Genomic DNA, 113,002 nt, shown 5'->3' with positions numbered 1-113,002 from the left:
TCAGGCTGCCAGCCGTAATCGAGGTCGCGAGCCTTGGCTTCATCCGGCGGCTGGTCGGTAGAAATGTGCTCAACGGCAATGTTCATAGTTCAATCTCCACCGACAGGGGCACGTGGTCTGACAGATGGGACCAGGGGCGGGTGGTCAGCACCTTGGGGTGATGAATCTTTAGATTGCGCACATAGATGCGGTCCAGTGCCAGCAGCGGCAGGCGTGCCGGAAAGGTGCGTGCGGGTTTACCGTGGGCCTGCATGAATACTTCCTGCAGGCCGCTTTGGCTGAGGTCGGCGCGTTGGCGCCAGTCATTGAAATCGCCGGCAACCACCAACGGCGCATCCGCCGGGATCTCGCTGATACGCTGCTCCAGCAAGCGCAATTGCTGCTGGCGATGCACCTCGCGCAAGCCCAGGTGGATGCAGATCGCATGCACTTCCTGTCCGGTGCCAGGCAAGCGCAGCACGCAATGCAACAGGCCACGGTTTTCATGGCCGCTTTGGGAGATGTCGAGGTTGTCGTAACTCACGATCTGGAATTTCGACAGCAACGCATTGCCGTGGTCGCCATGGGGGTAGACCGCGTTGCGCCCGTAGGCGAACTGCGGCCAGATGCTGTCGGCGAGGAACTCGTACTGCGGCATGTTCGGCCAGTCGCTGTAGCGCTGGGGATGGCGCTCGTGGGTGCCGTGGATTTCCTGCAGGAACACCATATCAGCGCCCACACTGCGTACCGCTTCACGCAGCTCGGGCAGGATGAAGCGTCGGTTCAAGGCGGTGAAGCCCTTGTGGATATTGACCGTCAGCACCGTGAAGCGAGTGATGGCGACGGTGGGCGTAATGGGGACCCATTCCGGATGCGTCATGGCAACACCCCCGGTTCAGGCAACTTGCCGGGCTCGGTGGAAAGCTGCCTGTCCAGCCCGAAACGCTGCAGCAAGTGGCGTGCATCGAAGGGCGCACGCACTTTGATGTCATTGTCGAAAAAGCAAAACACATCCCGCTGTTTGCGGGCGCGCGGTTTGTGCTGCGGGGCGGCCAGGTGCGCATCGGCCGGTTGCTTGCCGTGGGCCCAACGTTCGATGCGATCGCCCCAGCGCTTGAGGGCTTCATCGGTATAACCGCTGGCGTACAGCTGCTTGTCGCCGTGCAAACGCAAGTACATGAAGTTGGCGGTAACATCTTCGAGATACGGCCACTTGCCGGCGGTGTCTGCCACCACCAACGCCACGCCGTGCTTATCCAGCATCTGCACAAACTCCGGCACCGCAAAACTGTTATGACGAATCTCCACCGCGTGGCGCAGGGCGCGCTTGCCGTGGGCCTGCAGGCTGGCCTTGCCGTTCAGGCGCGGCTCATGCTGGTGGGCGAGGGTGGCGGCCTGCCGGGTGTCGGTGGGCAATTCGGCGAGGAAGGCTTCGAACAGCAGCGGATCGAATTTAAAGCTGGGCGGAAACTGCCACAGGATCGGGCCGAGTTTGTCTTTCAGCTCCAGCACTCCGGAGGCGAAGAAGTTCGCCATCGGCTTGTGCACATCCTGCAGGCGCAGGATATGCGTGATGTAGCGCGGTGCCTTGACACTGAACATGAAGTCTTCAGGCGTCTGGGCATACCACTCGGCGTAACGCTTGGGAGTTTGCAGCGCGTAGAACGAACCGTTGATCTCGATGCTGTTGACGGCCCGTGACGCAAACTGCAGCTCGCGTTTCTGGGTCAGCCCCTCGGGGTAGAAATCCCCCCGCCAAGGCGTGTAGCGCCAGCCGGAAATGCCGATATGAATCGCCGCCATGGTTACTCCCGTCGATGTGGGTCGATTGACCTCCGTTTTGGGATGACCGTGCAATTTGCGCGAAAGTTTCCACCGTCCTACAGACGGTGCAGGTTCAAAACTGTGCCGAAGGCCACCACGCCTCACCCCGGCATGCAGGCCGCATTTGATAGTTGCCCAAGCGGCAAAGATGCTGAAACAGGGGAACGATCAGTGCTCAAATTCGTCAGTTCCTTACAGACCCTTCTGAAGGAGCCCGGTGTTTTGCTGAATCTAAAGACTGCATTACTGCTCGGCGCGCTGCTGTTCTGCGGCAGCGGCGCACTGTACGCCGCTGCCACCGCGCCGGAAGCCGAAGCACCGGCCAAACCGGAGTTGCTGGTAGAGGGCGGATTGCTCGGTGCCATCAGTTCCAGCATCGATGATGTGCAGAACAAGCTCGACCTCAATCAGAACCTTGTTGATGCCTGGCGCCTGCGCGCGGACCGCGCGGCAGATGAGGTCGGCCGGTTGGTTGACCAGACGTCGGAGCGTTCGCCGTGGAGCGTGGCCGGCGACTTCCTGCTGCTGTCCGGGGTGTGGGTCGGTGCCTTCGTTGGGTTGACGCTGCTGGGGCGGTTTATCGTGCTGCGCCTGAGTCGTCGTCCTTTCATCGAACGGCGGGGGCGCCTGCAAGGCGTGCTGGGTTATGTGGTGCCCTACACGATCCCGGCGCTGATCTGCCTGCCGCTGACGCTCTATGTCAGTCACTTCCTGCCCACGTCCATAGGTCGCGCACTGGCGCTGTGCTTTGCCTATGCGACCAGCAGCGGCATCTTCTCCACGTCGATGCTGCTGTGCGTGATTGTGATGTTCAACGTCGGCCATAAGCGGCCGGCGGTGCAGATCATTCGCGACTACTGCCCCAAGCCGCTGTTCCTGATCGGCTTCCTCGCTGCCCTCAGCGACGCCCTGACCAGTCCGCAGATCGCCCGCCAGCTCGGGGGCAATATCACCAGCAGTATCGCGGTGTTTACCGGCCTGTTCGCGGCGGTGATCTTTGGCGTGCTGGTGGTGCGCCTGCGCCGCCCGGTGGCCCACCTGATCCGTAATCGACCGCTGGCCCAGCGCCTGAAACACCCGGCGTTGCAGCAGTCGCTGCGGATATTTTCCGGCCTTTGGTACTGGCCGATCCTGTTGATGGTGCTGGTCTCGGCGATCAACCTGATCGGCGCCGGCGACGACAACCAGAAAGCCCTGCGCTGCGCGCTGTTCACCACGATTCTGTTGATCGGCACGGTATTCCTGAGCACGGTGCTGCAACACCTGTTCAAGTCCCGCAGCCAGGTGGCTATCCAGCGCAGCAGTGCCTACAAGGAGCGTTTTCTCAGCCTGTTGCACGCGATCCTGCGCATTGTCATGGCCATCGCCTTTATCGAAATACTCGGGCGGATCTGGGGCGTGTCGCTGTTCGAATTCGCCCAGCGCAACTCGGTGGGACGCGCGATCAGCGATTCCCTCAGCAGCATCGGCCTGATCCTGCTGATGACCTGGTTGTTCTGGGTGGTGCTCGACACGGCGATCCAGGAAGCGCTGAAACCGCCGGTGAACAAACGCTCCAATCGCCAGCCCAGCACAAGGGTGAAGACCATCCTGCCGCTGCTGCGCAATGCGGTGAAAATCATCCTGGTGGTGATCTGCGCAATCACCACCATGGCCAACCTGGGCATCAACGTCGCGCCGTTGCTGGCGGGGGCCGGTGTGGTCGGCCTGGCGATTGGTTTCGGCTCCCAGCAATTGGTGCAGGACGTGATTACCGGCCTGTTCATCATCATCGAAGACACCTTGTCCATCGGCGACTGGGTGGTGCTTGATTCCGGCCACGCCGGCACCGTCGAAGGCCTGACCATCCGTACCCTGCGCCTGCGCGACGGCAAGGGCTTTGTGCATTCGGTGCCGTTCGGGCAGATCAAGGCGGTCACCAACCAGTCGCGGCAATTTGCCTATGCGTTCTTCTCGGTGCAGTTCACCTACGACACCGATGTGGACAAGGCCGTGGAACTGATCCGCGAGGCCGGGCAGTCGATCCGCGACGATGTGTTCCTCAAGTACAACCTGCAAGGGCCGCTGGAGGTGTTTGGCGTCGACAAGATGGACCTTAATGGCGTGGTGCTCACGGCGCAGTTCCGTACCGTGTCGGGTGGGCAATATGCGGTGAGCCGTGCGTTCAACCAGCGTTTGAAAAAGCTTGTGGATAACTGTGATGAGGTGCACTTCGCGCAGACTTATCCACAGCAGGTTTTGTTGCCCAAGCGTACACCCCAGGTGGATGAGCCGGATGAAGAGGTGCCGGCGTCGGTGGTGTTGACGGAGCAGCCGCGTACTCAATAATCCTCCACCCCGTAGCAGCTGCCGAGCGCCAGCGAGGCTGCGTCAGGCGCGCTGCCGATTCAGAATCGAGTCGCGGCCGACGCAGCCTCGCCGGGGCTCGACAGCTGCTACGGATTTGCGCGGTGCTGGATCAGCTTGTCCCGTATTGACTGCTGATCCACATCCAGCAATATCTGTTGCTTGCCCCCCACCATCACCGCCGCCGGCAACCCATCCCGATACACAACACGATTCCCACTCACCGCCGGCACCTTGCTGCCCGGCAACAGTGTGCCCACCAGGTTCAGCGGGTCAGCCCCGCACACGGCGATCAAACTCCCGTCATGGGGGCGGCGCCGCACCTCGCGCAGCAATGGGATCGCCTCCGGCAGCGCAAACTGCTCACCCGCCAGCCCGCTGACAAACCGCCCGCCGCGAATCTCACCCCGGGCTTCCAGCCGATGGAATGTGCGTAGCAGTTCGCGCCAACTCGGCAACCAATCCGCCTCGCGCTCCAGCAAACGCCAGAACACCACGCCATAACGGCGCAGCAAGGTCATCGCCACATGTTCCAGGGTTTCGGCCGAGTGCGGGCCGGCGGCGGTCGATGGGCGGCGAATCAGCGCCCAGCGTCCGGCATCGTCCATGCCGCCGATAAACGCCCCACGCCCGCGCCGACTGCTGCGCGCCTGGCGCTTGCTGGCCGGGGTGGTCAGTGCGCGCAACCCGGCAAAACTGTCGGCATTCACCAGGCCGGCGCCGACCAGTTCCTGCAAGGCGGTTTCCAGTTCGCTGCGCAACAGATGGGCTTCGTGCACCAGCTCATCGAAAAACAGCGCGCCGTGTTCGCGCAAGGCCAGGTGGACTTTCTGCGCCTTGGGCGACAGCGTCGTGCTATCGGTGGGTTCGGTGAGCCCGCTCCACAATGCCACCTGGCTGCGCGGCAACAGCACCACCGGCGTGCTGCGCAGGGCGATGGCGCCGGACTTGTTGCTCAAGCGCGTCCACACCAGCTTGCCGCTGCGGCACAGCTCGTCGAGCCAGGTCGATGAGTAATCCTTGAGCCGCGCACTGAGCAGGTCACTGTCCCAGGCCGACGTGGCGGCGGCGTAGCCTTCGAACTGGCCGACAATCTGCGGCAGCATCGCGCTGCCCTGGCCACGTGTGCTATCGGACAGATGCTGCCAATCGAACAGGAAGCGCATGAAATCCTGCAGCGCCACCGGCTCGATTTCCCGGCGCAGGCGCTTGACCGTGTAGCGATGAATGCGTGCGAGCAGATGCCGTTCGCACCATTGTTCCTCGAGTGCGCCGGGGCTGAAGCGACCGCGCAGCACGTAGCCTTCCTGCTCCAGGCGGGCCAGTGCCTGGGTGATGTCGGCCAGCGGCAAGGCCAGTGGCGCGGCGATCTCGATAATGCTCTGCGGGCCGAAGCCACCCAGGCGCGCACGCAGCAGTTCCACCAGCGCGTCGTCAAAGGTCCAGGGCTCATCGAAGCCGGGGAGCAACGGCAAGCTGTTGGGGTAGATCGCCTGCAAACACCCCAGGCGCTCCACCGCGACCCACAGGCCATTGGACAACTGAAAGGCGCGGCCAGCCTTGGCCAAGGCGTTCAGCCACTCGGCCCATTGCGCCGTGACTTCGTGGCTGGCGATGCACGCCAGGCTCATCAGTGCCTCATGCATTTCATCCACGCCATGGGGCGCCGGCCAGGCCTCTTCGCGCACGCCGGCGATGGCGTCCGCATCCAGTGCGCCCAGGTCGTCGGTGCTCTGTGGGTCGCTCCAACGGCGGTTGAGCACGGCCTGGGTGCGGCGTTCTTCCAGCGGTGCATCGTCGAGAAAGGTGTAGGGGCGCGCGCTGAGGATTTCGGCGGCCATGGGCGAGGGCGCCGGCAGGTCGCGGCTGATCAAGCGCACTTCGCCGCGCTCCATGCGCCGCAGCAAGGCAAGCCAGGCGTCGCTGTCCATGGCTTCGTGCAGGCAGTCATCGAGGGTTTGTTCCACCAGCGGGTGCTCGGGTACTTCGCGTTCACCGGCGAGGTTTTCCAGGCAGGCGATCTGGTCGGGGAACACACTGGCGATCAGGTCTTCGCTCTTCATGCGCTGGATCTGCGGCGCCACCTTGCGCCCACCGGTAAAGCGCGGCAGCGCCAGGGCCACGCCGGCGTTCCAGCGCCAGCGCACGCCGAACAGCGGCGCATCCAGCACCGCCTGGATCAGCAGGTGTTCGGCACTGTTGCTGTTGAGGTAACGCCACACCTCATTCAGCTCGAAACTGTGGCTGGTGGACAGCGACAGCACGATCGCATTTTCGCTGGCTGCCGCCTGCAATTCGAAATTGAAGGTGCGGCAAAAACGCTTGCGCAAGGCCAGGCCCCAGGCCCGGTTGACGCGGCTGCCGAACGGCGTGTGGATGATCAACTGGGTGCCGCCGGATTCGTCGAAAAACCGCTCCATGATCAACGTGTCCTGGGACGGCAACGCGCCGAGGGCCAGGCGCGCGCGGGCCAGGTAGTCGAGGGTCTGTTCGGCGCTGGCGCGGTTCAGGCCAAGGGTGCCGGTGAGCCAGTCTTGCGCCGGTTGCAGGTTGCCGGGGCTGGCGCTGAGCAGGGTGTCGAGTTGCCCCTGCAAACGCGCGACAGCGGCGGATAACTCATTGCTGCGCCCCGGCGCTTCGCCGAGCCAGAACGGAATGGTCGGCGGCTGGCCGTGGGCGTCTTCGACCCGCACTTTGCCGGCCTCGACCCGCAGGATGCGGTAGGAGGTATTGCCGAGCTGGAAGATATCCCCGGCGATGCTTTCCACTGCGAAGTCTTCGTTGACGCTGCCGATGTTCAGGCTTTGGGGTTCGAGCAACACGCTGTAGTCGGCGTTGTCGGGGATGGTGCCGCCGCTGGTCACGGCGGTCAGCTTGGCGCCACGGCGACCGCGCAGGGTGCGGGTCAGGGCATCGCGGTGCAGGTACGCGCTGCGGATACCCTGGCGCCCGTTGTAGCCCTCGGCGAGCATCTGCAGCAGCGCCTGATAGTGGCGTTCATCCAGGGTGGCGTAGGGCGCGGCGCGGTGGATCAGGTCAAGCAGGGCCTGCTCCGGCCACTCCTGGGCACTGACCTCGGCGATGATCTGCTGGGCCAGCACGTCCAGGGGCGCCACCGGGATCTGCAAGGTGTCCAGTTCTCCCCGCCGCACACAATCGAGCAGGGCGGCGCATTCGATCAGATCGTCGCGGGTGGTGGCGAACAGGCGCCCCTTGGGCGTGCCGCCGACCTGATGCCCGGAGCGGCCCACCCGTTGCAGAAAGCCGTTGATGGAGCCCGGCGAACCGATCTGGCACACCAAATCGACATCGCCGATATCAATCCCCAGTTCCAGGGACGCTGTGGCGATCAGCACTTGCAGCTCGCCGGCCTTGAGCCGTTGCTCGGCGTCCAGGCGCATCTCCTTGGCCAGGCTGCCGTGGTGGGCGGCGACGGCGCTCTTGCCCAGGCGCTCGCTCAAGTGCCGGGCCAAGCGTTCGGCCAGGCGCCGGGTGTTGACGAAGATCAGCGTGGTGCGGTGCTCACGGGCAAGGGCGGAGAGGCGGTCGTAGACCAGCTCCCAGACATCGTTGGCCATCACCGCCGACAGCGGCACCGGAGGCACTTCGATATCCAGGTCACGGGGGCGGGCATGGCCGATGTCGACGATGTCGCACGTTCGCTCAGTGCCCACCAGAAAGCGCGACACCGCTTCGATGGGTTTTTGCGTGGCCGACAGACCGATGCGGGTCAGCGGCTCGGCGCACAAGCCTTGCAGGCGCTCCAGGCTCAAGGCCAGGTGGCTGCCGCGTTTGCTGGCGGCGATGGCGTGGATTTCATCGACGATCACCGTGCGCGTGCTGGCCAGCGTCTGCCGGCCGGAGTCCGAGCCCAGCAGCACGTAGAGCGATTCCGGCGTGGTCACCAGGATATGCGGCGGGCGCTTGCGCATCTGTGCGCGGTCTTTCTGCGGGGTATCGCCGGTGCGCACGGCGGTGCGGATCACCAGTGGCGGCAGGCCCAGGCGCTGCAAATGCTCGGTGATCCCGGCCAGCGGGGTTTGCAGGTTGATCTGGATGTCATTGGACAGCGCCTTGAGCGGCGACACATACACCACCAGCGTCTCGTCTGGCAGTTGCCCGCCGTTGGCCAGGCCCTGGTGAACCAGGTCATCGAGCACCGCGAGGAACGCCGTCAGCGTCTTGCCGGAGCCGGTGGGCGCTGCGATCAGCGTCGAGCGGCGCTGGCGGATCAGCGGCCACGCCTGGGCCTGGGCGCTGGTCACCGAAGGGAAGGTGTGGCGGAACCAGGTGCTGACGGCGGGGTGGAAGCCGTTCAAGACCGTGTCGGTTGATTCAGGAAGGTTCATGCCTAAGTTATGCAGCCCACTCCAACAAGTTGCAACCCCGCACTTTATCCGTGACGGTTGCGCTACAAACCCGCAAAATGCAACGATTCTGGAATAAACCTACGGCACGCCTCACGGGCTTGCCGACCATAACCATCGTTCCAAACAGACCGGGCCTGCTCAATCTATGCGAATGCGCCTTATGTTACTGGGCGGCGGGAATGCCCTCGGGCAGGCGCTGATTCGCCTCGGTGCAGAGGAAGACATTGGTTTCCTCGCACCCAAACCGCCCCAAGACGGCTGGGATGCCGCAAGCCTCACCCAATTGCTCGACGACACCCGTCCCGATGCGTTGATCAACCTCGCCTACTATTTCGACTGGTTCCAGGCCGAAGCCGTCAGCGAAACCCGCCTGGCCGCCCAGGAGTTCGCCATCGAGCGCCTGGCTGAACTGTGCCAGCACCACAACATTACCCTGCTGCAACCGTCCAGCTACCGCGTGTTCGATGGCTCCCGCGCCACCGCCTACAGCGAAAAGGACGAGCCGGTGCCCCTGGGCCTGCGCGGCCAGGCGTTATGGCGGATCGAACAGAGCGTGCGCGCGACGTGTCCGCAACATGTGCTGTTGCGTTTTGGCTGGCTGTTGGATGACAGCGTCGACGGCACCCTCGGGCGCTTCCTGGCCCGGGCCGAGAAACCGGATGAGTTGTTGATGGCGGACGACCGCCGCGGTAACCCGACGCCGGTGGACGATGCCGCACGGGTGATCATCTCGGTGCTCAAGCAACTCGATTGCGCGGCGCCGCTGTGGGGCACTTACCACTACGCCGGGCATGAGGCGACCACGCCGCTGGCGCTGGGCCAGGCGATCCTCACCGAAGCGCGCAGCTACCATGCGCTGGCCATCGAAGCGCCCACCGCCCAGGCCCACGCGGCACGGCCGGATGCAGCAGACGAACCGCAGCATGCGGTGCTGGCCTGCAAGAAAATCCTCCACACCTTCGGCATCAAGCCGCGGGCGTGGCGGGCGGGGCTACCGGCATTGCTGGACCGGTTCTACCGCCACAGCTGACTCAATACAAAACCAAATGTGGGAGGGGGATTGCTGTAGTGAGCGGGCTTGCCCCGCGCCGGACTGCGCAGCAGTCCCATTGGACCGCGGTGCACCCAGCGCGGGACAAGCCCCCTCACTACAGCAACCCCCCTCCCACATTGGTTATGCAGTGTTGCTTAGAACTTGTAGCCGATACCCACCATGTAAACCATCGGGTCCACGTCCACATTGACCTTGGCCCGGGTGCCAGGCGCCACGGCGTTGTTTTCCACGGTGGCCTTGGTGCTGATGTCGATGTAACGCGCCTGGGCGTTGATCATCCACTTGTCGTTGATCATGTAGTCCGCGCCGATCTGCGCAGCCCAGCCCCAGGAGTTCTCGGCCTTGAAGTTGCTGAAACCGGCTTCGGAGGCGCGGCTGCCGACGTGTTCGTCGTAGATCCAGGTGTAGTTGATACCGGCGCCTACGTACGGCTGGAACGGGGATTTATTGTCCAGTGGGTAGTACACGACGCTCAGGGTCGGCGGCAGGTGTTTCAGCGTACCGAGCTTGCCGTTGGCGGCGCCGAGGGCGGTGTTCTTAAGCTTCACGTCATGCTCGAACGGCGTGGCCGCCAGCAGTTCGATACCGACATGGCTGGTGAGCATGTAGGCGAAGTTCAAACCCAGCTGGGTGTCGCTGCTCATGGTCGCCTTGCCGCCCAGGTTGGCGCCGGCCAGTGGACCCTGGTCAACTTTGACGGTGCCGCTGTCTGCCTTCGGGTTCACGGTGATTGCACCGGCACGAATCAGAATGTCACCCGCTTCGTGAGCGTGGACGGCAGGGGCGGCGAGTGCGAGGGCGAAGAGGGACGCGCCGAGCAGAGACTTGTTCATGGGAGCTCCAGAGGACGTTTAGAAGTTGTACGTCCAATGGTAAAGATCGTTCCGTCCGGTCTGTTGACTCAGCTCAATGAAAGGGCGATCAGCGTTATTCCGGCAGTTCGTAGATATAAATTTTCTCGGCATCCATTTGGTAGCCGGCGTCGGCCAGTTCACTGGTGGACGGTTTGACCTGCATCGCACCCTCGATCCAGTACGGCTGGTAGAGCTCATCGAGTTTCACGCCGAGTTCGCTTTTCACGTGCACGATCTGGTTCGATGGCGGTGGCGGCACATGGATGCACGCGCCGAAATACGGCACCAGCAGGAACTCGGTGGTGCGGCCTTCTTCGCTGACTTCCAGCGGCACGATATACCCGGGCAGGCGGATGTGCTGGCCATCGAGGCTCTGCACCACCGGCGCATTGGGCAGATCCTGCTTGGCCGCTGGTGCCGCTTCGACGGACAAGGCATCGGCCATGTTCGACAGGTTGTGCAGCGGTTTCATATTGGGGATTTCCGGTGGCGCGTCCGGCGGGATCATCTCCTGCCAGGACAAATCCCTGGGCTGGTCCTCCGCCCAGGCCGGCACGGCCACCAGCAGCAATAACGCAAACAGAGCGCGACGCATGAAGACTCCTCAGTGGGTAGCTGCAAGTTGCAAGCTTCAAGTAAAAGCCGATTCGCTTGAGGCTTGTAGCTTGAAACGTACAGCTGCTGTTCACAGCCTTATGGACAGGCCATCGGCCAGGGATTGTCGGTAGGCGCGCCAGGCGGGCACGCTGCCCATCAATAGCGCTGCCGCCAGGATACCGGCGAGCAAGGTCCATTCATATTCGGTGGGCCATGACATCGGCAGGTCGAGGCCGTAATTGGCCTGCAAATACCCGCGCGATGCGGCGATGCACACATACAGCAAGCCCACGCCTGCGATCACGCCGGACAGGGCCAGGGCGAAGGCTTCGAAAATCAGCAAGGTTGCGATATGCCACGGCCGCGCGCCCACCGAGCGCAGGATCGCCATTTCGCGGCGGCGTTCGTTGAGGCTGGTGAGGATCGCCGTGAGCATGCCGATCAAACCGGTCAGCACCACGAACAGCGAGATCACGAACAAGGCTTTTTCGGCGGTGCCCATCATGCTCCACAGCTCTTGCAGCGCCACGCCGGGCAGGATCGCCAGCATCGGTTCGCCACGGAATTCGTTGATCTCCCGCTGCAGGGCGAAGGTGGAAATCTTGTTGTTCAGGCCGAGCATAAAGGCCGTGATGGCTTGCGGGGTGAGGTCCATGTTGCGCGCCTGGTCGGCACTGATGCGGCCTTTGCCCTGGGCCGGTACGCCGTTGTGCCAATCGATATGGATCGCCTCCATACCGCCGAGGCTGATATGCAGCGTGCGGTCCACCGGCGTGCCGGTGCGCTTGAGAATACCGACCACGGTGAACGGTTTGTCATCGTGTTTTACCAGGCTGACCACCGCCACGCCGTGGGCCAGCACCAGCTTGTCGCCGAGCTTGTAGTGCAGGGCATCGGCGACTTCGGCGCCGAGTACTACTTCGAACGGGTCGGTGGCGAAGGCGCGGCCGCTGGCCAGTTCCAGGTTTTGCTTGCGCCCGTACTGGTAGTGCTCGAAGTAGGATTCGTTGGTGCCCATTACGCGGTAGCCACGATGGGAGTCGCCGAGAGAAATCGGGATCGCCCATTTCACCTGGGGGCTGGCGGCGAAGTGCTCGTAGCTGTCCCACCGAATGTTGTTGGTGGCGTTGCCGATGCGGAACACCGAGTACAGCAGCAGGTTGACCGAACCGGAGCGGGCGCCGACGATCAGGTCGGTGCCGCTGATGGTGCTGGCGAAACTGTTGCGCGCCTCAACGCGCACGCGTTCCACCGCCAGCAGCAGGCACACCGACAAGGCGATGGCGAAGGCGGTGAGGATCGCGGTAAAGCGGCGGTTAGCCAGGCTGGCCATGGCTAGACGAAACAGATACATCTCAAACCTCTGCGGGCGTGGCGGCGCGATTGAGTTCGGCCAGCGACAGGTTACGGTCGAACAGCGGCGCCAGGCTCTGGTCATGGCTGACAAACAACAGGCTGGCGCCGGCTTCGCGGCATTCGGCGAACAGCAGTCGAATGAAGGCTTCGCGGGCGTCGTAGTCCAGGGCCGAGGTGGGCTCGTCGGCGATCACCAACTCCGGTTGGCCGATCAGCGCACGGGCGGCGGCCACCCGTTGCTGTTGGCCGATGGACAGCGAGTCGGCGCGGCGCTCCAGCAAGTCCTTATCCTTCAGGCCCAGGTGCGCCAGCAATGTGGCGGCGGCTGTGTCGACACTGCCGTGGCGCAGCTTTGCCCGTTGCGCGCGCAGCTTGGAAAAGTGACAGGGCAGCTCGACGTTCTCGCGCACCGACAGGAACGGCAGCAGGTTGAACTGCTGGAAGATATAGCCGGTGTGGTCAACGCGAAAGCGGTCCCGGGCGCCGGCCGAAAGTTCGGTCAGCTCCTGGCCGAGCAGGCGGATACTGCCCAGGCTGGGCTTCTGCACACCGCCGAGCAGGCCGAGCAAGGTGGTTTTGCCACTGCCGCTCGGCCCCTTGAGAAACAGGGTTTCCCCCGCTTCCAGGCGGAACGCGGGGATGTCCAGCAACTGTGGGTGACCGGGCCAGTTAAAGCCCAGGTCAGACAGTTCGATCAATGGGTGGGTCATGGGCACTCAGAACTTCAGGGTGGCTGCTGTGGCCGTCACTTCAACACCTTGCTGGCCGCTCGGGCCGATCAGTTGTACCTGAATTTTCTGGGTGGCGGGGAAGGTCTTGAACACCTGGGTCAGGTCCAGGTTGCCCAGGGCGGTCGGCGTGGCGCAGGTGAATTGGTAGTGGGCGTGGATTTCACTGTGATCGTGATGATGCTCGTGGGCGCCGTCTTTGGCGTCGTGGTCATCATCGTCGTCGTCGTGGTCGGCTTCCGGTTTGTCGCCGAACAGCGGGCTGTTGAGTTCCTGGGAGCTGATCACGCAACCCGCGGCCTTGGGCAGGTTGAACAGGGCCAGTGGGTTCTCCAGCTGTTTGCGGGCGGCGGCGACCTTGGCTTTGTCGGCTGCGCTGGTGGCGAGGTGTTCGAAGCCCACCAGGTTCATCGCCGGGCTGTCCAGTTCAAGCTCCAGGGCCTGGCCGTCGAGTACCGCGTTAAGGCGGCCTACGCCATGCTCGTGGGCGCCGAGGCTGCCGTGTTCGTGATCGTGGTCATGCTCGTCGGCGGCATGAGCGATGGCGAGTGGCAACAGGGCAAACGGCAAAGCAAGCAACAGACGGCGCATGGGAAAGCTCCAGGAGATGAAAGTTTTGTTATGTGATCTTATAACAATAGTGCCGAGAGTTTGCCCGCCCGCTTGGCGTTGCGCAAGCCGCATGGGAGCATGCTCGTCAGAAAAAATGCAGGAGTAAGGACGATGTTGCGAATTCGTGGAACCATCGGCGACCTGCCGGTGGACTTGACCCTGGAGCTGGACGACGGCGATTGGGCACGACTCGGCGCGCAGCTGCAGGCGACGCCAGTGGCAAGCGCGACCGCCGCGCCGGCAGCGCCGGTCAAGCCGAACGATGATCTGTGGCAGAACGCCCAGGACCTGTTGCGCAACGCCGGGCAACTCAGCGGCCTGGAACTGCTTGATCGACTGGAAGGTTTGGCGGGGGATGCCGCGGCGGGCAAGCGCCTGTTGGTGCGCCTGCGCCATAGCGCCAAGGTCAAGGTGGCCAGCGGCGGGGATACGCCGCTGTACAGTTGGATCGGCGATTAGTACAGCGCGGCGAACAACTTGCGGCGGTACACGGTCACCAGCGGGTGATCATTGCCCAACAGCTCGAACACCTGCAGCAAGGTCTTGTGCGGCAGGCCTTCGCTGTAGCTGCGGTTGCGGATAAACAGCTTGAGCAAGCCTTCCAGCGCCGCGTCGTACTGCTGGCGCGCCAGCTGCTGGATGGCCAGTTGATAGGCGGCTTCGTCGTCCTGCGGGTTTTGCGCCAGGCGGCTTTTCAGCTCGGCGGTGTCCGGCAGGTCGGCGGCCTGGCGCAGGAAGGTGATTTGCGCCTTGGCGCCGGCGAGGGCGGCTTTGTGGTCATCGCTCTTCACTGCATCGAGCACGGTTTGGGCTTCACCCAACTCACCGCGTTCGGCCAGGCAGCGCGCGTACAGAATCAACGCGGCAGCGTTGGTGTTGTCTTCACCCAGCAGCGCCACCAGCACGGCCTCGGCGTCGCTGATGCGGCCATCGGTAAACAGCGCCTGGGCCTGCTCCAGTGGGTCAGCCGCCGCCGGTGGTGGCATCTTCACGTGAGGCTCCAGCAGCGCCCGCACCGCCGACTCCGGCTGCGCCCCGGCAAACCCATCCACCGGCTGGCCATCCTTGAACAGCACCACCGTCGGCAGGCTTTGAATGCCAAAGCGCGCGACGATGTCCTGCTCGGCCTCGCAATCGACCTTGGCGAGCAGCAACTCGCCCTGATAACTCTGGGCAATCTGCGCCAGCATCGGCATCAACGCCTTGCACGGCGCGCACCACTCGGCCCAGAAATCCACGAGCACGGGTTTTTCGAAGGAGTTCTGGATCACGGCCTGGTCGAAATTGGCGCTGGTGACGTCGAAGATGTACGGCGTGGGCTCACTCATGGGGCGTCTCGAATAAAGCGGGAATGGGGCAACTATAAGGGCTGGCGAAGGCTACCGGAAGCAGCGGGGTGTTCTGTTTCAAAGCGCATGCCAAAAAGGGTCCTGATACCAATCGAGAGGGAAGCCCATCGCTTTCAGGCTAACTTCCGGAAATTCGTAAATAAGGCGATGCAGGCGTTGATCCCAGTGACCGTGGGGGCTCACCTGATGCATCAAGTGATTCAGAATGCAGAGTGCTGCAAAAATGCGGGTGTGTGGCCCTGGCTGAAAGAGCTGTCCCGGCCATAAGAAGTTGGCTTTCCTTGGCAGTTCGGGACGAATGCCTAACTCTCGGTTCCACAGTCGTGAATGATGGGCGCACATGTTTCGAATGGTGGTCAGGGTGTGCAGCCAGGACTGCATGAGGGGGGCCGCAAGTCCCAGGCGCTTGGCAATGGCCTTTTTATCCGCGTCTTTCGCCAAGCCCTTATATAAGTGGGATAAATCACCCAGCGTCAGTTCCTCCAACATGGCCCAGCCTGGCATAAGAGGTGGGTGGACGTAGGTTGCTGGGTAGTAACGGGCGTAGCTTTCTTTAGCTCTTTGGCGTTTAAGGAGGCGTTTTCTCATGTCGTCCGCGCGCAATCGATCGATGCTCTCGCATTCGCGCTGGAAGTGACGCATGGCTGTGGATTGTTTGAGGGACAGCGTCGTAAGCAGCCGCTGATGATCGAACATCTGATGGAACATCTGCGAGTTTATATACCAGTGACTGCCATGGGCGGGCCCCATGTGGTTGCTGATGGCCGAGCGCGATGCTATTTCGACTCTCTCGATGGCATCCATGGTCAGCAAGCGAAGCTGTCGGTCGAAGTCGTAGAGACGAGTTAACTGTTCAAACTGGCTACCGTCACGAAAACGATGGTTGACATCCTCCGGCTGCTGAAACGGCCGCATATAGGGGGTGAGCTGAAAGAAGCTGACCGATTGCAAAAAAGACGCGGCGCCAACCTCGTCCTGAACATTCAATCCGCGGTGCTTGAGCAGCTCAAGCTGGGCAGGAACGTCAATGGCGGGTTTGCTGAATGTCCTCATACCCAAAAAATACCGGGCATAAAAAACCCGCACAATTTGTGCTTGGCTACTGACGCAACCAGAGGCATGGCGGGTGTATTGCCGCAAAGATTAGTGAGCTGCCCGTTTTTTTGCAAGCGGGTTGCGTGGTCAGCAATGAGTGAAACTGTTTGGAAAAGCATGCAGGTCGATTGTCCAAGCCGCGTGCGAAAGGAGGGCATTTTCCATGCGCCTCTTTTCGTTGTCTTAACCAATCTATTGCTGAACATTTGTAAGGTGCAGCTTTAACGCCGCGAATGGTACAGGCTCACCTTGCGAAACTCCCAAGGCTCGGCCAGGTCCGGCAACGTCAGTGCATCGAGTATCTCCAGCCGCCGATAAGCCGGGTGCTGGAAGTCCCGCACGCGCGAGTCCGCCACCAGCGCTTCGCGGCCTCGGCTGAGGAAGTGGTCGAGCAACGGCAGGTTGGCGCGGTCGTAGAGCACGTCGGCGACCAGGATCAGGTCGAAGCGGTCGGCTTCGGCGAAAAAGTCCGGCGAGTAACTCAGTTCCACACCGTTGAGTTCGGCATTCGCCCGGCAGGACGCTAACGCCAGCGGATCCAGGTCGCAGGCCACCACTTCCAGCGCGCCGGCTTTAACCGCCGCAATCCCGGCCACACCGGAGCCCGCGCCGAAATCCAGCACGCGCTTGCCTTTCACCCATTGTGGGTTCGCCGCCAGATACCGCGCCAGCGCCAAGCCGCTGGCCCAGCAAAAACTCCAGTAGGGCGGTTCATGCAGGATGCGCCGGGTTTCCTCGGGGCTGAAGGCGCGGTCCATGTTGTCCGCATCCAGCAGCCACAATGAAAGCGTGGTATCCGGCAGCGGGCAGGGCAGCAGTTGGGCGTCGCCGATCAGCGCGCTCAGGGCGCGCTGCAAGTCCAGCGGCGGCGTCATGGTGCCTTGACGAGTTCCAGGGGGCCGGTGGTCTGGGTGATCGCCTGGGTGATGCGTACGGCAGGCAGGTGCAGGATCAACTGGCCGGATTGGCTGGCACGGCCACGCAATTCAACCCGCGCACCGGCTGGGAACGCCTCGGGGTTGTAGCGCAGGCGGAAGGCCAGGGGCTTGCCATTGCCGGTCAAGACGCTGCTCGCCAATAGTTGTTGCGGGCGCGAACGGTCATCGATCACCAGCAGCGCCATCTCGACTTCGGCGCCGGCCGGCACGTTGGTGAGGCTGCCGCTGATTTCGCGTTGATAGGCGGGCAGGGGACCGAGGTCTTCAATGCCGGGGACTTTTTTCTCTTGTGCGGGCGTCGGTTGAGGGGCGGCCGGCTTGGGGGCTTCGCTGCTGCAGGCGACCAGGACACTGAACACGGTGAGCAAAACAAGTGGTCGTAACTGCATGTACGGCTCCAGAAAAGGACAAAATCCGTGGCTTGAAATATAAGAAACATATAGGCCTGCCTATATACCGTAAAGGCTATGGCTTGTCTTGCCACAGGGATGCGCTACCATGGCCCTCCCTTTTTTTGTTGCCTGCCACCATGCACTGTCCCTTCTGCGGTGCCAACGACACCAAGGTCATTGACTCGCGTCTGGTCGCCGAGGGCGATCAAGTGCGTCGCCGGCGCGAATGCCTGGCCTCTGGCTGCGGTGAACGTTTCACCACCTTCGAAACCGCCGAACTGGTATTGCCGCGCCTGATCAAGTCCGACGGCAGCCGCCAGCCTTTCGACGAAGAAAAACTGCGCGCCGGTATGCAGCGCGCCCTGGAAAAACGCCCGGTGAGTGTCGAGCGGCTGGAGGCGGCGCTGGCGCATATCAAGCACAAGCTGCGCGCCACCGGCGAACGCGAGGTCAAGAGCCTGGTGGTGGGAGAGCTGGTGATGGGCGAGCTGCAAAAGCTCGACGAAGTCGCCTATATCCGTTTCGCCTCGGTGTATCGACGCTTCCAGGACCTCAACGAGTTCCGCGAAGAGATCGACCGCCTGGCCCGTGAGCCGGTCAAAGAATGAACCCACTTTCTGCTGAACAGGCTGTGCTGGACGCCCATTACATGGCCCGCGCCCTCGAACTGGCGCGCAACGGCCTGTACACCACCCACCCCAACCCGCGTGTGGGCTGCGTGATTGTCCGCGCTGGGCAGATTGTCGGCGAAGGCTGGCATGTGCGCACCGGCGAGCCCCATGCGGAAGTGCATGCCTTGCGGGCTGCCGGTGACAAGGCGCGCGGCGCCACGGCGTACGTAACCCTCGAGCCCTGCAGCCACTACGGCCACACCCCGCCGTGCGCCGATGCGCTGGTGAGTGCCGGGCTGGCGCGGGTGGTCGCAGCGATGCAGGACCCCAACCCGGAAGTCGCCGGGCGCGGCATGCAGCGCCTGGCCCAGGCCGGGATCGTGGTGCGCAGCGGCGTGCTGGAAGGTGAAGCCAGGGCCCTGAATAAGGGCTTCCTCAAGCGTATGGAGCATGGCCTGCCGTTTGTGCGGGTCAAGCTGGCGATGAGTTTGGACGGCCGCACTGCCATGGCCAGCGGCGAAAGCCAATGGATCACCGGCCCCGCCGCCCGCGCCGCCGTGCAGCGCCTGCGTGCCGAGGCCAGCGTGGTGTTGACCGGTGCCGACACCGTATTGGCCGACGGCGCACGCCTGACCGTACGCGCCGCCGAACTCGGCCTGGACGACGCCACCACGGCCCTGGCCATGTCGCGCCCGCCGCTGCGTGTGCTGATCGACGGCCGTTTGCGCGTGCCGCTCAACGCACCGTTCTTTAAAGCCGGCCCGGCGCTGGTCATCACCTGTGTCACTGCGGAAAACCAGTTCCCCCGTGGCCCCGAGTGCCTGGTGGTGCCGGGCGTGGACGGCCAGGTCGACCTGCGCTCGGCGCTGGTGGCGCTGGCCGCCCGTGGCGTCAACGACGTACTGGTGGAAGCCGGCCCAAGCCTGGCGGGCGCGTTTGCCCAGCAGGGCCTGGTGGACGAATACGTGATTTTCGTCGCCGGCAAGTTCCTCGGCTCCGCTGCCCGGCCTTTGCTGGACTGGCCACTTGAGAAGCTGGCCGACGCTCCCCAACTCAAGATCACTGAAATGCGCGCTGTAGGCGACGACTGGCGAGTCACTGCCATCCCTGTGCCAGCAGCGAGCGTATAATTCTGACCGGGCGCTCAAGTGCCCGCACCGTTTTCCAGGAGAAGGCCATGTTCACCGGCATTATCGAATCCATCGGCAGCATCCGCGCCATGACCCCCAAGGGCGGCGACGTGCGCCTGCTGGTTGAAACCGGCAAGCTCGACCTCGGCGACGTCAAGCTGGGCGACAGCATCGCCGTCAGCGGCGTGTGCCTGACCGTCGTCGAACTGCCGGGCAACGGCTTTGCCGCCGACGTCAGCCGGGAAACCCTGGACTGCACCGCGATGAACGACCTCAAGGCCGGCAGCCCGGTCAACCTGGAAAAAGCCCTGACCCCGACCACCCGCCTGGGCGGCCACCTGGTCAGTGGCCACGTCGACGGCGTCGGCGAAGTGGTGGCCCGCAGCGAAAATGCGCGTGCCGTGGAATTCCGCATCCGCGCGCCCAAAGAGCTGGCCAAGTACATTGCCCACAAAGGTTCGATCACCGTCGACGGCACCAGCCTGACCGTGAACGCCGTGAATGGCGCCGAATTCGAACTGACCATCATTCCCCACACCCTGAGCGAGACCATCATGGCGTCGTACCAGCCTGGTCGCCGGGTGAACCTGGAAGTCGACTTGCTTGCCCGTTACCTGGAGCGCCTGCTTATGGGCGATAAGGCCGCAGAGCCTGCCGCCGGTAACATCACTGAAAGTTTTCTGGCCGCTAACGGCTACCTGAAATCCTGACCAAGGGGGTGCCCTGTGGCGCTCAATAGCATCGAAGAACTGGTTGAAGACATCCGCCAAGGCAAGATGGTCATCCTGATGGATGACGAAGACCGCGAAAACGAAGGCGATATCATCATGGCCGCCGAGGCCTGCAAGCCTGAGCACATCAACTTCATGGCCAAGCACGCCCGTGGGTTGATCTGCATGCCCATGAGCCGCGAGCGCTGCGAGCTGCTCAAGCTGCCGTTGATGGCGCCGCGCAATGGTTCAGGGTTTGGTACCAAGTTCACCGTATCGATTGAAGCGACCACCGGCGTCACCACCGGCATTTCCGCCGCCGACCGTGCCCGTACCGTGCAAGCCGCTGCCGCCAAGGACGCCAAGGCCGAAGACATCGTCAGCCCCGGCCACATCTTCCCGTTGATGGCTCAACCGGGCGGCACCCTCGCTCGCGCCGGCCACACCGAAGCCGCCTGCGACCTGGCGCGCATGGCCGGTTTCGAGCCCTGCGGCGTGATCTGCGAAGTGATGAACGACGACGGCACCATGGCCCGCCGCGCCGAACTCGAAGCCTTTGCCGCCGAACACAACATCAAGGTCGGCACCATTGCCGACCTGATTCACTACCGGATGATCCACGAACGTACCGTTCAGCGGATTGCCGAGCAGCCACTGGACAGCGAACTGGGCCAATTCAATTTGGTGACCTACCGTGATTCGGTGGAAGGCGACGTGCACATGGCCCTGACCCTGGGCAGCATCTGCGCCGACGAGCCGACCCTGGTGCGCGTGCACAACATGGACCCGTTGCGCGACCTGCTGATGGTCAAGCAACCGGGCCGCTGGAGCCTGCGCGCCGCCATGGCTGCGGTGTCCGAGGCCGGCAGCGGTGTGGTGCTGCTGCTGGGTAACCCGGTGGATGGCGACGTGTTGCTCGCACATATTCGCGAAACCGCCGAGCAGACCCAGGTGAAAACGCCGACCACCTACAGCATCGTCGGCGCCGGTTCGCAGATCCTGCGTGACCTCGGTGTGCGCAAAATGCGCCTGATGAGCGCACCGATGAAATTTAATGCGATATCCGGATTCGATCTGGAAGTTGTAGAATACGTGCCCTCCGAATAAAGGCCGGCGCTTTTTGCCCCTTGTTCGCGGTTAAATCATCACTGAGGGACGCACTTTTCGCGTCCCGGCTCTTTAAGAGATTTGTCGAATGACCCTGAAGACCATCGAAGGTACCTTCATCGCCCCCAAAGGCCGCTATGCCCTGGTGGTTGGCCGCTTCAACAGCTTCGTGGTTGAAAGCCTGGTAAGCGGTGCCGTGGATGCCCTGGTTCGCCACGGTGTGAGCGAGAGCGACATCACTATCATCCGCGCCCCTGGCGCCTTCGAAATTCCACTGGTTGCGCAAAAAGTTGCTCAGCAGGGTGAATACGCGGCGATCATCGCCCTGGGCGCGGTCATTCGTGGCGGTACTCCGCACTTCGAATACGTGGCCGGCGAATGCACCAAGGGCCTGGCCCAGGTGTCCATGGAGTTCGGCGTGCCAGTCGCTTTCGGCGTACTGACCGTGGATTCCATCGAGCAAGCCATCGAGCGTTCCGGCACCAAGGCCGGCAACAAAGGCGCTGAAGCTGCCCTGTCCGCCCTGGAAATGGTCAGCCTGCTGTCGCAGTTGGAGGCCAAGTGATTTCCGACGAGAGCGATTGCTTCAACCCACGCGACGAGCGCCCAGCGGACGCCGGCAAGCCGTCGAAAAGCGAAAAGCGCCGTGCTGCCCGCCAGCTCGCCACCCAGGCGCTGTACCAGCGTCACATGGCTGGTACCTCGCTGAACGAGATCGAAGCGCAGTTTCGCGTCGATAACGACTTCACGTTTGCCGACCAGAGCTACTTCCACGACATCCTGCACGGCGTTCCGGCCAACCTGGCCGAGATCGATGCGGCATTGACGCCGTGCCTGGACCTGACCCTCGAAGAACTGGACCCGGTTGAACTGGCTGTACTGCGCCTGTCCACCTGGGAGCTGCTCAAGCGCGTCGACGTGCCGTACCGCGTGGTGATCAACGAAGGCATCGAACTGGCGAAAGTCTACGGTTCGACCGACGGTCACAAGTTCGTCAACGGCGTGCTCGACAAGCTGGCCCCGCGCCTGCGTGAAGCCGAAGTGAAGGCGTACAAGCGCTAACCTGCGCTTGAGTCCTGAATGGGCGAGTTCGAGCTGATCCACCAGTACTTCGCCGCCGCGCCGTGCGCACGGGGCGGCGAGGGCATTGCCCTGGGGATCGGCGACGACTGTGCCCTGCTGGCGCTCCCCGCCGGGGAGCAACTGGCAATTTCCACCGATACCTTAGTGGCCGGCGTGCACTTTGCCGACCCCTGCGACCCGTTCCTGCTCGGCCAGCGCTCGCTGGCCGTGGCGGTCAGCGACCTGGCCGCCATGGGCGCCCACCCCCTCGCGTTTACCCTCGCACTCACTACGCCGACCGTCGATGCCGATTGGCTGCAACGCTATGCCCAGGGGTTGAACGCCATGGCGCAAAACTGCGGTGTGGGCCTGGTGGGCGGCGACACCACGCGCGGTCCGCTGAGCCTGACCCTGACCGTGTTTGGTCGTGTCCCGGCCGGTCAAGCGTTGACCCGCAGCGGCGCACAGCCGGGCGACCTCTTGTGTGTCGGCGGCGAGTTGGGTAATGCCGCCGGTGCCTTGCCGCTGGTATTGGGGCAGCGCAGCGCCGATGCCGCGATTGCCGACCCGCTGCTGGCCCATTACTGGTCGCCACAACCGCAGTTGGCCTTGGGCCTGGCTCTACGGGGCAAGGCCACATCGGCGATGGATATTTCTGACGGTCTTCTGGCCGATTGCGGGCATATCGCCAAGGCCTCGGCTGTCAGCCTGTTGATCGAGCGCCAGAAGCTGCCGCTGTCCCACGCGTTGCTGGCGTTTGTCGGTGATGACGAGGCGCGGGTCGCCGCATTGAGCGGCGGCGATGACTACGTGCTGGTGTTCACCCTGCCGCCCGTCGAGTTGGCGCCGTTGCTGGCTGACGGTTGGCCGGTGCATGTTATCGGCCAGGTCCAGGCGGGGCAGGGCGTAACGCTGCTTGACGCTCTCGGGCAAGACATCACCCCGGCCATCCGGGGCTATCAACATTTTTGCCCGGCACCTTGAATCGCGTGCTGCGCTACGCTCTATTACGTCGTTCTGGATGCTGGATTTGCAGGAGATCATCGCCATGGATGTACGCCGCTGGCTGCTGATGCTGCTGTGTGCCCTTCCGGCATGGTCCCAGGCGCAGGAGGTGCCGGTGGTGCCCGGCAAGGTCATGCTGGCCAGCGAGGCCTGGGACGACTACACCAATGCCGACGGCAGCGGCCTGGCCTGGGATGTGTTGCGGCACGTCTTCGAACCGGTCGGGATCACCCTGCAAACCCGCATTGAGCCCTATACCCGCTCGGTCGGCCTGGCCCAGCGCGGTGAAGTGGATGGCTGGGTCGGTTCCTACCGCGATGAAGTCAAGGGTGTGCTCTACCCGCACTGGAACTTCGATTCCGACCCCATCTACGCCCTTGGGCTGGCGACCTCGCCGATACCGAGCGCCGCGACGCTGGGGGATTATCGCCTGGCCTGGGTGCGGGGCTACAAGTACGAGGCGTATTTGCCCCATGTGCGCCGTTTCAATCAGATCCAGCGGCGCGATGGTATCTTGCCGATGCTGCAGCACGGTCGTGTCGACTTCTACATTGATGCGCTCACCGAAGCCCGATACATCCTCAGTCAGGCGGATGTCCAGTCCCAGTTCCGACTTACCCACATCATTGACCTGCCGCTCTACGTTGGTTTTGCCGATACCGAGCGTGGGCGGGCATTACGCACCGTGTTTGACCAGCGCATGGCGGTCCTGGTGAACAGCGGCGAGCTGAAGCCGATTTTCCTGCGCTGGAAACTGCCTTATCCGTTCTGACCTGCATAGAACCGGGACGAAGGCCAATCAAACCGATTGATCTTTATCAGCGATAATTCAGCTTAAGCGTCTGTAGGAACCTGCTGTTACAATGCCCGCCTCTGTGAAATCTGAAATCAGGAGCACACGGTGCCCGTCGTTTTCGTCGCTGCTTCCAAGCTGCCTACCCCTTTTGCCACGTTCACCATGAGCGGCTTTCTCGAAGAAGCCACCGGGCGCGAGCACGTTGTGCTCAGCCTCGGCGATATCGCCGATGGCGCACCGGTTCTCGGTCGCGTGCACTCCGAGTGCCTGACCGGCGATGCGCTGTTCAGCCAGCGCTGTGACTGCGGCTCGCAACTTGAAGCGGCGATGCGCGCCATTGCCCGTGAAGGCCGTGGGGTGCTGTTGTACTTGCGTCAGGAAGGCCGTGGCATTGGCCTGCTGAACAAGATTCGCGCCTACGAGCTGCAAGACGGCGGCGCCGATACCGTCGAGGCCAACGAGCGCCTGGGCTTCGCCGCCGACCAGCGTGACTACGCGATCTGCCTGCCGATGCTGGAGCACCTGGGCGTGAAGTCCCTGCGCCTGATGACCAACAACCCGCGCAAGGTCAAAGCCTTGACCGAGATGGGCATCACCGTGGCCGAGCGCGTACCGCTGCACACCGGGCACAACCCGCACAACAAGCTCTACCTGGCGACCAAGGCCAGCAAGCTCGACCACATGATGGGCAACGAGCATCAAGGCGAGGTCGACCGCGCGTGACCCGTGGCCAGGTGAAACGGCGACTGTCCTTCAACTGGTGGCAGTACCTGGCCCTGGCGCTGCTCCCGCTGTTCGTGATCAACCTGGTGTTTGGCCAGGCCGAGCCCTTGTTGCCGGTGCTGGCCATGCCGTTCTTCATCGCCGGCGTGGCGTCGATGTTTCTCAGCCTGCGCTACTTCAACGGCTATAAACACGCCCTGATCGCCACCTCCAAAGCCCTCGATACCGCTGAAGAACCGGCTGCCTGGATCACCCTGTCGGCCCGTCGGCGCACGGCCTTGATGGTGGCGGCCGTGCCGGCGTGGGTGGGCGCACTGGCGGTGTTCGTCGGCCTGGAGGCGGTGCCGCTTTTCCTGTTGGCGCTGTCGACGACGGTGCTGTTTTACCTCTACCGCATCCCGCGTCAGTTGGGATGATGCGCCGCTGGCTGGCGATTCTGCTGCTGGCATTCAGTGCCCAGGGCCTGGCGGTCGAACGGGTCGTGAGCCTGGCGCCCTCCCTGTCTGAAATCGTGGTTGAGCTGGGTGCTACCGACCTGCTGGTGGGCGTGCTCGATGGCGGTGAGCGGCCAGCGGCGCTGGCGAACGTGCCGTCGGTTGGGCGTTATGGGCAGTTGGACATGGAGCGCCTGCTGAGCCTCAAGCCCGACCTGATCCTGCTCTGGCCCGGCAGCGTCGGCCCCGCCCAGCGCGAGCAACTGCAGCGCCTGAATATCCCGGTGTATGTCGCCGAACCCCATAGCCTTGAACAAATGACCACCCAGGTCCAGGCCATCGCCGAGCAATTGGGCCGTGCCGACGCCGGCCGGCAATTGGCCGCGCACCTGCGCCAGCGCCTGGCGCAGTTGCGTCAGCGTTATCAGCGGGCCGAACCGTTGCGGGTGTTCTACCAGGTGTGGAACCAGCCGCTGTACACCGTGGGCGGCGGCCAGATCATCAGCGACGCGCTGAGCGTGTGCGGTGCGCGCAATGTGTTTGACGACCTGAAGCTGCCCGCGCCGCAGGTCAGCATCGAGTCGGTATTGCAGCGCAATCCCGAGATGATCCTGGTGGGCGATCAGGCTCAGAGGGAAGCCTGGAAGATCTGGCCAGCGATGGCGGCGCGGGTGCGGCTGGTTCCGGATAAAGGCCTGGAACGGCCCAGCGGGCAGATGCTGGAAGCGCTGGCGCGGCTGTGTCAGGTGATCGCTCCGAGCCGTTGAGACCAGTCCAGGCGACAATCAGATTTCAGGTGTCCAGGTCACGCCAAACATCCACGTCCGGCCTTCTTCACGGTAATCGTGATTGTTGACGAATGCCGGATCGTTGTAGCTGTAGCGCGCCCGCGCATAAGACTTGTCCAGCAGGTTGTCGACCTTCAGCGACAGCCCCACTTCCCGCGTCACCGCCCAACTGCCGCGCAGCCCGAGCAACCCATAGCCGCCCAGGCGCTGGGTGTTGGCTTCATCGTCATAGCTGTGGCTGATCGCCTGCCAACTGGCGCCCACGCCCACCTGGTCGAATTGCCGGTCCAGGTCCAGGCTCAACGTACGCCGCGCCCGGCGGGCCAGGGTGTGGCCACTGTCGCGGTCGCGCGGGTCGATGATCGACAGTCCGAGGTTGCCTTGCCAGCCGAACAGGTCCTGCTTGAGCGCCGCCTCAACACCGTTGAGGCGTGCCGACGCCACATTCTGCGGCTTGCCGGTTTGGTCGAGAATGATCGCATCGCTCAAATCGGTGCGGTACAGGGACGCTTCCAGGCGCGTGCTGTCACTCAACTGGCTGCGCCACTGCAGTTCGTAGCTCTTTGATGTTTCGGGCTGCAGGTGGGGGTTGCTGTACTTCGTGTCCGGATAATAGAGGTCGTTGAAGGTCGGCGCGCGGAAGCCTTCGCTGTAGCTCAGCAGCACGTCATTGTCGGGGTTGACCGGCAAGGTCAGGGTGCCGCTCCAGCTGTTCTGCCCGCCGAACTGCTGGTTCTGGTCGTGACGCAGGCCCAGTTCGGTGGAAAACCACGCGCTGTGAAAGCGATGCTGCATAAAGGCGGCGCGGTTCCAGCGGCTGTTTTCGGTAAAGGTGGTGGAGCCGTGGAAGCGGTCTTCGTACCAGTCGCCGCCGAGGATCAGGCTGTTCTGCTCATCCAGCCTCAGGTCGTTCTGCCAGTTGACCGAATCACGGTAGGTGTTGAATACGCTGAAATCCTCGCTGAGGGTGTCGCGCTTGGTGTCGCGGTTCTCGCTGTGGCCCAGCTCCAGGCGCGATTGCCAGTGCTCATTGAGCGTGGCGTCGACATAGCCGCTGGCGCTGCTCACGGCGTAGTCGGTGTAGGGTTTCTGGCTAACGGTTTGCCCGGTGGCGGCGTCGTAGCGGCCGAAGCTGTTGTCGTACTCCGATTTGCCGCGGTTATCCAACAGATTGAAGCCCACCTCCAGTTCATCGCTGAAGGAGTGGCTGAGGTTCAGGCTCACGGACTGGTTGCGATAAGCATCATGGTCACCGTCGCTGGGGAACGACTGGCGGGTTGAGTTGATGCCGGCAGTGTCATCCAGGCTCGCGCTCAGGTTGAAGCGCGTCTGTTTGTCACCGCCCGAAAGGCCAAGGCTGCGCTCCCAGGTGTTGTGGCTGCCGAACCCGAGTTTCACGCGCGGTTGCACGCCTTGCTCGGCATTGCGCCGGGTGAATACCTGGATCACGCCGCCAATCGCGTCGCTGCCGTAGATCACCGAGCGCGAGCCGCGCAGCACTTCCACCCGCTCAATCTGGTCGACGTTGAGGTATTGCAGGCCGCTGTCGCCGGAGGTGGTGTTGGCGATGCGCTGGCCGTCTACCAGCACCAGGCTTTGGGCGGACTTGGTGCCCCGCAGGTAGATGCCCGGCAAACTGCCACGGCCACCGGAGGGTGCGACTTGTACGCCAGGCACACGGCTGAGCAGGTCGGTGAGGCTGGTGGGTTGCAGGCGGTCGATGTCGTCGCGGGTGAACACGGTGTTGGCGGCGCTGCTGTCGTTGCGTGCCTGGACCTGACGGTTGGCGCTGATGACGACGTCGGGGAGTTTCAGGGCGTTGTCGCGGGTGTCGGCGAGCAATTCAGGGGAGGGCAGAAACAGCAGGGCAAGGTACAGGTGTTTCATGGGCTGTCCATAGCGCTTGAGGATGGCACCAATCAAATGTGGGAGGGGGCAAGTCGAATCGTCGCACCGCCCCTCCCACATTGGGTCCCGGTTTCTACTGGGCCAGCAGCGCCAGGCGCTCGCGCACCGAAGTCTCGATCCCTGCTTCATCCAGCCCGCACTCAGCCAGCATCTGCGCCGGCTTGGCATGTTCGACGTAGGTATCCGGCAAGCCCAGGTGCAGCACCGACCTGAGGATGTTTTCCCGCGCCAGGAACTCACTGACCGCCGCACCGGCACCGCCCATGATGGCGTTCTCCTCGACGGTCACCAGCAGCTCATGACTGCCGGCGATGTCGCGCACCAGGGCTTCATCCAGCGGCTTGACGAAGCGCATGTCGACCACGGTGGCGTCGATCTTCTCGGCCACCTTGAGCGCTTCGGCCAATTGCACGCCAAACACCAGGAACGCGGTCCTGCTGCCCTGGCGACGCACAATGCCCTTGCCGATTTCGATCGGCTCCAGGTCTTTCTCGATCAGCGCGTTGGGGCCGTTGCCCCGTGGGTAACGCACGGCGGCCGGGCCGTTATACAGGTGGCCGGTGCTGAGCATCTTGCGCAGTTCGTTTTCGTCGCTCGGCGTCATCACCAGCATGCCGGGGATGCAGCGCAAGTAGGACAGGTCGAAGCTGCCCGCGTGAGTCGGGCCGTCTTCGCCGACTAGACCGGCGCGGTCGATGGCAAACAGCACGTCGAGGTTCTGCACGGCGACGTCATGCACCAACTGGTCATAACCGCGCTGCAGGAACGTTGAGTAGATTGCCACCACCGGCTTGGCGCCTTCGCAGGCCATACCGGCCGCGAACGTGACAGCGTGCTGCTCGGCAATGGCCACGTCGAAATAGCGCAGCGGGAAACGCTCGCTGAACGCCACCAGGTCGGAGCCTTCCTTCATCGCCGGGGTAATGCCCACCAGGCGTGGGTCGACGGCGGCCATGTCACACAGCCATTCGCCGAACACACCGGAGTACTTCGGCCCGCTGGCTTTTTTCGGCGCAGCGGCGGGGGCGTCCAGGGGTTCCAGCTTGGTGATCGCGTGGTAGCCGATCGGGTCGACTTCCGCCGGGGCGAAGCCTTTGCCTTTCTTGGTGACGATGTGCAGGAACTGCGGGCCCTTGAGGTCGCGCATGTTGCGCAGCGTTGCAATCAGGGTCGGCAGGTCATGGCCGTCGATGGGGCCGATGTAGTTCCAGCCCAGCTCTTCGAACAGCGTGCCGGGGACCAGCATGCCCTTGGCATATTCTTCGGTACGCCGGGCAATTTCCCAGGCGCCGGGCAGACGCGAGAGCACCTTCTTGCTGCCTTCGCGCATGCTGGCATAGGTGCGGCTGGAGAGAATCTTGGCCAGGTAATTGGACAGGCCACCGACATTGCGCGAGATCGACATGTCGTTGTCGTTGAGGATCACCAGCATGTTGGCGTTCACTTCCGGCGCATGGTTCAGCGCTTCGAAGGCCATGCCGGCAGTCAGCGCGCCATCACCGATCACGGCGATTGCCTTGCGGTCGCTGCCTTGCAGCCGGGCGGCAATCGCCATGCCCAGCGCTGCGCTGATCGAGGTGCTGGAGTGGCCGACGCCAAAGGTGTCGTACTCGCTTTCGGCGCGGCGCGGGAAGGCAGCAACGCCGTCCTTCTGACGCAGGGTGCTCATGCGCTCGCGGCGGCCCGTGAGGATCTTGTGCGGATACGCCTGATGGCCCACGTCCCACACCAGCCGGTCATCCGGGGTGTCGAACACGTAGTGCAACGCGATGGTCAGCTCGATGACGCCCAGGCCGGCACCGAAATGCCCACCGGTCTGGCCGACCGTGTAGAGCAATTCCAGGCGCAACTCATCGGCCAGGGTTTCCAGCTCGGCTTCACCCAGACGACGCAGGCCGTCCGGCGTGGCAGCACGGTCGAGCAGGGGCGTGGACGGGCGCTTGCGGGGAATCTCTTGAAACGTCGTGGGCATCAGGCGAATCGTTATAGGTATAGAAGAGGCGGCAGTTTACCTCAAGCATCGCAAACTGCCCACGCAGAGCGCCGAACTTGGCCGATATGCGGTTGCAATGGCCGCCGTAATCAGTGGCGGCGTTCGACGATATACCGCGCCAGGTCACGCAGTGGCTCGGCCGCCGCGTCGAAAGGTCGCAGGGCGTCCAGCGCCTGGTCGCGTAGTTCCACGGCGTAGGCCTTGGCGGCTTGCAGCCCGAGCAGCGCAGGATAAGTCGGTTTGTCCCGTGCGATATCGGCGCCCTGGCGTTTGCCCAGGGTGGCGGTATCGCTTTCCACGTCGAGAATGTCGTCCTGCACCTGAAACGCCAGGCCAATGGCCCGGGAATAGGTCTGCAGCGCCGCCAATTGCGTGGCTTCGGCATGTCCGCTGGCCAGGGCGCCCAAGTGCACGGCGGCTTCGATCAGCGCGCCGGTCTTGTGGCGGTGCATGTGCTCAAGGGCTTTTTGATCCAGCTTGACGCTGACTGAACCCATGTCGATCGCCTGCCCGCCCACCATGCCCGCAGGGCCGGCAGCCAGGGCCAGTGCGGTGACCATGCGCAGGCGGATCTCGGCGTTGACGCTGCTCAGGCGTGGGTCCAGCAACGCGCTGAACGCCAGGCTCTGCAAGCCATCACCGGCGAGGATCGCATAGGCTTCATCAAAGGCTTTATGGGTGGTGGGCTGGCCGCGACGCAGATCGTCATCGTCCATCGCCGGCAAATCGTCGTGTACCAGGGAATAGGCGTGAATCAGCTCGACCGCACAGGCGGCACCGTTGGCCTGTTCGGCCGGCGCGCCCAGCGCTTCACAGGCCGCATACGCCAGCAACGGGCGCACGCGCTTGCCGCCATTCATCACGCTGTAGCGCATGGCTTCATACAGACGCTTCATTTCCGGGCTTGGCGCAACAAACAAGGGCTCCAGCGCCGCATTCACCCGGGCTTGGCTACTGGCCTGATACGCGTCGATCATTCCGGCTGTTCCGCGTCGAAAGGTTCTTCGGCCAACTCTCCGTCACGCTCCAGCAATACCTGGACCTTCTGCTCCGCCTGCGCCAACGCGCTCTGGCAGTCACGGGTCAGGCCGATGCCTTGCTCAAACGCCGTCAGCGAGTCCTCCAGCGACAACTCGCCGTTCTCCAGACGCTCGACCAATGTTTGCAGGTCGGCGAGGGATTGTTCGAAATCGAGTGCAACTTTTTTGCGGGCCATGGCGGCTATTCCGGTAGACGGTAAACCGGCGCGACACTAGCAGACATGGGGATTCTGGGCAAATGAGTGGGGCGTCACTCGCCCCCTGTATTGACCTGATAACGCGTGCTGCGGCCGCCTCCGGGGAGACGGACCAGGCAGTTTTTTTCCAGCAGGTCCGCCAGGTGTCGCGTCGCTGTCGCCTTGGAGACCTTGGCCACCGCCTGGTACTGCGCCGCGCTGATGCCGTGTTCGAAGCCCTTCTCACCACCGTCGAGCAGTCGATTGAGGACCTTGATCTGTTCAGCCGACAAAGGGAGGTCGCGGTGTTGCTGCCAGAACCGACTCTTTTCCAGCACCCGGTCAATCCGCCCCATGGCCTGCTGCACGCTGCGTAACAGGGTTTTAAGGAACCACTCCAGCCAGGCAGTGATATCCAGGGAGGCCTTCTGGCTGGATTCCAGCGCGTTGTAGTAGCCGGTGCGGTCTTCGAGGATGCTGGCTGACATGGCATAGAAACGGATGGCCTGGTGTTCACCCTGGGCCAGTGCCAAATCGGTGATAGCGCGTGTCAGGCGACCATTGCCGTCATCGAAGGGGTGCAGTGTGACAAACCAGAAGTGCGCGACGCCGGCGCGTACCAATGGGTCCAGTTCCGGCTGATCGCGGCTGGTTTCGAACCACTCCAGGAAATCCGCCAGTGCCTGCTCCAGTCCCAGACGTGGCGGGGCCTCGAAATGCACGGTCGGCCGATCAAGCCGGCCCGACACCACCTGCATCGGCTCATCTCCCCTCAGTGACCCGATATTGAGTGCTCTGGCGGCATAGCCCGCTTCCGGGGCCGGGAACAATAAGTGATGCCAGTTCAATAGGCGGGCGAGGGTAAACGGCTGGGTGAATTGTTGAGTGGCATCCATCATCAACTCGGCGAGGCCTTCGCTGCGGCGGCTTACCTGACCGTCTTCCATCGCTTCCAGGCCCATCCGCCTTGCCAGGGACGAGCGCACCGAGCCGACATTCAACTGCTCACCCTCAATCGCCGAGGACGTCAGGATATTTTGCAGCAGCGCATCCAGTTCATTCTGTGCGCTGACTGCCTGGCTGACGGAGCCGAGCATGCCCAACAACTTGCCTTGGGCTTGTCCGCACTCGCGCAGCAAAGCCGCGAGGCGACCGGGTTGCCAGTGGAAGTGAGGCCAGTCGGCGCGTTGCCAGATCCAGTGCGGATGAGCCATGGTGGGATGCCTGGGGTGCGTGAGCCGAATAAAGAGGTTATTCGGCTCATTTGGTGAGCCGATTGTGCTGCGGATTTGGCTCAGGGTCTAGTCTGGTGATCGGTGTTTTCTGTAGTTTTTGTGATGTGAAATTTTGACTTATGCCCCTAGACCATATGGCTATCAGCAACCATTAGAAGATTACCTATCTGGCATCTAACAGTGGAAGCGTGGTCATTTGTCGTTAGAATATCAAAGGCAATATTTTGGGGGCTCAGCCCGTAATTAGCTCGTTATCAAAATAGCTGATTTTTTTGCGAACCTTTAGTGAGTTGTAATACTCGTTGTCCTAGACACCGGACACACAAGTTAATCCCAGCGAGCCTATCTATTGTATGCGATCCATAAACCCCACCTACCCAACAGTGGGTTAACGATTTACCGTGGCATTTCTGGCGAGCAGTTCCACGGCAGCAAGGCTTCATAATCTTCAAGCGACGAAGCCTGAGGCAGCCACGTATAGGGCTCCTGGCCGTTGACCTTGGCGGTCTCGACCAAGCTGTAGATCTTTGCGCTGGCGGCGGCGCCGTTGACGGTATCGCTCGCCAGGCCAAGCAGGGTTGGGGCAGCAAGGTTATTGAACGTCTTTCCCAGGATTTACGCGCAGCCTTCCCGAACATGAAGGGTTTTTCTCCACGTAATTTGAAGTACATGCGTGCTTTTGCCGAAGCTTGGCCGGATTCGGAATTTGTGCAAGAGGTGCTTGCACAATTGCCTTGGTATCACCAACTGGCGCTGCTGGACAAACTCCCTGGCCCCGAAACCCGTCGCTGGTACGTCGGCCAGGCAATTGAACACAACTGGTCGCGCAACACGCTGGTCATGCACATCGAAAACCGTTTGCTGGAGCGCAGTGGTAAAGCTGTCAGCAACTTCGAAATCCATCTGCCCAAACCTCAATCCGATCTGGCGCGTGAATCGCTGAAAGACCCTTACCGCTTTGACTTCCTCAGTCTGACCTTGGGTGCGCAGGAGCGCGATATTGAAAACGCCTTGATCAAGCACGTCACCGACTTTTTATTAGAGCTGGGTGCGGGTTTCGCTTTCGTTGGTCAGCAGGTGTTGCTGGATGTCGGCGGTGACGAGTTCTTCGTTGACCTGCTGTTCTATCACTTGAAGCTGCGCTGCTACGTCGTGATCGAGCTCAAGGCCGGCAAGTTCAAGCCCGAGCATCTGGGCAAGTTGAGTTTCTATCTCGCCGCCGTGGATGCCCAACTTAAGCATCCACAGGATGGCCCGACAATTGGTCTGCTGCTGTGCAAGAGCAAGAACGAAGTGGTAGCCGAATATGCGCTTCGCGATAACAACCGGCCCATAGGTGTGGCGCAGTATCAGTTGGTGGAGTCCTTGCCAGCGGAGCTGCAAACCAGTTTGCCGAGCATAGAGCAGATAGAGCGCGAGCTTGCCAAATAACAACAAAGCCTGCTTTTGAAGGCAGGCTTATCGCGAATCTCGGCTCACTTACTTCTGATGCGCCGTCAACGCCGCATACCCATTCATCAGGTTGCGATAGTTGGGAATGCGCTGGGACAACAGATTGCCCAGGCCTTCGATATCGTTGCGCCAGTCGCGGTGCAGCTCACAGGCTACCGAGAACCAATTCATCAACTGTGCACCGGCCTGGGTCATCCGGCTCCACGCCGCCTGCTGCACCGTGGTGTTGAACGTGCCGGAGGCATCGGTCACCACAAACACCTCGAACCCTTCCGCCAGTGCCGACAAGGTCGGGAACGCTACGCATACATCCGTGACCACGCCGGCGATGATGATCTGCTTGCGGCCGGTGGCTTTGATTGCCTTGACGAAGTCTTCGTTGTCCCAGGCATTGATCTGGCCGGGGCGGGCGATGTACGGCGCGTCCGGGAACATCTCTTTCAACTCCGGTACCAGCGGGCCGTTGGGGCCTTGTTCGAAGCTGGTGGTGAGGATGGTCGGCAGGTTGAAGAACTTGGCCAGGTCGGCCAGGGCCAGCACGTTGTTCTTGAACTCGTTGGGCGAGAAGTCCTGCACCAGGGAAATCAGGCCGGTCTGGTGGTCGACCAGCAGGACTACGGCGTCGTCTTTGTTCAAGCGGTTATAGGTTGGAGTGCTCATGGTTGAATCCTTTTTTGTTCAGGTTGGTTGGGCGTTGCGTTCAACATGGGCACAGATTAATGGGTGGATGCTGGGGGATAAATCGGCTGGAATGGGTAATACCGTCAACTCAAAGGCGACAATTCATGGATTGTCAGTAGGACTGATCCTTTTAGCGGTCGGGAAAGTAAGTCAAAAAATCTCACGCGTGAGCTATTGAGTGTGGCAAAAAATGCCTGTAGATTTTCTCACGCGTGAGTTTTTCACAGCGAGGTCAGTACCATGGAAAGCAGCTCTCCATCGAGTCCTCCTAAAGGGCCCGATACCGATTCAGCAAGCCTCAAGGGAGAGCGCTTGAAGCCGTCCGCCAAAAAGCCATCGAGCTTTTACATGAAGCAGATGCGTGCAGGCCTGGCGGCCGCCGGCTACGTGAAACACGAGACTTGGGTGCTTCCCGAAAACCGAAGCCTGCTCAAGCAGATGGAGAAACAGCTTCGCCAGCCGATTCTGGCTGGCTCATTCATGTCGGAGAATTTCATGAGCGCAGGTACCAACTGGAATATCGATCGCCTCTTCACCGCTCTTCAGGCCCTGGACGACGTGGTGTCCAAGGACATTACGCTTTCTCTGGTTCAAGGCTCCGAGTCCAGCATCAAGCTGGAAATGAACGACTTCGGTGGCCTGCCGATTTACATCGCGGTGGTGGGCGAGCAGATCATCGTTGACACCGTGCTGGTCGATGTCGAGTCCATCAACGATGTCGCTAAATTCAATGACGCGGTGTTGCGCAGCCGGGAAATGTTCCCGCTGTCCTCCATCGGCATCGAGTCCATGCCTAACGGGCAAGTGGTCTACAACATGTTCGGTGCATTGAGCTCCGACTCCAGCCTGACCAATATCGTCACCGAGGTGAAAACCCTGGTCGACAACGTGCAGCGCGCCAGCGAAGCCTTCGAACGTTTCTTCAATTAAGTATTCGGGAGTATCCAATGACTCAGTCCATCTGGAGCAAATTGTTCACCGCGCTGCGTGGCGGTGCCAACGAAGTCGGCGAATCGATCGTCGATCAACAGGCCCTGCGCATCCTCGATCAGGAAATCCGCGATGCCGACACCGCGCTGGCCAACGCCAAGCGTGAGCTGGTGAGCATCATGGCCAAGCACAAATTGGCGACTGATCGCGTCAATGAGTACGACGCCAAGATCAAGGACCTGGAGTCCAAGGCCGTAGCTGCCCTGCAGGCCAATCGTGAAGACCTCGCCCTGGAAGTGGCCGAAGCCATCTCGACCCTGACCAACGAGCGGGATGTCGAGCATAAGCAAGCCACCGAGTTCGGTGGCTACGCAGAAGGCATGCGCAAGGACATCACCAAGGCCGAAAGCCGGATCAAAAGCCTGCGCCAGCAAGTGGACATGGCCAAGGCGCGCGACAGCGTACAGAAGGCCCAGGTCAGCGCCTCCATCGCCAGCGGCGGTGCCAACGGCAAGCTGGAAACCGCCGTCGGTACGCTGAATCGTTTGCAGGCCAAGCAGCAGCAACGCGCCGCTGAACTGCAAGCCCAGGATGAACTGGCAGATGCATCGACCGGGACCGACCTGGAGCGCAAGCTGCGCGACGCCGGCATCACGCCGAACGAAGGCAGCGCCAATGCGATTCTGGAGCGTCTGAAGCAAAAGTCGGCCGAGTAAGCAACGTCGCCGCAGGAAGGGCAGTGTCTGCCCTTCTTTTTTTACGTCGAGGTCAGGATGGGCGCCCTGAAGGGTTTCAAGACAATCGCAGGCCTGGCGCTGTTCATGGTCGCGCTGCAACTGCTCAATGCAGCGACCGGTTACAGCCTGATGACGTTCGGCCTGATCCCGAGAACGCTGCTGGGGCTGCCGGGCATCCTCACCTCACCGTTTTTGCACGGCTCGTTCGCCCACCTGAGCGCGAACCTGGTTGCCTTTTTGATCCTGGGCACCCTGGTGATTATCGAAGGGCTCAATCGGTTTGTGACCGTCAGCGCGATCATTATCCTGCTGGGCGGTTCGCTGGTCTGGCTGTTCGGTTTTGCGGGTGTGCACGTGGGGGCCAGCGGCTGGGTGTTCGGGTTGTGGGCCTACCTGTTGTCTCGCGCCTGGTTCCACAGGAGCTGGAGCAATCTGATCACGGCTGGTGTTGTGGCGGTACTGTATGGCGGATTGGTCCTTGGCTTCCTGCCTCGCCAGGGCGTTTCCTTCGAAGGGCATCTGTTTGGTGCCTTCGCCGGATTTATTGCCGCCAAGGTACTTCTCTCTCAACCGCGCTGCAGGTTTAATGCCGGCTGAACGCACTTGAGCACCCAGGGAGTCAGGGACGCAATGCCGATTTTTATTTTGTTGCGCAGGTACGCCGCCTCCCTCTTTCACCGCTTCGGCTGGGCAGGCCTGGTCGTTGCCTTGGCGGTACACCTGAGCACGGCTTATCTGGGCCTGGTGGTTCTGGGCGAACAACACCTCACCGCGCCCGCCACGTTCGTTTACTTCTATCTCACCACCACGCTGACCGTCGGCTATGGCGATCTATCGCCGCAGACCTCTGCGGGGCGCGTGTTCGTGGCGACCTGGGTCATGCTCGGAGGCATTGCGCTGCTGACGGCGGCCATCGGCAAAACCACCAGCACTGTCATCGATGCATGGAGAAAAGGCATGAAGGGCAAAGGCGATTTCACCGGCAAAATCGGCCATACCGTGCTCATTGGCTGGGAGGGCGCGTCCAGTGAACGAGTCATCGAGTTGTTGCTGCAAGACGAAACCTCGAACGACAACCTGATCGTCATCTGCGATTGCACCCTCGAAGAAAACCCGATGCCAGGCAAAGCGGCCTTCATCCGTGGTGAAAGCTTGTCCTCCACGGCGCTATTGCTGCGTGCCGGTGTGCCCGGTGCCGAGCGTGTGCTGGTGCGAACCCCGTCTGACGATCTGACGCTGGCCACCGTGCTGGCGGTGAATCAATTGAATCCAGTCGGGCACGTGGTCGCCCACTTCAATGCAAGTGAGATCGCCGCACTGGCCAGTTCCTACGCCCCCAGCTTGGAATGCACCTCAAGCATGGCTATCGAAATGCTGGTGCGCGCCTCTCAGGACCCGGGCTCGTCGGTGGTCATTAATGAGCTACTGTGCGTGGGGCAGGGGGCCACCCAATACTTGATGAGATTGCCCGAGGCGTTTGAAGCCACGTTCGGCGATCTGTACACCCAGATGAAAGAACGCCACAACGCCACCCTCATCGGCTATCGCGCCAAAGGTGCCCCGCAACCGTCGATCAACCCGCCCAGCGCCACGCGCGTTGAAGGCGGCGAGCTCTTCTACATTGCCTCCACCCGCCTCAAGGAAATCTCCAATGGGATGGTTTAAACAGTTGATGGGGCTTGAGGCCCCGCAAGCGAATACACACTCGAAAGGCGCTGCCGAACCGCTGCCGAACACCGGGCCGCTTGGCCTGGCGCCGGGCAAAGGCGTGATATTCGACACGACCCTGAAGTTGTTGCTCGAAGGGAAGACCACGGTGGTTATCCCCGGCTCCCAGGAAATCTGGAGTAACGGCACCGTTGACCTCGGGCAGTCGACCTGGCTGTCGCGCTACTACATGAACGACGAAGATTACTGGCTGCAGGTGCACACCACGGGCGACATCGCCGGGCAGGTCGAGTCTGTGATCCTGTTCAACTACCTGAGCTACGTCACTATCAGCAGCGAAGCTGAATTGCGCCGGCTGGCGGGGCCGCAGAGTCCGATCGGGTTGCCGACCTACACCCATAACGGCGTCGAATACGCGCGCGTGTGGGGCAGCGAGGCTGGCCAGACAGAATTGGTGGCCATGAGCGAGCAGGTGATAAACCCCGAGGACTCCTACAGCGTCGAACACCGCTCGATGCTATATGCCCGTGACACCGGCCTGACCGATCGACGGGAGTTTCTGCTGTTCTCTGTCGAAGAAGACGCTGAAGGCACCGTCAGCCTGAGCACGTCGCTGGGCATTTCGCTGTACACAACCGACTTGAATGCGCTCTAAAAAAGGAAGAAGTCCATGCTAGAAGCTCTCTCCATCTCCCTGAACAAAGCCGCCGTGCTCGGGTTTGTCACCTACATCCTGGGGGCTGCCGTACTGTTTGCGCTGTTCCAGTTCATCTACACCCGCGTCACCCCGCACAAGGAATTCGAGCTGATCCGGGCGGGCAACGTTTCCGCAGCGGTCGCCCTGGGCGGTGCCATCGTCGGTTTCGCCATTCCGGCCAGCAACGTGATTGCCTATTCGATCAGCATCCTCGACTTCGTCGTCTGGGCGGTGATCGCAGCCGTCGTCCAACTGTTGGCGTTTCTGCTCACCAGTCTCGTGCTCAAGGGCACTTCCGAGCGCATCAAGAGAGGCGAGCTCGCAGCGGGCATCTATGTGGCGGCGGTGGCCATCAGCGTCGGCATGTTGAATGCCGCCTGCATGACACCTACCCAGAACTGATTGCGCACGGAGCTCCCGATGAAACGAAGCAAGTACGTCCAGCTTTCGCTGGCAGCGTCGGTCGCCATGGCGATATCCGGTTGTGGGCCGACGGAAAAAACCTACGATTTGCAGAAGAAGTACAACTTCCAGTCGGTGCAGCAATGCGCCGATGAAAAACTGCCGGTGGACGTCTGTTCGGACGCCTACATGACGGCCCTGGCCGAGCATCGCCGCATCGCCCCGGTATACGCCAGCCAGGCCGATTGCGATGCCGACTTTGTCGCCGGCTGGTGCCAGCTGGACTCCAATGGCCAGTTCATTCCCAAGCTGGGCGGTTTCGAACTGACCGCCGAAGGCCAGGTGACACAATCCCAGGTAGACGCGGCCAACGCCCAGGCGGGTAACCCTCAGGCAAGCGGCGGCTCCGGCTTCTCCACTAGCAGCCTGCTGACCGGTCTGCTGATCGGCAACATGCTGAGCAGCAATCGCAACAGCTACCGCTCTGAGCCGGTGTACCGCTATCGCGATGATCGCGGTGAGTACGGCAACTCGACGCTCAACCAGCGCGTCTCCAATGGCGCGACGTTTGGCCGCTCGAATCAAGCCCGGTACGGCAGCAGCAATTACACCAACACGCTGCGCACCTCCAGCCAGTCGAGCTCCGTGGCGTCGGCCACCTCCCGTGGCGGCTTCGGCAGCAAGGCCAGCGCACGCAGCGGCTGGGGCGGTGGCGGGTCGAGCAGTTAAGGAAACCGGGCCATGAAGAAAATCCATTGTGCAGAACGTCATGACTGGAAACAGACGGCTGAAAACCTCGGCTTTCTGTTCCATACCATCGACAACGAACCCTACTGGGACGAGCGCGCGTATTACCAGTTCACGCTCAAGCAAATCGAGCACGACCTCGAAGACCCGACCACCGAGATCCATGACTTGTGCATGGACCTCGTCGCCCGCGTGGTCCAGAGCGAAGAACTGCTCGAACGCCTGAGCATCCCCGCGCCCTTCTTCGACATGATCAAAACCTCATGGCTCGAAGGCCACCCGCACCTGTACGGGCGCATGGACTTCTCCTACAACGGCACCGGGCCCGCCAAGCTGCTGGAACTCAACTACGACACACCGACCAGCCTCTACGAGGCCGCGGCGTTCCAATGGGGCTGGCTCGAGCAATGCATCGAACGCGGCCTGCTGCCCAAGCATGCCGACCAGTTCAACAGCATCGACACTAAACTGCACCAGGCCTTCGCCCAACTGCAAATCAACCAGCCGTTCTACTTCGCCTCGATGAAAGACTCGGTCGAAGACAAAGGCACCACCGACTACCTGCGCCTGGTCGCGGAAAAAGTCGGCATCGAATCACGCCACATCGACATCGAAGACATCGGCCTGACCAGCGAAGGCCGCTTCGTCGACCTCCAGGACCGCTGGATTCCCCACCTGTTCAAACTGCACGCCTGGGAATTCATCTTCCACGAACCCTTCGGCGCCGCGATTGCCGAGAGCGACACCCAGTTTTTCGAGCCTGCGTGGAAATCCATCATTTCCAACAAAGGCATCCTGCCGCTGCTGTGGGAATTCAACAAAGGCCACCCGAATCTGCTCGCGGCCCACCTGGATACCGAACCGGGTAAAGCTGTGCCGAAGGGCTGGGTGCGCAAGCCATTCTTCTCGCGGGAAGGGGCGAATATCGAGCTGCAAACGGCCGATGGACTGATTGTTAAGGAGGACGGGCCCTATACGGATGCGCCGTTTATTCTCCAGGAGTTTGCGCCGCTGCCGCGGTTTGGGGACAGCTACACGTTGATTGGGTCTTGGGTGATTGGGGACCAGGCGGCGGGGATTGGGGTGCGGGAGGATAATAGTTTGATTACCAAGGATTCGAGTCGGTTTTTGCCGCATTTGATATTGGATTGAGGCTGGCGCTTAAAGGGCCAGCAGGGCTGATCCCTTTCATTTGCAGGACGTTTCCGAGAGAATTCCAACTGCATTGCGCCAGCGGGAATGGTTGACTAGGCTGCGGATCGTCACTGCCTATTCAGTGATCGGGTTTAGTCGCCCTTACCTCGCTAGGCGCACGCGCCATCTCAAAGACAGGTGTCTTCTCATCTGCACTTTATGGTGGCTGTGCGCAGGGCACCCTCGGGTGCGCCGGTGCCTAGCGGCCGGTCGACTAACCTGCGTACAGCCGCCACCTCTGATTGTTTAGTCGCGAAAGGACGGTGGTAATCACTTACTGCTAGAGGTTTTTGCTATGGATAACGTTATTTCGGATTCACAGTCTTCGCGTGCAACCAATCCATTTGTCGTAAATGAAGAGTTGAGCTTTGAGGATGCCTGGGTGCGTGTGGCTGAGTTGCTGCAGTGTGCGGTGGCGACTTCGCAAGTTCTTGGGGAGCCGGTGGCTGCACCGCAGAGGGCGGTGATGCATCTGGTGGAGATGGCGAAGATGGTGGCGGATCGGGCTGTGGAGTGCATGCGGCCCGCATAAGGCGACTGAGAGAAGGGCCGGATATGACAGCCCGCTTTTGATTACTCAATTGTCCAACAGCTGTTGGACAATTGAGTCTCGATACTTATCAGGCATTAAAAAGCCGGCTTGTGGTTAGCTTTTTATTTAGTTAAGTAATTGAAAATTAGTAAATTATAGTTTCTATAAAACCTATTGTTCCCCCATTTGTTCCTCCACTTTTTGACGATTTCTTTTGATTTTTTTCCGGTAAAGACCGGCTTTTTGGTCGGTTTTTTTTGTTTGGTTGTTGCCCGAATTGAGCTTTTATCGGGCATCGAGAAAACGGTTGAGGAGGTCGAATTGAGAGACGTACTTTCGTGCTTAACTCGAGTTTTGCATTCCGCCTCTGACGGAGCCGCAACATCAAGTGTTTGGAAGTGAGAATCATCCTTATGCCGGGGTTTTCCTATAAGTGTAGGGGGATTTACTGACCAATCGTCGAGGAGACGGGGATTTGTGCGGCGTGAAGGCGCTTTGCCTTTACCTTGCTCCGAGTGCTGGATATTGTGACATCCATCAAACTCCAGGCAGACCGCTGTTTCCCAAGGATGGCATCTTGAGCGCACCGAGAAATCGGCAGCGCCCCTACAAAGCCTCTCTTGTTATCGCGGCCAGCTGAAGCTGAGCATCGGTTTACCGTGCCCAGAAAAAACTTATTAGGCAGTTGCCCCAAAAAATTAGCGGTGATCGACGTGAACTCAGGCCCTGAATCATTGGCTGTCCAACGGTATGAACTTGTTCTGCAATGGATACTGGAACTGGTCCCCGCAGACGGGACGGCCGTTGGCAACAAGTCACTCAGGGACCGGATCGATCGGCGAGCTGAGCTTCAGAATTTTGCTGTCTCTGAGGAAGAGTATTGGAGTCTTCGCGACGAGCTCATTACCAAGGGACTGCTCAATAAAGGTAGCGGCCGGGGAGGGTCGGTTTATCGGTTCGATACCGAGTCCAAGGGTCATTCAAAGTCCATTGATCCAGCGCCTCTTACCGATTGGGATGACCTTGATACGCCCCCAAGCGAGATACCGGAAAGCCTGGAGAAGCTGAGAAGCAGGCTTCTCGACCTCAGCGCTCGCAATCGGCTGCTGAACTTTTCACATGCGCGCTCCAAACGTTTCGTAAGGATTATTGATGAGTTGCCGGATCACCTGTTCGATACCTTGGCAGATGAAAAATCCATGCGATTTGCTGCTGTTCCTGAACCAACGGAAAGGCAGCTACTTACCCACGGCTTTTTGAAGCTGGACGAAAAGACAGGCGCAGTTGTTGAGTTAAAGAAACAGCCTACGGCAGAAGTCTGGGCGCAGATCCTCGGTATAGCGACCAGCTATGAGCTACCACTGCCCCCTGAAACCGGGCAAACAGGTAAGCATTCTGACGACGCTATTCAGACGCTTTATTACCCCGTGGAGATGGAGTCGCGGCTACAGATTCTGTATACCCAGTCGCGATCGGCACTCGAGGAAACGGGTGCGAACATTCTTTATCTTGCGCTCGGGTTCCTGGAGTGGGATGACTCAGTCGCAGGTAAAGACAGCACCCGCCTAGCGCCACTGATGCTGGTGCCAGTGAATCTGGAGAAAGGCAAACTCAATCCTCAAACCGCGACGTTCGAATACCGCGTACATCCTACTGGCGAAGACATTCTTACCAACCTTTCATTACGGGAAAAGCTTCGCGTCGATTTTGGTATCGCGCTACCGCGGATAACCGACGACAGCACGCCCGAGGAATACTTCGAGCGCATTGTTGAAACGGTGCTGAAGGTTAAACCTGACTGGAAGGTTCATCGTTACGCATCGCTTGGCTTGTTCGAGTTTGGCAAGTTGATGATGTATCTCGACCTTGATCCAGGTCGTTGGAAAGACCAATCATTGCTGGATCACGGCCTGGTTAAACGGCTTACAGGGATGGACGGTTTACCGGCCGATTCGACAGGAAAGCAAGGCGCATTTTGCGTTGAGCATTCAATAGACGACATTGAGCAGATTCACCTGCAGTTTCCTCTAATTGATGACGCTGACAGCTCTCAGCACAGTGCATTGATAGACGTGATTCGCGGGGATGATCTTGTGATCGAGGGGCCTCCCGGTACAGGGAAGTCTCAGACCATCACAAACATGATTGCGGCGGCATTGGCCCAAGGCAAAAAAGTGTTGTTCGTTGCGGAGAAGCGTGCAGCGCTTGAGGTGGTCAAAACTCGGCTGACAAGGGCAGGGTTAGGCGATTTTTGTCTGGAATTGCATAGTCATAAGAGTCAAAAGAGCGCTGTTATCGACAGCATCCGGCAACGGATTCAGAAAAGCGGTGGCTATCGCTCGCCCAAGCAGCTGACGGATCTGATTTCCAACTATGAGCGATTGAAGCAGCAGCTCAACAAGCACGTACATCACCTCCATGCTCAGTTCGAGGAATCGGGGATGAGTGTTCATGAGGTGCTAATGCAGGCAACGCGTTTGCGTGAGGCGTTGTCGATTAAACCTTCCGATTTGCACCCGCAGTCGGAGGCGCGGATCGATAAAATGCATTTGCGAGAGCAGGCCGGCTTTTATGCACACATCTATCGAAAGACGGCTGAGGAAGCTGGCCAAGCGGGCAAGCTTGAAACGCATCCGTGGTTTGGCAGCACAAAAACGCGGGTGACTGGTGCTGAGCGCTCTGCACTTCTAGAAAATCTCTCCCTGGCTCAGCAGGCGCTGAATCGTCTAGCGACTATTCGTCCTCAATTAGCACAACAGCTACAGGTAGCTGTACTGGAAACCTACAGCCCAGATCAGTTGCGAGATTTAGCCGCTTCAATTCCGGTACTTGCATTACCTAAAGGTGATGAGGATTGGGATCTGTTAGGACGACTGGATATCGAGTCCTGCGAGGCATTGAAGCTTTGGCTGCAAGGTATGGACTCCTTGTTGGACGAGCAGGGTGTGCTAGCTCGATCGTTGCGCGCTGATGTTATTGGTTCTGGGCAGGCGATAGTTTCTATCAAAAAAGCCTGCGCGGCCATACGTCTGCATAACGGTGATGAGACCCTGTCACTTAATGTCTTGCTGGATGTGATTGAAGAGGCTGAGGAGCTACTGGAGCTGGCTCCACGCATTCAAAGGCTGATTCAGTTATTGGCGGAAGGGGCTGCAGTTCAAGGCTTGCGAAGCGATTTTATCGGCATTGAACAAGTGGTGCTCTTTCTACAAATGCTCGCGGCGATGCCTGAGGATTTGGCACCTCTTCGCCATAAACGCTTCGAAGACGAGAGCTTGGACGGATTGCTCGTAGAGTTGGACAGTGACATCCCACTCATTAAGCAGTTGCAGGAGCAGGCTGCGAGTCATTTCACGCTGGATCGATTGCCTAGTCATACGCGACTGGAAGATTTGAGTCGGGTTCTGGCGGATAAATCACTTTTCCGCTGGTTCAAGGGACAATGGCGCTCTGCTAAAGCCGAAATCTTGGCCATGGCGCGACCAGGGCTCAAGCTGAACCAGCTTCTGGTGGTCTTGCCTGATGTCATTGCCTATTTGAAAAAACACAGTCAACTGAATGAAAATAAAGTGTTTACCGAAAAGCTGGGTGAACATTTCCAAGGGCTTGATACTCCGATCGACGCACTCAAGCGTTTGCGGGGCTGGTACAAGCTCTTGCGGACAGAATGCGGACGTGGATTCGGTGCAAAGGTATGGGTTGCGGAATACCTGCTTAAGGTCGATCAGCAGCTATTGGCCGGTGTTTCGGGCGATAGCGCGGACCTCGAACCCTATCTGATGGATGTCCTGGAGCATCGTCTTGACCTGGAAGAACTGTTGCCTTTTGACAGTCATGATTTGCGTTCGGAAGATTTACTTGCTCCACAGGGACTGTATGTTCGCCTTATCCAAGATATCGGAATCCCTCTACGCTCTTTATTACCCGTAGTCAGCGAAGAGAAGCCCACGATGGGGCAACTGCTGCAGTTGATTCAGGCCGTGGAGAGCTGGCAGACCCGCTCGGCGGCACTGCAAAGCGACGCAGTGCTACAAACCTGCTTGTTAGGTGAAGAGCTCCCTCGGATAGACAACCTTTCAGCGGCCCGACCTCGCTTGACGACCTGGCGGCATACGGTTGCCTTCGTTCAGCCTATTTTGGCGTTGCCGATTCGGGATATTCTCGTTCCGCAGTTGACCGCGTGCACACCAAAGGAAGCTGAGGAGCTGATACTCCATTGGCATCAACAAGGTACAGCGCTCGCGCAAGCCGTAGATATCTGGGAGCAGGCACTGGAAGATTTTTTCCAAAGCGCTGCGGTTATTGCTGGTCAGTGGTGGCAGTCCATTGAGAGCGCAGATTTCGAACCCATGGCCAGTCGTCTGGCCTGGGCCGTTCAGAACCCCGATCTACTCGACCATTGGTTCGAGTACCGCCGTTTGCGTTTGCACCTGGTCGAGTTGGGGTTCGAGACAGTCGTCGAAGGAATCGAAACGCAAAGATTGGCGTCTGAGCGCTGCATCGATGCCTGTCTGCTCGGGCTTCTTGACAGCTGGGCATTGAAAATTCTTGAGCTTGATCCCGCGCTGGGTCAGTTTTCGGGCAAGGAACAGGAGGCCATCCGCGCTCGGTTTGCTGATATCGATGAGCAGCTCAAGTATCTTCAACGTGAACAAGTTTCGTCACGTATCAGTCAGAACAAAATTCCTGTCGGAAATAGTCAAGGTGCGGTCAGAGACTTTACGCAATTGGCCTTGCTGCAGCGCGAGGCTGAGAAAAAGACACGGCATGTCCCGATCCGTAGCCTGATGAACCGTGCAGCTGAAGCGCTGCAAGGCCTCAAACCCTGCTTCATGATGTCGCCAATGGCTGTCGCTCAATACTTGCCGGCAGGGCACGTCGAGTTCGATTTGGTCGTAATGGATGAAGCATCCCAAATGCGCCCGGAGGAAGCATTGGGTAGCATCGCCCGAGGTAAACAGCTAGTAGTCGTGGGTGACCCGAAACAGCTGCCACCGACGAACTTCTTTTCCCGCAATGGTGGCGATTCGGATACGGATGAAACAGATGCATCATTGGCCGAGGACTCGGAAAGCATTTTGGAAGCAGCCATGCCGCTGTTCAAGCTGCGACGTCTACGTTGGCACTACCGTTCCCGTCACGAGAGCCTGATTGCTTTCTCCAACAAAGCCTTCTATGAAAGCAATTTGGTGGTGTACCCATCACCGCACCGTGAATCAACCGAATTTGGCGTCAAGTTTGTCAGAGTGCCTCGCGGGCGTTTTGTCGAGCAACGCAATATCGAAGAGGCCGAGGTTGTCGCCAAAGCCATCGAGCACCACGTTATTCACCGCCCTGATGAGTCGCTAGGTGTGGTGGCCATGAACGTCAAACAGGCTGATCAAATCGAGCGGATGCTTGAGCATCTGGCCAAACAAAGCCCGCAACTGCAAGTCGCATTGGACCGTAATCAAAGTCAGGATGAGCCACTGTTTATCAAGAACCTGGAAAACGTCCAGGGTGATGAGCGAGATGTTATTTACATCTCCGGCACCTACGGCCCTATGGAGGTAGGCGGTACCGTCCCTCAGCGTTTTGGCCCGATTAACGGTGCCAGCGGATGGCGACGTTTGAACGTGCTGTATACCCGCTCCAAGAAGCGCATGCAGGTGTTCTCCTCGTTTAGCTCGACCGATGTAGTGGTGACCGGTACTTCCAGCAGAGGCGTGCAGGCACTGCGTGATTTTCTGCATTTCGCTGAGTCCGGCCGCATGCCGCACATCAAAGAGTCTGAACGTGCTCCCGACAGTGATTTCGAAGTGGCTGTCATTGAGGTGCTGTCTCGTCATGGCTATCAATGCGAGCCCCAGGTTGGTGTTGCTGGTTTCTTCATTGATCTGGCGGTACGTGATCCAGGGCAGCCCGGTCGCTACCTGATGGGGATTGAATGCGACGGTGCGGCATATCATTCGGCCAAGTCAGCGCGTGACCGTGATCGTCTGCGTCAGAGCGTGTTGGAGCAATTGGGCTGGAATATTCGCCGCATTTGGTCGGTGGACTGGTTCCGTAATGCCCGTGTGCAAATCGAACCCATCCTTCAGGAGCTTGCGCGGTTGCGAACCGAGCCAGCTGTAGAGGTCGAGGGGGGGAGTACAGAATCTGAAGAGGTTTCCATCCAGCAAGTGGCAGATGAGCAGAGCGAGCACGCTGAGCGTATTACTCTTGAGGGTAACTACAGCCTGCGAGAGAAGTTGGTCTGGCTTGAAGAGAATGTGATCCGGCCGAATTTGCCAGAGGTTCCTGTTAACCAGCGGCTATTGAGGCCAGCTATGTTGGAAGCATTGCTTGAGTTTCTTCCTGCAGACCGTATCGAATTTCAGCAGATGATTCCTGGGTATTTGCGTAATGGTACTCATGGTGCGGAAGGGCGGTATATCGACGATGTATTGCTTTTGATTGGCGAGCAGTGAGTCAGCGCCTAACAGTGGATGTTCAAGCTGTATCAAGGAATGTTAATGGGATTCTATATTCGTAAGAGCGTCAGAGTAGGGCTGTTTCGTTTCAATCTGTCCCAGCAGGGTGTGGGCGTTTCGGTGGGATTGAAAGGCCTACGCATCGGGACCGGACCTCGAGGCAATTACGTTCATATGGGGCGGGGAGGCCTGTACTACCGGGCTACCGTACCAAGGACCAACGATAAGCCGCCTTTTTTGCCTCACGTTGAAACTACGGTGTTACCTGAGGGCACTCACGCCCCTTTAGTCGAGATCGAGTCCACGGATGCTTCGCAAATCGTGGATTCATCCTCACGTGATTTGCTCGATGAAATGAATTCGAAGCAGGCAAAATGGCGGCTTTGGCCATGGGTTGGTGTCCTAGGAATCCTCGTAGTATTTCTTGGCCTGCGTAATGGTTGGCCCATTGGGACTATGTGGGGTGCGCTTATCCTCGGTTCAGTCCTAACAATTGCCTCAGCAGTACGCGATACGATGGCTAAGACGGTTGTACTGTTTTACGATTTTGACGCCGAGATGGAAGAAGCTTACGAAGCACTGCACAGCAGTGGCCAGCAGGTTTCGGCAGCAGATGCGGCCTGGCATATCGAGGCCGAAGGCGCCGTTCATGATCGTAAGTATCACGCTGGTGCGAGCAATCTTGTACGTCGGAAAAAAACGACTATTGCTCGGTCTTCACCACCTTATGTAAAAACCAATATAGAAACCATCTCCATGGTTGTTGGGCGCCAAACGCTGCATTTCTTCCCTGATCGTGTATTGATTTATGACGAGAAAAGTGTGGGCGCGGTTAGCTATCGAGAGCTGCAGTTGCAGGTCAATGCGAAGCGGTTTATTGAAAGTGCTTCGCTTCCCAGAGATGCCACGGTAGTCGACAGGACGTGGCAATTTGTTAACAAGAAGGGCGGCCCTGATCGTAGATTCAAAAACAATCGTGAACTCCCTGTTTGTCTTTACGATGAATTGAAGTTGTCTAGCACCACGGGTCTGAATGAGGTCGTACAAATCTCGCGAAATGGTGTGGGAGAGGTTTTTGCCAAGGCGATTCTCGACCTTGCACGGATTATGCCTTCTGAGCGAGTAAGCTGAGGCAACCTAGTTCCTCGTATTCGTACCCGAGTTTCACGCATGTATGGAATGTTGATTTGGTCAGTAGCTCGCTAACTAATTCAGCATCTACCAGCGATTTTTGCGTGGTCGGAGTTTCGACGGCGAAATCCAGTTCTATCATAAAAAATTTCATCAAGGACTCACAGCTTGCCTATCAAAACGGACGTCTGGACCGTCGGCCTTACACCCAATAAGCTTCGCCAAAGCCGATTGGCCAGTGAGCAGCTACTGGAAGAAATGATCATCAGCTCCCCAAGCATTCTCTCGGATGAGTGGATGCTGATAGGTAGGCAAGAAAGCACTGGTATGGGGGGGCGCATTGATCTATTGGCCATTGCTCCTGATGGAAATCTGGTACTAATTGAGCTCAAACGAGACCGCACGCCCCGTGAAGTCGTTGCTCAGACCCTCGATTACGCCGTGTGGGTCGAGAGTCTGCGTGAGAACGAAATCGCGGCGATTTACCAACGGTTCCGCCCCGGAAGCAGCTTGTATGCAGATTTTCTAGCGCGCTTTGGTCGTGTGCTAGACGACGATGATTTGAATAAAAGCCACCAACTGATCATCGTCGCCACGGAGTTGGATGTCAGCAGCGAGCGAATCGTTGAGTACCTCAGCAAGCGAGATATTCCGATCAACGTGCTCTGTTTTCAAATTTTCCAGGTGGGCGATCAACAGCTACTGAGTCGATCCTGGTTACTCGATCCTGTTCAGACTCAAGTCAACGCCGCGTCGACGAGCGAAGGGCATAGCGAGCCTTGGAACGGCGAGTTCTACTGTTCCTTCGGCGATTCTGCCTCGCGCTCATGGGCCGATGCTGTGGAGTTCGGTTTTATTTCCGGCGGTGGAGGCGCGTGGTACAGCAAGACCCTGCAGCTCCTGTCTCCGGGAGATCGGATCTGGGTAAACATTCCGCAGCAAGGCTATGTCGGCGTAGGACGCGTTGTTGGCACGTCCACACCTGCGAACGAGTTCACAGTGATGCAAGACGGCGAGGAGCGGCCGGTGCTAGAGGTCGCAACGCGCGCCAACTATCATGCAGAATTTGCTGACGATCCGGAGCGCTGCGACTATTTTGTTCCGATCCAATGGCTGCAAAGCGTGCCGGTGAGCCAGGCAGTACGAGAGATTGGGATGTTTGGGAATCAGAATACGGTTTGCCGTCCGACTACGCCGAAGTGGCGGTGGACGATTGAGCGATTAAAGCAGCGATTTCCGCGTTTCGATGAAGTGGCAGCTACTGAGGTCGCGAGCGTTCCTGGCAGTTGATAAATTGGGCAGCAGCCTGCTGCCCAATTACTTGTTCAGTAGCACCTACAGTCAGTATCTCTTTTCTAGTCTGGAGAAAGTCCCACCTGCGGTGGGACATGCGATTATTGGTCTGCCAGCTTAAGTAAATCGAAAACCACTCTGGCAAATTTACTGGCCTTAGCAGGGTCAGAGAGCAGTTGCATCATCTGGTTCTGGTGGGCATCGCCACTGTCCATAATCGCGTCATCAACCGCATTGGCGAAGTTTCCAAGCAATGCCTGTTCGGGAGTATTGTTTGCCAGTTGTTGCATAACTAACTGGTTTTCACTGACCTTGTCACGGATGGTATAGGCGTAATTTACCATGTCTTTTTCAGTCAGTTGGTCCGTCACAAACAGCTCATTGAGCCGTTCTAATATCTGTGAAAGCAGCTCTTCCTTTTTGTCCTTCGCAGCCGCTGATCCAAGCCCCTCACCTGGCACGAGCTTATAGTCGGGCGAGTCTTCTTTTAGCTTCAGGTCTTGCTGGCGTATTTTCGAAACGCGGTAATGGCTGAGCACGACACCAGTGAGGTCAATATCATCCTCATCCACAGCGGCTTCACGCAGCATTGGGCTTAGATTGCGTGCGTACAGGCTGAGCTTTTCCAGCTGCTTATCATCGTAATCGACGATCTGCGACATGAATTCATAGAAACGCACAAAGGTGCCCAGATCCTTTTTGAAGATGTCCAGGGCGTCCTTGGCTTGCTTGCATTCCTTCAGGTCGTTTTCAGCGTTGGCGATCAATACTGCATCCTGAGTCTTTTTGATTCTCTCAAATATGTCTTTCGAGTGTGCGTAGGCATCAACCGCCAACTTGTAGCGTTTAGTCCAGCGTTCGACCGCAGGCTTGCAAATGTTGGCAATCGCCGCATTGCTTTTGTTTTTGATGAAAAAGGCTGCGGAGAACTGCTCAACCTCGCTGGACTTGTAAATGCCCGCCGCGTTGAGCTTCTCAAGCAAATCGAAGATCAAGTCTGGATCGGAAACATCTGCCAGCTCTGCCGTCTGAAAGTACGGCTGGAACGAGTCAAGGATGTCTTGCGGCTCGTTGAAGAAGTCCAGGATGAACGTGCCAACGTCCGCCTTGCCGGGATACGTACGGTTCAAGCGCGACAGGGTCTGTACGCACTCGACGCCGCCGAGTTTTTTGTCCACGTACATGGCGCAGAGCTTGGGTTGATCAAAGCCGGTCTGAAATTTGTTGGCAACGATCATCACCTGATAATCATCGCTATCAAAGGCTTTGCGCATATCGCGGCCTTTGAGGTTGGGGTTCATGTTGCTCTCGGTGTATTTGTTGCCGAGTAACGCGACCGCATTTGGGTCTTTCTCTGTGAACTCCACCTCACTGGAGAATGCCACCATGGCATGGATTTTTTGGTAGCCCTTATCGACGATGTAGTTGTCGAAACACAGCTTGTATCGCACGGCCTCTTTGCGTGAGCTGGTGACCACCATGGCTTTGGCTTGACCGCCCAAAAGGCCCATCACGTTGTTGCGAAAGTGCTCAACAATCACCTGCACCTTTTGCGCGATGTTGTATTCGTGCAGGCGCACCCACTGGTTGAGCTTGACCTTGGCTTTCTTGCTTTCGACTTCCTGATCAGCCTTGTCGATTTTTTGCGCCAGGTTGTAGGCCACTTTGTAGTTGGTGTAGTTCTTCAGCACATCGAGAATAAAGCCCTCTTCAATGGCCTGACGCATGCTGTACACGTGGTAGGCTGCGGGCTTATTGGTTTTAGAGGGCTGCTCAGTGGGCTTGGGCAAACGGCCAAACAGCTCCAGCGTTTTGGTTTTCGGCGTAGCGGTGAAGGCAAAGTAACTGAGGTTTTTCGACACGCGGCGTGAAGCCACGGCGGCATCGAGAATGTCCTCGGTGCTAAGTTCGTCCTCACCATTAGCCTTGGCCTCAATCATCAGCACTTCTTTTAGCTGGCGGGCGGTAGAGCCGGTTTGCGAGGAGTGGGCTTCGTCAGCAATGATCGCGTAGCTGCGCTCTTTCAGGCTGACGCTGTTTTCGATGGCGCGCAGCACATAGGGAAAGGTCTGGATTGTGACGATAATAATCGGCTGCGAGTTTTCCAGCGCTGCGGCGAGCTTTTCCGATTTAGAACCGTCGCCTTCCTGATTATTGATGCGTCCAACCGCGCCATCGACGTGTTCAAACTGGTTGATCGTGTCTTGCAGTTGATCATCCAGCACGGTGCGATCCGTCACCACAATCACTGAGTTGAATTGTTTGCAGCCCTGTGCGTCGTAAAGCGCCGACAGTTGATGCGCGATCCAGGCAATCGAGTTGGACTTTCCAGAGCCGGCGCTATGCTGGATCAGGTACTTATGGCCAGGGCCTTCAGTGCGGGCCGCTGTGACCAGTTTATTCACTACATCCCACTGATGGTAACGCGGAAAAATCAGGCTTTCTTTTTTGTATTTACGACCTTCCCAATCTTCTTTCTCTTCAATTTGCAGATGCACAAAGTGCCCGAGAATCGATAGCAGATTGTTGGGCAGCAACACTTCGTTCCACAGGTAATCGGTGGCGTACTGGTTAATGTCTGCCGGCACATCGTTACCGGCACCGCCGACAGAGGTGCCCTTGTTGAATGGTAGGAAGAAGGTCTCCGCGCCTTCCAGCCGCGTGGCCATATAGACCTCGTACTGGCTCACGGCAAAATGCACCAGAGCACCACGCTTGAAGGTCAGTAGTGGCTCGGGCTTCTTAGTGACAGGATCTGTCGCAAAGCGTGTGGTTTTGTATTGCTTAATGGCGCTGTGCACAGCCTGCTTGAATTCGGATTTCAGCTCTAGTGTTGCGACCGGCAAGCCATTTACAAACAGCACCAAGTCAATTCGCCAGGCTTTGGCCTTGCTGCCGGACTGTTCGAGATGTTCTTTGCTTGCCCAGGGCGAATAAACCACCTCAGGCACGACACGGCAGCGGTTCTTAGCGTAGCGAGTCAAGGTATCGGGGTTTAGATCGTGTTCAGGTTTGAACTGACACAGACTGAACCGGGTGCCCCGGTGACGCAGTTCATGGCGCAACACGCCCAGCGTGCCGAAGGTGCGCATTTCTTTGCTGGCGGCATTGGGATCAGTTTTATTCAGTTGGGTAGCGACACGTTCAAGAAAGTGGTGTTCTGGGTTGCTTGGGTAGAGCGCGCAGAATTTTTGCCACTGTTCATCCTGGGTTTCTTTGACAAAACCCAGCAGGTCTTCGGAGTACAAGGCCAATTCACGGTTGTAATTTTCCGTTTTGCCCAGCAGCCAGCCTTTGGCAACGAGATGCTTGAGCATATCGTTCTGGAATATCAGTTCGTTGGCCTTACCGCCACCCAATGCACTCATGCGGCTACTTCCCTGTTGGTTTGAATTTCTTTAGGGGCTACCCAGTGTCTGACATCTATTTTTCCAGTGATAGCGGCGGAAATTAGAGCAGTGCGGCGCTCTTCAAGTAGTAAAATTTGTTCCTCAGCTTTATCGATCAGTTCTGTATATTTTCTGCGCTGCTTTTTGATGAACTCAGTAATTGTGCGTTGTTCACTATTGTTAGGGTATGCAATTGGTATGTTTTGGAGGATAGGTACGCTTATGTTTTTTTGCGCACTGCCCCAGCCAAGTAGGTCGAAGTATGATTTTCCAGTGTGGGAGTTCAAATACTCTGAAAGAAACTCAGGCAACATAGCTTTGCTTGGGGTGGCAACTAAGTTTGTAAAACATTGCGAGTTGTTCAATTGCTCAGGAATAACTGCGCTTACGCCCGGATAACCTGTTCTTACGGTTATTACGTCATTTGCATACAGATATTTAGAGCTATTTTTTTCTGAAAACTCTTCTGTGATAAACAACATCCCAGTAGTGTCAAGGCCTTCCTCTTTGATGTTTGTCGAGCGGATAATAGGGACGCCAGAGTCTGTATATGCATGTGTTGCTGCTTCTGCGATACCCACCACAATTCTAGTTGTACAAAACTTATATCTTCCAACCACCCAGTGTCTTGGGACTTTTCCTAGCCATTCAACTCCTGATTCGCGCATCTCAGCGTTAGAGTTCAAGCCTTTCGTTACTGCTTGGCTAATCGCCGCCTGGCGTTTTTCTTTTAATAGCTGGATAAGCTGCGTTTGCTTTTCAATGAGAGTGCCAATTTTAGCAGTCTCGTGGTCGAGAAAATTGGCGATTTTTACTTGTTCTAACCTATCGATACAAGGGATACGTATGCCGCCGAGCTTTCCTTTGGTTACATGAACCATGCCTATGATTCCATGAGCTTGCTCTTCCACGTAATACGTGACAGCCTTTAATGTCCAGTATAGCCACTGCTTATTACAAGAATACTCATCTAGTTTGAAAATATGCTGGTTAAGGTAATGCTCGCCCGTTCTCCACCATAAGAATGGCCCGAAAGAAGTTCCTCTGTTACCTGACCATCCAAATAAAAGATCACCTTCTAATACGCGGTAGCGGTCGTCAACTCGCCCCTCAAAGCAGTTAAAGTCATGGCTGCCATTGAGGTTTTCAATTCTTATAATAGGAACTCCATCTTCACTCCATTCAGAAGGCTTAAATGCATTTCCGTTGATGAAGTTGGTCACGCATTTTAACGGCGTAGTTGACCATGTGTCTGGAATTAGACCGAGCCACTCAACCCCGGAATCTTTATACTCAAGATACGTTTGATATCGTCCCGCCATTACGAATGTACCTCTTGTAGCAGCTGCATAATCTCGGCTGATACGACATCTAGATCCGCGTCGATCTCAAGCAACCCCCTAGGCGGCTGATACTGGTAGAAATGCCGGGCAAAGGGGATTTCATAACCGACAATACCGACTTGCTGATCCTTAGGATCTTTCTTGCCAGCATCTATCCAGGCATCGGGCACGTGGGGCTGCACTTCTTTTAGGAAGTACGCCTCATTGATGGCGTTAACGCTTTTATCCGGCTGGAGCGCGACGCTCTCGTTGTCGCGCAGGTCACTGTCTGGTTGGTATTCCAGTACCTCGCCGTCGACGGCAAACAATCCATACAACGGATTGGCTTTGGTTTTGTGAACCTTCTTAATTACCTTGGCTGCATCTGAGTTCTTCCAACTCACAGCGTCAATAATTTGTTTCTTGTCTTTCGCGTCCAGGTTTACTCCCTGCTTCTTGCAGGCGATTTTGAGGGCGTCGTCAAGGGTGTTGAAGTCATCATGCTGGGCAGCTCCGATGCTGGCCTTCAGCTGCTGCGTTTTGAGTAACAGCCGTTTTTGATCCATCCAGGTTGATCTGCTTAGCAAATCCTTGAGATGCTTTTCTTTCAAATCGGTGAAGTGAAGTTTGCAATAGCGGCGGATGGCGTCTTCATGGCCACTTAGGTCACCGTAAAGCTTGCAGTCGTCTTCGTCGCTCCAGCTCTCGCCCTCCAAGCTGCTGTATTCCTGATAAACCCAACGCATGGCGCTGTTGAGGGCGCCCGGAGCGAAGCGACAGGTAGCCACGCGTTCGTCACTAAATTGGTAAGACAGCCGCAATGGGCGTTCGATGCTGATTCGCCGATAGCCGAACTCATATGTGTTGTAGATCTTGCTGGCGAAGGTCTTGGGCACTTCAGCTTTGGGGTTGGCTGCCTGACGGCCACGATTGCTTTTTTGTGCGGCTTGTTTGTCTAGTTCGTAGGCATCGACTGCGACAAAACTGCCGAAAGCGCGAATCACCGTTGCAATATCGCTTTCATCCATTTCATTGCGCTTGGAACCGAGAGATTTTCGCATTTTGCTGCATAAGTTCACGCCGTTAATTAGCTGAACCTTGCCCTTGCGCTCTACGGCTTTTTTGTTCGACAGCACCCAGACGTAAGTGGATATGCCGGTGTTGTAGAACATGTCGGTGGGCAGCGCGACGATAGCTTCGAGCAAATCGGCTTCTAGAATATATCGGCGAATTTCCGATTCGCCAGAGCCAGCGCCTCCGGTAAACAACGGCGAGCCATTGAGGATAATGCCAATCCGCCCACCACCTTGAGAACCGTCGCGTAGCTTGCTGAGCAGGTGCATTAGGAACAACAAGGAGCCATCGCTGACCCGTGGCAACCCTGCACCAAAACGGCCACTGAATCCTTTTTGCGTGTGCTCTTCACTGATCTCTTGCTCGATCCTTTTCCAATCCACGCCAAAGGGCGGGTTAGAGAGCATGTAATCAAATTCAGTGGCGTAAAGCTGGTCGTTCGAGAGGGTGTTGCCTAGCTTGATGTTGCTGACGTCCTGCCCCTTGATCAGCATGTCCGCTTTGCAGATGGCGTAACTCTCGGGGTTGAGCTCCTGGCCATAGGCGCGCATCACCGCTTTTGGATTGAGCTCATGTACGTATTCCATGCCTGAAGATAGAAAACCTCCAGTGCCCGCTGTTGGGTCGTAAATGGTTCGGATGATGCCGGGCTTTGTCAGCGCATCATCGTCTTCCATAAACACTAGGGAGGTGGTGAGCCGCACGATGTCACGCGGGGTAAAGTGCTCCCCAGCGGTGTCATTGGAGCTTTCCGCAAATCGGCGAATCAACTCTTCAAACACCAGGCCCATGTCGTGGTTGGAAACAGCCGCAGGGCTTAAGTCCGTCTTCCGTACCTTTTGCACAACCTTGTAGAGCAGGTTGGCATCGTTCAGCTGTCCGAGAAACTCGGTGAATTTGAAGTGTTCGAAAATCTCCCGTGCATCTTTGGAAAAGCCCTGCAGGTAGGACTCCAGGTTGGCCTTGATGCCGGATTCACCGAGCTTGGACAGATCCATTTTCGAGGTATTGAAAAACGACAGCCCACCGCTTGCACGCAGGAGCAGTTTTTCCTGGGCTTCTTCGGAGATATTGAGTTGCTGGACGCGTGCATGCTCCGCCAGCACCGCTGCCTTGCTTGCCTCTAACACGCATTCGAGACGACGCAACAAGGTGAAAGGCAGAATGATGCGACCGTACTGGCTTTGTCTAAAGTCACCACGGAGTAAGTCGGCTAAAGACCAGATGTAGGCGGCCAGGTTGTTGGAGGCTTGCGACATGTACTGAAGTCCTTGTAGTGTTCGAAAGCTGCGGAGCCACTGCGCAGCTTGGTGATGAATATAACTGGGGCGCATTATGCTGCAACGACAGCGAGAGGTGATGGCTTCAGTCGGGTATTCCACCCAAAAGCTGGTGCGGTAGGGCAGTGACGACATTGAAAGTCAAATAAGCCACAAGGCCGAACTCCTTGAACAGCGCAGGCTGATCATGGCGCGGTGGAGCAACTACCTCGATGCCAACCGCCATGGGCATGTGACGCCCCACGAATTTGCCCACCCGGTCGGCGACAACATCACCTCCCTGCCAAACAGTCGTGGCACATTCCATCGTGGGTAAGCCTGTGAGATCACCTGGTCCGCCCTTTCGCGCGGGTCCATCCAAGCAGGGCAGCAAAGCTGCCCTGCTCGGATGGACCTCACTTAAAAAATTTAAAGCCCACCCAACCGTCTGTGGAAAACCACTGATTTCCACCGGTGCATAATTTCATCAACAGCCGCAGAACTCCCGAAAATTCGAGCCTTGACCCGAATTATCCACAGGCGTAGAAAAGATCGGGCAAAGCGCTGTCGTTGACAGCAACCCAGGTAGCCAGAACCTTTGAGGCTACGCCACGCCGTGGTGGTTCTCCCAAAGTGCGATTAGCGTCCGGCGGCTCGCACGCTCACAGCGATGTGATGGATGCCTACTTTTACCAGTGTCCCCACTGCGGCAACTTCCCCCATTCATAGCTGCCTTGCAGCAACCTATCCGCTTGGCCATTTCCTTGCGCCAACCTGCGCCCGTCTCTTTCTCCCGGAAAGAGACGGGCGCTCCTACCGCTGCTGCAGCCCAACTCGTACAAGGCTTTGCGGCATTCCCTCTCGTGACAATCGGCGTGACAAACACCGAAGTCACCAGCAACAGCGATGCAGATGATGGTGCCGCAGCCTACGGAATGGACTGCACCTGACTGACAGTCAGGCATGCCCCGGTCATCGCTTCACTGCCTTCACCCGACTCAGGATCTCGCGGCATTGGTCTCGTCAACCGGCGCAGCCTCCACCCGCCCACTTCTTCGGAAGTGCTCAGGAGGCCAGATCATGAGGTGCCCAAGCTCTCGGTCGTAAAGAGCCGCCAGTCCCGCGTTAGTGGACAACCCTCACAGGTCGCAGGGGCCTTGATCCCTGAGAACACTCAACATTCGTGGCGGGATGACGTGGGGGAGGGTTTTAAAAGTTTTTGCTTCGAGAGGAGTTTGATCATGGCCTTGGTCGGTAGACGGGATGGGCGAAATTTTGGGTATGGTCGGCAGTTGAGTTATGCCGGGGTGCAGGCATTAAAAGACCTGTTCGGCGGTGGCCACTACGGCACGGTCAAGGCGCATTCTGATCGCTGGCAGGCGTTCATGCGCTGGTATCGGTCAGACGATGGTCCTCGGTTCAATGATGCGCGGCAGGTTGATCGGAAGGTGTTGGCCGACTATGCGGCGTATCTCCGTGACCTGGTTGGGCGCGGTGACCTCGCCATCAGCACCGCGCAAAATCGGCTATCCAGTGTGAATCGGACCATGGCCACGCTTCGAGGTGATCAGTACGTCAAAATCCCCAGTCCGAGTAAGGCGCTGGGAATGCGGCGCACCAGTATTCGTTGTTCAATGTCGCAAGGCCAAGACCGCGAACAGGTGAAGCGGATCGTAGAGGTGCATTGCGAAATCCAGCAGCCGCGCGCCGCTGCCATCGCTCAGTTAGCGCGAGCCACCGGTATGCGCTTGCGCGAGGCGATTTTGGCCGGCCTTCCCCGTCTAAAACGTGAAGCCAAGCAATTCGGCAAGATGTTTACTGTGTAATCCTTGGCGATCCCTTTGTCGGCGAACGAGCCGCTAGCGGTTTCAAAAACTTGGTGGAGTTCGATGCTCTCGAGTTTGGTCGACAATTTCCCCCGTTCGCTGCCGATCCTGGAAGTGCCATGCAGGGAGCTCTTCATCAGGTGAGTTCGGATGCGGTGATTCGTGGCCAGTATGACGCGAGGCTCATGTCGCTGATTTTTGGCTCTGTCCGACCAAGTTTTGATGAGGCTTATGCCGTTTTTCGGCGCCACGCTGAAGCATTGATCCAGATGCTCTAAATCCCTCAGATCATAAAATGGTCTGAGGGGTTTCAGCATGCAGGTGTTAGCGGGGATAGTCCTTCGACATAGCTTCGTAATTGGCATAAATCCAAGCTTGAACTTTTGCGCGCCCTTGCGTTGTACCAGGCAGCTTTTCGTGAAGCATCCATTCCACAATCAACAGGCCTTTGAGTGAGTTTTTGTTATCTTTCCAGCCGATTGAGTTGATCATGTTCACCACCTCATACTTTTCTTTCCGGCTGAAACGGTCAGCATCTTCGACAGTCTTTGTGGGATCGTCCCCTTTCACAGCAGTATCGCTATAGTCGGTGTAATACAGCTCACTGGGTTTGATCTTGATTAGCGTGTTTGTTGTGGTCATTTGCTGTGCGCCGGAGTGTGCCCGCGAATTGGGGTGATATTGAATTGATGGCGCTGAATACAGATTTCAACTAAGTCGAAGCTTAAGCTTGTTACAGAATGCTTCGGTGGCGCCGTTGTTTAGCCCATTCTGGTCTACGTTATTTAGTAATTCGCGCATTTTGAGCCAGCCGGCTTTGTGTATCGCTGCCACCTTTGGGCGTCGCGTACTGCGCCCACAGCTCCATCAGTTCTCGACGTTCATCGAAGAAATCAGAGCGGGAATAAGCGCTTTCGGTTTCACCTCGCTCATCATGAGCCAGTGCCAGTTCACAAATCTCTCGAGGGAAACTGGTCTGCTCGCCCGCCCAGTCGCGGAACGTTGAGCGGAATCCGTGGCGAGTGATGCTTTCATAGCCGAGCCCGTGCAATAGGTTACGAATGCCGTTGGCATGCATGACGCCGCTACGACCACTCCCTGGAAATACATAAGGGCTTTCGCGGCCGAGCTTGGGAAGATTCTTGAGTAGTGAGACGACCTCTGGCGCCAGAGGGATCGCGAAAGCCTGGCGGGTCTTCATTCGTTCGTCGGGCAAAGACCAGCGACAGGACTCAAGGTCGAATTCATCCCAGCGCGCGAATCGGACCATGTGTGAGCGAGCGCCGGTTAGGATCAGTAACTGAGCTGCAACAGAAACGTGGCTGGTGTCCTTACGCAAGGCTTCCATGAGCTTCGGCAGGTCTTGCCAATTCAGCGCGGGATGATGCAGGCGTTTGCGAGCTTTCTTCTTCTCATGACGGCTGAGCAGGTTTTCCAGATGGCCGCGCCAGCGTGCCGGGTTCTCTCCGGTTCTGAGACCTCGGGCTGTGGCGGCATCCAGGATCTGTTCGATTTGCCCACGTACTTCGTCAGCCGTCCGCGTTTTAGTTGACCATATTGGCTGCAAGACTTTGATCAGATGCTTGGTCTCGATCTGGTCAGCTGAAAGCTTCCCTACCGTAGGGAATGCATAGAGCTCGAGTTTCCTCAGCCAGCCCTTGCGCCATTTCTCCGACCAGCTCGAGCCGTGGGCATCTCGATAGTCGGTGGCCAATTTCTCGAAGGTAATCAGATGTGCCAGTTCTCGTCGCTCTGCCTCCCGCTGAGCGGCTTGTTCAGCCTGTCGTTTAGCGAGTGGATCAGTGCCGTGGAGGATCTGGACTTTATTTTCATAGGCGGCTGCGCGGGCTTTTTTCAGGTCGAGCTGAGGGTAACTCCCGAGACCCATCTCCCTGCGTTTGCCGTTCAATTGAAAGCGGAGTACCCAGGTTTTTCGTCCTGAGGGTTTCACCAAAAGACGAAGCCCTTCACCGTCTTCGTACGTCCCAGCCTCAACCAGACTCTTGACTTGATTAGCGGTCAGTTTACCCATTTTTTTGCCCTCTGTTCCCCCACTTGTTCCCCCACTTACGCGTGGAACGCCTCGGATCAAAACGGAAGTCACAGGAACAAAAATAGGTTGAAACCCTTGATCTAGCAAGGCTCTCGCGATTTTCAGTAGATGAAGGTGGCTTTCAAAAAGGCATTAAAAAGCCGGCTTGTGGCCGGCTTCTCTGTGACCGCCTCAGCTTGTTTTTGACAAACCTCAGCAGTCTTCAAATCGCTCAGCCCACATTGCGTCGGGCTGAATAGTAGGGGCATCTGCGGGAAATCCTCCGCATCGCCGAGCAGGGTGGATAGCGCAAAGCCACCCCCTGCCAAATGTGCGGCGCATGATACCCACATTCACTTCAGTTGCCCACCTCCGGATCCGATTTAGAGCCTTCCCAGCCCAATAAATGCTCATCCAGCGGCACCGGCGGCCTACGGTTATTCAACGTGGACCACCAGAACACCCACCCCACAATCTGGAAGTTCTGCTCAAACCGTTGTTCGTGGGTCAGGTATTCGTCCGGATGTTCACCGGCATTGTGGCTGCGCATGCGCAACCCACCTCCAGGGCGGTTGTAGAGGTATTTGATGCGGAGCATTCCGTCGTGTTCGACCGCGTAGATTTCACCGTCGATGATTTGGGTGCGGCCTTTGTCGATGGCGAGGGTGGCGCCTTGTTGGATGATGTCGATCATGCTGTTGTCGACCATGTAGGCGCCCAGCGCGCGGTCGGGGTTGACGTTGAGGGTTTCGAGGGTGTGCAGGGAGACGCGGATGCGTTCGGTTGAGGTGAAGGTGGGGTGGAGGGGGATTTCCACGTCGATTTTTTCCGGGCGGCAGGCGGGGCCTGTGAGGTATTTGCCAGTTTCTTCGCGGGCGGGGAGTCCTTTCCTGGTGCCGGGGCCTTCCAGCAGGAAGTTGGCCGGTGGGTGTTTGGGGCCTTCGCCGGTGCGTAGCCAACGGCTGGAGATGCACAGCAGTTCTGCGATCTCGTTGAGTCGGCCCATGGGTACACCGCGTTTGAACCAGTTGTTCACGTGTTGAGGCGTGACACCACGGTTCTTGGCGAAGTCGGAGGCGGAAAGATGAACTTCCCGTAATAGCGCTTTTAAGCGATCACCTGATGTATTCATAAACGCAGAGTTTACTGGCCGAGAAAACACATCAAATAAACCATGCGTTGAGTTAGGCCTGTAGGTTTTTGCTTAGTTGTGGCTTATTACTTCGGAATTCACAGATGATTAAACTAAGTTTATAAGATGTTGAACTTGTCGTTTAGTTTTTCCCACAAAAAAAGCCCCAAGTAATCGGGGCTTTTTCAATTGCCGAGGCAATGAGTAGCCGGTATCAGCCTTTGTAGGCAGCGACCGACTTCATGATTTCGGCGCGGGCGGCGTCTGCGTTGCCCCAACCGTCGATCTTCACCCATTTGCCTTTTTCGAGGTCTTTGTAGTTCTCGAAGAAGTGCTTGATCTGTTCCAGCAGCAGTGGCGGCAGGTCGGTGTATTCCTTCACGTCCACGTACAGCTGGGACAGCTTGTCGTGTGGCACGGCGATCACTTTGGCATCGCCACCGCCGTCGTCGGTCATGTGCAGGATGCCGACCGGGCGAGCGCGGATGACCGAGCCTGGGGTAACCGGGTAAGGGGTTACGACCAGCACGTCGAGGGGGTCACCGTCGTCGGCCAGGGTGTTCGGGATAAAACCGTAGTTGGCCGGGTAGAACATCGGGGTGGCCATGAAACGGTCAACGAACAGGCAGTCGCTGTCTTTGTCGATTTCGTATTTGATCGGCGCGTGGTTGGCCGGAATCTCGATGGCGACGTAGATGTCGTTCGGCAGGTCTTTGCCAGCCGGAATCTTGCTGTAGCTCATTGGGCGTTGCCCCCGTAGTTGGCCATATGACATGGCCGGATTGGCCTAAAAGTGGCGGCGATTATAGGCATATTCTGACGGCGATGCCATGCGCCAGACGTCGTACGGTCATTCGCCTTGTGGCTGATAACGCGGGTCGTGCGCTTGCAGTTGGGTCAGGCGGGCCAAGGGATCCTGGCGGTAAAAGCGGCTGAGTTGGGCGTACACCTGTGGATAACTATTGACGAGTAAATCCGGGGCGCTGAAAAAATATTCGCTGGTGACCGCAAAGAACTCCGCCGGGTTTTCCGCCGCGTACGGGTCTATCTCCGTCTCGGCGTCGGGGTTGGCGTCCAGCTGGCGATTGAGGTCGTCATAAGCACCCTGCATCACGCTGGCCCACTCCTGCACGCGCATGTCGGGGTGCAGTGGCGGCAGGCCATTGGCGTCGCCGTTGAGCATGTCGAGTTTGTGGGCCAGTTCGTGGATCACCAGGTTGTAGCCTTCCCACTGACCGCTGGCCAGTACGCCGGGCCAGGCAAGAATCACCGGGCCTTGCTGCCAGGCTTCGCCGCTGTGTTCGCCGTCCCACTCGTGTTCGATGCCGCTGCTGTCGCGATGGCGCTGGGGGCTGAGGAAGTCGTCGGGGTACAGCACGATTTCATGGAAACCCTGGTACCAGTCGAGGTCGCCCAGGTTCATCAGCGGCAGTTGCGCCTGGGCGGCGAGCAGCAGGCGTTGTTCCTGGTGCAGCTCGACGCCGGGCAGGGCGGTGAGGTGTTTTTCGGCGAGGAACACCACGCAGGCTTCGCGCAGCCACTGGTCCTGCTCGGCACTGATGCCGTCGAGGAAGGTCAGGTGGTGGCGCACCCGCTGCCAGGTGTCATCGGCAATCGGGTGCTTGGCCAGCAGGCGTCGGCGCCGCCAGGCGCTGAGGGACCACATGCCGGGTTACTGCGATTTGGCTTCTGAAGACGTGCGACCAAAGCGGCTGCGGAACACGCCAATGATCATCGGCACCAGCGACAGCAGGATGATGAACACCACCAGCAGCGAAAGGTTTTTCTTGATAAATGGCACGTTGCCGAAGAAGTAGCCCAGGGTCACCAGGCCGCCGACCCAGAGAATGGTGCCCAGCACGCTGAAACCGAAGAAGCGTGCATAGGGCATTTTCGCGATGCCGGCAACGAACGGCGCAAAGGTGCGCAGGATCGGCAGGAAACGCGCGAGGGTCACGGTTTTGCCGCCGTGCCTGTCGTAGAAATCGTGGGTCTTTTGCAGGTAGTCGCGGCGGAAGATTTTCGAGTTCGGGTTGCTGAACAGGCGTTCTCCCGCCGTTCGCCCGATCACATAATTGGTACTGTCGCCGAGGATTGCCGCCAGCATCAGCAGCCCGCCCAGCAATACCGGGTCCATGCCACCGCCTGCTGCCACGGCGCCGGCGATAAACAGCAACGAATCACCTGGTAGGAACGGCATGACCACCAGGCCGGTTTCGCAAAAGATGACCAGGAACAGAATGGCGTATATCCACGGACCATAATTGGTTACCAGCATGTCGAGGTACACGTCGAGATGCAGGATAAGGTCGAGCGGGTTGAAATCCATGGATGGCACCTGTGTGAACGGCCCGACTCGGCAGGCCTGTGCGGAAGCTCGGGTAATAAGGCTACACGTGTATGTAGTGTTTCTTACAACCCTGAAAGGTCCGCATTATACGGATTGAGAGGTGAAAAGCGTGTTGGTTTTGTAGCGGGGGATGTCGCGGGGGGACGGTCCACAGATCGCCAGAAAGGCACTGTGGGAGCGAGTTTGCTCGCGAAAGCATTCGGTCAGTTATAAATAGTCTGACTGAACAGCCGCCATCGGGGTAGCCCCCTCCCACAAGGTGTCCATGGTGTCAGGGCGTCAGTCTTCGCTGATCGGCAAGGTGTAGTTCTTGAACTCGGTGTCTTCACGAAACCCGATGGACTCGTACGTCTTCTGCGCCACCTGGTTATCACTGCTGGTCGATACCCGCAGCCGCACTGCGTGGGTTTCCTTGGCCATTTTCTTCGCCGTGCGCATCAGGTTATCCGCCACCAGTTGCCGGCGCGCGTCTTCGGCCACATAGATGTCGTTGAGGATCCACACGCGTTTAAGCGACAGCGAGGAAAAGCTCGGGTAAAGCTGGCAAAACCCGAGCACGCGTTTGTCGTCGTCATCGGCTAGGGCCAGGTAGATCACCGACTCCTTGCGGCGCAGGCGCTTTTCCAGGAAGGCCCGTGACGAATCCGGAAAGGGCAGGGCCCCGTAGAACTCGCGGTACTTGACGAACAACGGGGTCAACAGGTCCAGGTGTTCCAGGGTCGCTTGAGTAATCCGCATGCCAGGCCTCAACTTCCAAATGGGGTATGACCACACGAGCGGCCGTGACTTGATGCTGCCTAAAGGCGCGAAAAAGCGCAATCGTGCCGGGATCAGTCGGTGGGTGGGCTGAGCAGGAAATTGCCCTTCATCAGGTCCGGGTCGTCGGATTCAAGGGTCTGAACCTGCGCCTCGTCCTTCAGGTTGACCCCCGACAGCTGCCGGCGACACGCCTCTCGCATCAAGTACAGCAGGCGATGGGCCGCCATGCCATAGCTCAGGCCTTCCAAGCGCACATTGGAGATGCAGTTGCGATAGGCATCGGTGAGGCCGACCTTGGGGTTGTAGGTGAAGTACAGCCCCAAACTGTCCGGCGAACTGAGCCCCGGCCGTTCGCCGATGAGGATCACCACCATCTTGGCGCCGAGCAGTTGCCCGATTTCATCCGCGACCGCCACGCGGCCCTGTTCCACCAGGATCACCGGCGACAAGGACCACCCTTCAGCGTGGGTCTGCTCTTCCATGCGCGTCAGAAACGGCAACGTATGTTTATGTACTGCCAGCGCCGACAGACCGTCCGCCACCACGACCGCCAGGTCCATGCCGCCCGGATGCTCAGCCGCGTAATCCCGCAGGCTTTGGGCCGATTCGTCACTCAAGCGCCGCCCCAAATCCGGGCGTTGCAGGTAGCTGTGCCGGTCGGTTGCCGCGCTGTGCAGCAACAGGCTATCGCGCCCACGCTCGGCCAACTGACTGCTCAGGCCTGCATGGTCGAAGGGCAGGTGCACCGCGTCCCGTGCCTGGGCGTGGGCAAATTGGAAATCAAGTTGGGCGTTGGTGGGAATGCTGGTGCCGGTGCGGCCCAGGGCAATTCGCGCCGGGGTCAGGCGGCGCAGTTCCAGCCACGGGTTTTCAGGCAGGTCGAGTTGCACGGGCGGCTCCTTCATCCCAATTGCGCCAGGGCGTGGCGAAACGCCGGTGGCAGGCTGTTGCCGAAGCGCACCTTGCCGTCGGCTTGCGTAAAGATGCCCATTTTGGCCAGCCACTGTTCAAACTCCGGCGCCGGTTTTAAACCCAATGTCTGGCGAGCGTACAAGGCGTCGTGGAACGAGGTGGTCTGGTAGTTGAGCATGATGTCGTCGGAGCCGGGGATCCCCATGATGAAGTTGATCCCGGCGACGCCCAGCAGGGTCAGCAGGGTGTCCATGTCGTCCTGGTCGGCTTCGGCGTGGTTGGTGTAGCAGATGTCGCAGCCCATGGGCACGCCCAGCAGCTTGCCGCAGAAGTGGTCTTCAAGGCCGGCGCGGATGATCTGCTTGCCGCTGTACAGGTACTCGGGGCCGATAAAACCGACCACGGTGTTGACCAGAAACGGCTTGAAATGCCGGGCCACCGCATAGGCGCGGGTTTCGCAGGTTTGCTGGTCGACGCCAAAATGCGCGTTGGCCGACAAGGCACTGCCCTGGCCGGTTTCGAAATACATCAGGTTCTGGCCCAAGGTGCCCCGGTTCAGGCTCAAGCCCGCCTCGTAACCTTCCTGCAGCACGCTCAGGCTGATGCCGAAACTGGCATTGGCCGCCTCGGTGCCGGCAATCGACTGGAACACCAGGTCCAGCGGCACGCCGCGGTTGATGGCTTCGATGGAAGTGGTGACGTGGGTCAGCACACAGGCCTGGGTGGGGATTTCGTAGCGCTGGATGATTGCGTCGAGCATCTCCAGCATGGCGCAGATCGAGGCGATGCTGTCGGTGGCCGGGTTGATGCCGATCATGGCGTCGCCGTTGCCGTAGAGCAGGCCGTCGAGAATGCTCGCGGCGATACCCGCCGGCTCGTCGGTCGGGTGGTTGGGTTGCAGGCGGGTCGACAGGCGTCCGCGCAGGCCCATGGTGCCGCGAAACCGGGTGACCACACGGATCTTCTGCGCCACCAGTACCAGGTCCTGCACGCGCATGATCTTCGACACCGCCGCTGCCATTTCCGGTGTCAGCCCCGGCGCCAATGCGCGTAGGGATTGTTCATCGGCGGCGTCGCTGAGCAGCCAGTCGCGCAGGCCGCCGACGGTCAGGTGGCTGACCACGGCGAAAGCCTGCTTGTCGTGGGTGTCGATGATCAGCCGCGTGACTTCATCGCTTTCATAGGGGATCAGCGCTTCTTCGAGGAAGTGTTTCAGCGGGATATTTGCCAGCGCCATTTGCGCCGCCACCCGCTCACCGTCGTTCTGCGCGGCGACGCCGGCCAGAAAGTCCCCGGAACGCGCGGGACTGGCCTTGGCCATCACGTCCTTGAGGCTGTCGAAGCGGTAGGTCTGTGCACCGACCGCGTGGGAAAAGCTTGCCATACAGTGTCTCCTTGACGACGCGGGCAGGAGAGGAACCCGCGTCGAGGTTTACGGCAGTTAGTGCAAGGCGGCCTCTGCGGCCTGGATCGCGGCGAATTCTTCTTCGGGCGTGCCTGCTACCAAGTGATGCCGGCTGTAGAAAGCAAAGTAAGCAATTAATACTCCATAGATGATCGCGGCGCCAATCACCACCCGTGGATCCACCAGAAAGCCCGCAACGACGGCCACGCAGGCCAGTACCAAGGCGACGCCGGACGTGAAGATGCCGCCCGGCGTGCGATAAGGACGGTCCATTTTGGGGCGACGGATACGCAGGGTGATGTGCGCGGCCATCATCAGCACGTAGGAAATGGTCGCGCCAAACACCGCCACCAGAATCAACAGATCCCCCTGGCCGGTCAGCGACAGGCCGAAGCCGATAATCCCGGGGATCACCAGGGCCAGTACCGGGGCCTTGCTCTTGTTGGTCTGGGACAGTTTGCGCGGCAGGTAGCCGGCACGGGACAAGGCAAAGATCTGCCGCGAATAGGCGTAGATAATCGAGAAAAAGCTCGCGATCAAGCCTGCCAGACCGACCAGGTTGACGAAGCTGCCCATCCAGGTCGAACCGCCATAGGACAGCGCCAGCGCTTCCACCAGCGGGTTACCGGATTTGACCAGTGCGTAGGTGCCCGCGCCGCCCGGTGCGATCACCAGGATCAACAGGGCAAAGCTGGTCAGCACCACAATGGCGCCGATCAGGCCCCGGGGCAGGTCGCGCTTGGGGTTCTTGGTTTCTTCGGCGGCCAGGGGCACGCCCTCTACGGCGAGGAAAAACCAGATCGCATAGGGGATCGCCGCCCACACGCCGACATAGCCGAATGGCAGGAAGGTGCTGGCGCCCTTGGCCTCGGTCACCGGAATATCCAGCAGGTTGGCGACATTGAAGTGCGGCACCATCGACACCAGGAACACGCCCAGCGCAATCGCGGCGATGGCGGTGATCACGAACATCAGCTTCAAGGCTTCGCCGACGCCAAAGATATGGATGCCGATAAAGATGATGTAGAACGCCAGGTAAATCATCCAGCCGCCGATGCCGAACAGCGACTCGCAATAGGCGCCGATAAACACCGCGATGGCGGCGGGGGCGATGGCGTATTCGATCAGGATGGCGGTGCCCGTCAGGAACCCGCCCCAGGGCCCGAAGGCACTGCGGGCAAAACCGTAGCCACCGCCGGCGGTGGGGATCATGGAAGACAGTTCGGCCAGGGAAAAGCACATGCACAGGTACATGGTGGCCATCAGCAATGTGGCGAGGAACATCCCGCCCCAGCCACCCTGGGCCAGGCCGAAGTTCCAGCCGGCGTAGTCGCCGGAGATGACGTAGGCAACGCCAAGACCAACCAGCAGGACCCAGCCGGCGGCGCCTTTTTTCAGTTCGCGTTGTTGGAAGTATTGGGAGTCGACTTTTTCGAAGTCGACAGAAGATCCAGTCGGTTCGCTAGGCATGGGAAAGTACCTTTCATTGTTATTGTTTTTTAACTCGGCCTCTGTGTGCCGAATGCAATTGGCAAGTACTTGTGGAGAGCTAAGTGTGGGAGAGGGCAAGCCCCTCCCACATTTGAGTGCATTTCAACTGTGGGAGGGGTTAGTTAGAAGAAGCCCAACGGATTAATGTCGTAGCTCACCAGCAGGTTCTTGGTCTGCTGGTAGTGATCCAACATCATCTTGTGGGTCTCACGGCCCACGCCGGACTTCTTGTAACCGCCAAACGCGGCATGCGCCGGGTACAGGTGGTAGCAGTTGGTCCACACGCGGCCCGCCTTGATCGCGCGGCCCATGCGGTAGGCGCGGTTGATGTCGCGGGTCCACACACCGGCGCCCAGGCCGAACTCGGTGTCGTTGGCAATCGCCAGGGCTTCGGCTTCGTCCTTGAAGGTGGTGATGCTCACTACCGGGCCGAAGATTTCTTCCTGGAACACGCGCATTTCATTGGTGCCCTTGAGCAGGGTCGGCTGGATGTAATAGCCGCCGGCCATATCGCCGGTGAGCTGCTCGACCTTGCCGCCGGTGAGCAATTGCGCGCCTTCGCCCTTGGCAATTTCCAGGTAGGACAGGATCTTGTCGAACTGCTGCTCGGACGCCTGGGCGCCGACCATGGTGTCGGTGTCCAGCGGGTCGCCGCGCTTGATCTGCTCGACCTTCTTCATCACCACTTTCATGAAGTCGTCGTAGATCGACTCTTCCACCAGCGCGCGGGATGGGCAGGTGCACACTTCGCCCTGGTTGAAGAACGCCAGCACCAGGCCTTCGGCGGCTTTCTCGATGAACGACGGTTCGGCTTTCATGATGTCGGCGAAGAAGATGTTCGGCGACTTGCCGCCCAGCTCGACGGTGGACGGAATGATGTTCTCGGCCGCCGCATGCATGATGTGCGAGCCCACCGGGGTGGAGCCGGTGAAGGCGATCTTGGCGATGCGCTTGCTGGTGGCCAGGGCTTCGCCGGCCTCCTTGCCGAAGCCGTGCACCACGTTCAGCACGCCCGGTGGCAGCAGGTCGCCGATGACTTCCAGCAACACGTTGATGCCCAGCGGTGTTTGCTCGGCAGGCTTGAGCACCACGCAGTTGCCGGCGGCCAGGGCCGGGGCGAGTTTCCACGCGGCCATCAGCAGCGGGAAGTTCCACGGGATGATCTGGCCGACCACGCCCAGTGGCTCGTGGAAGTGATAGGACGCGGTGTGTTCGTTGATCTCGGCGCTGGTGCCTTCCTGGGCGCGGATGCAACCGGCGAAGTAGCGGAAGTGGTCGGCGGCCAGCGGGATGTCGGCGTTGAGGGTTTCACGCACGGCCTTGCCGTTGTCCCAGGTTTCGGTGATGGCCAGCAGTTCGAGGTTCTGTTCGATGCGGTCGGCGATTTTCAGCAGCACCAGCGAGCGGTCCTGGGCCGAGGTCTTGCCCCAGGCGTCAGCGGCAGCGTGGGCGGCGTCCAGCGCCTTGTCGATGTCTTTGGCAGTGGAGCGCGGGAATTCGGCGATAGGCTTGCCGTTGACCGGCGAGGTGTTGGTGAAATAGTTGCCATCGACCGGGGCAACGAATTCGCCACCAATGTAGTTGCCGTACTTGGCCTTGAACGAAACGATCGCGCCTTCAGTACCGGGGTGTGCGTAACGCATGGTGGGTATCTCCTGGCTTTTATGTTTATTGGAGTGCAGCGCGCAAGCGCTTGATAAAGCGTAGAGCAAAGGTTGGGCCACTGCTTTGCAGGCCAGGAAAATCAAGGGCTTGGGGTTTGTTGCAAGGCGTTGCTGTGACACGGGTGGTACAGGCGCTGTGACAGTTTGTGCCATAAACGGTACAGGCCGTGACCGGCGAGTCGGTCCGGGATTGCATTGGCTGGGTGCCTGGGGGATGCTGGTGGCTCTCACGCAGGGAGAATAATAAGAACATGCACAACGATCATTTCAGTCGCCATGCCCAGCAAGTCCTTACTGTGGCGCGTGGGCGCGACCCGTCGAGCGACCCGTCCATCGCCCGCTCCTGGCTGCGCTGCCTGGAGGACTACCACCTCGATCCTGCCCAGACCATCGCCCCTACGGTGCTTGAGCACGGCCGCCTGCTGGAAAGCCGCGAGCGCCTGCAACAGGTGCTGCATATCGCCGGCAGCGAGATGAACAGCCTGCACCAGCAGCTGTCGGGCGCTGGCCACGCGGTGCTGCTGACCGATGCCCGTGGGGTGATCCTCAACTGTGTCACAGCACCGTCCGAGCGCAAGATTTTCGAACGCGCCGGGCTGTGGCTCGGTGCCGATTGGAGCGAAGCGTGCGAGGGCACCAATGGCATCGGCACCTGCCTGGTGGAGCGCCAGTCGTTGACCATTCATCGCGATGAACATTTTCGTGGGCGCCACACCGGGCTGACCTGTTCGGCGAGCCCGGTGTTCGACCCCCACGGCGACCTGTTGGCGGTGCTGGACGTGTCGTCGGCCCGGGAGGAGGTGTCGCGGCAGAGCCAGTTCCACACCATGGCGCTGGTTAACCTGTCGGCGAAGATGATCGAGAGTTGCTACTTCCTGCGTCACTTCGAAAACCATTGGCTGCTGCGCTTTCACCTGCAGGCCGAGTCGGTGGGCCTGTTCAGCGAAGGGTTGTTGGCGTTTGACGGCGAAGGGCGGATATGTGCCGTCAACCAGAGCGCACTCAACCTGCTGGGGCAGGTGCGTGGTGGGTTGCTGGGGCAACCGGTGGAGGCGTTGTTCGAGTGTTCCCTGGACCAACTGCTCGGTCGCGCCAGTGCCAATGCCACCGCCAGTTGGCCATTGCGCACGCGGGATGGTCGGCACTTGTTCGCGGCCTTGCGTGGTCAATCGCGCAGTGTACCTGCGCCCATCGCCAAGCCTGAACCCGTGCGCCTGGCCGGTATCTGCCTGGGCGACCCGGCGCTGCAGATTGACTTCCGTAAAGCGCTGCGGGTATTCGAGCGCGATGTGCCCTTGCTGATCAACGGCGAAACCGGCTCCGGCAAAGAGGCTTTCGCCAAGGCGGTGCATCACGCCAGCCAGCGTGCCGACAAGGCGTTCGTTGCCCTCAACTGCGCCGCCATCCCGGAAAGCCTGATCGAAAGCGAACTGTTCGGCTATCGCGGCGGCAGCTTTACCGGCGCGCGCAAGGACGGCATGCAGGGCAAGTTGCAACAGGCCGACGGCGGTACGCTGTTCCTCGATGAAATCGGCGATATGCCGTTGGCGCTGCAGACGCGCCTGTTAAGGGTGCTGGAGGACCGCATGGTGGTGCCCATCGGCGGTGAGCCCCAGGCGGTTGATGTCAGAATTATCAGCGCGACTCACCGGAATTTGCTGGAGCGCGTGCAGGACGGAAGTTTTCGGGAAGACCTGTATTACCGCCTCAACGGCCTGGAAGTCGTTTTGCCAGCGTTGCGTGAACGCAGCGATAAGCCTCAGTTGCTGGATTTCCTGCTGGCGCAGGAGGCGGGCGGCCAGAGCATAAGACTCGACCCGGCGGCGCGTTCGGCGCTGCTGTCCTACCCCTGGCCGGGCAACGTTCGGCAACTGCGCACGGTGTTGCGAACGCTGGCGGCGCTGTGTGACGACGGGCGGGTCGGCCTTGAGGATTTGCCAGCGTTGATTCGCCAGGCACGGCCGCAAGCAGTGGCCGAGGCCAGGCTTGCAGAGTCGCCCCTGGGCGACGCCGAGCGACTCGCCCTGCTCACGGCCCTGGAGCAACAACGCTGGCACATGACCCATACGGCGGAGCAGCTGGGTGTCAGCCGTAACACGCTGTATAGAAAGCTGCGCCGGCACGGTATTGCACGGGCTGCGCCATAGATCGGTCCTACAGCTAAAGAGTGCGATTTTCGCCCCCCTGCGCTAACCTGCCTCGATGTTTACGAGGTCGACTATGCACATTCATATTCTTGGTATCTGCGGCACCTTCATGGGTTCGATGGCGGTTCTGGCCAAAGAACTGGGCCATCACGTAACGGGCTCCGATGCCAATGTTTACCCACCCATGAGCACGCAACTCGAGGCCCAGGGCATTGAACTGACCCAGGGTTACGATCCGGCGCAATTCGACCCGGTACCGGACCTGGTGGTGATCGGCAATGCCATGTCCCGGGGCAATCCGGCAGTCGAATACGTCCTCAACAAAGGCTTGCCTTACGTGTCCGGCCCGCAATGGCTGGCCGACCATGTGCTGCAAGGTCGCTGGGTATTGGCCGTTGCCGGCACCCACGGCAAGACCACCACCAGCAGCATGCTCGCCTGGGTGCTGGAACACGCGGGCATGAGCCCGGGCTTCCTGATCGGCGGCGTGCCGCAGAACTTCTCGGTGTCGGCGCGCCTGGGCGATACGCCGTTCTTCGTGATCGAAGCCGACGAGTACGACAGTGCGTTCTTCGACAAGCGCTCCAAGTTCGTCCACTACCGTCCACGCACCGCGATCCTCAACAACCTTGAGTTCGATCACGCCGACATCTTCCCCGACCTGGCGGCGATCGAGCGGCAGTTCCACCATTTGGTGCGCACCATTGCGAGTGAAGGCCTGGTCATCCATCCGACCACCGAGCCGGCCTTGCAGCGCGTGATCCAGATGGGCTGCTGGACCCCGGTGCAAACCACCGGTGCGGGTGGGCAATGGCAGGTCAAGTTGCTCAGTGAAGACGGTTCCCGGTTTGAAGTGCTGTTTGAAGGCGAGGCCCAAGGCATCGTCGAGTGGGACATGACTGGCCAGCACAACGTCGCCAATGCCTTGGTCACCTTGGCGGCCGCGCGGCATGTGGGCGTGGTGCCGTCCATGGGCATTGCTGCGTTGAGCGCATTCAAGAGCGTGAAGCGCCGTATGGAAAAGGTCGCCGACGTGAATGGGATTACCATCTACGACGACTTTGCCCACCACCCAACGGCCATTGCCACCACCCTCGACGGCCTGCGCAAACGTGTTGGCGATGCCCCGATCATTGCGATTGTCGAGCCGCGCTCAAACTCCATGAAGCTCGGCGCACACCGCGACGGCCTGCCGGAAAGCGTTAACGATGCCGACCAGGTGGTGTGGTATGCCCCGGCCAATCTCGGCTGGGACCTGCCGGCGATTGCGGCGCAATGCACGGTGCCGTCGAAAGTCTGTGATTCCATCGAGGGCATCATTGAGTTCGTCAAGCACCAGGCCAAGCCTGGCACCCATGTGGTGGTGATGAGCAACGGCGGCTTCGGCGGCTTGCACGGCAAACTGGCCGAGGCCTTGAAATGAGTGGCCCGGAGCGCGTCACCCTGGCGATGACCGGCGCATCCGGCGCGCCCTATGGCTTGCGCCTGCTCGATTGCCTGGTGCGTGAAGACCGTGAGGTGCACTTTCTGATCTCCAAGGCCGCGCAGTTGGTGATGGCCACCGAGACTGATGTCGCGCTGCCAGCCAAGGTGCAGATGATGCAAGCCTTCCTCACCGAGTACACCGGTGCGGCGGCGGGACAGATCAAGGTCTACGGCAAGGAAGACTGGATGTCGCCGGTGGCTTCGGGCTCCGGTGCGCCGGCGGCAATGGTCGTGGTGCCGTGCTCCACGGGAACGTTGTCGGCGATTGCCACCGGCGCTTGCAATAACCTGATCGAGCGCGCCGCCGACGTGACGTTGAAGGAGCGCCGCCAGTTGATCCTGGTGCCGCGTGAGGCGCCGTACTCGAGCATTCATCTGGAGCACATGCTCAAGCTGTCGAACCTGGGGGTGACCATCCTGCCGGCGTCGCCCGGCTTCTATCACCAGCCGCAGACCATCGATGACCTGGTGGATTTCGTGGTGGCGCGCATTCTCAACCTGTTGAATATCCCCCAGGACATGCTGCCGCGTTGGGGCGAACACCATTTGAGCAGCGATGAATAAGGCGCTGTTGGTGATACTGGCGCTGCAATTGGCCGGCTGCGCCACCGCGCGTACCCTGGACGCCGCGCAGCCCGGCGCGCCGGTGGTGTATGCCGGCACGCGATTGGATTTGTATGCAATGAACGGAGGTTGCTGCGCCAAGGACCGGTTCGGTGCCGAGGCGCCCAGCTACCCCGGTGTCGACCTGCCGGCCAGCGCGTTGCTCGACACGCTTTTATTGCCGCTGTCAGTGTTGACGGTGCTCGGTGTGGGATTTAACGCCACGGGCGGGCTCTAGCCTGGATTTTAAAAGCACCACAAAACCAATGTGGGTGGGCAAGCCCCTCCCACATTCTGCTTTGTGTTCGGCTTTATTTACCGAGCTTGCGCAGTTCATCCGACTCCACCACCCGCACCCCGTCCTGCTCTTCCAGCGCCAGGCGCCACATGGCCCGGGCCAGTTCGCAGACTTCAATGCCGTGGTATTTCCCCGGAATCAACCGTGACAGCGGCCCGGCCAGTTGCTCGGCCAAACGGGGCTCCAGCCGTTCCCCCAGCAGCAACGAAGGCCGCACGATGGTCAGTTGCGGCCAGTCCTGGGCCTTGAGTGCCTGTTCCATTTCCCCTTTGACCCGGTTGTAGAACACCGAGGATTTCGGGTCGGCGCCAATCGCGCTGATCACGATCAGGTGCCGCGCGCCCATCTCCCGCGCGCGCTTGGCAAAGGCTACGACCATATCCAGGTCGACGGCACGAAAAGCTTCTTCCGAACCGGCTTTCTTGATGGTGGTACCCAGGCAGCAGAAGGCAATATCTACCTGGCCGCTCAGTTGCGTCAGGAACACCGCCGGGTCGCCCACCGGGTTTTCCAGGTGCGGATGCTCGGCCAGCGGCTTGCGGCTGGGTGCCAGCACACGGGTCACGGTAGGTTCGTTGAGCAGGCGGTCGAGCAGGTGTTCGCCGGTCAGGCCAGAGGCGCCAGCGAGCAGGATATGCTGAGGTGTCAGGTACATGGTGTTTCCCCCTTGTTACACGTTACAGCTTAGTTGCCTTTGGCTTCCTTGCTATTCATTGAGACGCTTTCCAGCGCCTTTCGTGCCTGCTGCTTGCGTAATAATTGCCAGTGGGCGATCACGCCTTTGGGGGCCCAGATCTGCGGTTCGGACGCTTCGAAGTTGTCTGCCTGTTCGCGTTCGCTCACATGCAGCTGCGCCAGCTTGAAGGCTTGCTGCAGATCGTCGGTCTGGTTGAAGGCTTGGGCGAAGAGGGCATCGCCGAAGTAGGTGAAGTCGGCCTCTTCGGAACAGCCGAAGGACACGCGGTCGGCGCGTGAGGCGGTCATGATCAGGGTGCGTTCGTCTTTGAGCGCCGGGATGAATCCACCGGAGTAGCAGGCTGAAATCACCACGATCTTGTCGCGGTTTTTCAGCGGCGCGAGCACGGCGGCCAGTTCATCGGCGGGCAGGTCGGCCAGTTCCATGCGAGGTTGGTCCAGCACCAGTTCGTGTTCGTGGGTGCCGTGGCTGGTCATGTAGATAAACACCAGGTCTTCCGGTCCGGTGCGCTCGGCCAGGGTTTGCACGGCCCGGCGCAGGCTTTCGCGGGTGGCCAGTGGTCGGTCAGCGATATGGTCGCGGTGGTTGACCAGGCGGATCTGCCCCCGTGCGCCGAAGCGAGTGGTGAGCATATTGCTGACGTAATCGGCTTCGCGCAGGAACACGCTTTGTTTGCCGTCGCCGGCCACGGCCAGGGTGTACAGCTCCACTGCGGGGGTGGACGCAGGTACGGCAGCGAGGGCGGCATCGAGCAAATGGCCCTGGGCCAGTACGCCGATCTCCAGTGGGTCGGGCAACAATGCGCCGTCAGCATCACGTACGCGCATGCCGTTGACCCAGGTACCGGCCTGCACGGTGCCGTCGGTGAGTACCAGGGTGCCGCGGCCTTGATAGTTGTCGCTGTCAAAGCCGCCGATATAGAAGCTGCCGTCGGTCAGGTTCAGGCGGCCTTCGCCGGTAAAGCGCCAGTCGCTGAACTGGCCGACGTAGTGGCTGCCATCCACGCCGATCAGTTCGCCCTTGCCGCTGAGTGCGCCTTCCTTGAACTGGCCGATCCACACGTCGCCATCGGCGTTTTCATAGCGGCCCTTGCCGTTGAGCTGGTTCTGCTTGAACTGGCCGACATAGATGTCGCCGTCGGCGCTGTTGAACGTACCGTTGCCCTCCAGCTGGCCGTCGACGAAGTGGCCGCTGAACTGGTTGCCGCTGTCGTCATTGCGCTGGCCTTCGCCGTTCGGCTTGCCGTGGGCGAACTGGCCCTGATACTGGCTGCCGTCGGCCAGTTCCAGGCGGCCAAGGCCGGAATACTGGTCGTCCTTGAATTCGCCGCGATAGGTCATCTGCCCTTCTTTGAGGGTGCCTTCGCCGTTGCGCCGACCGTTCTTGAATCCGCCCACATAGTGGCTGCCGGCCGTGGTGAGGCTGCCCTGGCCATCGAACAGGCCTTGCTGGAACTGGCCTTTATAGACTTCGCCGTTGCTGCCATGCCATTCGCCCTGGCCGTGCCACTGGCCTTTGTCGAACTGCCCGGCGTACCAACTGCCGTTGGGATAATCCACGCGGCCCTGGCCTTGCAGCAGACCATTGACCACATCGCCCCGGTAACGGCCGCCATCGGGCAGGCGCGCATCGGGCGGCAACAGCGATTCGCCGTCTCCGCAAGCGGTGAGCAACAGGGCAAGGGCAAGGGGAGCGAGTGGGCGCATAGCGGGATCCGGATAATTGAGCGCCGAGTATGCCGCAGCTGCGAGATTCATACATAAATTTACATACCCTGTGGCGAGTTTCAGTGGCTCGCCACAGGGATGGGCTTACACGAAGTACAGCGACAACGACTCGGCGACGTAAGCGGGTTTTTCCTGGCCATCGATTTCCAGGGTGGCGGTGGCCTTGAGCAGCCATTGGCCGGGCTTTTTCTCGGTGACGTCGGTGAGGGTCACGTTCAGGCGCACCTTGGAATTGACTTTCACCGGCTGGATAAAGCGCACGCTGTCCAGGCCATAGTTGACGGCCATCTTCAGGCCTTCGGGCACGATCAGGATGTCTTCCATCAGCTTGGGCATCAGCGACAGCGACAGGAAGCCGTGGGCGATGGTGCTGCCGAACGGGGTTTGTGCGGCCTTGACCGGATCGACGTGGATGAACTGATGATCGCCAGTGGCCTCGGCGAACAGGTTGATACGTGCCTGGTCGATGGTGAGCCATTCGGAACGTCCCAGTTCCTTGCCGACATAATCTTTGAGCTGCGCTACGGGTACATAGGGCATTGCGTCTCTCCTTGGTTCATCGGTGCTGTTGTTATGGGTTACAGAGAACCAATGTAGATCATCATGGCCAACCAGCCCGGTCAACCCACCATGCTTTTGGCGAATGCCGGAGCATAGGGCGGGCATGCTTATAATGCGGGCGGGTCTTGAGGGGGAAAAAACGGATGCTGTTACGCGGTCTGACATGGCTGGTGCTGTTTCAATTGATCGGCACGGCGATCAATCATTTGCTGGTGCCGGTACTGCCGGGGCCGATCATCGGCCTGCTGTTGATGCTCGGGTTCCTGATCTGGCGTGGCGAAGTCGGCGAGCCCCTGAGCCTGGCGGCCAGCAGCCTGCTGCGCTACTTGCCGTTGCTGCTGGTGCCGCCGGCGGTGGGGGTGATGGTGTATGCCAGGGATATTGCCGCCGATTTCTGGGCCATCGTCGGTGCACTGGTGTTGTCGTTGATGATCGCCATGGGCTTTGTCGGGCTGTTGATGGAACGCATGGTCAAGCGCAAGGAGCAGGATCAATGATCTTCGACTGGCACGGCGCATGGACGGCGGTGATTCATCACCCGCTGTTCGGTATCGGGATCACCCTGGGCGCCTATCAGCTGGTGCTGGCGGGTTTCGAGAAAACCCGCTGGATTTTCCTGCAGCCGGTGCTGGTCTCCATGCTGCTGGTGATCGGCGTGTTGCTCACGTGCGGCCTGAGCTATGCCGAGTACCGCAAGAGCACGGAGATCATGGGGATCCTGCTGGGCCCGGCGACGGTGGCCCTGGCGGTGCCGCTCTATCTGAACCTGCGGCGGATTCGGCAATTGTTCTGGCCGATTTTTACTACGCTGGTGATAGGCGGCGTGTTGGCCACCAGCCTGTGCGTGCTGCTGGGCTGGTGGTTCGGCGCTGAACACAGGATGTTGATGACCATGGCGCCGAAGTCGGTGACATCGCCGATTGCCATGCTGGTGGCCGAGCAGATCGGCGGCGTGGCGGCGTTGGCGGCGGTGTTTGTGCTGATTACCGGGGTGGTGGGCGCGATGGTTGGCCCGGCGTTACTCTCGCGTCTTGGGGTGCACAGCCCCGAGGCGCGCGGCATGGCCTTGGGCATGACCGCCCACGCCGTCGGCACCTCGGTGGCCCTGCAGGAAAGCGAAGAGTGTGGCGCCTTTGCGGCGCTGGCCATGAGTCTGATGGGCGTAGCCACAGCGGTATTCCTGCCGCTGGCCGTGTCAGTGATTGTTTAAACCGGGTTTAAGGAAGCCTTTATGAGTCTGGCGCTGTTCCCCCTCAATACCGTGCTGTTCCCTGGCTGCATCCTCGACCTGCAACTGTTCGAGGCGCGCTACCTGGACATGATCAGCCGCTGCATGAAAAAGGGCGAAAGCTTCGGCGTGGTGTGCATCCTCGATGGCAAGGAGGTGGGCATGGCTCCGGATGGCTATGCCTTGATCGGCTGTGAAGCGTTGATTCGCGACTTCAAGCAGCAGGACAACGGCCTGCTGGGGATTCGCGTCGAAGGCGGGCGGCGCTTCCGCGTGCGAGACGCCGGTGTGCAGAAGGACCAGTTGCTGGTGGCCGAGGTGCAATGGCTGGAAGAACTGCCGGACCAGGCGCTGGAAGAAGAGGATGCCGACCTGCTGGCCTTGCTCCAGGCCCTGGCCGAACACCCGATGGTCGCGTCGCTGGACATGGACACTCACGCCGATGGCCAGCGAGCCTTGGGCAATCAACTGGCTTATCTCTTGCCGTTCACTGAGGCCGACAAGATCGACCTGCTGCAACTCGACGACCCGCAGCAGCGGCTGGATGCGATCCAGATGCTGCTCGATGAGCTTCAGGGTGAGTTGTTTGCCTGAGCCTCGGATCTGTCCTGCGCGGTTTTCAGAGGTTTCCTCGTTGTTCCCTGTGCGTCGCCTGAAATAGTCACCGATCACACAACAATGATTGGGGGTGAACATGATTCGGCTAGCGCCATCGGAACAGGCAGCCTGGGACGTTTTTTTTGTCAGTATTGCCGTGCAGCTGCTGCCGCTGGATGCCAAGCGGGGCCCGGAATACATCGCTGAACGCGCCGCGGAAATCGCCGATGAGATGATGCTGGAGCGACGTGAGCGTTGTGTTGAACGCCGCGCCGCGCCAATCCATTGGCTCGGCCCGACCCAGGGTCAGTAGGCATACCTGAGCAGCGCGTGTGGGGTGCCGGTAAAGGCAATGAAGCCGAGCACCGCCACCACAGCGGGTAATACCAGCCACCAGGCCTTCTGCGGCATCGGCGGCAAAGGGCTGCGGTACTGGCAGACGGTGAGGCTGAATGCACACACGGTCATTGCCAGCAGCGTGCCAGCCAGGATGTCGGTGGGCCAATGGGCGCCAAGGTAGACCCGTGACAGCGCGATGAAGGCCGCAGGAATACAGCCCAGCAACATCCAGGTCAGGCGCAGGCGCGTGGGTTGTCCGCGACCGGCCAGCACCGACAACGCCAGGAAAAACGCAAACGCACCGGAGGCGTGGCCGCTGGGCATGCTGAAGCTGGTCAATGGGTCGGTGAGGATTTCCGGGCGGCCACGGGCGAAAAACAGTTTGGTCCCGGTATTGATCACCGCCGCCCCGGCCAGTGTTGCACCGACAAACACGGCATGACGCCATTGCCGCGCCAGTAGCAGCAGCGCGGTGAATACGGCGCTGGCGAAGAACATCTTCTTGAACTCACCCAGTTGGGTCACCATCACCATGGTGTGGTCCAGCCAGGGGCTGCGATGTTCCTGTACCAGCGCGCTCAGGCCCTGGTCAAAGTCATCCAGGTGCGGATAGCCGATAAACAGGGCGATCAACAACGCCAGGCTGGCACACCCTATCCATAGGGTCGCGCGACGATGGCCACGCAGGCTGGTGTTCAGGCTCAGTCCCAGCACGACCGCCAGGCACGCTGTGACAACCCCCGCCTCAGGCCAGAACCCCTCCGGCAATGGCAGGCGGAACGCGGCGCCGGTGGCCCAGCCCGGCAGCAGGTAGGCCAACGACCAACCGGCTGCCGCCAGAAGGCTGACCAGGGCGAAACGCGGGAACGGCATGTCGCACATTCCGGCCACCATCGGCAGCATCGGCCGCAATGGCCCGATGAAACGTCCCACCAGCAGACTGGCGATGCCGTATTTGTGGAAGTAGGTTTCCGCGCCATTCATCCATTCCGGATGGTGGCGCAGGCCGGGCAGGCGGCGGATATTCTGATGGAAGTGTCGGCCGAGGAAGTAGGAAATCCCGTCGCCCAGCAAGCCTCCCAGGAACCCCATCAGCAGGGTCTCACTCAGGGACAAGGCGCCGCTGCCAGCCAGTGCCGCAATGGCAAACAGCAGCACCGTGCCTGGCACGATCAGCCCGGCAATGGCCAGGCATTCCACGCACGCGACGATAAACACCGCCGCCGCCAGCCATTGCGGGTTGAGGGTCAGCCAGCCGGTAATGCCATCGAGCCATTGGCCCATAAATCGTTACTCCATCGCCACAGATTCAAATCAGGAAATAGTCGCGGCCTTCGACCTGGCCCCGGCGCAGCGGGTTCCGCGTGCAGTAGGGCGCATAGCCGGCATCGACGAAGCGGTACATCAAGTGCTCGTCACGGCCGCTGGGGATGCCCAGGCGGGTGGTCTGGATGATCTGTATCGGTGTCTGGCCGACGTCTTCGACAAAGAGCAATTCTTGATCAAAGCGCTTGGCATCCCACATCGGCACCTTCAGGCCCAGCGCCTTGCACAGCAACGTCTGGCCGGCACACAGCTTTTGCGACGCGCGCGGGCTGCCGTCGGCATTCGGGTTGTTCAGCAGCATCTGCGCCAGGCTGGCGGGCCCGGAGGTTTCATCGACCCAGGGATAGGCTGATTTGATCAGCACGGCATTGCCCGGCCCCTGCGCGCTGAAGTTCAGCGAATCGCCGCCACGGGCGTAGTACATATAGATATGTCCGCCATCCAGAAACAAAGCCTTACGCTTTTCTGTGTACCCGAGTGAGGCGTGGCTGCCTTTTTCGGCCACGTAATAGGCTTCGGTTTCAATAATTCGCGCCGAAAGCCAGCTATCGCCGACGCGATGGCGGATGACTTTTCCAAGCAAATCCCGCGCAAGTATTTGCGCGTCACGGTCGAAGAAGCTGTCGGGCAGCGCGCTGGCGGGGAGTTGGGGTGAAGAACTGGGCATGGTGGTCTGGGGTTAATACGGCTAAATGTGACGGAATAATAACAACTCCCACCTTAATTACGGCTGAACCCCAGGTTTTTACAGTTCATTTCGACCATCCGCCCCTCACCGCTGTCAGTCGGGCGGCGTCACAGCTATAATCTGCCGCTTTCCTCTTTGCCAAGACTCCCTGACCATGACTGAGTCCGTTCTTGACTACATGACCCGCCTGGGTCGCGCTGCCCGTCAGGCCTCGCGGTTGATCGCCCGTGCGAGCACTGCGCAGAAGAACCGTGCCCTGCTGGCCGCCGCCGATGCTCTGGACGCTTCGCGCTCCGAGCTGACTGCCGCCAACGAACTGGACCTGGCCAACGGCCGCGCCAATGGCCTTGAGCCCGCCTTGCTGGACCGCCTGGCGCTGACGCCGACACGTATCGACGACATGATCGAAGGGTTGCGTCAGGTGGCCAAGCTGCCTGACCCCATCGGTGAAATTCGCGATATGCGTTACCTGCCGTCCGGCATCCAGGTCGGCAAGATGCGCGTGCCCCTGGGCGTGATCGGCATCATCTATGAGTCGCGCCCGAACGTGACCATCGACGCCGCGAGCCTGTGCCTCAAGTCGGGCAACGCCACCATCCTGCGTGGCGGTTCCGAGGCGATCAATTCCAACCGCGCCATCGCCGCCTGCATCCAGCAGGGCCTGGCCGTGGCCGAGTTGCCGGCCGAAGTGGTGCAAGTGGTGGAAACCACCGACCGCGCCGCTGTCGGCGCGCTGATCACCATGCCGGAATTCATCGACGTGATCGTGCCGCGCGGTGGCAAGAGCCTGATCGAGCGCGTCAGCCGCGATGCCAAGGTGCCAGTGATCAAGCACCTGGACGGCGTGTGCCACGTGTATATCGACATCGCCGCCGACATCGACAAGGCGATCCGCATCGCCGACAACGCCAAGACCCACCGCTACGCGCCGTGCAACACCATGGAAACCCTGCTGGTGCACGTCGGCATTGCCGAGCGCGTGCTGCCGCCGCTGGCTGCCATCTACCGTGACAAGGGCGTGGAGCTGCGCGGTTGCGAACGCACCCGTGCGCTGTTGGGCGCGGACGTGATCGAAGCGACCGAGCAGGACTGGTACACCGAGTACACGGCGCCGATCCTGTCGATCCGCATCGTCGACGACCTGGACCAGGCCATCGAACACATCAACACGTACGGCTCCAAGCACACCGACGCCATTGTCTCCGAGCATTTCAGCGATGCCCGGCGTTTCCTCACCGAAGTGGACTCCGCTTCGGTGATGATCAACGCCTCGACGCGCTTTGCCGACGGCTTCGAGTACGGCCTGGGGGCGGAGATCGGCATCTCCACCGACAAGCTCCACGCACGCGGCCCGGTTGGCCTGGAAGGCCTGACCAGCGAGAAGTACGTGGTGTTCGGCGACGGTCACGTGCGCACTTGATGGCTAAACGCATCGGGCTGCTCGGCGGTACCTTCGACCCCGTGCACATCGGCCATTTGCGCAGTGCCCTGGAAGTCGCGGATGCCTTGGCGCTGGATGAGCTGCGCCTGATCCCTAATTTCCGGCCGCCTCATCGCGATACCCCGCAGGTGTCGCCGCAGCAGCGCCTGGAAATGGTGCGCCTGGCCGTAGAAGGCATACCGCCGCTGGTGGTGGACGATCGTGAGCTCAAGCGCGATAAACCGTCCTACACTGTCGACACCCTGGAGCTGATGCGCGCCGAGTTGGCCGCGGATGACCAGTTGTTTCTGCTTTTGGGCTGGGACGCATTTTGCGGCCTGCCCTCTTGGCATCGCTGGGAGGAACTCCTCCAGCACTGCCACATCCTGGTTTTGCAACGCCCGGATGCCGACAGCGAACCGCCGGATGCCTTGCGCAACCTGCTGGCCGCGCGGTCGGTAAGTGACCCCTTGGCCCTGACCGGGCCGAACGGGAATATTGCATTCGTCTGGCAGACCCCGCTCGCGGTGTCTGCCACCCAGATCCGTCAACTGCTGGCCAGCGGGAAGTCGGTACGTTTCCTGGTGCCTGACGCGGTCCTGGCCTACATCGATGCGCACGGGCTTTACCGTGCGTCGAACTGAAAAGGCGCGCTTGAACGCACGAACACTCGTGCAGCGAGCGCCCGAACATACGAGCAAAACGAGTTTTTTATGACGAACAAAGACGTAAGCAAAGTAAAACGCAAAGGCACGTTCAAAAGCGCCCCGCTGCCGGTTGAAGCCCACGTTGGCCCGGAACTGGCTGGCGAAGCGCTGGTGAAAGTCGCCGTTGCCGCCCTGGAAGACGTGAAGGCCCAGGACATCCAGGTCCTGGACGTACGCGACAAGCAGAGCATCACCGACTTCATGATCATCGCCACCGGTACCTCCAACCGCCAGATCGGCGCGATGCTGGACAAGGTTCGCGAAGCCGTCAAAGCCCAGGGCGTGAAGCCGCTGGGTGAAGAAGGCAAGGGCGACAGCGACTGGGTGCTGCTGGACATGGACGACGTGATCGTTCACATGATGACCAGCAATGCCCGTCAGTTCTACGACCTGGAGCGTCTGTGGAAAGGCGCCGAGCAGAGCCGTGCCGCCGATGGCAAGCACCACAGCCCGGAAGTGGGCCACGCGCACTTCGACAAGCTCAACAAAGACCAGGAATAAGGAACGGCTGTGCGCCTGCGTCTGATTGCTGTCGGTTCACGCATGCCCAAGTGGGTGGAAGAAGGCTGGCACGAGTATGCCAAGCGTCTGCCCGCCGAGCTGTCGCTGGAACTGGTGGAGATACCGCTCAACACCCGGGGCAAGAATGCCGACGTGGCGCGCTTTATCCGTCAGGAAGGCGAAGCGATGCTGGCCAAGGTCGGCCCCAACGAGCGCATCGTCACCCTCGAAGTGCACGGCAAACCCTGGAGCACCGAGCAATTGGCGGTGGAACTGGAGCGCTGGCGCCTGGACTCGCGCACCGTCAACTTCATGGTCGGCGGCCCCGAAGGGCTGGCGCCGGAAGTCTGCGCGCGGGCGGACCAGCGCTGGTCGCTGTCGGCGCTGACGCTGCCGCACCCGTTGGTAAGGATCCTGATCGGTGAACAGCTGTATCGCGCCTGGACAGTTCTGTCCGGGCACCCTTATCACAAATAATCTGCGCCCCTCCCGATGACCCAGCCGATCCGCATCAAGGACCACGAGAAAGACGCACGTCTGGTACGCGCGCGGGTGGTGTTTGGCGCGATCATGGTGGTGGCGCTGATCGGGGTGCTGATTGCGCGCCTGTATTTCCTGCAGGTGATCCAGTACGACTACCACTCCACGTTGTCGGAAAACAACCGCGTGCATGTGCAACCGATTCCGCCGACCCGTGGGCTGATCTTCGACCGCAATGGCGTGGTGGTGGCGGATAACCGGCCCAGTTTCAGCCTGAGCATGACCCGCGAGCGTTCCGGCGACTGGCAACAGGTCCTCGATGTCATCGTCGAGGTGCTGCAGTTGACCCCGGAAGACCGGGTGATCTTCGAGAAACGCATGAAACAGGGGCGCCGGCCGTTCGAACCGGTGCCGATCCTGTTCGAGCTGACCGAAGAGCAGATTGCGCGGATTGCGGTGAACCAGTTCCGCCTGCCGGGTGTGGAAGTGGTGGCGCAGTTGGTGCGCCACTATCCCCAAGGGCCGCACTTTGCTCACTCCGTCGGCTATATGGGGCGGATCAACGAGAAAGAGCTGAAAAGCCTCGATCCCGTCAATTACAGCGGCACCCACCATATCGGCAAGACCGGCATCGAGCGTTTCTACGAGCCCGAGCTGCACGGCCAGGTGGGTTACGAAGAAGTCGAGACCAACGCTCGCGGCCGCGTGCTGCGGGTGCTCAAGCGTACCGACCCGGTACCGGGCAAGGACATTGTGCTGAGCCTGGACATCAAGCTGCAGGAAGCGGCCGAGATGGCCCTCGGTGGCCGGCGTGGCGCGGTGGTGGCGCTGGACCCGAAGACCGGCGAAGTGCTGGCCATGGTCAGCCAGCCGAGCTTCGACCCCAACCTGTTCGTGACCGGGATCAGCTTCAAGGCCTACGCCGAGTTGCGCGACTCCATCGACCGGCCGCTGTTCAACCGTGTGTTGCGCGGCCTGTACCCGCCGGGTTCGACCATCAAGCCGGCGGTGGCGATTGCCGGTTTGGACGCGGGCGTGGTCACGGCTTCCAGCCGGGTATTCGACCCGGGCTACTACATGCTGCCGAACTACGACCACAAATACCGCAACTGGAACCGTACCGGTGACGGCTATGTCGATCTGGATACCGCGATCATGCGTTCCAACGACACCTATTTTTACGACCTGGCCCACAAGCTGGGGATCGACCGCTTGTCCGCCTACATGGGCAAGTTCGGCCTCGGTCAGAAAGTCTCCCTGGATATGTTCGAAGAATCCCCTGGCCTGATGCCATCGCGGGAGTGGAAGCGTGCGACCCGCCGCCAGGCATGGTTCCCGGGCGAAACCCTGATCCTCGGCATCGGCCAGGGCTATATGCAGGCCACGCCTTTGCAACTGGCCCAGGCCACGGCGCTGGTGGCCAACAAAGGCATCTGGAACCGCCCGCACCTGGCCCGGACCATCGAAGGCGAAAAGCCTGTGGATGAAAACCCGATCCCCGACATCGTACTGCGCGACCCGTCCGACTGGACCAAGGTCAACCACGGCATGCAGCAGGTGATGCACGGTGCACGCGGGACCGCGCGCAAGGCGGCGATCGGTGCGCAATACCGTATCGCCGGCAAGAGTGGTACCGCCCAGGTGGTGGCGATCAAGCAGGGCGAGAAGTACGACCGTTCCAAGGTCCAGGAGCGCCACCGCGACCACGCCTTGTTTGTGGGCTTTGCCCCGGCCGACGACCCGAAAATCGTGGTGGCGGTGATGGTCGAGAACGGCGAGTCCGGCTCCGGTGTGGCGGCGCCTGTGGTGCGCCAGGTGATGGACGCCTGGTTGCTGGCCGACGACGGCAGGCTCAAGCCCGAATATGGCGGCCCCCCTTCAACCCCCGAGGTTACGGCCAGTGAAGAGTAATTTTGACCGCATCCTCTCCAGCGAGGATGTGATGCGTCGCCGCGCGACTTTGTTGCAGCGCATGCACATTGACGGCCCGTTGCTGATCCTGCTGCTGACCCTGGCGGCCGGCAGCCTGTTCGTGCTGTATTCGGCCAGCGGCAAGAACTGGGACTTGCTGATCAAGCAGGCTTCGTCGTTTGGCCTGGGCCTGCTGTCCATGGTGGTGATCGCCCAGCTGGAGCCGCGTTTCATGGCGCGCTGGGTGCCGCTCGGTTATGTGGCCGGGGTGTTGCTGCTGGTGGTGGTGGACGTCATGGGCCATAACGCCATGGGCGCGACCCGCTGGATCAACATTCCGGGGGTGATTCGCTTCCAACCGTCGGAATTCATGAAGATCCTGATGCCGGCGACGATCGCCTGGTACCTGTCAAAGCGCACCTTGCCGCCGCAGCTCAAGCATGTGGGGATCAGCCTGATCCTGATCGGCATCCCCTTCGTGCTGATCGTGCGCCAGCCGGACCTCGGCACCTCGCTGCTGATCCTGGCCGGCGGTGCGTTCGTGCTGTTCATGGGCGGGTTGCGCTGGCGCTGGATCCTTAGCGTGCTGGCGGCGGCAGTGCCGGTGGCCGTGGCCATGTGGTTCTTCTTTATGCACGACTACCAGAAGCAGCGGATCCTGACGTTCCTCGATCCCGAAAGCGACCCGCTCGGCACCGGCTGGAACATTATCCAGTCGAAGGCGGCCATCGGTTCCGGCGGTGTATTTGGCAAGGGGTGGCTGCTCGGCACCCAGTCGCATTTGGACTTTCTGCCCGAGAGCCACACCGACTTCATTATTGCGGTGATGGGCGAAGAGTTCGGCCTGGTGGGCATTTGCGCGCTGTTGCTGATCTATTTGCTATTGATTGGTCGTGGCCTGGTGATTACCGCACAGGCGCAGACGCTGTTCGGCAAATTGCTCGCCGGCAGCCTGACCATGACTTTTTTTGTTTACGTTTTCGTCAACATCGGTATGGTCAGTGGCCTGCTGCCGGTGGTTGGGGTGCCTTTGCCGTTCATTAGCTACGGCGGAACTTCGCTGGTGACATTGCTGTCAGCGTTTGGGGTTTTGATGTCGATTCATACGCATCGCAAGTGGATCGCACAGGTTTGAATAAGGTGAAGATGTCAATGCAAGTAATGCGCGGCTGGGCGACTCGGCATGCGTCCTGGATGGGCCTGATCGGGCTGCTGGGGGCAACGCACGAGGCGCAGGCCGGTGACTACGATGGCTCACCCCAGGTCGCCGAATTCGTCGGTGAAATGACCCGCGACTACGGCTTCGCCGGTGAACAGCTGATGGGCGTGTTCCGCGAAGCCCAGCGCAAGCAGGCGATCCTCGACGCTATCTCTCGCCCCGCCGAGCGCGTGAAACAGTGGAAGGAATACCGTCCGATGTTCCTCACCGACGCCCGGGTGGCCCGGGGGGTGGACTTCTGGCGCCAGCACGAGGCCGTGTTGGCCCGCGCCGAGCAGGAATACGGCGTGCCGGCCCAGGTCATCGTTGCGATCATTGGCATTGAAACCTTCTACGGGCGCAATACCGGCAGTTACCGGGTCATCGACGCCTTGTCGACCCTGGGCTTCGATTACCCGCCGCGCGCCGACTTCTTCCGCAAGGAACTGCGTGAGTTCCTGCTGCTGGCCCGCGAAGAGCAGGTCGACCCGCTGACCCTCAAGGGCTCCTACGCCGGGGCGATGGGCTTGCCGCAGTTCATGCCGAGCAGCTTTCGCGCCTACGCGGTGGATTTTGATGGCGACGGTCATATCAATATCTGGAGCAACCCGGACGATGCCATCGGCAGTGTGGCCAGTTACTTCAAGCGCCATGGCTGGGTCGGTGGCGAGCCGGTGGTGATCCGTGCCGATGTCAGCGGGGAGCGTGCCGATGAAGGCCTGACCCAGGGCATCGAGCCGGCCAAGACCGTCGGGGAGTTGCGGGCGCTGGGCTGGTCGAGTCAGAATGCGCCACGCGACGATATGCCGGTGACGGCATTCCGCCTCGAAGGTGAAAACGGCCCTGAATACTGGATGGGCCTGAAGAATTTCTACGCAATCACGCGTTATAACCGCAGTGTGATGTACGCCATGGCCGTGCATCAGCTGTCAGACATGCTGGTCCAAGCACGGGGCAACAAGTAATGCGGGCATCGCCGTTCAATCAACCGCTCAAGCTGGTGGCGTTCGCCGCGTTGTCCCTGCTCGTCGTCAGTTGTTCCACCAGCCGTGGCCCGGTACCGAAGTCCGGCGGCACCGCGGTGCGTTCACAGCCAGGCCTGGACATCAACCGCGCACACAAAGATGGCGCCCCGTGGTGGGATGTCGACGTGTCGAAGATCCCGGATGCCACGCCGACCCTGCACACCGGCCCGTACAAGGCCAACCCCTATACCGTGCTGGGCAAGTCCTACTTCCCGTTGCAGGACTCCAAGACCTACGTGCAATCGGGCACGGCGTCCTGGTATGGCACCAAGTTCCACGGCCAGAACACCGCCAACGGCGAAGTCTATGACCTGTACGGCATGAGCGCGGCCCACAAGACCCTGCCGCTGCCCAGCTATGTCCGCGTGACCAACCTGGACAACAACCGCACGGTGATCCTGCGGGTCAACGACCGTGGGCCGTTCTATTCGGATCGCATCATCGACTTGTCCTACGCCGCCGCGAAAAAACTCGGCTATGCCGAAACCGGTACCGCGCGGGTCAAGGTCGAAGGCATCGATCCCGCGCAGTACTGGGCCCAGCGTGGCAAGCCCGCGCCGTTGATGCTCAACGAGCCGCAGAGTGCGCAGCCGCAAGTGACGGCATCCACCGGCAAGATCGAACAATGGACACCGCCACCGCAGCAGCACGCACCGGATACGGTGGTCGTGCCCCATGCGGCACCGGGCGCCGCGGTCGCGCGCGGGCAATACCTGCAAGTGGGCGCTTTCGCCAACCCGGATGCGGCAGAACTGTTAAGGTCCAAGCTCAGCAGCATGGTCAGCGCGCCGGTATTCATCAGCTCCATCGTGCGTAACCAGCAAACGTTGCACCGTGTGCGCATGGGCCCGATCGGTTCGCCGAGCGAGGTTGCGCAAGTGCAGAACAGCGTGCGCCTGGCCAACCTGGGGCAACCCAGCGTGGTCACTGCCGAATAATAAATTGATGGTTGAGGCTCGCATGCGGGCCTGGACCCTGGTTGTTGGCTCGTTGAACAATAAAACCCAGGGGCAAGGGGTGAGCGGGCAACCGAACACGTGACAGTCTGGTAGCGGGCTGTCTGAATAAGTTTTGCCCGCGAGGGCAAGTTTCCATAAGCAATTTCGAGAGACGGATGAACATCACCACCTTAGCCAAACGCACGTGCCTGCTTCTTTCGCTGATCATCACCCCGGCCGCCTGGGCGGTTGAAATGGTACCGGCTTCACCGCAACTGGCCGCCAAGTCCTGGGTCCTCATGGATGCCGCCAGTGGCAACGTGCTGGTCGAGAGCAACGGTGACCAGCGCCTGCCACCGGCCAGCCTGACCAAGCTGATGACCGCCTACATCGCGACCCTGGAAATCCGTCGCGGCCAGATCGGCGAAAACGACCCGGTGACCGTCAGCGAAAACGCCTGGCGTACCGGCGGTTCGCGGATGTTCATCAAGGTGGGCTCGCAAGTCACTGTGAGCGACCTGCTGCATGGCATCATCATCCAGTCCGGTAACGACGCCAGCGTCGCCCTGGCCGAGCACATCGCCGGCAGCGAAGACGCATTCGCCGACATGATGAACAAAACCGTGGCCGACCTGGGCATGACCAACAGCCACTTCATGAACCCGACCGGCCTGCCAAACCCTGAGCACTACTCGTCGGCTCACGACATGGCGATCCTGGCGCGCGCGATCATTCGTGTCGACCCGGTGCACTACGCGATCTACTCCCAGAAGGAATTCTTCTGGAACAACATCAAGCAGCCTAACCGCAACCTGCTGCTGTGGCGCGACAAGACTGTCGATGGCCTGAAGACTGGCCACACCGACGAAGCCGGCTACTGCATGGTGTCGTCCGCGGTACGTGATGGCCAGCGCCTGATCGCGGTGGTCTTCGGCACCAACAGCGAGCAGGCCCGTGCGGCCGAGACGCAAAAACTGCTGACCTACGGTTTCCGCTTCTTCGAAACCCAGACCTTCTACCAGAAGGGTGCTGAACTGGCGACCGCGCCGGTATGGAAAGGCGCGACCTCGCAAGTCAAGGCCGGCCTGGCTGAAGACCTGACCCTGACCATGCCTAAAGGCCAGCTGAAAAAGCTCGCCGCCAGCATGACCATGAACCCGCAATTGGTTGCGCCAATCGCCAAGGGCGACGTGATCGGTAAAGTCGAAGTGAAGCTGGACGACAAGGTGGTGCACAGCGCCGACCTGATCGCGCTGGACGCCGTCGACGAAGGTGGTATCTTCCGCCGCGTGTGGGATAGCATCCGTCTATTCTTCTACGGCTTGTTCAACTGATTGTGTGCACCTGCAAAGCCCCGCGTTGATCCGACGCGGGGCTTTGCCGTCGCCACGGCTTACCGCTTACGAGGCCGTTCTGCCATGACCGATAAAGAAGTAAAGGCGCCAAAGATCGAATTCCCGGTGACGGATTATCCCGTCAAGGTGATCAGCGATACCGGTGTAGGCAACAAAGACAGAATCCTGGATATCGTGCGTAAACACGCGACGATCAATGACAACCGGGTGGACGAGCGTTCGAGCACCAACGGTAAGTACACCACGATCCAGTTGCACATCGTTGCGACCGGTCAAGACCAGCTCTACGACATCAATAGCGAACTGCGGGCCACCGGCTTCGTGCACATGGTGCTGTGATGTCACAGGTCCTGGGCTTTCGCGAGCTCGGCCGGATGGACTACGAGCCCGTCTGGCACGCCATGCAGCGGTTCACGAATGAACGCGGCACTTCGGCGCCCGACGAAATCTGGTTGGTGGAACATCCACCGGTGTTCACCCAGGGCCAGGCCGGCAAGGCCGAACATCTGCTGCTGCCGGGGGATATTCCGGTGGTGCAGGTCGACCGAGGTGGCCAAGTGACTTACCATGGGCCCGGTCAACTGGTGGCGTACCTGCTGCTGGACGTGCGCAAGCTGGGTTTTGGCGTGCGCGACCTGGTGAGCCGCATGGAGGCTTGCCTGATCGAGCTGTTGGCCAGTTATGGCGTGAGCGCCGCGGCCAAGCCCGATGCACCCGGTGTGTATGTGGACGGCGCGAAAATCGCCTCCCTCGGTTTGCGCATTCGCCACGGTTGTTCCTTTCATGGCCTGGCCCTGAACGTGGACATGGACCTGGCACCGTTCCGGCGCATCAACCCGTGTGGTTATGCCGGGCTGGCGATGACCCAACTGAGCGACCACGCCACACCGATTAAATTTGCCGAGGTAAGTGCCCGGCTGCGTGCGCAGCTCGTCAAACACCTCGACTATGCTGAGCAGACGACCCTCACGGGCGGAATCGACTGATTATGACTACTGATGCAGTGCAAACCATGATCCCGACGCTGGACATCACCGAGCGTCCGGCCCCGGCCCCGCGTGCCAAGGTGGAAGCCGGCGTCAAGCTGCGCGGCGCCGAGAAGGTTGCACGCATCCCGGTCAAGATCATCCCGACCACCGAGTTGCCGAAAAAGCCTGACTGGATCCGCGTGCGCATCCCGGTTTCGCCGGAAGTCGACCGTATCAAGGCCCTGCTGCGCAAGCACAAGCTGCACAGTGTGTGCGAAGAAGCGTCCTGCCCGAACCTGGGCGAATGCTTCTCCGGCGGCACCGCCACCTTCATGATCATGGGTGACATCTGCACCCGTCGTTGCCCGTTCTGCGACGTCGGCCATGGCCGGCCGAAGCCACTGGACGTCAACGAACCGGAAAGCCTGGCCATCGCCATTGCCGACCTGAAACTCAAATACGTGGTCATCACCTCGGTTGACCGTGACGACCTGCGCGACGGCGGTGCCCAGCACTTTGCCGACTGCATCCGCGAAATCCGCAAACTGTCGCCGAACGTGATGCTCGAGACCCTGGTGCCGGACTACCGTGGCCGCATGGACGTCGCGCTGGAAATCACCGCTGCCGAGCCGCCGGATGTGTTCAACCACAACCTGGAAACCGTGCCTCGCCTGTACAAGGCCGCGCGTCCAGGTTCGGACTATCAGTGGTCGCTGACCCTGCTGCAGAAATTCAAGCAGATGATGCCGCACATCCCGACCAAATCCGGCTTGATGCTTGGCCTGGGCGAGACCGATGAAGAAGTCATCGAAGTCATGAAGCGCATGCGCGAACACGACATCGACATGCTGACCCTGGGCCAATACCTGCAACCGTCGCGCAGCCACTTGCCGGTGCAGCGTTTCGTGCACCCGGACACCTTCGCCTGGTTCGCCGAGGAAGGTTACAAGATGGGCTTCAAGAACGTCGCCTCGGGCCCGCTGGTACGCTCTTCGTACCACGCCGACGAACAGGCCAAGCTGGTCAAGGCTAGCCTGGTTTCCTGATCGGGGTTCAGACCCGGTGTGGGAGCGGGCTTATGTGGGAGGGGGCTTGCCCCCGATTGCGGTATGTCAGTCGCTACATGTGCTGGCTGATCCACCGCTATCGGGGGCAAGCCCCCTCCCACATTGGTTTCAGCGTTAGATAGGGAGATTCTCAGATGACCGCCGCCGTTCCAGCCCTTCGTTCTGAAGGCACCATCGCCCTGATCGCCCCCGCCGGCCCCGCCGTGCTGGACGTTGAAAAGGCTGGCCAATGGATGCGTACGCGCGGCTACGATCTGCGGATTTCCCCCGGTGTCTATGAACGCGACGGCTACCTCGCCGGCAGCGATGCCGTGCGCCTGCGTGACCTGCATGCCGCCTTCGCCGATCCGCACATCGACGCTATCTTCTGTCTGCGCGGTGGTTACGGCACACCGCGGCTGCTCGACGCGCTGGACTTTGACCTGCTGCGTGCCAATCCCAAGCCGTTCGTCGGCTATAGCGACATCAGCGCCCTGCACCTGGCGATCAACCGTTACGCCGGTTTCGTGACCTTCCACGGCCCGATGCTCAATGCCGACCTGCTCGGCGACAAGCAACAACCTACCGAGTCGTCATTGTTCAGCCTTCTGCGCGGCCAGTTGGGCGCTGGCAGTGTGCTTGCGCACCCGGTAGCGTACCCGCTGACCACGATCGAGCCTGGCATTGCCTGTGGGCGCTTGCTGGGGGGTAACCTGTCGATGATTGCGGCGGTCATGGGCACGCCTTACGAAATCGACGCTGAAGGCATCATCCTGTTTATCGAAGACGTCAACGAACCGATCTACCGCATCGACCGCCTGTTGACCCATCTGCGTCTGGCGGGCAAGTTGGCCCAGGTCGCCGGTGTACTGGTCGGGGATGTGGCGGGTGTGGATAACGTGGCGCTGGAGCGCTTGCTGACGCAGACGTTCGAGCCATTGCGCATACCGGTGCTGGCCGGCTGGCGCAGCGGGCATTGCGATCCGAACCTGACGCTGCCCATGGGCGCCTTGGTACGGCTGGATGCGGGGGAGCAGCGGGTGGTGTTGGAGCAGGAAGTGGTCTTCAGGTCTTGAATCTGCTGGCGTTTGCTAAACCGCAATCGGGGGCTTGCCCCCGATTGCGGTAGTCGCCATACGCGGATCTATCGGTTTTGCAGCGACTCCAGCAACTTCACCGTCGGATACCCGTCCGCCGGCCAGCCCAGCGCCTGCTGTGCCGCCCGAATCGCCTTGCGCGTGTTGGCGCCGATAATCCCATCCGGGTTGCCCGCGTCATAACCGTTGGCGCTCAACGCCGTCTGCAGATCAATGCGCTGGGAGCGACTCAGCGGCAGCTCATCCTTGGGCCAGTCACCACGGATCACACCGCCGCCGCCAAAGCGCTCCGACAACAGGCCCACCGCCAGTGCGTAGGACGACGAGTTGTTGTACTTGAGGATCGCGCGGAAGTTATCCAGCACCAGGAACGCCGGGCCACGGTAGCCTGCCGGCAGCAGCAGGGCGGCGGACAGTTGGTCGACATTCGGCGGCATGCTCGCGCCCGGTGGCAGTTGAATGCCCAGTTTCATCCACTCGGCAATGCTCTTGCGCACGCCGCCGTCAGCCAGGGCGTAGTCGAAGTTCGCCGGCAATTGCTTGACTTCAAAGCCCCACGGCTGGCCTTTCTGCCAGCCGGAGCTTTGCAGGTAGTGCGCGGTTGATGCGAGGGCGTCGGCCGGGCTGTTCCAAATGTCGCGGCGACCGTCGCCATCGAAGTCCACCGCGTGGGTGTTGTAAGTGGTTGGAATGAACTGGGTCTGGCCCATGGCCCCGGCCCAGGAGCCCTTCATCTGGTCGGCGGCGATGTCGCCGTGCTGGATGATCTGCAATGCCGCCAGCAATTGCGCCTGGGCAAAGGCCGGGCGACGGCCTTCATAGGCCAGGGTCGCCAGGGAGCGGATCACCGAGTTGTTGCCCTGGAACTGGCCGAAGTTGCTCTCCATGCCCCACACCGAGACCAGTGCCTGACGGTCGACGCCATAACGCTGCTCGATGCTTTGCAGGATGTCGGCGTACTTGATCAGCAACGCCTGGCCATTGCGTACGCGTACGGGTGACAGGGCGCCGTCGAGGTATTCCCATACAGGGCGGGAAAACTCCGGCTGGCTGCGGTCGGCGCGGATCACCGCCATATCGGGGGTGACATTGGCGAATGCGGTGTCGAAAACGTCGGCCGTGATGCCGGCTTGGAGGGCTTGCGCGCGAAAGCCGGCCTGCCATTCAGCAAAGGTCTGGGTTGGTTGGATGTCGAGATTGTCCACGGCCAGCGGGGCCACGACGGCAGGGGCCACTACGGGTGCGGTCTGGAGCTTCGGCAAGGGTTGGGCATCGGCGGCGGTGGGTTTTTCCGCGCAGGCGACAAGCAGAATGAGGCTGGAGGCAGCGATCAATTGGCGAAGGTGCCAACGACGGGAAAGACAAGAGGGCATGCACAGGTCCAGGAATTACAAATCAGGTACAGACCTTATCATGCCAGAGGGGCGCTTGCCTTCAGGCAGCCAGAAAGTAAGAAGCCTCCCAGCTATTAGACTGGAAGGCTTCGCGGCGGTAGCTGCCTTTGCCCTTGCCGGCGCGTTCCTGACGGCTGCGGAACAGTGGCTGGGCGATGATGGATTTGGCCTTGTTGGGGCCATGCTTGGATGGCTTTTTGCTCATGGTCGATGCTCTTGATGGGGGGAGATGCGGTGCAAATAATCTGCCGAAGTCAGGCCGCTGTAAAGCCCATGAATTGTAAACGCAATCAAAAATGTGGAAGGGGCGGTGCGACGATTCGACTTGCCCCTCCCACATTGGTTCTGTGGTGTTTGGAAACCAGGGTTATTCCGCTGGTAATGTCAGGCGCTGACCGGCCATCAACAGCGATAAACGGCTCAGGCTCATCCACGGCGAACCCGCCGCCTGGCCCTTGATCTGTGCATCAATGCGCTGCGCTTCCAGCAACAGCTGCGCCCAGCGTTGCGCCGAGTGCCGTTGCAGGGCTTTGCTCATCAGGGGTTTGCGCTTGTCCCACACCGGTGGCCGCGCCTGGCTGAAGCACTTGTCCAGCGGCGTGCCCTGGCTGTATTGCAGGGCAATATTGGCCAATACCCTTAGTTCCCGGGCCAGGGCCCAGAGAATCACCGGCGGCTCCACCCCTTCGCCACGCAGGCCTTCGAGCATGCGCAGGGCATGGGCGGGCTCGCCATTGAGGATCGCATCCACCAGCCCGAACACGTCAAAACGTGCACTGTCTGCCACTGCGCCCTGGACGGTCTCGACGGTAATCTGCCCGTCTTCGGCCATCAGCTTGAGCTTTTCGATCTCCTGGGCGGCGGCAAGCAAGTTGCCTTCGACCCGCGCGGCGATCAGCTCCACTGCATCCTGTGTCGCGGATAGCCCTGCCTGGGACAGGCGCTGGCGAATCCATTGCGGCAACTGATTGCTGTCCACTGGCCAGATCTGGATGAACTGGGTCTGCGCGCCTTCCACCAGGGCCTTGCCCCACTTGGTCTTCTGCGCGCTGCCGTCGAGCTTGGGCAAGCTGATCAGCAACACCGTGTCTTCGGCGGGTCGCGAGCAGTATTCCATCAGTGCAGCCGCGCCCTTATCACCGGGCTTGCCCGACGGCAGGCGCAGCTCCAGCAGGCGTTTTTCGGCGAACAGCGACATGCTTGCACCGGCTTGCAGCAGCGTGCCCCAGTCGAAACTGGCGTCGGCGCTGAATACCTGGCGTTCATCGAAGCCCTGCTGGCGTGCGGCGCTGCGGATGGCGTCGGCGGCTTCCTGGCACAACAGCGGGTCATCACCGCTGACGATGTAGACAGGCGCGAGGCCACCTTGCAGGTGTTTGGCGAGTTGGGCGGGTGCGAGTTTCATAGGCAGGGCGAACGGGGCGCCAGGGGCGCCCCGTCTGGCTTACTCGACAGGGACTTCAACAGGCGATTGTTTCGGCGTGTTGTCTTCGTACTCTTTCGCGGCTTTCAGCGCGTCGGCATCGGCCTTGGCCTTGTCGTCAGCACGTTGCTGCAAGGTTTCGAGCTGTTGTGGGGTGAGCAGCGACAGGCGCAGGACCATGCGTTGCACCAGCTCGCGACGCATCTCCTTGCGCACCTGGATGATTTCGGAGTCCGAACCCACCAGGTTGTTACCATCGTGGCTGACAATCTTCTGCACCTGGATGTTGTCATTCATCAACGGCAGGTGATCGCGGCCCTGGATTTCAAAGCTGAGCACGGTGCTCAGTTCGATATCGGACGCACGTCCGGCGCTGGCGTAGCTCAGGTTGCGCTGGGTTTCTTTCTCGTTAGCCAGGAACAGTTTGTAGGTCGCGCCGGTGTAGACGTGCACGCCGCTGTTTTCCAGGACCTGGCGCAGCTGGGTCACTGTCTCGCTGTAGGCGTCGCGAGCGCTGACGTCCAGTTCCTTGATCGTCAGGTCATTGGTGCCGGTGCCGCGCAGCTGGAAGCCGCAAGCGCTCAGCAGTACGGCAAGGCCCATAACCAGCAGATTGCGTTTGATCATTTTGTTGCTCCCCTTGAAACCATGTGGGCCTTATCGAGGCCCTGAAGGCTTTGTTCGGCGCAGGGCTCGAGCCCCACGCCCGATCCGATTAGCTAGCGACGATATTGACCAGTTTGCCAGGCACCACGATCACTTTGCGGATCGTCAGGCCTTCGGTAAAGCGCAGCACGTTCTCGTTGACCCGTGCGGCCGCTTCGACTTCTTCACGGCTGGCACTGGCGGGCATGTCGATCTGGCCGCGCAGTTTACCGTTGACCTGGATCACCAGTTGCAGCGTGTCCTGTACCAGGGCGCTGTCATCCTGTACCGGCCAGCGCGCATCGATGACCGCGTCGCTATGGCCCAGGCGGCTCCACAGTTCGTGGCTGATGTGCGGTGTAATCGGCGCCAGCAGCAGGGTGACCGTCTCCAGGCCTTCCTGTACCAGTGCGCGATCCTGTGCGGTGGCTTGCGGGGCTTTTTCCAGCACGTTCATCAGCGTCATCACCTGGGCGATGGCGGTGTTGAACTTGTGGTTCTGGCCCACGTCCTGGCTGGCCTGCTTGATGGCCAGGTGGGTGCTGCGACGAATGAGTTTCTGCTCGTCGCTCAACGACGCCACGTCCAGCTTGGCCGGCAGGCCCTGGCTGACATGGGCGTGCGCCAGGCGCCAGACGCGCTTGAGGAAACGGTGCGACCCTTCGACACCGGAGTCGGACCATTCGGCGCTCATGTCAGGCGGCGAGGCGAACATCATGAACAGGCGGCAGGTGTCGGCGCCGAACTGGTCGATCATCGACTGAGGGTCGACGCCGTTGTTCTTCGACTTGGCCATCTTCTCGGTGCCGCCGATTTCCACCGGCAGGCCGTCGGCGATCAGTCTGGCGCTGATGACCTTGGCTTTGCTGTCGCGCTCGAGCTCGACGTCCGCCGGGTTGAACCAGGTGTAGGCGCCATTGGCTTCGCGACGATAGTAGGTCTCGGCGATCACCATGCCCTGGGTCAGCAGGTTCTTGAACGGTTCGTTGGAACTCACCAGGCCTTCGTCGCGCATCAGCTTGTGGAAGAAGCGCGCGTACAGCAGGTGAAGGATGGCGTGTTCGATACCGCCGATGTACTGATCCACCGGCAACCAGTGGTCGGCTGCGGATTTCTCTACCAGGCCGCCCTCGTAGTGCGGCGAGGCGTAGCGGGCGTAGTACCACGAGGACTCGACGAAGGTGTCCATGGTGTCGGTTTCACGCTTGGCCGGCTGGCCGCATTTCGGGCAGCTGCATTCGTAGAACTCGGGCATGCGCGCCAATGGCGAACCGGCACCGTCCGGCACCACGTCTTCCGGCAGGACGACCGGCAACTGGTCTTCCGGAACCGGTACGTCACCGCAGGTCTGGCAGTGGATGATCGGGATCGGGCAGCCCCAGTAGCGCTGGCGGCTGATGCCCCAGTCGCGCAGGCGGAACTGGGTGCGCGAGGCACCGAGGTTCTTCTTGATCAGTGCGACTTCGATGGCGTCGAAGGCGCCGGCGAAGTCCAGGCCGTCGAACTCACCGGAGTTGATCAGCGTACCGTGCTCGCCATAGGCGTCTTGCCACGGGGCTGGGTTGGTGTCGCCGGAACTGGTGCGCACCACTGACTTGATCGGCAGGTTGTATTGGGTGGCGAATTCGAAATCGCGCTCGTCGTGGGCCGGCACAGCCATTACTGCGCCATCGCCGTAGTGCATCAGCACGTAGTTGGCGACCCATACCGGCAACTTCTCGCCGGTCAGCGGGTGCTCGACGAACAGGCCGGTCGGCAGGCCTTTTTTCTCCTGGGTGGCGACGTCGGCTTCGGCCACGCTGCCGCCTTTGCATTCGGCGATGAACGCCTGCAGCTCAGGATTGTTCTGTGCGGCCTGGGTGGCCAGCGGGTGTTCGGCGGCCACGGCGACGTAGGTCGCGCCCATCAAGGTGTCCGGACGGGTGGTGAAGACTTTGAGTGCGCCAGCTTCGCCGATGGAGTCGACGTTGTAGGGGAACTGCACTTCCATGCCCTTGGACTTGCCGATCCAGTTGCGCTGCATGGTCTTGACCTGTTCAGGCCAGCCCGGCAAATCGTCGAGGCTCGACAACAGTTCATCCGCGTAGGCGGTGATCTTGAAGTAGTACATCGGGATTTCGCGCTTTTCGATCAGTGCGCCGGAGCGCCAGCCGCGACCGTCGATCACCTGTTCGTTGGCGAGGACGGTCTGGTCGACAGGGTCCCAGTTCACGGTGCCGCTTTTTTTGTAGATCACCCCTTTTTCGAACAGGCGGGTGAACAGCCATTGTTCCCAACGGTAGTAATCCGGCTTGCAGGTGGTGACTTCGCGGGACCAGTCCACCGCCAGGCCCAGGCTGCGCAGCTGGGTCTTCATGTAGGCGATGTTTTCGTAGGTCCACTTGGCGGGGGCCACGTTGTTTTTCATCGCGGCGTTTTCCGCCGGCATGCCGAAGGCGTCCCAACCCATGGGTTGCAGGACGTTCTTGCCTTGCATGCGCTGGTAGCGGGAGATGACGTCGCCGATGGTGTAGTTGCGCACATGCCCCATGTGTAGCTTGCCGCTGGGGTAAGGGAACATCGACAGGCAATAGAATGTCTCCTTGCCTGGCTGTTCACTGACTTCAAAGGACTTTTGCTCGTCCCAGAAGGTTTGGGCGGCATTTTCTATTTCACGGGGCTGATATTGTTCGTGCATGGCTACTTTTGAACTGAATAGGGGTGGCCTAATCCTCTTCGGTGCAACGTTCAGGTTGTTCGACACCAAAAAGCGGCGCGTCCGTGCCCAAACCCTGCGGGAAGTGGAGTTACAGGAAGCGCCGTAGCATACATGACCCCACTCTATCGAGGGAAACCCTGATTGCGCGGCGAGGGCCGTCTGTCGCGGCGCCGGGCAGGCGCAGCCATGGGGACTACGCTGTTTATTGGGGAGCAAGTCTTTCTTCAATGAGGTGAGGGGATGGTCGAATCGCAGCGAATCGCAACGAAACCGGAAATCTACGAAGGACTGATCGACCGATTGGGTCGCGCATTGGATGCAGCGAGGACCGCGGGCCGATTGCGTGATGAACGGCCCGTAGAGTTGGAACTGCGCGGTTTGAGCCGTGCGGAGCTGGAACTGATCAAAGCTTACCTGGAACGTAATAAGCGCAGTGCGCCTTCTTGGGTGGCAACCCCGCCAGCCAAAGAGCCTACGCACTCAGCCAAGGTGGTGTGGCTCAAGGACTTGTCGGCCGGTCGTGGCCCGGAAAGGCTCCGGTCCGCCCGCTTCAAGTAGTTCACTCCCCTGAATCACGTCATCGTGCCATGTCACTGTAAAGATTGTCGCTAAACCCCGTTACACCTTAGGCTTCGGGCATCTATGGAGATGCCCGATGCCTATTCGTTATTTCATCAAACAGCTGCTCCTGCCACCCGGCATTCTCTTGCTGCTGCTGGCCCTTGCCTGGTGGTTTCGTCGCAGCCGCCCCCGTTTGGCCGGCTGCTGCTTTGCCCTCGGATTTGGCGGCATGTGGTTGATCAGCCTGCCGGTGGCGGTGGAGTGGGGCGCACGTGCCCTGGAGACCGAGCCACCGTTGGCCCGTGAAGACTGGTCGACCCTGGCCCAGCGCGCCGATGCCATTGTGGTGCTGGGCTCGGGACGCGAGCGCGGCGACTCGGCATGGGGTTCTGATCAGCCGACCGGCATCGGCCTGGAGCGCCAGCGGTATGCCGCGCGACTGGCCAAGGCCTCAGGGCTGCCGGTGCTGACCACCGGTGGCCTGCATTACGGCACGCCGCCCAGCGAGGCGCAGTTGATGGCGGTATCGATGCAGGATGACTTCGGCGTTGCTGTGCGCTGGAAGGAAGAACGCAGCCGCACCACCTGGGAAAACGCGCAGATGAGTGCCGGGATTCTATTGCCCGAGGGCATCAAGCGTGTGGTGGTCGTGACCCAGGCCTGGCACATGCCGCGTTCGGTGTGGAGTTTTGAAAAGGCCGGCTTCACCGTGGTACCGGCGCCGGTGGGGTTCCTCGGCGTGGACAACGCCCGGCCGCTGGGCGGCTGGATGCCAGAGTTCAAGTCGGTGTGGCAGAGCGGGCAGTTGATCAATGAAGCGGTGGGGCAGCTAGGCTACCGGTTGTTCTATCGATAACCCTGCTGATTAAAATGCAGATCAAAGTGTGGGAGGGGGCTTGCCCCCTCCCACACTTTGTTCGCGTTGGCTCTTAAACGGTTTTGGCCATCCGGCCTGCCAGCAGCGCCCAACCAAACAGCACCAGGCACACGATGATCAGCGGCCACGAGCGCCATTGCAGGTACGGCGTCAGGTTGTGCATCGGCACCACTTCGCCGTAGAGGATACCGCGTTCGAACTGCGGGATCTGCACGGTGATCTGCCCAAATGGGTTGATCAACCCGGTCACGCCATTATTGGTGGCGCGGATCATCCAGCGGCCAGCCTCCAACGCACGCATCTGCGCCATTTGCAGGTGCTGCAACGGGCCGATGGAGCGGCCGAACCAGGTGTCATTGCTGATGGTCAGCAGCAGGTCGCTCTGGGCGGAAAGGCCGGCTGCGAACTCCGGGTACACCACTTCGTAGCAAATGAACGGCGCGATCTGATAGCCCTTGGCTTGCAGCATCGGCTGGTCGGCAGGGCCACGGGCGAAGTCCGACATGGGCAGGTCAAAGAAGGCAATCAGGCCGCGCAGCATATCCTGCAACGGCACGTACTCGCCAAACGGCACCAGCTTCTGCTTGAGATAGGTACCGTCACCTTCACCCACCACCGTGATACCGTTGAAGTAGCGCTTCTGGTGATGCACTTCCTGGCGAATCGGCACGCCGGTGATCAGCGCGGTGTGCCGGTCAGCCGCAAACTTACCCATCATTCCCAGGTAGCCCTCGACGGACTCCTTGAGCACCGGCACGGCCGTTTCCGGCCACACCAGCAGGTCGACCGGCTTGGAGCTGAAGCTCATGTCGCGGTACAGCGCGAGCTGCGCATTCAACTGCTCGGGGTCCCACTTCATGCTTTGTTCGACGTTGCCCTGGATCGCGGCGACGGTCAGTGGCGCGCCCGAGGGCGTGGTCCAGGCATGATGCTTGAGTGCCAGGCCGATGGCCCAGGGCGCTACCAGTAACACCAGGCCAGCGCCGATAAACCCATTGCGTTTGCCGGCCAGCAGGCGTGGCAGGTTGCACAGCAGGGCCGCCGTCAGCGCCAGGGCAAAGGAAATCAGCCACATCCCGCCCACTGGCGCCAGGCCGGTGAGGGGGCCGTCGAGCTGGCTGTAACCGGAGTACAACCACGGGAATCCGGTGAGGAACCAGCCGCGAAAGGCCTCCTGGCCGACCCATAACGCGGCAAACGTGAGCGCATCCGCCAACGGCGCTTCATTGCGACGCAGCCAGCGCGCCCATAACCACGCGGGCAGGGCGAAGAACCAGGCAATGGCGGCGGTAAACAACAGCATCAGAAACCCCGCCAGCAGCACCGAAGCGCCGCCGAAGTGGTGGATGCTGTAGTAGATCCAGCTGGTGCCGGCGCCAAACAGGCCGAACCCGAAGCACCAGCCACGGCCCAGGGCCTGGCGCGGCGTCAGCTCCCGCAGCCCGACATAGAACAATCCGACCGCAACCAATGCAAACGGCCACAGGTCGAATGGCGCCAACGCCAGGGTGGTGATGGCGCCGGCCACCACGGCCAGCAGATTACCGGGCCAGCCGGGGCGGGTTAGGCGCTGCATATCAATCCTTAGCGGGCAATAGGTGTCAGGCGAATCAAGTGGATGCGGCGGCTGTCGGCATTCAGGATGCGGAAGCGATAGGCGCCGATCTCGGTGGTTTCGTTACGCTTGGGCAGGTGCCCGAACGCACTCATCACCAGGCCACCGACGGTGTCGAACTCGTCGTCGGAGAATTCGCTGTCGAAGAACTCGTTGAAGTTCTCGATCGGCGTCAGCGCCTTGACCAGGAAGTCACCGCTGGGCAGCGGCTTGATGTAGCTGTCTTCTTCGACGTCGTGCTCATCCTCGATGTCGCCGACGATCTGTTCCAGCACGTCTTCGATGGTCACCAGGCCCGCCACGCCGCCGTATTCGTCGATCACAATGGCCATGTGATTGTGGTTGGCGCGAAATTCGCGCAGCAGCACATTCAGGCGCTTGGATTCGGGCACGAAGGTGGCCGGGCGCAGCAGGTCCTTGATGTTGAAGCTGTCACCGTTCTCCTTGAGGATCAGCGGCAGCAGGTCCTTGGCCAGCAGGACACCCATGACGTCGTCATGGCTTTCGCCGATCACCGGGTAGCGCGAGTGCGCCGAGTCGATCACGGCCGGGAGGAATTCCCGTGGGGTCTGGGTCGCCTTGATGCTGATCATCTGCGAGCGGGGGACCATGATGTCCCGAACCTGCAGGTCAGCCACCTGGATGGCGCCTTCGACGATGGCCAGCGCTTCGCTGTCCAGCAACTTATTCTGGTGGGCCTCGCGCAGCAGCTCCAGCAGCTCCTGGCGGTTTTTCGGCTCGTGGGCAAAAGCCTGGGTCAGTTTACCCAGCCATGACTTTTGCCCGTTGCTCGATCGGTCTTCGCTCATAGCGATTACTCTAAATCCTTTGATGTGACAGTTGAGTGTTGATCAGTTTTCGTCGTCTGCATATGGATCAGGGTGACCCAATTCTGCAAGCAACGTTCGTTCCAGTGCTTCCATTTCCTCGGCTTCTTCATCGTCTATATGGTCGTAACCCAAGAGATGCAAGCAGCCGTGGATGACTAGATGGGCCCAGTGAGCCTCAAGTTCCTTGCCTTGTTCCTTCGCTTCACGCTCGACCACCTCGACGCAGATCACCAGGTCGCCCAGCAGGGGGATATCCAGCAACTCATCGGGTACATCGGCGGGAAACGACAGCACGTTGGTCGCGTAGTCCTTCTGGCGCCAGGTGTGGTTCAGCTCGCGGCCCTCGGGCTCGTCCACCAGGCGGATGGTCAGTTCCGAGTCGGCGCTGCGCTGGCGCAGGGCCAGGGCGCACCATTGACGGAACTGTTCTTCGCTGGGGGCGGGCGCTTCGGTGGCCAGCTGCAGGTCAAGCTCAAGCATCGCGGCGAACGTCCTTGGCCGGTGTGTCATCGCGGTGGTCGAAGCGCTCGTAGGCTTCGACAATGCGCTGCACCAGCGGGTGGCGGACCACGTCCTTGGGCATGAAGTGCGTGAAGCTGATACCCGGCACATCCTTGAGCACCTCGATCACCTGGGCCAGGCCAGACTTGGTGCCTTTGGGCAGGTCGACCTGGGTGACGTCACCGGTGATCACGGCGGTGGAGCCGAAACCGATACGGGTGAGGAACATCTTCATCTGCTCGACGGTGGTGTTCTGGCTTTCGTCGAGGATGATGAAGCTGTTGTTCAAGGTGCGGCCGCGCATGTAGGCCAGCGGGGCGATCTCGATCACCTGGCGCTCGATCAGCTTGGCCACGTATTCAAAGCCGAGCATCTCGTACAGTGCGTCGTAGAGCGGGCGCAGGTACGGGTCGATCTTCTGGGCCAGGTCGCCCGGCAGGAAGCCGAGTTTTTCACCGGCCTCGACCGCTGGGCGCACCAGCAGGATACGGCGTACTTGCTCACGCTCCAGGGCGTCGACCGCACAGGCCACGGCCAGGTAGGTCTTGCCGGTACCGGCCGGGCCGATGCCGAAGTTGATGTCGTTGCCGAGGATTTCCTTGACGTAGCGCTGCTGATTCAAGCCGCGGGGGCGAATCATGCCTTTTTTGGTGCGCAGGGCCACGCTGGCTTCGGCCACCGGGTTGTTGGCCAGGTCTTCGACGGCAGATTCCTGCAGGTACAGGTGCACCGTTTCCGGCGACAGCTCACTACCCTTGGTTTCACGGTAGAGGCGGCGCAGCAGGTTTTCTGCAGACGTGGTGTGTTGGGGTTCACCAATGAGCTCGAACTGATTGCCGCGATTGCGGATCTCGATGCTCAGGCGTTGTTCGATCAGGCGCAGGTGCTCGTCGAACTGTCCGCACAGGTTGGCGAAACGGCGAGCCTCAAAGGGCTCGAGGAGAAAACGATGGGGTTCTGCTATGGGTGCGTTCAAGGTTGCTTTTAGCCGCCCTTTGGCTGTTTAAGTGAAAGAGAGGATAACGCCAGCACGCCGGGTGCGAAAGCACTTAAACGGAGCATATTGGCTGACGGCGATTCTGTAGGAGCGAGCTTGCTCGCGAAAAACGTCAACGGTAACGCGTGCAGCCTGAATATACGCGGTGCCCTCAGGTTTTTCGCGAGCAAGCTCGCTCCTACAGAAACTTGGTTTATTGCACCAGCGACCCGCGCAGCGAGTGCGGTTGCGCCGCATCGATGTGCACGTCGGCAAACTGACCGATCAATGTCGGATTATCGCAACGGAAGTTGACGATCCGGTTGTTCTCGGTGCGGCCCTGCAATTCGCCAGGGTCTTTTTTCGAATAGTCGGTGACCAGGATGCGCTGGATGGAGCCGACCATTTGTCGGCTGATCTCGAAACCCTGCTGGTTAAGGCGATGTTGCAGCGCGTTCAAGCGCTCTTTTTTCAGCGCTTCCGGCGTTTCATCCAACAGGTCCGCCGCCGGGGTGCCGGGGCGCTGGCTGTAGACGAACGAGTAGGAGAAGTCGAAACCGACGTCTTCGATCAGCTTCATGGTCTGCTGGAAGTCTTTCTCGGTTTCGCCGGGGAAGCCGACGATAAAGTCCGAGCTGATGCAGATGCCTGGCACCGCCGCGCGCAATTTACGCAGTTTGGATTTGTATTCCAGGGCGGTGTGGTTGCGTTTCATCGCCGAGAGGATGCGGTCCGAGCCCGATTGCACCGGCAAATGCAGGTGCTTGACCAGTTCCGGCACGTCGGCATGGGCCTGGATCAGGCTATCGGAGAACTCCAGCGGGTGCGAGGTGGTGTAGCGAATGCGTTCGATGCCATCCACCGCAGCGACCACGCGGATCAACTCCGCCAGGTCAGCCAGGCGCCCGTCGTGGGTCAGGCCGCGATAGCCGTTGACGTTCTGGCCCAGCAGGGTCACTTCGCGCACGCCGTTTTCGGCCAGATGGATGATTTCTGCGAGCACGTCGTCAAACGGCCGGCTGACCTCTTCACCACGGGTGTAGGGCACCACACAGAAGGTGCAGTACTTGCTGCAGCCTTCCATCACCGACACGTAGGCGCTCGGCCCGTCGATACGTGGCTCGGGCAAGTGGTCGAATTTTTCGATTTCCGGGAACGAGACGTCGACCTGGGGCAGCTTGGTGACGCGTGCGGCGTCGATCATTTCCGGCAGGCGGTGCAGGGTCTGTGGGCCGAAGACCACGTCGACATACGGCGCACGGTCGCGGATCGCGGCGCCTTCCTGGCTGGCCACGCAACCGCCGACGGCGATCACCATGTCCGGGTTGGCCAGTTTCAATTCGCGCCAGCGGCCCAGCTGCGAGTACACACGGTCCTGGGCCCGCTCGCGGATCGAGCAGGTATTGAGCAGGATCACGTCGGCATCTTCGGCGCGGGCGGTGACTTCCAGGGCCTGGTGTTCACCCAGCAGGTCGACCATGCGCGAGCTGTCGTACTCGTTCATCTGGCAACCGTGGGTTTCGATATAAAGCTTCTTGGCCATGGGAATCGTCAACTGGTGGTAAAGAACCGCGCATTATAGGGGTCATGCCCATCGGTTCCTAGCACTGTGCATCGGGTGCCATGCTATAGTTCGCGCCCTCTTTTATATCCCCCATGTGTTCCTCACCCACCATGACCAAACGTGAAGCTCCAATCTATAAGGTGATTTTCCTCAACCAGGGCCAGGTGTTCGAAATGTACGCCAAGCAGATCTATCAAAGTGATCTGTGGGGTTTCCTGGAAGTGGAAGAGTTCGTCTTTGGCGAGCGCACACAGCTGGTCGTCGACCCGGGCGAGGAAAAGCTCAAGGCCCAGTTCGAAGGCGTGGTGCGCAGTTTTGTGCCGATGCATTCGATCGTGCGCATCGACGAAGTCGAGCGCCTGGGCACGCCGAAGATCAGCGAAGCCCGGGGCATGAGCAATGTCATGCCGTTTCCGATGCCGATGCCTGAGAAATAGGCTGGGTGTCAGGGCAGGGGTGAGAAGGGCGAGCGCCCATCGGCACTCTGCAGTTCCAGCAGGTAGTTGCGGAAAATCTGCCCCAGTACTTGGGTGGCCACTTCCAATTCATCGCGTTGCATGTGCTCGGCGACTTCGTCGGCGGTGTCCAGCGCGTCTTCGGCGCCGTTGACCGCGGCCATTTTCAGCACGATATAGGCCTGGACGTTATTGGCCGGCACGCCTTCGCCTTTGAAGAACATGGTGCCGAGCTGGAACTGCGCCTGCGCGTGGCCCTGCAGCGAGGCTTTCTCGAAGTAGCTCAAGGCTTTGTTGAGGTCACGGGCGGGGTTTTTGCTGTCGTGGTAGTACTCGCCCAACTCGTATTGCGCCTGCGCATCCCCACCGTCGGCCTGTTTCTGACACGCGCTCAGGGCTTCGGCCTGGCTGTCTGGCTGGGTATTGAGGGTGCAACGACCCATCGCTGGGATTAACAACGAGTTGCCGCCTGCCTGGGCATGTGCCAGCAGCGGCTGAAGGAGCAACAGGCAGCCCAGTACCAGGGTGCGGCCGGTGCGTTTCATGGGAATCGACTTACCTCTGACGGGGCGCGCGGACCCTCTCGGGATCCAATAAGCGCGCATTATGAAATAAGCAGGCCTCTGCTTACAAAGTCTTTACTCGTTTTTCTGCTGCTTGGGCAAGTTATCTGCCGGATTGCAGGTAAATTCTCGGAAAAATAAGGAAATCCCTGTAGGCAAAGTAGCAAATCTGACGCCGCCCACAGCGACGTCAGGTTTTTGCTCCAGCTTATTTCAGTGCGGCGAAGGCGCGTTCGGCGGCATCCAGTGTCAGTTTCAGCTCGGCATCGCCATGGGCGATCGAGGTGAAGCCGGCTTCGAAGGCACTCGGTGCCAGGTACACGCCGCCCTCCAGCATCAGGTGGAAGAAGCGCTTGAACAGGTCGGCATCGCTGCCCATCACATCATCAAAGGTGACGATGTCATCGGCACCACTGAAGTACAGGCCAAACATGCCGCCCGCTTGCGTGGTCACGAACGGGATACCGGCGGCGTCGGCGCGCTGTTGCAGGCCGTCCAGCAGGCGGGTGGTGTAGTCGGTCAGCTCGGCGTGGAAGCCCGGGCGGCTGATCAGGCGCAGGGTGGTCAGGCCGGCCGCCATGGCCAGCGGGTTACCCGAGAGTGTGCCGGCCTGGTACACGGGGCCCAGCGGCGCGATGTGCTGCATGATCTCGCGCTTGCCGCCGAAGCAGCCCACGGGCATGCCGCCACCGATGATCTTGCCGAACGTGCTCAGGTCCGGCGTGACGCCGTAGTGCGCCTGGGCACCGCCGAGGGCAACGCGGAAGCCGGTCATCACTTCGTCGAAAATCAGCACCACGCCGTGCTTGTCGCACTGTTCGCGCAGGCCTTGCAGAAAGCCCGGGGCGGGCGGCACGCAGTTCATGTTGCCGGCCACTGGCTCGACGATGATGCACGCTACGTCCTGGCCGACTTCGCTGAGCATCTGCTCGACGGCGCCGATGTCGTTGAACGGCAGGGTCAGGGTGTGTTTGGCGAACGCTGTCGGTACGCCGGCCGAGCTGGGTACGCCTTGGGTCAGCGCGCCGGAACCGGCTTTGACCAGCAGGCTATCGGAATGGCCGTGGTAGCAGCCTTCGAACTTGATGATGCTGTCGCGGCCGGTGAAACCACGGGCCAGGCGAATCGCACTCATGGTGGCTTCGGTGCCGGAGCTGACCATGCGCACCATCTCCATCGACGGCACGATGCTGCAGACCAGATCGGCCATCTCGGTTTCCATGGCGGTCGGTGCGCCGTAGGACAGGCCGTGTTCCAGTTGCCTGCGCACTGCGTCCAGCACGTCGGGGTGGCTGTGGCCGAGGATCATCGGGCCCCAGGAGCCGACGTAATCCACGTAGCGCTTGTCATCTTCGTCGGTGACGTAGGCGCCTTCGGCATGCTTGAAGAACAACGGCGTGCCGCCCACGCTTTTGAACGCACGCACGGGGGAGTTCACACCGCCGGGGATGTGTTTCTGGGCATCGGCAAACAGGGTTTCGGAACGAGACATGATCGGGCTCTCTAAACTGAAATTTTAAGAAGGTCGTTGAAGGCGCGGGCGCGGCGCGTGACTTCCTGGGTACTGTCGGCACCGAACAGGCCGTGGACCACGGCCAGCAGGTCGGCACCATGGGCCACCAGCGGTCCGGCGTTTTCCAGGGTGATGCCGCCGATCACGCAGATCGGCACATGCAGGCGCTTGCGGGCCTCGGCGAGCATTTCAACGGTGGCGGCCGGAGCGCCCGGCTTGGTGTTGGAATTGAAGAAGCGGCCGAAGGCGACATAGCTGGCGCCTTCTTTTGCCGCCTGTTCGGCCAGTTCGATCTGGCCGTGGCAGGTGGCGCCGATGATCGCCTTGGAACCGAGCAACGCACGGGCCGGCGTCAGTGGGCCATCGGTCTGGCCCAGGTGCACGCCGACGCCCAGGCGCGCGGCCAGGTCGAAGTCATCATTGATAATAAGCTGGGTCTTGTAGCGCGAGCACAGCTCCCGCAGTTTTTCCGCTTCGCGCAGGCGCCGGGCTTCGTCGCTGCTTTTGTCGCGGTACTGCAGCAGGGTCACGCCACCGTCCAATGCCGCTTCGACATAGGCGAGGAACTTGCCGGCCAACAGTTGGCTGTCGGTAATGGCGTAAAGGCCACGTAGTTTCATCGGGCAGGCCTCTTGCTGTTAAGAGCAGATAGTTACGAGCAGAAATCCAGCGGCAGCCGGCGCGGTACGAACTGGCCCTGGCCGAGTTGTTCGGCGTCACGCAGGGTGCGCCAAGTGTAGTTAAGTGCCGACTGCACCGCACTCACCAGCCCTTCGCCTTGGGCGATCCGTCCGGCCAGGGCGCTGGCCAGGGTGCAGCCCGAACCGTGATAGCTGCCGGGCAGGCGCTGGCAGGTAAAGGTCTGGCGCGTGCCATCACGGCTGTAGAGGCGGTTGTGCACTTCGTGCTCATCGCCATGGCCGCCGGTGATCAACAGGTGCTTGATGAACGGCAACAGCTTCTCGGCGCATTCGTCGGCGGTGCCCTCGGGCAGTTCGGCGAGGATACGGGCTTCAGGCAGGTTCGGCGTGGCGATCAGCGACAGCGGCAGCAGCCGCTCGCGCATGGCATAGCCGACTTCGTCCTTGCCCAGGCTGCCGCCGCCGCCGGCGCGCAGCACCGGGTCGCACACGACCGGCAGGTGCGGGTGCGCCTGCAGCAGTTCGACCACGGTGTCGACCATTGCGGTGGAGCCGAGCATGCCCAGCTTGACCGCCGCCACGTCGGAGTCACCGAGTACGGCATTGGCCTGGGCCAGTACCCACTCACGGTCCAGTACACGGAAATCGCTGACATTGACGGTGTTCTGCACGGTCAGGGCAGTGACGGCCGGGGCCGCATGGCAGCCTTGGGCGAGCAGGGCTTCGATATCTGCCTGCAAGCCGGCGCCACCACTGGGATCATGGCCGGAGAGACAGAGGACAACGGGGCGAGAGCTGTAGATATTCATGGTGCGCGAGCTTACCACCAAACGCTTTTGGCGGGGCCTTCGGGCGATGGTTGAATGTTGTCGCGAAAACGCCGCTTTTTTGGTGTTTTCTCGTCGATGAAACGCGCTGAAAGCCTTGTTCTAGAGCCTTTCAAAAAATCATTTCAATGGTGTCCAATGGCCTTTAGCGGCTATGCTAAAGTGGATTCAAACAACTTAACTGTACCGCCGGTGTACGTCTTCTCAAAAGGAATGGGGGCTTTTGACATAACCGGACAGGCCACGCTGGGGCTCTATGCGCTATTTGCTGATCTTATTGTTGTGCGGGCTGCCGATGCTCGCCAGCGCCATCGAGTTCAACCAGGACACCCGAAGCCTGCCGCTGGGCCGAGCCATGCAAGTGCTCGAAGACCCGACCGATGCCCTCACCATCGCCGAAGTAAGCTCCCCCGCCTACGCTGCTCAATTCAAGCACCATGACAACGCCACCCTCAACGCCGGCTATTCGCGCTCAGTGTTCTGGCTCAAGGTCGACCTGCATTACGTGGCCAAGGACCCCCGTGCCCCCCGTACCTGGTTTCTGGAGTTGGCTTACCCGCCGCTGAATCATCTGGACCTGTACCAGAACGATGGCACCGGTAACTATCGGCTGGCCAGCCGCACCGGCAGTGCGCTGCCTTTTTCCAGTCGTGAAGTCAGCCAGAGCAACTACCTGTTCAAGCTCAATTTCGTGCCCGACCAGCAGCAAACGCTCTACCTGCGCCTGCAAAGCGAGGGCTCGATCCAGGCGCCGTTGACGCTCTGGGCCGGCACCGCTTACCTGGAGCAACAACCGCTGCGCCTGTCTGTGCTGGGGGTGATCTATGGCGTCCT

105 protein-coding genes and 3 pseudogenes (2 of these 108 running past the window's edge) are annotated in these 113,002 nt (G+C 60.2%); 54 read left to right on the top strand and 54 right to left on the bottom strand.

The window, feature by feature from the left end:
- The 3 genes in view from clsB to Q8X51_RS13800 are tightly spaced (each overlapping or abutting the next) and all read right to left on the bottom strand, a layout consistent with a single transcriptional unit that may run on beyond the window.
- A protein-coding gene (gene clsB / locus Q8X51_RS13810) for a cardiolipin synthase ClsB (RefSeq protein ID WP_407693860.1) crosses the window boundary here: on the bottom strand, positions 1 to 86 show its beginning. 1,177 nt of this gene lie to the left of the window's left edge; only the first 86 of its 1,263 coding nucleotides appear in the window; its start codon is at positions 84 to 86; the stop codon falls past the left edge of the window.
- Positions 83 to 859: an endonuclease/exonuclease/phosphatase family protein gene (locus Q8X51_RS13805; protein ID WP_065925127.1), complete on the bottom strand. Its 777-nt coding sequence runs from the start codon at positions 857 to 859 to the stop codon at positions 83 to 85. The genes clsB and Q8X51_RS13805 overlap by 4 nt, the downstream gene beginning before the upstream one ends.
- The gene (locus Q8X51_RS13800) at positions 856 to 1,782 is read right to left on the bottom strand and encodes a DUF72 domain-containing protein (RefSeq protein ID WP_065925128.1); all 927 of its coding nucleotides are present in this window, start codon (positions 1,780 to 1,782) and stop codon (positions 856 to 858) included. The genes Q8X51_RS13805 and Q8X51_RS13800 overlap by 4 nt, the downstream gene beginning before the upstream one ends.
- 243 nt (positions 1,783 to 2,025) lie before the next feature.
- Here Q8X51_RS13800 and Q8X51_RS13795 point away from each other — a divergent pair, with 243 nt between their 5' ends.
- Positions 2,026 to 4,131 (top strand): mechanosensitive ion channel family protein, encoded by a 2,106-nt coding sequence (locus Q8X51_RS13795; RefSeq protein ID WP_065925129.1) that lies wholly within the window; start codon positions 2,026 to 2,028, stop codon positions 4,129 to 4,131.
- Between the two features lie 107 nt (positions 4,132 to 4,238).
- On the opposite strand, the gene Q8X51_RS13790 is transcribed toward Q8X51_RS13795, so the two are convergent.
- A complete protein-coding gene (locus tag Q8X51_RS13790) occupies positions 4,239 to 8,498 on the bottom strand; it encodes a DEAD/DEAH box helicase (RefSeq protein ID WP_407693859.1) in 4,260 nt (1,419 codons plus the stop codon).
- A 166-nt stretch (positions 8,499 to 8,664) separates the two neighbouring features.
- On the opposite strand from Q8X51_RS13790, the gene Q8X51_RS13785 reads away from it, so the two are divergent.
- A complete protein-coding gene (locus Q8X51_RS13785; protein WP_027605180.1) occupies positions 8,665 to 9,549 on the top strand; it encodes a sugar nucleotide-binding protein in 885 nt (294 codons plus the stop codon).
- A 158-nt stretch (positions 9,550 to 9,707) separates the two neighbouring features.
- Here the strand turns inward: Q8X51_RS13785 and Q8X51_RS13780 are convergent, their stop codons facing one another.
- The 5 genes from Q8X51_RS13780 to Q8X51_RS13760 form a co-directional block, all read right to left on the bottom strand.
- Positions 9,708 to 10,406: an OmpW/AlkL family protein gene (locus tag Q8X51_RS13780; RefSeq protein WP_065925131.1), complete on the bottom strand. Its 699-nt coding sequence runs from the start codon at positions 10,404 to 10,406 to the stop codon at positions 9,708 to 9,710.
- Between the two features lie 94 nt (positions 10,407 to 10,500).
- The gene (locus Q8X51_RS13775) at positions 10,501 to 11,022 is read right to left on the bottom strand and encodes a DUF3299 domain-containing protein (protein WP_065925132.1); all 522 of its coding nucleotides are present in this window, start codon (positions 11,020 to 11,022) and stop codon (positions 10,501 to 10,503) included.
- Positions 11,023 to 11,112: 90 nt separating this feature from the next.
- On the bottom strand, positions 11,113 to 12,378 hold the full coding sequence (locus Q8X51_RS13770; RefSeq protein WP_407693858.1) for an ABC transporter permease: 1,266 nt from the start codon (positions 12,376 to 12,378) through the stop codon (positions 11,113 to 11,115).
- A gap of 1 nt (position 12,379) precedes the next feature.
- Positions 12,380 to 13,090 (bottom strand): ABC transporter ATP-binding protein, encoded by a 711-nt coding sequence (locus Q8X51_RS13765; protein ID WP_065925133.1) that lies wholly within the window; start codon positions 13,088 to 13,090, stop codon positions 12,380 to 12,382.
- Positions 13,091 to 13,096: 6 nt separating this feature from the next.
- Positions 13,097 to 13,699, bottom strand: a complete 603-nt coding sequence (locus Q8X51_RS13760) for a DUF2796 domain-containing protein (RefSeq protein WP_407693857.1) — start codon at positions 13,697 to 13,699, stop codon at positions 13,097 to 13,099.
- A 132-nt stretch (positions 13,700 to 13,831) separates the two neighbouring features.
- On the opposite strand from Q8X51_RS13760, the gene Q8X51_RS13755 reads away from it, so the two are divergent.
- Positions 13,832 to 14,179 carry a hypothetical protein gene (locus Q8X51_RS13755; RefSeq protein WP_065946590.1) on the top strand — a complete coding sequence of 116 codons (348 nt, stop codon included), beginning with the start codon at positions 13,832 to 13,834 and terminating at the stop codon, positions 14,177 to 14,179.
- On the opposite strand, the gene trxA is transcribed toward Q8X51_RS13755, so the two are convergent.
- From trxA to Q8X51_RS13735, 4 genes are all read right to left on the bottom strand, one after another.
- On the bottom strand, positions 14,176 to 15,048 hold the full coding sequence (trxA, locus tag Q8X51_RS13750; RefSeq protein WP_065925136.1) for a thioredoxin: 873 nt from the start codon (positions 15,046 to 15,048) through the stop codon (positions 14,176 to 14,178). The genes Q8X51_RS13755 and trxA overlap by 4 nt on opposite strands.
- Positions 15,049 to 15,126: 78 nt before the next feature.
- Positions 15,127 to 16,122 carry an Abi family protein gene (locus tag Q8X51_RS13745; RefSeq protein WP_407693856.1) on the bottom strand — a complete coding sequence of 332 codons (996 nt, stop codon included), beginning with the start codon at positions 16,120 to 16,122 and terminating at the stop codon, positions 15,127 to 15,129.
- Positions 16,123 to 16,385: 263 nt separating this feature from the next.
- Complete coding sequence (locus Q8X51_RS13740; protein WP_065924910.1) at positions 16,386 to 17,039, bottom strand: class I SAM-dependent methyltransferase; 654 nt, start codon at positions 17,037 to 17,039, stop codon at positions 16,386 to 16,388.
- Entirely contained in the window at positions 17,036 to 17,491 is a 456-nt protein-coding gene (locus tag Q8X51_RS13735; protein WP_027605189.1) for a YbaY family lipoprotein, read from the bottom strand. The genes Q8X51_RS13740 and Q8X51_RS13735 overlap by 4 nt, the downstream gene beginning before the upstream one ends.
- Before the next feature lie 140 nt (positions 17,492 to 17,631).
- Here Q8X51_RS13735 and nrdR point away from each other — a divergent pair, with 140 nt between their 5' ends.
- From nrdR to Q8X51_RS13680, 11 genes are all read left to right on the top strand, one after another.
- Complete coding sequence (nrdR, locus tag Q8X51_RS13730; protein ID WP_027605190.1) at positions 17,632 to 18,102, top strand: transcriptional regulator NrdR; 471 nt, start codon at positions 17,632 to 17,634, stop codon at positions 18,100 to 18,102.
- Positions 18,099 to 19,235, top strand: coding sequence for a bifunctional diaminohydroxyphosphoribosylaminopyrimidine deaminase/5-amino-6-(5-phosphoribosylamino)uracil reductase RibD (gene ribD, locus Q8X51_RS13725; protein WP_065924909.1), 1,137 nt, complete (start codon positions 18,099 to 18,101; stop codon positions 19,233 to 19,235). The genes nrdR and ribD overlap by 4 nt, the downstream gene beginning before the upstream one ends.
- A gap of 47 nt (positions 19,236 to 19,282) precedes the next feature.
- Positions 19,283 to 19,945: a riboflavin synthase gene (locus Q8X51_RS13720; RefSeq protein ID WP_065946586.1), complete on the top strand. Its 663-nt coding sequence runs from the start codon at positions 19,283 to 19,285 to the stop codon at positions 19,943 to 19,945.
- A 15-nt stretch (positions 19,946 to 19,960) separates the two neighbouring features.
- Positions 19,961 to 21,052: a bifunctional 3,4-dihydroxy-2-butanone-4-phosphate synthase/GTP cyclohydrolase II gene (ribBA, locus tag Q8X51_RS13715; protein ID WP_065924907.1), complete on the top strand. Its 1,092-nt coding sequence runs from the start codon at positions 19,961 to 19,963 to the stop codon at positions 21,050 to 21,052.
- Positions 21,053 to 21,140: 88 nt separating this feature from the next.
- On the top strand, positions 21,141 to 21,617 hold the full coding sequence (gene ribH / locus Q8X51_RS13710; protein ID WP_003176356.1) for a 6,7-dimethyl-8-ribityllumazine synthase: 477 nt from the start codon (positions 21,141 to 21,143) through the stop codon (positions 21,615 to 21,617).
- Positions 21,614 to 22,114, top strand: a complete 501-nt coding sequence (nusB, locus tag Q8X51_RS13705; RefSeq protein WP_027605194.1) for a transcription antitermination factor NusB — start codon at positions 21,614 to 21,616, stop codon at positions 22,112 to 22,114. Before ribH ends, nusB begins: the two co-directional genes overlap by 4 nt.
- An 18-nt stretch (positions 22,115 to 22,132) precedes the next feature.
- Positions 22,133 to 23,098, top strand: coding sequence for a thiamine-phosphate kinase (gene thiL / locus Q8X51_RS13700; RefSeq protein ID WP_315872662.1), 966 nt, complete (start codon positions 22,133 to 22,135; stop codon positions 23,096 to 23,098).
- 64 nt (positions 23,099 to 23,162) lie between these two features.
- Positions 23,163 to 23,891, top strand: coding sequence for a substrate-binding periplasmic protein (locus tag Q8X51_RS13695; protein ID WP_074848255.1), 729 nt, complete (start codon positions 23,163 to 23,165; stop codon positions 23,889 to 23,891).
- Positions 23,892 to 24,020: 129 nt separating this feature from the next.
- Positions 24,021 to 24,638, top strand: a complete 618-nt coding sequence (gene ribA / locus Q8X51_RS13690; RefSeq protein ID WP_065924905.1) for a GTP cyclohydrolase II — start codon at positions 24,021 to 24,023, stop codon at positions 24,636 to 24,638.
- Positions 24,635 to 25,054 carry an MFS transporter gene (locus Q8X51_RS13685; protein WP_407693855.1) on the top strand — a complete coding sequence of 140 codons (420 nt, stop codon included), beginning with the start codon at positions 24,635 to 24,637 and terminating at the stop codon, positions 25,052 to 25,054. Before ribA ends, Q8X51_RS13685 begins: the two co-directional genes overlap by 4 nt.
- Positions 25,051 to 25,839, top strand: a complete 789-nt coding sequence (locus tag Q8X51_RS13680) for a cobalamin-binding protein (protein ID WP_065924903.1) — start codon at positions 25,051 to 25,053, stop codon at positions 25,837 to 25,839. Before Q8X51_RS13685 ends, Q8X51_RS13680 begins: the two co-directional genes overlap by 4 nt.
- Positions 25,840 to 25,857: 18 nt before the next feature.
- On the opposite strand, the gene Q8X51_RS13675 is transcribed toward Q8X51_RS13680, so the two are convergent.
- The 6 genes and pseudogenes from Q8X51_RS13675 to Q8X51_RS13650 form a co-directional block, all read right to left on the bottom strand.
- Positions 25,858 to 27,747 carry a TonB-dependent receptor domain-containing protein gene (locus Q8X51_RS13675; protein ID WP_407693854.1) on the bottom strand — a complete coding sequence of 630 codons (1,890 nt, stop codon included), beginning with the start codon at positions 27,745 to 27,747 and terminating at the stop codon, positions 25,858 to 25,860.
- 94 nt (positions 27,748 to 27,841) lie between these two features.
- Entirely contained in the window at positions 27,842 to 29,740 is a 1,899-nt protein-coding gene (gene dxs / locus Q8X51_RS13670) for a 1-deoxy-D-xylulose-5-phosphate synthase (protein WP_407693853.1), read from the bottom strand.
- Positions 29,741 to 29,850: 110 nt separating this feature from the next.
- Positions 29,851 to 30,738: a (2E,6E)-farnesyl diphosphate synthase gene (gene ispA / locus Q8X51_RS13665; protein WP_065924900.1), complete on the bottom strand. Its 888-nt coding sequence runs from the start codon at positions 30,736 to 30,738 to the stop codon at positions 29,851 to 29,853.
- Positions 30,735 to 30,977, bottom strand: coding sequence for an exodeoxyribonuclease VII small subunit (locus tag Q8X51_RS13660; protein ID WP_003176346.1), 243 nt, complete (start codon positions 30,975 to 30,977; stop codon positions 30,735 to 30,737). Before Q8X51_RS13660 ends, ispA begins: the two co-directional genes overlap by 4 nt.
- A 74-nt stretch (positions 30,978 to 31,051) precedes the next feature.
- Positions 31,052 to 32,191, bottom strand: a complete 1,140-nt coding sequence (locus Q8X51_RS13655; RefSeq protein WP_065924899.1) for a Fic family protein — start codon at positions 32,189 to 32,191, stop codon at positions 31,052 to 31,054.
- 417 nt (positions 32,192 to 32,608) lie between these two features.
- A pseudogene (locus Q8X51_RS13650) lies at positions 32,609 to 32,779 on the bottom strand (transposase domain-containing protein); the annotation flags it as partial.
- Between Q8X51_RS13650 and Q8X51_RS13645 the strand changes: the two are divergent.
- Positions 32,762 to 33,643 (top strand): annotated as a pseudogene (locus tag Q8X51_RS13645) (PDDEXK nuclease domain-containing protein); the annotation flags it as partial. The pseudogenes Q8X51_RS13650 and Q8X51_RS13645 sit on opposite strands and share 18 nt — an antisense overlap.
- Positions 33,644 to 33,691: 48 nt before the next feature.
- On the opposite strand, the gene ycaC reads toward Q8X51_RS13645, so the two are convergent.
- Complete coding sequence (gene ycaC / locus Q8X51_RS13640) at positions 33,692 to 34,324, bottom strand: isochorismate family cysteine hydrolase YcaC (protein WP_027605204.1); 633 nt, start codon at positions 34,322 to 34,324, stop codon at positions 33,692 to 33,694.
- Between ycaC and Q8X51_RS13635 the strand changes: the two genes are divergently transcribed.
- From Q8X51_RS13635 to Q8X51_RS13575, 13 genes are all read left to right on the top strand, one after another.
- Positions 34,323 to 34,523, top strand: coding sequence for a hypothetical protein (locus tag Q8X51_RS13635; RefSeq protein WP_137211982.1), 201 nt, complete (start codon positions 34,323 to 34,325; stop codon positions 34,521 to 34,523). The genes ycaC and Q8X51_RS13635 overlap by 2 nt on opposite strands.
- Before the next feature lie 170 nt (positions 34,524 to 34,693).
- Positions 34,694 to 35,275: a YjfI family protein gene (locus tag Q8X51_RS13630; protein WP_027605205.1), complete on the top strand. Its 582-nt coding sequence runs from the start codon at positions 34,694 to 34,696 to the stop codon at positions 35,273 to 35,275.
- 17 nt (positions 35,276 to 35,292) lie between these two features.
- Complete coding sequence (locus Q8X51_RS13625; RefSeq protein ID WP_027605206.1) at positions 35,293 to 35,991, top strand: PspA/IM30 family protein; 699 nt, start codon at positions 35,293 to 35,295, stop codon at positions 35,989 to 35,991.
- A gap of 57 nt (positions 35,992 to 36,048) precedes the next feature.
- Entirely contained in the window at positions 36,049 to 36,609 is a 561-nt protein-coding gene (locus tag Q8X51_RS13620; RefSeq protein ID WP_407693852.1) for a rhomboid family intramembrane serine protease, read from the top strand.
- Between the two features lie 33 nt (positions 36,610 to 36,642).
- Positions 36,643 to 37,677: an ion channel gene (locus Q8X51_RS13615; RefSeq protein ID WP_407693851.1), complete on the top strand. Its 1,035-nt coding sequence runs from the start codon at positions 36,643 to 36,645 to the stop codon at positions 37,675 to 37,677.
- A complete protein-coding gene (locus Q8X51_RS13610; protein ID WP_407693850.1) occupies positions 37,664 to 38,335 on the top strand; it encodes a DUF2491 family protein in 672 nt (223 codons plus the stop codon). The genes Q8X51_RS13615 and Q8X51_RS13610 overlap by 14 nt, the downstream gene beginning before the upstream one ends.
- 15 nt (positions 38,336 to 38,350) lie before the next feature.
- On the top strand, positions 38,351 to 38,779 hold the full coding sequence (locus tag Q8X51_RS13605; RefSeq protein ID WP_027605210.1) for a DUF350 domain-containing protein: 429 nt from the start codon (positions 38,351 to 38,353) through the stop codon (positions 38,777 to 38,779).
- Positions 38,780 to 38,797: 18 nt separating this feature from the next.
- Positions 38,798 to 39,508 carry a DUF1190 domain-containing protein gene (locus tag Q8X51_RS13600; protein ID WP_407693849.1) on the top strand — a complete coding sequence of 237 codons (711 nt, stop codon included), beginning with the start codon at positions 38,798 to 38,800 and terminating at the stop codon, positions 39,506 to 39,508.
- Positions 39,509 to 39,520: 12 nt separating this feature from the next.
- Complete coding sequence (locus Q8X51_RS13595; RefSeq protein WP_407693848.1) at positions 39,521 to 40,678, top strand: glutathionylspermidine synthase family protein; 1,158 nt, start codon at positions 39,521 to 39,523, stop codon at positions 40,676 to 40,678.
- A gap of 337 nt (positions 40,679 to 41,015) precedes the next feature.
- Positions 41,016 to 41,252: a hypothetical protein gene (locus Q8X51_RS13590; RefSeq protein WP_065924893.1), complete on the top strand. Its 237-nt coding sequence runs from the start codon at positions 41,016 to 41,018 to the stop codon at positions 41,250 to 41,252.
- Positions 41,253 to 41,956: 704 nt separating this feature from the next.
- Positions 41,957 to 47,701 carry a DUF4011 domain-containing anti-phage protein Hhe gene (gene hhe / locus Q8X51_RS13585; RefSeq protein WP_407693847.1) on the top strand — a complete coding sequence of 1,915 codons (5,745 nt, stop codon included), beginning with the start codon at positions 41,957 to 41,959 and terminating at the stop codon, positions 47,699 to 47,701.
- 45 nt (positions 47,702 to 47,746) lie between these two features.
- Positions 47,747 to 48,835, top strand: coding sequence for a DUF4236 domain-containing protein (locus tag Q8X51_RS13580; RefSeq protein ID WP_407693846.1), 1,089 nt, complete (start codon positions 47,747 to 47,749; stop codon positions 48,833 to 48,835).
- 168 nt (positions 48,836 to 49,003) lie between these two features.
- Positions 49,004 to 50,125: an endonuclease NucS domain-containing protein gene (locus Q8X51_RS13575; RefSeq protein WP_407693845.1), complete on the top strand. Its 1,122-nt coding sequence runs from the start codon at positions 49,004 to 49,006 to the stop codon at positions 50,123 to 50,125.
- A 104-nt stretch (positions 50,126 to 50,229) separates the two neighbouring features.
- Here Q8X51_RS13575 and Q8X51_RS13570 read toward each other — a convergent pair whose 3' ends face one another.
- The 4 genes from Q8X51_RS13570 to Q8X51_RS13555 all read right to left on the bottom strand — a co-directional run bounded on the left by Q8X51_RS13570 (position 50,230) and on the right by Q8X51_RS13555 (position 57,500).
- Positions 50,230 to 53,496, bottom strand: coding sequence for a type I restriction endonuclease subunit R (locus Q8X51_RS13570; protein ID WP_407693844.1), 3,267 nt, complete (start codon positions 53,494 to 53,496; stop codon positions 50,230 to 50,232).
- Positions 53,493 to 54,839, bottom strand: coding sequence for a restriction endonuclease subunit S (locus Q8X51_RS13565; protein WP_407693843.1), 1,347 nt, complete (start codon positions 54,837 to 54,839; stop codon positions 53,493 to 53,495). Before Q8X51_RS13565 ends, Q8X51_RS13570 begins: the two co-directional genes overlap by 4 nt.
- Positions 54,839 to 57,172: a type I restriction-modification system subunit M gene (locus Q8X51_RS13560; RefSeq protein ID WP_407693842.1), complete on the bottom strand. Its 2,334-nt coding sequence runs from the start codon at positions 57,170 to 57,172 to the stop codon at positions 54,839 to 54,841. Before Q8X51_RS13560 ends, Q8X51_RS13565 begins: the two co-directional genes overlap by 1 nt.
- Before the next feature lie 106 nt (positions 57,173 to 57,278).
- Positions 57,279 to 57,500: a hypothetical protein gene (locus Q8X51_RS13555; RefSeq protein ID WP_407693841.1), complete on the bottom strand. Its 222-nt coding sequence runs from the start codon at positions 57,498 to 57,500 to the stop codon at positions 57,279 to 57,281.
- Positions 57,501 to 58,413: 913 nt separating this feature from the next.
- On the opposite strand from Q8X51_RS13555, the pseudogene Q8X51_RS13550 reads away from it, so the two are divergent.
- Positions 58,414 to 58,986 (top strand): annotated as a pseudogene (locus Q8X51_RS13550) (integrase domain-containing protein); the annotation flags it as partial.
- A 336-nt stretch (positions 58,987 to 59,322) separates the two neighbouring features.
- On the opposite strand, the gene Q8X51_RS13545 reads toward Q8X51_RS13550, so the two are convergent.
- The 11 genes from Q8X51_RS13545 to exaC all read right to left on the bottom strand — a co-directional run bounded on the left by Q8X51_RS13545 (position 59,323) and on the right by exaC (position 70,722).
- Positions 59,323 to 59,640, bottom strand: coding sequence for a hypothetical protein (locus tag Q8X51_RS13545; RefSeq protein ID WP_407693840.1), 318 nt, complete (start codon positions 59,638 to 59,640; stop codon positions 59,323 to 59,325).
- Positions 59,641 to 59,779: 139 nt separating this feature from the next.
- Positions 59,780 to 61,030 carry a tyrosine-type recombinase/integrase gene (locus Q8X51_RS13540; RefSeq protein WP_407693839.1) on the bottom strand — a complete coding sequence of 417 codons (1,251 nt, stop codon included), beginning with the start codon at positions 61,028 to 61,030 and terminating at the stop codon, positions 59,780 to 59,782.
- Positions 61,031 to 61,388: 358 nt separating this feature from the next.
- Complete coding sequence (locus Q8X51_RS13535) at positions 61,389 to 62,162, bottom strand: LexA family transcriptional regulator (RefSeq protein WP_027605213.1); 774 nt, start codon at positions 62,160 to 62,162, stop codon at positions 61,389 to 61,391.
- Between the two features lie 214 nt (positions 62,163 to 62,376).
- Complete coding sequence (ppa, locus tag Q8X51_RS13530; RefSeq protein ID WP_065924892.1) at positions 62,377 to 62,904, bottom strand: inorganic diphosphatase; 528 nt, start codon at positions 62,902 to 62,904, stop codon at positions 62,377 to 62,379.
- 108 nt (positions 62,905 to 63,012) lie between these two features.
- Positions 63,013 to 63,828 (bottom strand): zinc-dependent peptidase, encoded by an 816-nt coding sequence (locus tag Q8X51_RS13525; protein ID WP_065946578.1) that lies wholly within the window; start codon positions 63,826 to 63,828, stop codon positions 63,013 to 63,015.
- A gap of 6 nt (positions 63,829 to 63,834) precedes the next feature.
- Positions 63,835 to 64,491, bottom strand: a complete 657-nt coding sequence (locus Q8X51_RS13520) for a DedA family protein (protein WP_027605215.1) — start codon at positions 64,489 to 64,491, stop codon at positions 63,835 to 63,837.
- A 300-nt stretch (positions 64,492 to 64,791) separates the two neighbouring features.
- A complete protein-coding gene (locus tag Q8X51_RS13515) occupies positions 64,792 to 65,250 on the bottom strand; it encodes a GNAT family N-acetyltransferase (protein ID WP_027605216.1) in 459 nt (152 codons plus the stop codon).
- Between the two features lie 92 nt (positions 65,251 to 65,342).
- Positions 65,343 to 66,176, bottom strand: a complete 834-nt coding sequence (gene eutC, locus Q8X51_RS13510) for an ethanolamine ammonia-lyase subunit EutC (RefSeq protein WP_074847733.1) — start codon at positions 66,174 to 66,176, stop codon at positions 65,343 to 65,345.
- Complete coding sequence (locus tag Q8X51_RS13505; RefSeq protein WP_407693838.1) at positions 66,173 to 67,567, bottom strand: ethanolamine ammonia-lyase subunit EutB; 1,395 nt, start codon at positions 67,565 to 67,567, stop codon at positions 66,173 to 66,175. Before Q8X51_RS13505 ends, eutC begins: the two co-directional genes overlap by 4 nt.
- 57 nt (positions 67,568 to 67,624) lie before the next feature.
- Positions 67,625 to 69,058 carry an ethanolamine permease gene (gene eat / locus Q8X51_RS13500; protein WP_024077594.1) on the bottom strand — a complete coding sequence of 478 codons (1,434 nt, stop codon included), beginning with the start codon at positions 69,056 to 69,058 and terminating at the stop codon, positions 67,625 to 67,627.
- 143 nt (positions 69,059 to 69,201) lie between these two features.
- Positions 69,202 to 70,722: an acetaldehyde dehydrogenase ExaC gene (gene exaC / locus Q8X51_RS13495; RefSeq protein ID WP_027605219.1), complete on the bottom strand. Its 1,521-nt coding sequence runs from the start codon at positions 70,720 to 70,722 to the stop codon at positions 69,202 to 69,204.
- A gap of 272 nt (positions 70,723 to 70,994) precedes the next feature.
- On the opposite strand from exaC, the gene Q8X51_RS13490 reads away from it, so the two are divergent.
- From Q8X51_RS13490 to Q8X51_RS13475, 4 genes are all read left to right on the top strand, one after another.
- The gene (locus tag Q8X51_RS13490) at positions 70,995 to 72,890 is read left to right on the top strand and encodes a sigma-54-dependent Fis family transcriptional regulator (protein WP_065946576.1); all 1,896 of its coding nucleotides are present in this window, start codon (positions 70,995 to 70,997) and stop codon (positions 72,888 to 72,890) included.
- 73 nt (positions 72,891 to 72,963) lie between these two features.
- On the top strand, positions 72,964 to 74,313 hold the full coding sequence (mpl, locus tag Q8X51_RS13485; protein ID WP_323145653.1) for a UDP-N-acetylmuramate:L-alanyl-gamma-D-glutamyl-meso-diaminopimelate ligase: 1,350 nt from the start codon (positions 72,964 to 72,966) through the stop codon (positions 74,311 to 74,313).
- Positions 74,310 to 74,939, top strand: a complete 630-nt coding sequence (gene ubiX / locus Q8X51_RS13480; RefSeq protein WP_027605222.1) for a flavin prenyltransferase UbiX — start codon at positions 74,310 to 74,312, stop codon at positions 74,937 to 74,939. Before mpl ends, ubiX begins: the two co-directional genes overlap by 4 nt.
- Positions 74,932 to 75,216 carry a YceK/YidQ family lipoprotein gene (locus tag Q8X51_RS13475; RefSeq protein WP_027605223.1) on the top strand — a complete coding sequence of 95 codons (285 nt, stop codon included), beginning with the start codon at positions 74,932 to 74,934 and terminating at the stop codon, positions 75,214 to 75,216. The genes ubiX and Q8X51_RS13475 overlap by 8 nt, the downstream gene beginning before the upstream one ends.
- A gap of 73 nt (positions 75,217 to 75,289) precedes the next feature.
- On the opposite strand, the gene Q8X51_RS13470 is transcribed toward Q8X51_RS13475, so the two are convergent.
- The 3 genes from Q8X51_RS13470 to Q8X51_RS13460 all read right to left on the bottom strand — a co-directional run bounded on the left by Q8X51_RS13470 (position 75,290) and on the right by Q8X51_RS13460 (position 78,240).
- Entirely contained in the window at positions 75,290 to 75,931 is a 642-nt protein-coding gene (locus Q8X51_RS13470) for an oxidoreductase (protein WP_407693837.1), read from the bottom strand.
- Between the two features lie 29 nt (positions 75,932 to 75,960).
- Complete coding sequence (locus Q8X51_RS13465; protein WP_065924886.1) at positions 75,961 to 77,679, bottom strand: C13 family peptidase; 1,719 nt, start codon at positions 77,677 to 77,679, stop codon at positions 75,961 to 75,963.
- A 105-nt stretch (positions 77,680 to 77,784) separates the two neighbouring features.
- Positions 77,785 to 78,240: a MaoC family dehydratase gene (locus Q8X51_RS13460; protein ID WP_027605226.1), complete on the bottom strand. Its 456-nt coding sequence runs from the start codon at positions 78,238 to 78,240 to the stop codon at positions 77,785 to 77,787.
- A 164-nt stretch (positions 78,241 to 78,404) separates the two neighbouring features.
- On the opposite strand from Q8X51_RS13460, the gene Q8X51_RS13455 reads away from it, so the two are divergent.
- From Q8X51_RS13455 to Q8X51_RS13440, 4 genes are all read left to right on the top strand, one after another.
- The gene (locus Q8X51_RS13455; RefSeq protein ID WP_407693836.1) at positions 78,405 to 78,758 is read left to right on the top strand and encodes a CidA/LrgA family protein; all 354 of its coding nucleotides are present in this window, start codon (positions 78,405 to 78,407) and stop codon (positions 78,756 to 78,758) included.
- Entirely contained in the window at positions 78,755 to 79,471 is a 717-nt protein-coding gene (locus Q8X51_RS13450) for an LrgB family protein (protein WP_065924884.1), read from the top strand. The genes Q8X51_RS13455 and Q8X51_RS13450 overlap by 4 nt, the downstream gene beginning before the upstream one ends.
- A 21-nt stretch (positions 79,472 to 79,492) precedes the next feature.
- The gene (locus Q8X51_RS13445; RefSeq protein WP_065924883.1) at positions 79,493 to 80,083 is read left to right on the top strand and encodes an LON peptidase substrate-binding domain-containing protein; all 591 of its coding nucleotides are present in this window, start codon (positions 79,493 to 79,495) and stop codon (positions 80,081 to 80,083) included.
- Between the two features lie 100 nt (positions 80,084 to 80,183).
- Positions 80,184 to 80,399 carry a hypothetical protein gene (locus Q8X51_RS13440; RefSeq protein WP_074847728.1) on the top strand — a complete coding sequence of 72 codons (216 nt, stop codon included), beginning with the start codon at positions 80,184 to 80,186 and terminating at the stop codon, positions 80,397 to 80,399.
- On the opposite strand, the gene Q8X51_RS13435 is transcribed toward Q8X51_RS13440, so the two are convergent.
- Positions 80,393 to 81,709 (bottom strand): bifunctional DedA family/phosphatase PAP2 family protein, encoded by a 1,317-nt coding sequence (locus Q8X51_RS13435; RefSeq protein WP_065924881.1) that lies wholly within the window; start codon positions 81,707 to 81,709, stop codon positions 80,393 to 80,395. The genes Q8X51_RS13440 and Q8X51_RS13435 overlap by 7 nt on opposite strands.
- A 25-nt stretch (positions 81,710 to 81,734) precedes the next feature.
- Positions 81,735 to 82,418 (bottom strand): DNA-3-methyladenine glycosylase, encoded by a 684-nt coding sequence (locus Q8X51_RS13430; RefSeq protein ID WP_065946574.1) that lies wholly within the window; start codon positions 82,416 to 82,418, stop codon positions 81,735 to 81,737.
- Between the two features lie 175 nt (positions 82,419 to 82,593).
- On the opposite strand from Q8X51_RS13430, the gene Q8X51_RS13425 reads away from it, so the two are divergent.
- The 13 genes from Q8X51_RS13425 to Q8X51_RS13365 all read left to right on the top strand — a co-directional run bounded on the left by Q8X51_RS13425 (position 82,594) and on the right by Q8X51_RS13365 (position 95,064).
- Positions 82,594 to 83,859: a glutamate-5-semialdehyde dehydrogenase gene (locus tag Q8X51_RS13425; RefSeq protein WP_065924879.1), complete on the top strand. Its 1,266-nt coding sequence runs from the start codon at positions 82,594 to 82,596 to the stop codon at positions 83,857 to 83,859.
- Positions 83,859 to 84,503, top strand: a complete 645-nt coding sequence (gene nadD, locus Q8X51_RS13420) for a nicotinate-nucleotide adenylyltransferase (protein ID WP_065910068.1) — start codon at positions 83,859 to 83,861, stop codon at positions 84,501 to 84,503. Before Q8X51_RS13425 ends, nadD begins: the two co-directional genes overlap by 1 nt.
- Before the next feature lie 69 nt (positions 84,504 to 84,572).
- Positions 84,573 to 85,067 (top strand): ribosome silencing factor, encoded by a 495-nt coding sequence (gene rsfS / locus Q8X51_RS13415; RefSeq protein ID WP_065924878.1) that lies wholly within the window; start codon positions 84,573 to 84,575, stop codon positions 85,065 to 85,067.
- Between the two features lie 9 nt (positions 85,068 to 85,076).
- Positions 85,077 to 85,544 carry a 23S rRNA (pseudouridine(1915)-N(3))-methyltransferase RlmH gene (rlmH, locus tag Q8X51_RS13410; RefSeq protein WP_065946573.1) on the top strand — a complete coding sequence of 156 codons (468 nt, stop codon included), beginning with the start codon at positions 85,077 to 85,079 and terminating at the stop codon, positions 85,542 to 85,544.
- A gap of 15 nt (positions 85,545 to 85,559) precedes the next feature.
- Positions 85,560 to 87,458 carry a penicillin-binding protein 2 gene (gene mrdA / locus Q8X51_RS13405; protein ID WP_027605235.1) on the top strand — a complete coding sequence of 633 codons (1,899 nt, stop codon included), beginning with the start codon at positions 85,560 to 85,562 and terminating at the stop codon, positions 87,456 to 87,458.
- Between the two features lie 31 nt (positions 87,459 to 87,489).
- The gene (rodA, locus tag Q8X51_RS13400; RefSeq protein WP_051429342.1) at positions 87,490 to 88,593 is read left to right on the top strand and encodes a rod shape-determining protein RodA; all 1,104 of its coding nucleotides are present in this window, start codon (positions 87,490 to 87,492) and stop codon (positions 88,591 to 88,593) included.
- A gap of 17 nt (positions 88,594 to 88,610) precedes the next feature.
- A complete protein-coding gene (mltB, locus tag Q8X51_RS13395) occupies positions 88,611 to 89,621 on the top strand; it encodes a lytic murein transglycosylase B (RefSeq protein ID WP_027605237.1) in 1,011 nt (336 codons plus the stop codon).
- Entirely contained in the window at positions 89,621 to 90,619 is a 999-nt protein-coding gene (locus Q8X51_RS13390) for a septal ring lytic transglycosylase RlpA family protein (RefSeq protein ID WP_407693835.1), read from the top strand. The genes mltB and Q8X51_RS13390 overlap by 1 nt, the downstream gene beginning before the upstream one ends.
- A 176-nt stretch (positions 90,620 to 90,795) precedes the next feature.
- A complete protein-coding gene (locus Q8X51_RS13385) occupies positions 90,796 to 91,953 on the top strand; it encodes a D-alanyl-D-alanine carboxypeptidase family protein (RefSeq protein WP_027605239.1) in 1,158 nt (385 codons plus the stop codon).
- Positions 91,954 to 92,037: 84 nt separating this feature from the next.
- Complete coding sequence (locus tag Q8X51_RS13380; RefSeq protein ID WP_027605240.1) at positions 92,038 to 92,313, top strand: DUF493 domain-containing protein; 276 nt, start codon at positions 92,038 to 92,040, stop codon at positions 92,311 to 92,313.
- Positions 92,313 to 92,960, top strand: a complete 648-nt coding sequence (gene lipB / locus Q8X51_RS13375) for a lipoyl(octanoyl) transferase LipB (protein WP_027605241.1) — start codon at positions 92,313 to 92,315, stop codon at positions 92,958 to 92,960. The genes Q8X51_RS13380 and lipB overlap by 1 nt, the downstream gene beginning before the upstream one ends.
- A 26-nt stretch (positions 92,961 to 92,986) precedes the next feature.
- The gene (lipA, locus tag Q8X51_RS13370) at positions 92,987 to 93,988 is read left to right on the top strand and encodes a lipoyl synthase (protein WP_057444888.1); all 1,002 of its coding nucleotides are present in this window, start codon (positions 92,987 to 92,989) and stop codon (positions 93,986 to 93,988) included.
- A gap of 155 nt (positions 93,989 to 94,143) precedes the next feature.
- Positions 94,144 to 95,064 carry a S66 peptidase family protein gene (locus tag Q8X51_RS13365; protein WP_065924877.1) on the top strand — a complete coding sequence of 307 codons (921 nt, stop codon included), beginning with the start codon at positions 94,144 to 94,146 and terminating at the stop codon, positions 95,062 to 95,064.
- Between the two features lie 68 nt (positions 95,065 to 95,132).
- Here Q8X51_RS13365 and Q8X51_RS13360 read toward each other — a convergent pair whose 3' ends face one another.
- The 5 genes from Q8X51_RS13360 to leuS all read right to left on the bottom strand — a co-directional run bounded on the left by Q8X51_RS13360 (position 95,133) and on the right by leuS (position 101,224).
- Positions 95,133 to 96,458: a lytic murein transglycosylase gene (locus tag Q8X51_RS13360; RefSeq protein WP_027605243.1), complete on the bottom strand. Its 1,326-nt coding sequence runs from the start codon at positions 96,456 to 96,458 to the stop codon at positions 95,133 to 95,135.
- A 61-nt stretch (positions 96,459 to 96,519) separates the two neighbouring features.
- Positions 96,520 to 96,684: an alternative ribosome rescue factor ArfA gene (gene arfA / locus Q8X51_RS13355; protein WP_003176285.1), complete on the bottom strand. Its 165-nt coding sequence runs from the start codon at positions 96,682 to 96,684 to the stop codon at positions 96,520 to 96,522.
- Between the two features lie 162 nt (positions 96,685 to 96,846).
- Positions 96,847 to 97,884, bottom strand: coding sequence for a DNA polymerase III subunit delta (holA, locus tag Q8X51_RS13350; RefSeq protein WP_065924876.1), 1,038 nt, complete (start codon positions 97,882 to 97,884; stop codon positions 96,847 to 96,849).
- A 39-nt stretch (positions 97,885 to 97,923) separates the two neighbouring features.
- Positions 97,924 to 98,529: an LPS-assembly lipoprotein LptE gene (locus Q8X51_RS13345; protein ID WP_027605245.1), complete on the bottom strand. Its 606-nt coding sequence runs from the start codon at positions 98,527 to 98,529 to the stop codon at positions 97,924 to 97,926.
- Between the two features lie 88 nt (positions 98,530 to 98,617).
- Positions 98,618 to 101,224 (bottom strand): leucine--tRNA ligase, encoded by a 2,607-nt coding sequence (gene leuS / locus Q8X51_RS13340; protein ID WP_065946570.1) that lies wholly within the window; start codon positions 101,222 to 101,224, stop codon positions 98,618 to 98,620.
- A 261-nt stretch (positions 101,225 to 101,485) separates the two neighbouring features.
- On the opposite strand from leuS, the gene Q8X51_RS13335 reads away from it, so the two are divergent.
- A complete protein-coding gene (locus Q8X51_RS13335; RefSeq protein ID WP_065924874.1) occupies positions 101,486 to 101,803 on the top strand; it encodes a hypothetical protein in 318 nt (105 codons plus the stop codon).
- A 97-nt stretch (positions 101,804 to 101,900) separates the two neighbouring features.
- On the top strand, positions 101,901 to 102,662 hold the full coding sequence (locus tag Q8X51_RS13330; RefSeq protein WP_323145656.1) for a YdcF family protein: 762 nt from the start codon (positions 101,901 to 101,903) through the stop codon (positions 102,660 to 102,662).
- A 73-nt stretch (positions 102,663 to 102,735) separates the two neighbouring features.
- Here Q8X51_RS13330 and lnt read toward each other — a convergent pair whose 3' ends face one another.
- From lnt to miaB, 5 genes are all read right to left on the bottom strand, one after another.
- A complete protein-coding gene (gene lnt / locus Q8X51_RS13325) occupies positions 102,736 to 104,259 on the bottom strand; it encodes an apolipoprotein N-acyltransferase (protein WP_065924976.1) in 1,524 nt (507 codons plus the stop codon).
- An 8-nt stretch (positions 104,260 to 104,267) separates the two neighbouring features.
- Positions 104,268 to 105,107 carry an HlyC/CorC family transporter gene (locus Q8X51_RS13320; protein WP_005791724.1) on the bottom strand — a complete coding sequence of 280 codons (840 nt, stop codon included), beginning with the start codon at positions 105,105 to 105,107 and terminating at the stop codon, positions 104,268 to 104,270.
- A 42-nt stretch (positions 105,108 to 105,149) separates the two neighbouring features.
- Positions 105,150 to 105,608, bottom strand: a complete 459-nt coding sequence (gene ybeY, locus Q8X51_RS13315) for an rRNA maturation RNase YbeY (RefSeq protein ID WP_027605250.1) — start codon at positions 105,606 to 105,608, stop codon at positions 105,150 to 105,152.
- Positions 105,601 to 106,605, bottom strand: coding sequence for a PhoH family protein (locus Q8X51_RS13310; protein ID WP_065924977.1), 1,005 nt, complete (start codon positions 106,603 to 106,605; stop codon positions 105,601 to 105,603). Before Q8X51_RS13310 ends, ybeY begins: the two co-directional genes overlap by 8 nt.
- 214 nt (positions 106,606 to 106,819) lie before the next feature.
- A complete protein-coding gene (gene miaB / locus Q8X51_RS13305) occupies positions 106,820 to 108,148 on the bottom strand; it encodes a tRNA (N6-isopentenyl adenosine(37)-C2)-methylthiotransferase MiaB (protein ID WP_065924978.1) in 1,329 nt (442 codons plus the stop codon).
- A gap of 131 nt (positions 108,149 to 108,279) precedes the next feature.
- Here miaB and Q8X51_RS13300 point away from each other — a divergent pair, with 131 nt between their 5' ends.
- A complete protein-coding gene (locus Q8X51_RS13300; protein ID WP_003215457.1) occupies positions 108,280 to 108,606 on the top strand; it encodes a DUF1820 family protein in 327 nt (108 codons plus the stop codon).
- Positions 108,607 to 108,614: 8 nt separating this feature from the next.
- On the opposite strand, the gene Q8X51_RS13295 is transcribed toward Q8X51_RS13300, so the two are convergent.
- From Q8X51_RS13295 to Q8X51_RS13280, 4 genes are all read right to left on the bottom strand, one after another.
- A complete protein-coding gene (locus Q8X51_RS13295) occupies positions 108,615 to 109,169 on the bottom strand; it encodes a tetratricopeptide repeat protein (protein WP_065924979.1) in 555 nt (184 codons plus the stop codon).
- Positions 109,170 to 109,395: 226 nt separating this feature from the next.
- Complete coding sequence (hemL, locus tag Q8X51_RS13290) at positions 109,396 to 110,679, bottom strand: glutamate-1-semialdehyde 2,1-aminomutase (protein WP_407693834.1); 1,284 nt, start codon at positions 110,677 to 110,679, stop codon at positions 109,396 to 109,398.
- A gap of 11 nt (positions 110,680 to 110,690) precedes the next feature.
- Positions 110,691 to 111,320, bottom strand: a complete 630-nt coding sequence (gene thiE, locus Q8X51_RS13285) for a thiamine phosphate synthase (protein ID WP_065924981.1) — start codon at positions 111,318 to 111,320, stop codon at positions 110,691 to 110,693.
- A gap of 32 nt (positions 111,321 to 111,352) precedes the next feature.
- Positions 111,353 to 112,150: a hydroxymethylpyrimidine/phosphomethylpyrimidine kinase gene (locus Q8X51_RS13280; RefSeq protein ID WP_065924982.1), complete on the bottom strand. Its 798-nt coding sequence runs from the start codon at positions 112,148 to 112,150 to the stop codon at positions 111,353 to 111,355.
- A 274-nt stretch (positions 112,151 to 112,424) separates the two neighbouring features.
- Between Q8X51_RS13280 and Q8X51_RS13275 the strand changes: the two genes are divergently transcribed.
- Positions 112,425 to 113,002: the 5' portion of a hybrid sensor histidine kinase/response regulator gene (locus Q8X51_RS13275; protein ID WP_407693833.1), read on the top strand. 1,813 nt of this gene lie beyond the right edge of the window; 578 of the gene's 2,391 nt are visible here — the first part of the coding sequence; the start codon lies at positions 112,425 to 112,427; its stop codon lies off the right edge, out of view.

The organism is Pseudomonas sp. Yb2C2 (genome assembly GCF_052112325.1).
Lineage (GTDB): Bacteria > Pseudomonadota > Gammaproteobacteria > Pseudomonadales > Pseudomonadaceae > Aquipseudomonas > Aquipseudomonas marginalis.
The sequence above is the reverse complement of the archived record's forward strand: the minus strand, read 5'-3'. Positions and strand labels throughout refer to the sequence as shown.

Bases quoted from the DNA above. Each gene is read 5' to 3' on its own strand.
- Q8X51_RS13335 (WP_065924874.1), top strand. From the start codon at position 101,486: ATGGTCGAATCGCAGCGAATCGCAACGAAACCGGAAATCTACGAAGGA.
- mpl (WP_323145653.1), top strand. From the start codon at position 72,964: ATGCACATTCATATTCTTGGTATCTGCGGCACCTTCATGGGTTCGATG.
- arfA (WP_003176285.1), bottom strand. From the start codon at position 96,684: ATGAGCAAAAAGCCATCCAAGCATGGCCCCAACAAGGCCAAATCCATC.
- Q8X51_RS13570 (WP_407693844.1), bottom strand. From the start codon at position 53,496: ATGAGTGCATTGGGTGGCGGTAAGGCCAACGAACTGATATTCCAGAAC.
- rodA (WP_051429342.1), top strand. From the start codon at position 87,490: ATGCGTCGCCGCGCGACTTTGTTGCAGCGCATGCACATTGACGGCCCG.
- ppa (WP_065924892.1), bottom strand. From the start codon at position 62,904: ATGAGCTACAGCAAGATTCCGGCTGGCAAAGACCTGCCGAACGACATC.
- Q8X51_RS13320 (WP_005791724.1), bottom strand. From the start codon at position 105,107: ATGAGCGAAGACCGATCGAGCAACGGGCAAAAGTCATGGCTGGGTAAA.
- Q8X51_RS13615 (WP_407693851.1), top strand. From the start codon at position 36,643: ATGCCGATTTTTATTTTGTTGCGCAGGTACGCCGCCTCCCTCTTTCAC.
- Q8X51_RS13475 (WP_027605223.1), top strand. From the start codon at position 74,932: ATGAATAAGGCGCTGTTGGTGATACTGGCGCTGCAATTGGCCGGCTGC.
- Q8X51_RS13775 (WP_065925132.1), bottom strand. From the start codon at position 11,022: ATGCGTCGCGCTCTGTTTGCGTTATTGCTGCTGGTGGCCGTGCCGGCC.
- Q8X51_RS13490 (WP_065946576.1), top strand. From the start codon at position 70,995: ATGCACAACGATCATTTCAGTCGCCATGCCCAGCAAGTCCTTACTGTG.
- Q8X51_RS13790 (WP_407693859.1), bottom strand. From the start codon at position 8,498: ATGAACCTTCCTGAATCAACCGACACGGTCTTGAACGGCTTCCACCCC.
- Q8X51_RS13780 (WP_065925131.1), bottom strand. From the start codon at position 10,406: ATGAACAAGTCTCTGCTCGGCGCGTCCCTCTTCGCCCTCGCACTCGCC.
- Q8X51_RS13380 (WP_027605240.1), top strand. From the start codon at position 92,038: ATGACCGATAAAGAAGTAAAGGCGCCAAAGATCGAATTCCCGGTGACG.
- dxs (WP_407693853.1), bottom strand. From the start codon at position 29,740: ATGCCCACGACGTTTCAAGAGATTCCCCGCAAGCGCCCGTCCACGCCC.
- Q8X51_RS13745 (WP_407693856.1), bottom strand. From the start codon at position 16,122: ATGAGGACATTCAGCAAACCCGCCATTGACGTTCCTGCCCAGCTTGAG.
- mrdA (WP_027605235.1), top strand. From the start codon at position 85,560: ATGACCCAGCCGATCCGCATCAAGGACCACGAGAAAGACGCACGTCTG.
- thiE (WP_065924981.1), bottom strand. From the start codon at position 111,320: ATGAAACTACGTGGCCTTTACGCCATTACCGACAGCCAACTGTTGGCC.
- Q8X51_RS13545 (WP_407693840.1), bottom strand. From the start codon at position 59,640: ATGACCACAACAAACACGCTAATCAAGATCAAACCCAGTGAGCTGTAT.
- ybeY (WP_027605250.1), bottom strand. From the start codon at position 105,608: ATGCTTGAGCTTGACCTGCAGCTGGCCACCGAAGCGCCCGCCCCCAGC.
- Q8X51_RS13435 (WP_065924881.1), bottom strand. From the start codon at position 81,709: ATGGGCCAATGGCTCGATGGCATTACCGGCTGGCTGACCCTCAACCCG.
- Q8X51_RS13605 (WP_027605210.1), top strand. From the start codon at position 38,351: ATGCTAGAAGCTCTCTCCATCTCCCTGAACAAAGCCGCCGTGCTCGGG.
- Q8X51_RS13470 (WP_407693837.1), bottom strand. From the start codon at position 75,931: ATGTACCTGACACCTCAGCATATCCTGCTCGCTGGCGCCTCTGGCCTG.
- ubiX (WP_027605222.1), top strand. From the start codon at position 74,310: ATGAGTGGCCCGGAGCGCGTCACCCTGGCGATGACCGGCGCATCCGGC.
- ispA (WP_065924900.1), bottom strand. From the start codon at position 30,738: ATGATCGACGCGTATCAGGCCAGTAGCCAAGCCCGGGTGAATGCGGCG.
- Q8X51_RS13520 (WP_027605215.1), bottom strand. From the start codon at position 64,491: ATGGATTTCAACCCGCTCGACCTTATCCTGCATCTCGACGTGTACCTC.
- Q8X51_RS13445 (WP_065924883.1), top strand. From the start codon at position 79,493: ATGAGTCTGGCGCTGTTCCCCCTCAATACCGTGCTGTTCCCTGGCTGC.
- Q8X51_RS13630 (WP_027605205.1), top strand. From the start codon at position 34,694: ATGAAGCAGATGCGTGCAGGCCTGGCGGCCGCCGGCTACGTGAAACAC.
- Q8X51_RS13600 (WP_407693849.1), top strand. From the start codon at position 38,798: ATGAAACGAAGCAAGTACGTCCAGCTTTCGCTGGCAGCGTCGGTCGCC.
- Q8X51_RS13345 (WP_027605245.1), bottom strand. From the start codon at position 98,529: ATGATCAAACGCAATCTGCTGGTTATGGGCCTTGCCGTACTGCTGAGC.
- Q8X51_RS13560 (WP_407693842.1), bottom strand. From the start codon at position 57,172: ATGTCGCAAGCCTCCAACAACCTGGCCGCCTACATCTGGTCTTTAGCC.
- Q8X51_RS13365 (WP_065924877.1), top strand. From the start codon at position 94,144: ATGACCGCCGCCGTTCCAGCCCTTCGTTCTGAAGGCACCATCGCCCTG.
- lipA (WP_057444888.1), top strand. From the start codon at position 92,987: ATGATCCCGACGCTGGACATCACCGAGCGTCCGGCCCCGGCCCCGCGT.
- Q8X51_RS13535 (WP_027605213.1), bottom strand. From the start codon at position 62,162: ATGAATACATCAGGTGATCGCTTAAAAGCGCTATTACGGGAAGTTCAT.
- Q8X51_RS13385 (WP_027605239.1), top strand. From the start codon at position 90,796: ATGAACATCACCACCTTAGCCAAACGCACGTGCCTGCTTCTTTCGCTG.
- Q8X51_RS13785 (WP_027605180.1), top strand. From the start codon at position 8,665: ATGCGAATGCGCCTTATGTTACTGGGCGGCGGGAATGCCCTCGGGCAG.
- Q8X51_RS13595 (WP_407693848.1), top strand. From the start codon at position 39,521: ATGAAGAAAATCCATTGTGCAGAACGTCATGACTGGAAACAGACGGCT.
- trxA (WP_065925136.1), bottom strand. From the start codon at position 15,048: ATGAGTGAGCCCACGCCGTACATCTTCGACGTCACCAGCGCCAATTTC.
- rsfS (WP_065924878.1), top strand. From the start codon at position 84,573: ATGACGAACAAAGACGTAAGCAAAGTAAAACGCAAAGGCACGTTCAAA.
- Q8X51_RS13805 (WP_065925127.1), bottom strand. From the start codon at position 859: ATGACGCATCCGGAATGGGTCCCCATTACGCCCACCGTCGCCATCACT.
- Q8X51_RS13295 (WP_065924979.1), bottom strand. From the start codon at position 109,169: ATGAAACGCACCGGCCGCACCCTGGTACTGGGCTGCCTGTTGCTCCTT.
- exaC (WP_027605219.1), bottom strand. From the start codon at position 70,722: ATGCGTTACGCACACCCCGGTACTGAAGGCGCGATCGTTTCGTTCAAG.
- holA (WP_065924876.1), bottom strand. From the start codon at position 97,884: ATGAAACTCGCACCCGCCCAACTCGCCAAACACCTGCAAGGTGGCCTC.
- ribD (WP_065924909.1), top strand. From the start codon at position 18,099: ATGAACCCACTTTCTGCTGAACAGGCTGTGCTGGACGCCCATTACATG.
- Q8X51_RS13555 (WP_407693841.1), bottom strand. From the start codon at position 57,500: ATGGAATGTGCCACGACTGTTTGGCAGGGAGGTGATGTTGTCGCCGAC.
- Q8X51_RS13360 (WP_027605243.1), bottom strand. From the start codon at position 96,458: ATGCCCTCTTGTCTTTCCCGTCGTTGGCACCTTCGCCAATTGATCGCT.
- Q8X51_RS13635 (WP_137211982.1), top strand. From the start codon at position 34,323: ATGGTTGAATCCTTTTTTGTTCAGGTTGGTTGGGCGTTGCGTTCAACA.
- Q8X51_RS13525 (WP_065946578.1), bottom strand. From the start codon at position 63,828: ATGTGGTCCCTCAGCGCCTGGCGGCGCCGACGCCTGCTGGCCAAGCAC.
- Q8X51_RS13515 (WP_027605216.1), bottom strand. From the start codon at position 65,250: ATGCGGATTACTCAAGCGACCCTGGAACACCTGGACCTGTTGACCCCG.
- ribH (WP_003176356.1), top strand. From the start codon at position 21,141: ATGACCCTGAAGACCATCGAAGGTACCTTCATCGCCCCCAAAGGCCGC.
- lnt (WP_065924976.1), bottom strand. From the start codon at position 104,259: ATGCAGCGCCTAACCCGCCCCGGCTGGCCCGGTAATCTGCTGGCCGTG.
- Q8X51_RS13740 (WP_065924910.1), bottom strand. From the start codon at position 17,039: ATGACGCCGCCGCTGGACTTGCAGCGCGCCCTGAGCGCGCTGATCGGC.
- Q8X51_RS13455 (WP_407693836.1), top strand. From the start codon at position 78,405: ATGCTGTTACGCGGTCTGACATGGCTGGTGCTGTTTCAATTGATCGGC.
- nadD (WP_065910068.1), top strand. From the start codon at position 83,859: ATGGCTAAACGCATCGGGCTGCTCGGCGGTACCTTCGACCCCGTGCAC.
- miaB (WP_065924978.1), bottom strand. From the start codon at position 108,148: ATGGCCAAGAAGCTTTATATCGAAACCCACGGTTGCCAGATGAACGAG.
- Q8X51_RS13800 (WP_065925128.1), bottom strand. From the start codon at position 1,782: ATGGCGGCGATTCATATCGGCATTTCCGGCTGGCGCTACACGCCTTGG.
- Q8X51_RS13330 (WP_323145656.1), top strand. From the start codon at position 101,901: ATGCCTATTCGTTATTTCATCAAACAGCTGCTCCTGCCACCCGGCATT.
- Q8X51_RS13735 (WP_027605189.1), bottom strand. From the start codon at position 17,491: ATGCAGTTACGACCACTTGTTTTGCTCACCGTGTTCAGTGTCCTGGTC.
- hemL (WP_407693834.1), bottom strand. From the start codon at position 110,679: ATGTCTCGTTCCGAAACCCTGTTTGCCGATGCCCAGAAACACATCCCC.
- Q8X51_RS13505 (WP_407693838.1), bottom strand. From the start codon at position 67,567: ATGGCAAGCTTTTCCCACGCGGTCGGTGCACAGACCTACCGCTTCGAC.
- Q8X51_RS13300 (WP_003215457.1), top strand. From the start codon at position 108,280: ATGACCAAACGTGAAGCTCCAATCTATAAGGTGATTTTCCTCAACCAG.
- thiL (WP_315872662.1), top strand. From the start codon at position 22,133: ATGGGCGAGTTCGAGCTGATCCACCAGTACTTCGCCGCCGCGCCGTGC.
- eutC (WP_074847733.1), bottom strand. From the start codon at position 66,176: ATGAAGGAGCCGCCCGTGCAACTCGACCTGCCTGAAAACCCGTGGCTG.
- Q8X51_RS13675 (WP_407693854.1), bottom strand. From the start codon at position 27,747: ATGAAACACCTGTACCTTGCCCTGCTGTTTCTGCCCTCCCCTGAATTG.
- Q8X51_RS13430 (WP_065946574.1), bottom strand. From the start codon at position 82,418: ATGCCCAGTTCTTCACCCCAACTCCCCGCCAGCGCGCTGCCCGACAGC.
- Q8X51_RS13450 (WP_065924884.1), top strand. From the start codon at position 78,755: ATGATCTTCGACTGGCACGGCGCATGGACGGCGGTGATTCATCACCCG.
- eat (WP_024077594.1), bottom strand. From the start codon at position 69,058: ATGCCTAGCGAACCGACTGGATCTTCTGTCGACTTCGAAAAAGTCGAC.
- Q8X51_RS13465 (WP_065924886.1), bottom strand. From the start codon at position 77,679: ATGCGCCCACTCGCTCCCCTTGCCCTTGCCCTGTTGCTCACCGCTTGC.
- Q8X51_RS13720 (WP_065946586.1), top strand. From the start codon at position 19,283: ATGTTCACCGGCATTATCGAATCCATCGGCAGCATCCGCGCCATGACC.
- Q8X51_RS13540 (WP_407693839.1), bottom strand. From the start codon at position 61,030: ATGGGTAAACTGACCGCTAATCAAGTCAAGAGTCTGGTTGAGGCTGGG.
- Q8X51_RS13390 (WP_407693835.1), top strand. From the start codon at position 89,621: ATGCGGGCATCGCCGTTCAATCAACCGCTCAAGCTGGTGGCGTTCGCC.
- Q8X51_RS13610 (WP_407693850.1), top strand. From the start codon at position 37,664: ATGGGATGGTTTAAACAGTTGATGGGGCTTGAGGCCCCGCAAGCGAAT.
- Q8X51_RS13655 (WP_065924899.1), bottom strand. From the start codon at position 32,191: ATGGCTCATCCGCACTGGATCTGGCAACGCGCCGACTGGCCTCACTTC.
- Q8X51_RS13565 (WP_407693843.1), bottom strand. From the start codon at position 54,839: ATGGCGGGACGATATCAAACGTATCTTGAGTATAAAGATTCCGGGGTT.
- Q8X51_RS13620 (WP_407693852.1), top strand. From the start codon at position 36,049: ATGGGCGCCCTGAAGGGTTTCAAGACAATCGCAGGCCTGGCGCTGTTC.
- Q8X51_RS13660 (WP_003176346.1), bottom strand. From the start codon at position 30,977: ATGGCCCGCAAAAAAGTTGCACTCGATTTCGAACAATCCCTCGCCGAC.
- Q8X51_RS13695 (WP_074848255.1), top strand. From the start codon at position 23,163: ATGGATGTACGCCGCTGGCTGCTGATGCTGCTGTGTGCCCTTCCGGCA.
- Q8X51_RS13680 (WP_065924903.1), top strand. From the start codon at position 25,051: ATGATGCGCCGCTGGCTGGCGATTCTGCTGCTGGCATTCAGTGCCCAG.
- Q8X51_RS13580 (WP_407693846.1), top strand. From the start codon at position 47,747: ATGGGATTCTATATTCGTAAGAGCGTCAGAGTAGGGCTGTTTCGTTTC.
- Q8X51_RS13625 (WP_027605206.1), top strand. From the start codon at position 35,293: ATGACTCAGTCCATCTGGAGCAAATTGTTCACCGCGCTGCGTGGCGGT.
- ycaC (WP_027605204.1), bottom strand. From the start codon at position 34,324: ATGAGCACTCCAACCTATAACCGCTTGAACAAAGACGACGCCGTAGTC.
- Q8X51_RS13770 (WP_407693858.1), bottom strand. From the start codon at position 12,378: ATGTATCTGTTTCGTCTAGCCATGGCCAGCCTGGCTAACCGCCGCTTT.
- Q8X51_RS13280 (WP_065924982.1), bottom strand. From the start codon at position 112,150: ATGAATATCTACAGCTCTCGCCCCGTTGTCCTCTGTCTCTCCGGCCAT.
- Q8X51_RS13760 (WP_407693857.1), bottom strand. From the start codon at position 13,699: ATGCGCCGTCTGTTGCTTGCTTTGCCGTTTGCCCTGTTGCCACTCGCC.
- leuS (WP_065946570.1), bottom strand. From the start codon at position 101,224: ATGCACGAACAATATCAGCCCCGTGAAATAGAAAATGCCGCCCAAACC.
- lipB (WP_027605241.1), top strand. From the start codon at position 92,313: ATGTCACAGGTCCTGGGCTTTCGCGAGCTCGGCCGGATGGACTACGAG.
- Q8X51_RS13440 (WP_074847728.1), top strand. From the start codon at position 80,184: ATGATTCGGCTAGCGCCATCGGAACAGGCAGCCTGGGACGTTTTTTTT.
- Q8X51_RS13755 (WP_065946590.1), top strand. From the start codon at position 13,832: ATGTTGCGAATTCGTGGAACCATCGGCGACCTGCCGGTGGACTTGACC.
- Q8X51_RS13460 (WP_027605226.1), bottom strand. From the start codon at position 78,240: ATGCCCTATGTACCCGTAGCGCAGCTCAAAGATTATGTCGGCAAGGAA.
- Q8X51_RS13765 (WP_065925133.1), bottom strand. From the start codon at position 13,090: ATGACCCACCCATTGATCGAACTGTCTGACCTGGGCTTTAACTGGCCC.
- Q8X51_RS13425 (WP_065924879.1), top strand. From the start codon at position 82,594: ATGACTGAGTCCGTTCTTGACTACATGACCCGCCTGGGTCGCGCTGCC.
- Q8X51_RS13590 (WP_065924893.1), top strand. From the start codon at position 41,016: ATGGATAACGTTATTTCGGATTCACAGTCTTCGCGTGCAACCAATCCA.
- nrdR (WP_027605190.1), top strand. From the start codon at position 17,632: ATGCACTGTCCCTTCTGCGGTGCCAACGACACCAAGGTCATTGACTCG.
- mltB (WP_027605237.1), top strand. From the start codon at position 88,611: ATGCAAGTAATGCGCGGCTGGGCGACTCGGCATGCGTCCTGGATGGGC.